98 protein-coding genes, 1 tRNA gene and 2 riboswitches (2 of these 101 running past the window's edge) are annotated in these 115,343 nt (G+C 62.7%); of the genes, 52 read left to right on the top strand and 47 right to left on the bottom strand.

Annotated features, from left to right (window positions below):
- The 14 genes from AC07O2_RS14845 to AC07O2_RS14780 form a co-directional block, all read right to left on the bottom strand.
- Window positions 1–1,059, bottom strand: the 5' portion of a protein-coding gene (locus tag AC07O2_RS14845) for a glycosyltransferase family 4 protein (protein ID WP_495076509.1). 129 nt of this gene lie to the left of the window's left edge; the window shows 1,059 of its 1,188 coding nt (coding positions 1–1,059); its start codon is at window positions 1,057–1,059; its stop codon lies beyond the left edge, outside the window.
- Complete coding sequence (locus tag AC07O2_RS14840; RefSeq protein ID WP_495076508.1) at window positions 1,056–1,805, bottom strand: polysaccharide deacetylase family protein; 750 nt, start codon at window positions 1,803–1,805, stop codon at window positions 1,056–1,058. Before AC07O2_RS14840 ends, AC07O2_RS14845 begins: the two co-directional genes overlap by 4 nt.
- A gap of 4 nt (window positions 1,806–1,809) precedes the next feature.
- Window positions 1,810–3,312: a ribonuclease G gene (rng, locus tag AC07O2_RS14835; RefSeq protein WP_495076507.1), complete on the bottom strand. Its 1,503-nt coding sequence runs from the start codon at window positions 3,310–3,312 to the stop codon at window positions 1,810–1,812.
- Between the two features lie 11 nt (window positions 3,313–3,323).
- Entirely contained in the window at window positions 3,324–3,926 is a 603-nt protein-coding gene (locus AC07O2_RS14830; protein WP_495076506.1) for a Maf family protein, read from the bottom strand.
- Window positions 3,927–4,014: 88 nt separating this feature from the next.
- Window positions 4,015–4,590 carry a YceI family protein gene (locus tag AC07O2_RS14825; protein ID WP_495076505.1) on the bottom strand — a complete coding sequence of 192 codons (576 nt, stop codon included), beginning with the start codon at window positions 4,588–4,590 and terminating at the stop codon, window positions 4,015–4,017.
- A 53-nt stretch (window positions 4,591–4,643) separates the two neighbouring features.
- A complete protein-coding gene (locus tag AC07O2_RS14820; protein WP_495076504.1) occupies window positions 4,644–5,210 on the bottom strand; it encodes a YceI family protein in 567 nt (188 codons plus the stop codon).
- A gap of 54 nt (window positions 5,211–5,264) precedes the next feature.
- The gene (locus AC07O2_RS14815) at window positions 5,265–5,846 is read right to left on the bottom strand and encodes a cytochrome b (RefSeq protein WP_495076503.1); all 582 of its coding nucleotides are present in this window, start codon (window positions 5,844–5,846) and stop codon (window positions 5,265–5,267) included.
- Window positions 5,847–5,976: 130 nt separating this feature from the next.
- On the bottom strand, window positions 5,977–7,875 hold the full coding sequence (locus tag AC07O2_RS14810) for an ABC transporter ATP-binding protein (protein WP_495076502.1): 1,899 nt from the start codon (window positions 7,873–7,875) through the stop codon (window positions 5,977–5,979).
- A gap of 5 nt (window positions 7,876–7,880) precedes the next feature.
- Window positions 7,881–8,360 carry a 23S rRNA (pseudouridine(1915)-N(3))-methyltransferase RlmH gene (gene rlmH, locus AC07O2_RS14805; protein ID WP_490590233.1) on the bottom strand — a complete coding sequence of 160 codons (480 nt, stop codon included), beginning with the start codon at window positions 8,358–8,360 and terminating at the stop codon, window positions 7,881–7,883.
- A complete protein-coding gene (rsfS, locus tag AC07O2_RS14800; protein WP_495076501.1) occupies window positions 8,361–9,173 on the bottom strand; it encodes a ribosome silencing factor in 813 nt (270 codons plus the stop codon).
- A complete protein-coding gene (gene nadD / locus AC07O2_RS14795; protein ID WP_495076549.1) occupies window positions 9,170–9,799 on the bottom strand; it encodes a nicotinate (nicotinamide) nucleotide adenylyltransferase in 630 nt (209 codons plus the stop codon). The genes rsfS and nadD overlap by 4 nt, the downstream gene beginning before the upstream one ends.
- Window positions 9,790–10,683 (bottom strand): oxygen-dependent coproporphyrinogen oxidase, encoded by an 894-nt coding sequence (hemF, locus tag AC07O2_RS14790; protein WP_495076548.1) that lies wholly within the window; start codon window positions 10,681–10,683, stop codon window positions 9,790–9,792. The genes nadD and hemF overlap by 10 nt, the downstream gene beginning before the upstream one ends.
- 26 nt (window positions 10,684–10,709) lie before the next feature.
- Entirely contained in the window at window positions 10,710–12,002 is a 1,293-nt protein-coding gene (purD, locus tag AC07O2_RS14785; protein WP_495076500.1) for a phosphoribosylamine--glycine ligase, read from the bottom strand.
- Window positions 11,999–12,718: a YebC/PmpR family DNA-binding transcriptional regulator gene (locus AC07O2_RS14780; RefSeq protein ID WP_495076499.1), complete on the bottom strand. Its 720-nt coding sequence runs from the start codon at window positions 12,716–12,718 to the stop codon at window positions 11,999–12,001. Before AC07O2_RS14780 ends, purD begins: the two co-directional genes overlap by 4 nt.
- Before the next feature lie 82 nt (window positions 12,719–12,800).
- On the opposite strand from AC07O2_RS14780, the gene AC07O2_RS14775 reads away from it, so the two are divergent.
- The 6 genes from AC07O2_RS14775 (at window position 12,801) to AC07O2_RS14750 (ending at window position 24,076) form a co-directional block, all read left to right on the top strand.
- Window positions 12,801–14,351 (top strand): helicase HerA-like domain-containing protein, encoded by a 1,551-nt coding sequence (locus AC07O2_RS14775; protein WP_495076498.1) that lies wholly within the window; start codon window positions 12,801–12,803, stop codon window positions 14,349–14,351.
- Between the two features lie 206 nt (window positions 14,352–14,557).
- Entirely contained in the window at window positions 14,558–15,841 is a 1,284-nt protein-coding gene (locus AC07O2_RS14770; RefSeq protein ID WP_495076497.1) for a GTP cyclohydrolase II, read from the top strand.
- Between the two features lie 2 nt (window positions 15,842–15,843).
- Window positions 15,844–17,115 carry a URC4/urg3 family protein gene (locus AC07O2_RS14765; protein WP_495076496.1) on the top strand — a complete coding sequence of 424 codons (1,272 nt, stop codon included), beginning with the start codon at window positions 15,844–15,846 and terminating at the stop codon, window positions 17,113–17,115.
- A 21-nt stretch (window positions 17,116–17,136) separates the two neighbouring features.
- Window positions 17,137–17,766: a uracil phosphoribosyltransferase gene (gene upp, locus AC07O2_RS14760; protein WP_490590242.1), complete on the top strand. Its 630-nt coding sequence runs from the start codon at window positions 17,137–17,139 to the stop codon at window positions 17,764–17,766.
- 448 nt (window positions 17,767–18,214) lie between these two features.
- Window positions 18,215–22,687: an EAL domain-containing protein gene (locus AC07O2_RS14755; RefSeq protein ID WP_495076495.1), complete on the top strand. Its 4,473-nt coding sequence runs from the start codon at window positions 18,215–18,217 to the stop codon at window positions 22,685–22,687.
- 111 nt (window positions 22,688–22,798) lie between these two features.
- Window positions 22,799–24,076: an amidohydrolase family protein gene (locus AC07O2_RS14750; protein ID WP_495076494.1), complete on the top strand. Its 1,278-nt coding sequence runs from the start codon at window positions 22,799–22,801 to the stop codon at window positions 24,074–24,076.
- A gap of 66 nt (window positions 24,077–24,142) precedes the next feature.
- Here AC07O2_RS14750 and AC07O2_RS14745 read toward each other — a convergent pair whose 3' ends face one another.
- The gene (locus tag AC07O2_RS14745; RefSeq protein ID WP_495076493.1) at window positions 24,143–25,006 is read right to left on the bottom strand and encodes an HDOD domain-containing protein; all 864 of its coding nucleotides are present in this window, start codon (window positions 25,004–25,006) and stop codon (window positions 24,143–24,145) included.
- Between the two features lie 47 nt (window positions 25,007–25,053).
- Window positions 25,054–25,153, top strand: a riboswitch (glycine riboswitch).
- Between the two features lie 9 nt (window positions 25,154–25,162).
- Window positions 25,163–25,286: riboswitch (glycine riboswitch) on the top strand.
- Window positions 25,287–25,337: 51 nt separating this feature from the next.
- On the opposite strand from AC07O2_RS14745, the gene gcvT reads away from it, so the two are divergent.
- The 9 genes from gcvT to AC07O2_RS14700 all read left to right on the top strand — a co-directional run bounded on the left by gcvT (window position 25,338) and on the right by AC07O2_RS14700 (window position 35,325).
- Entirely contained in the window at window positions 25,338–26,462 is a 1,125-nt protein-coding gene (gene gcvT / locus AC07O2_RS14740) for a glycine cleavage system aminomethyltransferase GcvT (RefSeq protein WP_495076492.1), read from the top strand.
- A 25-nt stretch (window positions 26,463–26,487) separates the two neighbouring features.
- The gene (gcvH, locus tag AC07O2_RS14735) at window positions 26,488–26,859 is read left to right on the top strand and encodes a glycine cleavage system protein GcvH (protein ID WP_495076491.1); all 372 of its coding nucleotides are present in this window, start codon (window positions 26,488–26,490) and stop codon (window positions 26,857–26,859) included.
- Between the two features lie 19 nt (window positions 26,860–26,878).
- The gene (gcvP, locus tag AC07O2_RS14730) at window positions 26,879–29,761 is read left to right on the top strand and encodes an aminomethyl-transferring glycine dehydrogenase (protein ID WP_495076490.1); all 2,883 of its coding nucleotides are present in this window, start codon (window positions 26,879–26,881) and stop codon (window positions 29,759–29,761) included.
- 46 nt (window positions 29,762–29,807) lie between these two features.
- Complete coding sequence (locus AC07O2_RS14725) at window positions 29,808–30,422, top strand: YitT family protein (RefSeq protein ID WP_495076489.1); 615 nt, start codon at window positions 29,808–29,810, stop codon at window positions 30,420–30,422.
- A 299-nt stretch (window positions 30,423–30,721) separates the two neighbouring features.
- Entirely contained in the window at window positions 30,722–31,798 is a 1,077-nt protein-coding gene (rfbB, locus tag AC07O2_RS14720) for a dTDP-glucose 4,6-dehydratase (protein ID WP_495076488.1), read from the top strand.
- Entirely contained in the window at window positions 31,795–32,703 is a 909-nt protein-coding gene (rfbD, locus tag AC07O2_RS14715; protein WP_495076487.1) for a dTDP-4-dehydrorhamnose reductase, read from the top strand. Before rfbB ends, rfbD begins: the two co-directional genes overlap by 4 nt.
- 2 nt (window positions 32,704–32,705) lie before the next feature.
- Window positions 32,706–33,623: a glucose-1-phosphate thymidylyltransferase RfbA gene (gene rfbA, locus AC07O2_RS14710; protein ID WP_495076547.1), complete on the top strand. Its 918-nt coding sequence runs from the start codon at window positions 32,706–32,708 to the stop codon at window positions 33,621–33,623.
- Complete coding sequence (gene rfbC, locus AC07O2_RS14705; RefSeq protein WP_495076546.1) at window positions 33,623–34,171, top strand: dTDP-4-dehydrorhamnose 3,5-epimerase; 549 nt, start codon at window positions 33,623–33,625, stop codon at window positions 34,169–34,171. The genes rfbA and rfbC overlap by 1 nt, the downstream gene beginning before the upstream one ends.
- Before the next feature lie 62 nt (window positions 34,172–34,233).
- The gene (locus AC07O2_RS14700) at window positions 34,234–35,325 is read left to right on the top strand and encodes a nucleotidyltransferase family protein (protein ID WP_495076545.1); all 1,092 of its coding nucleotides are present in this window, start codon (window positions 34,234–34,236) and stop codon (window positions 35,323–35,325) included.
- A 67-nt stretch (window positions 35,326–35,392) separates the two neighbouring features.
- On the opposite strand, the gene AC07O2_RS14695 is transcribed toward AC07O2_RS14700, so the two are convergent.
- From AC07O2_RS14695 to AC07O2_RS14680, 4 genes are all read right to left on the bottom strand, one after another.
- Window positions 35,393–36,526, bottom strand: a complete 1,134-nt coding sequence (locus AC07O2_RS14695) for a branched-chain amino acid ABC transporter substrate-binding protein (protein WP_495076486.1) — start codon at window positions 36,524–36,526, stop codon at window positions 35,393–35,395.
- A 159-nt stretch (window positions 36,527–36,685) separates the two neighbouring features.
- Entirely contained in the window at window positions 36,686–37,003 is a 318-nt protein-coding gene (locus AC07O2_RS14690; protein ID WP_495076485.1) for a hypothetical protein, read from the bottom strand.
- Window positions 37,003–37,437, bottom strand: coding sequence for a DNA polymerase III subunit chi (locus AC07O2_RS14685; protein ID WP_495076484.1), 435 nt, complete (start codon window positions 37,435–37,437; stop codon window positions 37,003–37,005). Before AC07O2_RS14685 ends, AC07O2_RS14690 begins: the two co-directional genes overlap by 1 nt.
- Window positions 37,438–37,449: 12 nt before the next feature.
- Window positions 37,450–38,982: a leucyl aminopeptidase gene (locus tag AC07O2_RS14680; protein WP_495076483.1), complete on the bottom strand. Its 1,533-nt coding sequence runs from the start codon at window positions 38,980–38,982 to the stop codon at window positions 37,450–37,452.
- A gap of 62 nt (window positions 38,983–39,044) precedes the next feature.
- On the opposite strand from AC07O2_RS14680, the gene lptF reads away from it, so the two are divergent.
- Genes lptF through AC07O2_RS14655 form a run of 5 tightly spaced genes read left to right on the top strand, consistent with a single transcriptional unit; the run spans window position 39,045 to window position 43,822 of the window.
- Window positions 39,045–40,148, top strand: coding sequence for an LPS export ABC transporter permease LptF (gene lptF, locus AC07O2_RS14675; protein WP_495076482.1), 1,104 nt, complete (start codon window positions 39,045–39,047; stop codon window positions 40,146–40,148).
- A complete protein-coding gene (lptG, locus tag AC07O2_RS14670; RefSeq protein ID WP_495076481.1) occupies window positions 40,145–41,251 on the top strand; it encodes an LPS export ABC transporter permease LptG in 1,107 nt (368 codons plus the stop codon). The genes lptF and lptG overlap by 4 nt, the downstream gene beginning before the upstream one ends.
- A complete protein-coding gene (locus tag AC07O2_RS14665; protein WP_495076480.1) occupies window positions 41,248–41,637 on the top strand; it encodes a sirohydrochlorin chelatase in 390 nt (129 codons plus the stop codon). The genes lptG and AC07O2_RS14665 overlap by 4 nt, the downstream gene beginning before the upstream one ends.
- 43 nt (window positions 41,638–41,680) lie before the next feature.
- A complete protein-coding gene (locus AC07O2_RS14660; RefSeq protein WP_495076479.1) occupies window positions 41,681–42,622 on the top strand; it encodes a CysB family HTH-type transcriptional regulator in 942 nt (313 codons plus the stop codon).
- A 33-nt stretch (window positions 42,623–42,655) separates the two neighbouring features.
- On the top strand, window positions 42,656–43,822 hold the full coding sequence (locus AC07O2_RS14655) for a pyridoxal phosphate-dependent aminotransferase (RefSeq protein ID WP_495076478.1): 1,167 nt from the start codon (window positions 42,656–42,658) through the stop codon (window positions 43,820–43,822).
- Window positions 43,823–43,869: 47 nt separating this feature from the next.
- Here the strand turns inward: AC07O2_RS14655 and AC07O2_RS14650 are convergent, their stop codons facing one another.
- Both AC07O2_RS14650 and AC07O2_RS14645 read right to left on the bottom strand, forming a co-directional pair.
- On the bottom strand, window positions 43,870–44,613 hold the full coding sequence (locus AC07O2_RS14650; protein WP_495076477.1) for an acetoacetate decarboxylase: 744 nt from the start codon (window positions 44,611–44,613) through the stop codon (window positions 43,870–43,872).
- A 13-nt stretch (window positions 44,614–44,626) separates the two neighbouring features.
- Window positions 44,627–45,397: a 3-hydroxybutyrate dehydrogenase gene (locus AC07O2_RS14645; protein WP_495076476.1), complete on the bottom strand. Its 771-nt coding sequence runs from the start codon at window positions 45,395–45,397 to the stop codon at window positions 44,627–44,629.
- Window positions 45,398–45,560: 163 nt separating this feature from the next.
- Between AC07O2_RS14645 and AC07O2_RS14640 the strand changes: the two genes are divergently transcribed.
- Together AC07O2_RS14640 and AC07O2_RS14635 are read left to right on the top strand one after the other, a co-directional pair.
- Window positions 45,561–46,220 (top strand): helix-turn-helix domain-containing protein, encoded by a 660-nt coding sequence (locus AC07O2_RS14640; protein WP_495076475.1) that lies wholly within the window; start codon window positions 45,561–45,563, stop codon window positions 46,218–46,220.
- 62 nt (window positions 46,221–46,282) lie between these two features.
- Window positions 46,283–47,182, top strand: coding sequence for a DMT family transporter (locus AC07O2_RS14635; protein WP_495076474.1), 900 nt, complete (start codon window positions 46,283–46,285; stop codon window positions 47,180–47,182).
- Window positions 47,183–47,198: 16 nt separating this feature from the next.
- Here AC07O2_RS14635 and AC07O2_RS14630 read toward each other — a convergent pair whose 3' ends face one another.
- A complete protein-coding gene (locus AC07O2_RS14630; protein ID WP_495076473.1) occupies window positions 47,199–48,788 on the bottom strand; it encodes an alkaline phosphatase D family protein in 1,590 nt (529 codons plus the stop codon).
- A gap of 322 nt (window positions 48,789–49,110) precedes the next feature.
- Here AC07O2_RS14630 and AC07O2_RS14625 point away from each other — a divergent pair, with 322 nt between their 5' ends.
- On the top strand, window positions 49,111–51,081 hold the full coding sequence (locus AC07O2_RS14625; protein WP_495076472.1) for a methyl-accepting chemotaxis protein: 1,971 nt from the start codon (window positions 49,111–49,113) through the stop codon (window positions 51,079–51,081).
- Window positions 51,082–51,089: 8 nt separating this feature from the next.
- Here AC07O2_RS14625 and clsB read toward each other — a convergent pair whose 3' ends face one another.
- Genes clsB through nudB form a run of 3 tightly spaced genes read right to left on the bottom strand, consistent with a single transcriptional unit; the run spans window position 51,090 to window position 53,498 of the window.
- Complete coding sequence (clsB, locus tag AC07O2_RS14620) at window positions 51,090–52,307, bottom strand: cardiolipin synthase ClsB (protein ID WP_495076471.1); 1,218 nt, start codon at window positions 52,305–52,307, stop codon at window positions 51,090–51,092.
- 1 nt (window position 52,308) lies between these two features.
- The gene (locus tag AC07O2_RS14615; protein ID WP_495076470.1) at window positions 52,309–53,037 is read right to left on the bottom strand and encodes an endonuclease/exonuclease/phosphatase family protein; all 729 of its coding nucleotides are present in this window, start codon (window positions 53,035–53,037) and stop codon (window positions 52,309–52,311) included.
- Window positions 53,034–53,498, bottom strand: coding sequence for a dihydroneopterin triphosphate diphosphatase (gene nudB / locus AC07O2_RS14610; RefSeq protein WP_495076469.1), 465 nt, complete (start codon window positions 53,496–53,498; stop codon window positions 53,034–53,036). The genes AC07O2_RS14615 and nudB overlap by 4 nt, the downstream gene beginning before the upstream one ends.
- Before the next feature lie 193 nt (window positions 53,499–53,691).
- Here nudB and AC07O2_RS14605 point away from each other — a divergent pair, with 193 nt between their 5' ends.
- On the top strand, window positions 53,692–54,660 hold the full coding sequence (locus AC07O2_RS14605; protein WP_495076468.1) for a GMP reductase: 969 nt from the start codon (window positions 53,692–53,694) through the stop codon (window positions 54,658–54,660).
- Between the two features lie 3 nt (window positions 54,661–54,663).
- On the opposite strand, the gene AC07O2_RS14600 is transcribed toward AC07O2_RS14605, so the two are convergent.
- On the bottom strand, window positions 54,664–55,602 hold the full coding sequence (locus AC07O2_RS14600) for a PfkB family carbohydrate kinase (protein WP_495076467.1): 939 nt from the start codon (window positions 55,600–55,602) through the stop codon (window positions 54,664–54,666).
- Between the two features lie 222 nt (window positions 55,603–55,824).
- Between AC07O2_RS14600 and AC07O2_RS14595 the strand changes: the two genes are divergently transcribed.
- Window positions 55,825–55,900: transfer RNA gene (locus AC07O2_RS14595), tRNA-Lys, on the top strand.
- A gap of 118 nt (window positions 55,901–56,018) precedes the next feature.
- Here AC07O2_RS14595 and AC07O2_RS14590 read toward each other — a convergent pair.
- The 13 genes from AC07O2_RS14590 to AC07O2_RS14530 form a co-directional block, all read right to left on the bottom strand.
- A complete protein-coding gene (locus AC07O2_RS14590) occupies window positions 56,019–56,357 on the bottom strand; it encodes a hypothetical protein (RefSeq protein WP_495076466.1) in 339 nt (112 codons plus the stop codon).
- A 293-nt stretch (window positions 56,358–56,650) separates the two neighbouring features.
- Window positions 56,651–58,225, bottom strand: a complete 1,575-nt coding sequence (locus AC07O2_RS14585) for an acyl CoA:acetate/3-ketoacid CoA transferase (RefSeq protein ID WP_495076465.1) — start codon at window positions 58,223–58,225, stop codon at window positions 56,651–56,653.
- A gap of 16 nt (window positions 58,226–58,241) precedes the next feature.
- Window positions 58,242–59,444, bottom strand: a complete 1,203-nt coding sequence (locus tag AC07O2_RS14580) for a thiolase family protein (RefSeq protein WP_495076464.1) — start codon at window positions 59,442–59,444, stop codon at window positions 58,242–58,244.
- Between the two features lie 164 nt (window positions 59,445–59,608).
- Window positions 59,609–59,917 carry a hypothetical protein gene (locus AC07O2_RS14575; RefSeq protein WP_495076463.1) on the bottom strand — a complete coding sequence of 103 codons (309 nt, stop codon included), beginning with the start codon at window positions 59,915–59,917 and terminating at the stop codon, window positions 59,609–59,611.
- A gap of 465 nt (window positions 59,918–60,382) precedes the next feature.
- Window positions 60,383–61,564 carry a hypothetical protein gene (locus AC07O2_RS14570; protein WP_495076462.1) on the bottom strand — a complete coding sequence of 394 codons (1,182 nt, stop codon included), beginning with the start codon at window positions 61,562–61,564 and terminating at the stop codon, window positions 60,383–60,385.
- A 16-nt stretch (window positions 61,565–61,580) separates the two neighbouring features.
- Entirely contained in the window at window positions 61,581–62,534 is a 954-nt protein-coding gene (locus tag AC07O2_RS14565; RefSeq protein WP_495076461.1) for an alpha/beta hydrolase, read from the bottom strand.
- Between the two features lie 28 nt (window positions 62,535–62,562).
- The gene (locus AC07O2_RS14560) at window positions 62,563–63,393 is read right to left on the bottom strand and encodes an alpha/beta fold hydrolase (protein ID WP_495076460.1); all 831 of its coding nucleotides are present in this window, start codon (window positions 63,391–63,393) and stop codon (window positions 62,563–62,565) included.
- A gap of 28 nt (window positions 63,394–63,421) precedes the next feature.
- The gene (locus tag AC07O2_RS14555; RefSeq protein ID WP_495076459.1) at window positions 63,422–65,839 is read right to left on the bottom strand and encodes an efflux RND transporter permease subunit; all 2,418 of its coding nucleotides are present in this window, start codon (window positions 65,837–65,839) and stop codon (window positions 63,422–63,424) included.
- Window positions 65,840–65,888: 49 nt separating this feature from the next.
- A complete protein-coding gene (locus AC07O2_RS14550) occupies window positions 65,889–66,968 on the bottom strand; it encodes a WD40/YVTN/BNR-like repeat-containing protein (RefSeq protein WP_495076458.1) in 1,080 nt (359 codons plus the stop codon).
- Window positions 66,968–68,326 carry a DUF1329 domain-containing protein gene (locus tag AC07O2_RS14545; protein ID WP_495076457.1) on the bottom strand — a complete coding sequence of 453 codons (1,359 nt, stop codon included), beginning with the start codon at window positions 68,324–68,326 and terminating at the stop codon, window positions 66,968–66,970. Before AC07O2_RS14545 ends, AC07O2_RS14550 begins: the two co-directional genes overlap by 1 nt.
- Before the next feature lie 37 nt (window positions 68,327–68,363).
- The gene (locus AC07O2_RS14540; RefSeq protein WP_495076456.1) at window positions 68,364–70,043 is read right to left on the bottom strand and encodes a DUF1302 domain-containing protein; all 1,680 of its coding nucleotides are present in this window, start codon (window positions 70,041–70,043) and stop codon (window positions 68,364–68,366) included.
- A gap of 30 nt (window positions 70,044–70,073) precedes the next feature.
- A complete protein-coding gene (locus AC07O2_RS14535) occupies window positions 70,074–70,841 on the bottom strand; it encodes a coniferyl-alcohol dehydrogenase (RefSeq protein WP_495076455.1) in 768 nt (255 codons plus the stop codon).
- A 39-nt stretch (window positions 70,842–70,880) separates the two neighbouring features.
- Window positions 70,881–72,335: a benzaldehyde dehydrogenase gene (locus AC07O2_RS14530; RefSeq protein WP_495076544.1), complete on the bottom strand. Its 1,455-nt coding sequence runs from the start codon at window positions 72,333–72,335 to the stop codon at window positions 70,881–70,883.
- A gap of 253 nt (window positions 72,336–72,588) precedes the next feature.
- Between AC07O2_RS14530 and AC07O2_RS14525 the strand changes: the two genes are divergently transcribed.
- Window positions 72,589–74,409, top strand: coding sequence for a sigma 54-interacting transcriptional regulator (locus AC07O2_RS14525; RefSeq protein WP_495076454.1), 1,821 nt, complete (start codon window positions 72,589–72,591; stop codon window positions 74,407–74,409).
- Between the two features lie 89 nt (window positions 74,410–74,498).
- On the opposite strand, the gene AC07O2_RS14520 is transcribed toward AC07O2_RS14525, so the two are convergent.
- On the bottom strand, window positions 74,499–75,740 hold the full coding sequence (locus AC07O2_RS14520; RefSeq protein WP_495076543.1) for a thiolase family protein: 1,242 nt from the start codon (window positions 75,738–75,740) through the stop codon (window positions 74,499–74,501).
- A 208-nt stretch (window positions 75,741–75,948) separates the two neighbouring features.
- Between AC07O2_RS14520 and AC07O2_RS14515 the strand changes: the two genes are divergently transcribed.
- The 10 genes from AC07O2_RS14515 to AC07O2_RS14470 all read left to right on the top strand — a co-directional run bounded on the left by AC07O2_RS14515 (window position 75,949) and on the right by AC07O2_RS14470 (window position 91,672).
- Window positions 75,949–76,737 (top strand): crotonase/enoyl-CoA hydratase family protein, encoded by a 789-nt coding sequence (locus AC07O2_RS14515; RefSeq protein WP_495076453.1) that lies wholly within the window; start codon window positions 75,949–75,951, stop codon window positions 76,735–76,737.
- A 72-nt stretch (window positions 76,738–76,809) separates the two neighbouring features.
- Window positions 76,810–78,681 (top strand): feruloyl-CoA synthase, encoded by a 1,872-nt coding sequence (locus AC07O2_RS14510; protein WP_495076452.1) that lies wholly within the window; start codon window positions 76,810–76,812, stop codon window positions 78,679–78,681.
- 1 nt (window position 78,682) lies between these two features.
- Window positions 78,683–80,260 (top strand): methyl-accepting chemotaxis protein, encoded by a 1,578-nt coding sequence (locus tag AC07O2_RS14505; RefSeq protein ID WP_495076451.1) that lies wholly within the window; start codon window positions 78,683–78,685, stop codon window positions 80,258–80,260.
- A gap of 62 nt (window positions 80,261–80,322) precedes the next feature.
- The gene (locus tag AC07O2_RS14500; RefSeq protein ID WP_495076450.1) at window positions 80,323–81,087 is read left to right on the top strand and encodes an SDR family NAD(P)-dependent oxidoreductase; all 765 of its coding nucleotides are present in this window, start codon (window positions 80,323–80,325) and stop codon (window positions 81,085–81,087) included.
- A gap of 34 nt (window positions 81,088–81,121) precedes the next feature.
- Window positions 81,122–82,357, top strand: coding sequence for a 3-(3-hydroxy-phenyl)propionate transporter MhpT (gene mhpT, locus AC07O2_RS14495; protein WP_495076449.1), 1,236 nt, complete (start codon window positions 81,122–81,124; stop codon window positions 82,355–82,357).
- 70 nt (window positions 82,358–82,427) lie between these two features.
- Window positions 82,428–84,077 (top strand): acyl-CoA dehydrogenase family protein, encoded by a 1,650-nt coding sequence (locus AC07O2_RS14490; RefSeq protein WP_495076448.1) that lies wholly within the window; start codon window positions 82,428–82,430, stop codon window positions 84,075–84,077.
- Between the two features lie 101 nt (window positions 84,078–84,178).
- Window positions 84,179–84,478, top strand: coding sequence for a flagellar basal body rod protein FlgC (locus AC07O2_RS14485; protein WP_495076447.1), 300 nt, complete (start codon window positions 84,179–84,181; stop codon window positions 84,476–84,478).
- Between the two features lie 300 nt (window positions 84,479–84,778).
- A complete protein-coding gene (locus tag AC07O2_RS14480) occupies window positions 84,779–88,966 on the top strand; it encodes a PAS domain S-box protein (protein ID WP_495076446.1) in 4,188 nt (1,395 codons plus the stop codon).
- 156 nt (window positions 88,967–89,122) lie between these two features.
- Complete coding sequence (locus AC07O2_RS14475; RefSeq protein ID WP_495076445.1) at window positions 89,123–90,835, top strand: tetratricopeptide repeat protein; 1,713 nt, start codon at window positions 89,123–89,125, stop codon at window positions 90,833–90,835.
- A gap of 6 nt (window positions 90,836–90,841) precedes the next feature.
- Window positions 90,842–91,672, top strand: coding sequence for an urease accessory protein UreD (locus AC07O2_RS14470; protein WP_495076444.1), 831 nt, complete (start codon window positions 90,842–90,844; stop codon window positions 91,670–91,672).
- A gap of 221 nt (window positions 91,673–91,893) precedes the next feature.
- On the opposite strand, the gene AC07O2_RS14465 is transcribed toward AC07O2_RS14470, so the two are convergent.
- Both AC07O2_RS14465 and alaC read right to left on the bottom strand, forming a co-directional pair.
- A complete protein-coding gene (locus AC07O2_RS14465; protein ID WP_495076443.1) occupies window positions 91,894–92,976 on the bottom strand; it encodes an adenylate/guanylate cyclase domain-containing protein in 1,083 nt (360 codons plus the stop codon).
- 102 nt (window positions 92,977–93,078) lie between these two features.
- Window positions 93,079–94,290, bottom strand: coding sequence for an alanine transaminase (alaC, locus tag AC07O2_RS14460; protein ID WP_495076442.1), 1,212 nt, complete (start codon window positions 94,288–94,290; stop codon window positions 93,079–93,081).
- A gap of 311 nt (window positions 94,291–94,601) precedes the next feature.
- Here alaC and hutC point away from each other — a divergent pair, with 311 nt between their 5' ends.
- The 11 genes from hutC to AC07O2_RS14405 all read left to right on the top strand — a co-directional run bounded on the left by hutC (window position 94,602) and on the right by AC07O2_RS14405 (window position 107,306).
- Window positions 94,602–95,396, top strand: a complete 795-nt coding sequence (hutC, locus tag AC07O2_RS14455) for a histidine utilization transcriptional repressor HutC (RefSeq protein WP_495076441.1) — start codon at window positions 94,602–94,604, stop codon at window positions 95,394–95,396.
- A gap of 61 nt (window positions 95,397–95,457) precedes the next feature.
- Complete coding sequence (gene hutH, locus AC07O2_RS14450; protein WP_495076440.1) at window positions 95,458–96,993, top strand: histidine ammonia-lyase; 1,536 nt, start codon at window positions 95,458–95,460, stop codon at window positions 96,991–96,993.
- A gap of 11 nt (window positions 96,994–97,004) precedes the next feature.
- Entirely contained in the window at window positions 97,005–98,699 is a 1,695-nt protein-coding gene (gene hutU / locus AC07O2_RS14445) for a urocanate hydratase (RefSeq protein ID WP_495076439.1), read from the top strand.
- Window positions 98,700–98,829: 130 nt separating this feature from the next.
- Entirely contained in the window at window positions 98,830–99,678 is an 849-nt protein-coding gene (locus AC07O2_RS14440; RefSeq protein ID WP_495076438.1) for a transporter substrate-binding domain-containing protein, read from the top strand.
- 43 nt (window positions 99,679–99,721) lie between these two features.
- Window positions 99,722–100,447 carry an ABC transporter permease gene (locus AC07O2_RS14435; protein WP_495076437.1) on the top strand — a complete coding sequence of 242 codons (726 nt, stop codon included), beginning with the start codon at window positions 99,722–99,724 and terminating at the stop codon, window positions 100,445–100,447.
- A 1-nt stretch (window position 100,448) separates the two neighbouring features.
- Window positions 100,449–101,171, top strand: coding sequence for an ABC transporter permease (locus tag AC07O2_RS14430; protein ID WP_495076436.1), 723 nt, complete (start codon window positions 100,449–100,451; stop codon window positions 101,169–101,171).
- 7 nt (window positions 101,172–101,178) lie between these two features.
- Window positions 101,179–101,967: an ABC transporter ATP-binding protein gene (locus AC07O2_RS14425; protein ID WP_495076435.1), complete on the top strand. Its 789-nt coding sequence runs from the start codon at window positions 101,179–101,181 to the stop codon at window positions 101,965–101,967.
- Between the two features lie 19 nt (window positions 101,968–101,986).
- A complete protein-coding gene (gene hutH / locus AC07O2_RS14420) occupies window positions 101,987–103,495 on the top strand; it encodes a histidine ammonia-lyase (protein ID WP_495076434.1) in 1,509 nt (502 codons plus the stop codon).
- Window positions 103,495–104,061, top strand: a complete 567-nt coding sequence (locus AC07O2_RS14415) for a HutD/Ves family protein (RefSeq protein ID WP_495076542.1) — start codon at window positions 103,495–103,497, stop codon at window positions 104,059–104,061. The genes hutH (AC07O2_RS14420) and AC07O2_RS14415 overlap by 1 nt, the downstream gene beginning before the upstream one ends.
- Window positions 104,062–104,125: 64 nt before the next feature.
- Complete coding sequence (hutI, locus tag AC07O2_RS14410) at window positions 104,126–105,352, top strand: imidazolonepropionase (protein ID WP_495076433.1); 1,227 nt, start codon at window positions 104,126–104,128, stop codon at window positions 105,350–105,352.
- A 577-nt stretch (window positions 105,353–105,929) separates the two neighbouring features.
- Window positions 105,930–107,306 carry a formimidoylglutamate deiminase gene (locus AC07O2_RS14405; RefSeq protein WP_495076432.1) on the top strand — a complete coding sequence of 459 codons (1,377 nt, stop codon included), beginning with the start codon at window positions 105,930–105,932 and terminating at the stop codon, window positions 107,304–107,306.
- Between the two features lie 29 nt (window positions 107,307–107,335).
- Here AC07O2_RS14405 and AC07O2_RS14400 read toward each other — a convergent pair whose 3' ends face one another.
- Window positions 107,336–108,649, bottom strand: a complete 1,314-nt coding sequence (locus tag AC07O2_RS14400; RefSeq protein ID WP_495076431.1) for a GGDEF domain-containing protein — start codon at window positions 108,647–108,649, stop codon at window positions 107,336–107,338.
- Window positions 108,650–108,797: 148 nt separating this feature from the next.
- On the opposite strand from AC07O2_RS14400, the gene hutG reads away from it, so the two are divergent.
- Complete coding sequence (gene hutG, locus AC07O2_RS14395; RefSeq protein WP_495076430.1) at window positions 108,798–109,601, top strand: N-formylglutamate deformylase; 804 nt, start codon at window positions 108,798–108,800, stop codon at window positions 109,599–109,601.
- Window positions 109,602–109,616: 15 nt separating this feature from the next.
- Here the strand turns inward: hutG and AC07O2_RS14390 are convergent, their stop codons facing one another.
- Window positions 109,617–111,068 carry a sensor domain-containing diguanylate cyclase gene (locus AC07O2_RS14390; RefSeq protein ID WP_495076429.1) on the bottom strand — a complete coding sequence of 484 codons (1,452 nt, stop codon included), beginning with the start codon at window positions 111,066–111,068 and terminating at the stop codon, window positions 109,617–109,619.
- Between the two features lie 76 nt (window positions 111,069–111,144).
- Here AC07O2_RS14390 and AC07O2_RS14385 point away from each other — a divergent pair, with 76 nt between their 5' ends.
- Together AC07O2_RS14385 and AC07O2_RS14380 are read left to right on the top strand one after the other, a co-directional pair.
- Complete coding sequence (locus tag AC07O2_RS14385) at window positions 111,145–111,306, top strand: hypothetical protein (RefSeq protein ID WP_495076428.1); 162 nt, start codon at window positions 111,145–111,147, stop codon at window positions 111,304–111,306.
- Window positions 111,307–111,342: 36 nt separating this feature from the next.
- A complete protein-coding gene (locus tag AC07O2_RS14380; RefSeq protein ID WP_495076427.1) occupies window positions 111,343–112,176 on the top strand; it encodes a M90 family metallopeptidase in 834 nt (277 codons plus the stop codon).
- A gap of 79 nt (window positions 112,177–112,255) precedes the next feature.
- Here AC07O2_RS14380 and AC07O2_RS14375 read toward each other — a convergent pair whose 3' ends face one another.
- From AC07O2_RS14375 to AC07O2_RS14365, 3 genes are all read right to left on the bottom strand, one after another.
- Window positions 112,256–112,531 carry a hypothetical protein gene (locus tag AC07O2_RS14375; RefSeq protein ID WP_495076426.1) on the bottom strand — a complete coding sequence of 92 codons (276 nt, stop codon included), beginning with the start codon at window positions 112,529–112,531 and terminating at the stop codon, window positions 112,256–112,258.
- 7 nt (window positions 112,532–112,538) lie between these two features.
- Window positions 112,539–112,751 (bottom strand): hypothetical protein, encoded by a 213-nt coding sequence (locus AC07O2_RS14370; RefSeq protein ID WP_495076425.1) that lies wholly within the window; start codon window positions 112,749–112,751, stop codon window positions 112,539–112,541.
- Between the two features lie 75 nt (window positions 112,752–112,826).
- Window positions 112,827–113,693 (bottom strand): AraC family transcriptional regulator, encoded by an 867-nt coding sequence (locus AC07O2_RS14365; RefSeq protein WP_495076424.1) that lies wholly within the window; start codon window positions 113,691–113,693, stop codon window positions 112,827–112,829.
- 74 nt (window positions 113,694–113,767) lie between these two features.
- Here AC07O2_RS14365 and AC07O2_RS14360 point away from each other — a divergent pair, with 74 nt between their 5' ends.
- Window positions 113,768–115,159 (top strand): cytochrome P450, encoded by a 1,392-nt coding sequence (locus tag AC07O2_RS14360; RefSeq protein ID WP_495076423.1) that lies wholly within the window; start codon window positions 113,768–113,770, stop codon window positions 115,157–115,159.
- Between the two features lie 113 nt (window positions 115,160–115,272).
- Window positions 115,273–115,343, top strand: partial view of an EamA family transporter gene (locus AC07O2_RS14355; RefSeq protein ID WP_495076422.1) — the start only. It continues 817 nt past the right edge of the window; the window shows 71 of its 888 coding nt (coding positions 1–71); its start codon is at window positions 115,273–115,275; the stop codon falls past the right edge of the window.

Raw genomic sequence — 115,343 nt, 5'->3', positions numbered from 1 at the left:
TAATAGCCCCCTTAACAAGGCACCCAGCTTACCTCCATCCTGCGGATCATCCAGCAGCAACACATTCACGCCGTCCGTCAGCAAGCCAGCAATACCGCAGTAGCGCTCGGCACTGACCACGACCGGCAAGCCATGGGCCATAGCCTCCAGCACCACCATGGCAAAGGTGTCTTCCAGCGTGGGATGCACCAGTACATCTGCTGCCTGGTAGGCGGGGTCCACCTGGTCCATGGCACCCAGAAAGAACACCCGCTGCGCCACACCCAAACTGCTGGCACGCGCACGGAATTCGGCAGTCTGCTCCGGCTTGCCCACCACCACCAGAAACACCTCGGCGGGCAGTTCAGCCAAAGCCTGCAGCAGGCTTGGCAGGCCTTTCTTACGGTAGTCGTTGCCCACCAGCAGCAGGCAAATTCCCTCCAACGGCAAACCCAACTGCGTACGCGCATGCTGCTTGGTGGCGTCACTGGCCGCACCAGGCACAGTGGCCACACCCGGGGTCAGTACCCGCAGCATGGGCAGAGTAGCGGGATAACAAGCAGCCATAGTGCCGCGCAAAGAACTGGACGTGACCACCACCGCCTTGTCTGCCTTCGGCCGGTAGCGCAAGTATTCCAAACCCAGATAGACCCATAACCGTGGGCTGGTCAGCACTTGCAGCCCGCGCTGTACGGCCCGCCAGCAGCGGCGTTGGTGGAACAGGTTGTGCCGCACCGGCAGCACGTGCACGGTCTGCACCTGGCCATGCCAGGTGTTCTCATGCGAATGCACCACGTCAAAACCTTTGCGCGTGGCCCACCAGGTGGCGACGGCGTACCAAAGTTGGTTCACCCAGCGCGGTTTTTTGAACGGCGCGGATATTCGGTGGTAGCTCACGCCAGGCATGGCGTGGCCTATGGTCTGGGCAAACACATGGATGTCGTGGCGCTGCGCCAATTGCTCCACCAGCGCAATCGAATAGCGCTCGGCACCACCACCGGTGGGGGCAAATACCCGGTTCAACACGGCAATGCGCAGCCTGCGGCCAGCCTCTATGCCGGGAGATGGCGTGCCACTCATGCGCGACGGCGGTCTTCGTAGCCCGTACCCAGCTTCATCCACAGATTCAGCAGGCTGGTAGAGCGCGCTACCGGGGCGCGCGGCAGCTGCAGCATGTCTTCACCCGCCAGGCAACGGCTTCGCTGGGTGGTGGTGGCGGTGCAAAAACCGGCCTCCTGTACCAGCTCCGTATGCTCAGCCGTGTATTCCCCATAGGGATAACAGAAGTGGTTGACTGTGACACCCAGGCCATCTTCCAGCTCTGATTTGCAAAGCATGATCTCGCTGCGGCTAGTGGCGGCATCCTGCTGGGGCAGGCGTACATGGTGGCGAGTATGGGCGCCTACGTCCTGCCCGCCCGCCACCCAGGTACGCAGCTGCGCCATGTCCATCAGCGGCGTCTGGGCAATTCCGATCTCGGCGTCCCAGGCATTGGTCTGCCCCAGGCGCTGACTGACCACATAACAGGTGGAAGAAAAGCTGTAACGCTGCAGCACTGGCAAGGCGTAGTGCAGATTGTTCAAATATCCATCGTCAAAAGTGATGCCCACCACCCGACCGGTCTTGCTGCCGACCAAATAGGGCTGCAGAGCCTGCATGGACAGTCCCTGGTAGCCCATAAGCTTCAGTAGCGCCATCTGGCGTGCAAAACTTTGCGGCGACACCACCAGGCTACGAAACGGCGCGCCCTTGGGCGGCGCCGAGTCTATCTGGTGGTACATCAGGATAGGGATGGGCTGTCGGTTGGCGGTACGTTGGCTGGGCATGGGTCTACAAAAGGACGATGTCGTACTGTTCCTGCCCCATGGCGGCCTCGCTTTGCAAGGAGATGGGTTTGCCAATGAAGTCGCTCAAGCCGGCCAGGTGCTGGCTTTCTTCATCCAGAAACAGCTCTATGACTTTGGGCGAGGCCACCACGCGAAACTCGCGCGGGTTGAACTGGCGCGCCTCGCGCAAAATTTCACGCAGGATGTCGTAAGTCACGCTGCGCGCCGTCTTTACACTGCCCTTGCCACTGCACACGGCGCAGGGCTCGCACAGCATGTGCGCCAACGATTCACGGGTGCGCTTGCGTGTCATCTCCACCAGGCCTAGCGCCGAAAAACCGCCGGCTGTAGTCTTCACGCGGTCACGCGCCAGCTGCTTACGGAACTCAGTCAACACAGCATCGCGGTGCTCCTCACGCGCCATGTCGATGAAGTCCACGATCACGATGCCGCCCAGATTGCGCAGGCGCAGCTGCCGGGCAATCGCCTGGGTGGCTTCCAGATTGGTCTTGAAGATGGTGTCGTCGAAATTGCGCGCACCAACGAACGCGCCGGTATTCACGTCCACCGTGGTCAGCGCCTCGGTCTGGTCCACGATCAGGTAGCCACCCGACTTCAGTTCCACACGCCGGCCCAGGGCCTTGGCGATTTCCTCGTCGATGGAGAACAGGTCAAAAATCGGCCGCTCGCCCTTGTAGTGCTGCAGCTTCTCCACCGCCGCCGGCATGAATTCCTTGCCAAAGGCCTGCAACATCTCGAACTGTTCGCGTGAATCAAGGCGTATGGTCTGGGTCTGCTCGCTGACCAAGTCACGCAGCACACGCTGCAACAAATTCAGATCCTGGTGCAGCAAAGACGTGGGGGGCAAACGCACGGAGGCACTTTTGATGCGCGCCCAAGTCTTGCGCAAATAGGCTATGTCGTCGGCCAGCTCTTCATCCGTAGCGTCTTCGCCATTGGTACGCAGAATGAAGCCGCCACCCCCGCCTGTGGACGCATCGCCCACCAGCGCCTGCAGGCGCTTGCGCAAATCTTCACGTTGGGCCAGGGGGATTTTTTGCGACACGCCCACATGGTCGTCTTGCGGCAAAAACACCAGCAGGCGCCCGGCAATGCTGATCTGCGCCGACAGACGCGCACCCTTGGTGCCGATGGGGTCCTTGATGACCTGCACCATCAACGCTTGGCCTTCGAACACCTGGCGCTCGATAGGCACCACGGGCGCAGCCGGCTTGGCCACACCATTGGCATCCAGCTCGGCCGACTTGTGGCCTACGAAGCCATTCGCCAGATCGGCCACGTGCAGGAAAGCCGCGCGTTCCAGCCCGATATCAATGAAGGTGGACTGCATGCCGGGCAGCACCCGCACCACCTTGCCCAGGTACACATTGCCCACCATGCCGCGCTCCAGCGTGCGCTCCACATGCAGCTCTTGTACCGAGCCATGCTCCACCACCGCGACACGAGTTTCCTGCGGTGACCAATTGATGAGGATGTCTTGTTGCATAGGCAGCTTGCTCAAAATTTGAAACCCAGGGAGCGCAGCAGCTCGGCTGTCTCGAACATGGGCAGGCCCATGATGCCTGAATAGCTGCCGCGGATATGCGAGATAAACCCTGCCGCCCGCCCCTGCACCGCATAGGCCCCAGCCTTGCCCATAGGCTCACCCGAGGCCACATAGGCCTTTATCTGGGCCGTAGACATGGGGGCGAAATCGACATGTGAGGCACTCAGGGCCTGCACCCGCTTACGCCGCTGCTGCAACGCCACAGCCGTCAGCACGCGGTGCCGGGTACCGGACAAAGCGGCCAACATGCGCGCCGCGTCCTGGGCATCGGCCGGCTTGCCCAGAATCGTGCGACCCAACGCCACCGTGGTGTCCGAGCACAGGATGGGCGCCACGGGCAGGCCACGGCGCTTCAACCGCGCTACGGCTGCATCAAGCTTCAGGCCTGTCACGCGCTGAACATATGCTGCAGGCGCTTCGTTTTTCATAGCAACCTCAAGTCCTTCGCTGTCCTCGTCCGGATCGGGCAGCAGCAGTTCATGGCGTACCCCCAATTGGTCCAGCAGTTGGCTGCGGCGAGGGCTTTGCGAAGCAAGGTAGATGAAATCGGTCATGGCACGATTATCACGGCAGGCATAGCCCAAAAAAAGAACAGCCCGCCCATCTCGTTGACGGGCGGGCTGTTCACGGGAACGCTGTGAATTACTGTTTCACGGCTTCCACTTGAACGATCAGGTGCACTGCGTCAGGGAAGCCGTAGTTGGCGCCCCAGGTCATGCCCCATTGGCTGCGCTGAATGGTGGTATCAAAGTCGCCACCGCACACTTCACGCTTGAGCATGGGGTTTTGGTAGCAATTGAAGTTGCTGGCCTTGAGCGTCACGGGGTTGGTCTTGCCCAGCAGGGTCAGGTTGCCCACCACTTCCGACACCTTATCGCCCGTGAACACGAACTTGTCGGCGCTGAAGGTAATGGTCGGGAATTTCTCAACGTTGAAGAAGTCCGCGCTTTGCAGATGCTTGTTGAACGCGGCGGTGCCGGTGGACAGCGAAGTAGCGTCGATGGTCAGATCCACCTTGCCGGACTTGCCAGCCACGTCGAGCTGGACAGTACCTTCCTTCTTGTCGAAACGACCGCGGTTGGTCGAGGTGCCCATGTGGCCGATTTCAAAGGTCACAAAAGTGTGGCTTGGATCAATCGCATAGGTTGCGGACTCAGCCTGGGCAGCCCCGGCAGACAGGGTGGCGATAGCGGCAAGAGCGAGCAAAGTGTGGCGCATGGGTTCTCTTTCAAGAGTGGTTTAAGGAAACGGAAAACAGAAAAAAGCCGGGTTTAGAGCTTGCCTACACCCGTCAGATTGAATTTGAATTTGACTTGTACGTCGTCGGCGACCATGGAGGTATCGGCCCACTCGCCTTCGCCAATCTTGAAGGCAAGGCGCTTGATCGGCAGCACGCCGGAGGCCACGGTGTTGGCACCCGACTGCACCATGGTCACAGGTACCACCACGTCACGAGCCTGGCCTTTGATGGTCAGCTTGCCGGCAACGTCATACTTGCCGCCACCCAGCGCCTTGACGCCGCTAGAGACAAAGCTGGCCTGAGGAAACTTGCCCAGGTTGAACCAGGTCGGCTTGGGCAGCTCGGCGTCGGTCTCTGGCACGCCCAAAGTAGCGCTGGCCATGTCCACGGTGAAGCTGATCTTGCTGGCATCCAGCTTGGCCGGGTCGAAGCTGACCTGTCCGTCAAATTTCTTGAAGCGCCCCTCTACCGACACGCCCATCTGCTTGCTGACGAACACAATTTCGCTTCCAGCCGGCACCAGCTTCTGGTCGGCATAAGCCCCCAAGCTAGCGCCCAAAGCCAGGGCGGCAAGCGACAAATTCAATAGACGGGACATGAATACCTTTCGAAATGAGAAAAAGCGATGCTCAGACGGATAGATCAAGATAGATCAGGATTTGGCAGGCCACATGCGGGCAATCAGGCCATCACGGTCTACAAACTGGTGCTTCAGCGCGGCTGCCACATGCACCACCACCAAGGCACACAGCGCCCATGCCGACAACCGGTGCAGAGGCTTCAGGAACTCGGCCAACTCCTTGCTGGCGGGCACCAGATCCGGCAGCGGAATCTGCCCGAAGACGACGATCTGGAAACCGGTAGCCGAGCTATAGGCCCAGCCCAGCAACGGCACCGCAAAAAACAACGCATACATCAGGCCGTGCGTCGCATGGTGGGCCCACTGCTGCCAGGCAGGCATGCCGCGAACCATGGCTTCAGGCAAGGCCGGCGGACGGTGCGTGGCGCGCCACAGCAGGCGCAAAGCGGACAGGGTCAGGATCGTGATGCCGGCCCACTTGTGCCAGTTGTACAACTTGAGCCGTGCGGGTGAAAAAGGCAGGTCCACCATATAAGTGCCGACGGCAAAGATGCCCGCCAAAGCCAGGGCCAGAATCCAATGCAGGGCAATTGCCACGCCGGTGTAGGTGGAGGCCTGTTTAGCCTGGGCTGCGGGTACGGAAGAAACGGGCATCGTAGTGAACCCCGAGTGGTTCAAGCACCCGGTTCTTAAAATGTAAAGTTCATTTTAGGAACCGTTCGTGGCGAAAAGTTCACTCAATTTGTTGGAATGATTCGAAATTTCTGAATCATTCTTGCCGCCGCTACTTTGCAGGCACAACAGCCCGGGGCTCCGCAGAGGCAGACGCAGGCAGGATATCTTCATCGTCCTCACCCAGAAACCCGCCGCTCTGGTGCGCCCAAAGCCGGGCGTATAGGCCGCCAGCCTCCAGCAAGCTGCGGTGGTCACCGACTTCCACGATACGCCCCTTATCCAGCACCACCAGGCGGTCCATGGCTGCAATGGTTGACAGACGGTGGGCAATGGCGACTACGGTCTTGCCCTCCATAAGGCGGTACAGGCTGGACTGGATGGCCGCCTCGACCTCCGAATCCAGGGCACTGGTGGCCTCGTCGAGCAGCAGAATCGGGGCATCTTTCAGCATCACCCGTGCAATCGCAATCCGCTGGCGTTGGCCGCCAGAAAGCTTCACACCGCGCTCGCCCACATGGGCATCAAAGCCCTTACGGCCGCTGGGATCGCTCAGGGTGTGGATGAAATCAAAAGCCTCGGCACGGCACGCCGCCGCCTCCATGTGCTCATCGGTCGCGTCCGGGCGGCCATACAGAATGTTGTCGCGTACCGAGCGATGCAGCAGCGATGTGTCCTGCGTCACCATACCGATCTGCGCGCGCAGGCTTTCCTGGGTCACCTGCGATATATCCTGGCCATCCACCAGAATACGGCCGTGCTCCAGATCATAGAAGCGCAGCAACAGATTGACGATGGTGGACTTGCCCGCACCGGAGCGCCCCACCAGACCGATCTTCTCGCCGGGACGGATGTGCAGCGACATATGGTCTATCACCTTGCGCGCATCCGGGCCCTTGGCTCCGTAGGCAAAGTCCACGTTCTCAAACCGCAGCTCGCCCTTCGTCACGCGCAAAGGCTGCGCCTGGGGTGCATCCTGTACGGCCTGCACGCGCGACAAGGTGTTCAAGCCGTCCTGCACCGTACCCACATGCTCGAACAGCGACGCCATCTCCCACATCACCCAGTGCGAAATACCATTCAGACGCAGCGACATGGCCGTGGCCGCTGCCACCGCACCCACACCGACCTGGCCCTGGGTCCATAGCCATAGCGCCACCCCGGCGGTTGCCAGAATCAACAACATACCCAGCACATGGTTCACCACCTCGAAGCCACTGACCAGGCGCATCTGGCGATGCACGGTCTGCAGAAAATCCTGCATCGCTGAACGCGCGTAGCCAGCCTCGCGTCCCGCATGGGAGAACAGCTTGACGGTTGCGATATTGGTATAGGCGTCGGTAATACGACCGGTCATCAGCGAACGTGCATCGGCCTGCTTTTTGGCGACACCCGACAGGCGCGGCACAAAATAACGGATGGCCACAGCGTACAGCAGCACCCACGCCAGGAACGGCAGCAAAAGCCAGGCGTCGAAGCTCCCGACCACCGCCACCATGGTGACGAAGTAGATGGTCACAAACACCAGAATATCGCCCAGGATCATGCACACATCGCGCACCGCCAGCGCCGTCTGCATCACCTTGGTAGCCACGCGCCCGGCAAACTCGTCCTGGTAAAAGCCCATACTCTGGCCCAGCATCAGGCGGTGGAACTTCCAGCGCAGCATCATTGGGAAGTTGGCCGCCAGGGTCTGGTGCTTGAACAGGGTCTGCAATGCAATCAATAGCGGGCTACCCAGCAACAGCGCGCATAACAGCAGAAGATGCGTACGCTCCTGGGTCCACAACAAAGCCGGTGGCACAGAGCCCAGCCAATCCACCACGCGCCCCATCATGGCGAACAGCAGGGCCTCGAACACACCCACACAGGCCGTGAGCAAGGTCATGGCCAGAATGTATTTGCGCGCACCTTTGCTGCACACCCAGACAAAATGAAAAAAGCCGCTCGGTGGCGGCTGGGGGGTGTCATCCGGGTAGGGGTGCACCAGGTTTTCAAACCAGTTCAGCATCGTATCTATTCGCGGTGATAGGGGTGGTTTGCGTTGACCGACCAGGCCCGGTAGAGCTGCTCTACCAGCAGCACCCGCGCAAACGCATGGGGCAAGGTCAAATCCGATAGCCGGATGCGCTCATGCGCCGCCTGGCGAAACGCCGGGTCCAGCCCATCGGGGCCGCCAATCACCAGCGCCACGTCATCGCTTTCCAACTGCCAAGTCTTGAGCTTACCCGCCAACGCCAAAGTAGTCAGTGTGGTGCCACGTTCATCCAGGGCAACAATACGGGCATTGCGCCCGATGCTGGACATGATGGCTGCTTCTATGCGCTCACGCTCGGCCGCATAAATCGTCTCCAGGGTCTTGGAGCCCCGGGGTTCGGTCTTAACCGCCTTGAGCTCCAGCTTGAGCTCGGGCGGGAAGCGTTTGGCGTAGTCGTCGTAGGCAGTTTGTGCCCAGTCGGGCATGCGCTGGCCTACGGCCACAATCACCAGCTTCATTTACTTGCGGCCGGGAGCCCGTTTGGCCGGAGCCTTGGGGGTCTTAGGCGCGGCGCGCTTGGCGGCAGCGGCCTTCTTCACGGTTTCGATCGGCGCCTTGATGACGATGGTCTTGACCGCCGTTTTCACGGCCGTCTTGGCGGGTGCTTTGGCAACGGTCTTGGCTGCAGTTTTAGCAGGCGCCTTGGCGGCTACGGCCTTTTTCGCTGGCACGGCCTTCTTGGCTGCAGGTGCTGCCACCGTTTTCTTTGCTGCTTTTTTAGGAGCATCCAGCACAGGACGCTCGGGCGCCAGCAGGCTTTCTGCATGTTCGCGTGCGGCGATCTTGCTGGCGCGTTTGGCGGCTGCGGGCGACAGCTTCTTGGCTGGCGTCTTCTTGGCTGGGGCCTTGACCGGAGGCTTGGCTTCTTCGGCCTTGGGCAGCGGCTTGGCCGAACCCAGCTTCAGGCGCACCGGCTTTTCGCCCCACAACTCTTCCAGGTGGTAGTACTGGCGGATCGCGGGTTGCATGATGTGCACCACAGCGCGGCCGCAATCCACAATGATCCATTCGCCATTGGCTTCGCCTTCGGTGCGCGGCTTGGCAAAGCCTGCATCGCGCACGGCATCGCGCACGCTGGAGGCCAGGGCCTTGGTTTGGCGGTTCGAAGTACCCGAGGCGATGATCACACGCTCAAACAGCGCGGACAGACCTTCGGTATCAAACACCACAATGTCTACCGCTTTGACATCCTCCAGACCATCGACGATGGCGCGTTGGAGTTTTTGGGTGTCTTTTTTGGCGACAGTTTCCGATTGGGCAGAGGTGGTCATCGATTTGCTTGGTAGAGATGGTGTTGGTCAATATAGCGCGCCACGCCTTCGGGGACCAGATGGGCTATCCCCTGAGATGTTGCTGCGCGGTGTCGAATGTCGGTGGCACTCAGCGCCATGGGCGGCAGGTGCAGCGCCTGAAAGCGCCCTGGCGGCAGACTCTCAGAAACAAATTCAGGCGTAAATGGACCGCTTGCGCTTGTGTTGTCTGCGCGCAAAGCTACCGAAATTATAGCAGCCTGGACAATATCCCGCCAACCATGCCAGCTGGGCAGGCGCGCAGCCTGGTCTTCGCCCATCAACAGGAACAGCTCCGCCTGGGGCTGCTCGGCACGCAATTCGTTCAAAGTGTCTATGGTGTAGGTTGGCCCTTCACGCTGAATTTCGCGCGGGTCCACCACCACTTTGGGGATGTCACCAAAGGCCAATTGAGCCATGGCTAGCCGGTGCACGGCCGGGCTCAGGGTGCGCGACTTGTGCCAGGCATGGCCGGTGGGGAACACGTACAAGGCATCCAGCTGCAGCTGCTGCAGCGCTGTACGCGCCAGCGCCAGATGCATGTTGTGCGGCGGATCGAACGCACCGCCAAACACGCCTATTCTTCGTAAAGCTGCGCTCACACCCAGTCTCGCGGCGGCAGAAAGTGGCGCGCCAACGCGTCTTCAGCCGAGCCCTCTTCCGGCTGGTGCTGGTAGGACCAGCTGGCCAGCGGCGGCATGGACAACAGAATGGACTCGGTGCGCCCGCCCGACTGCAGGCCGAAATGCGTGCCGCGGTCCCACACCAAGTTGAACTCCACATAGCGGCCGCGCCGGTACAACTGAAAGGCCCGTTCGCGCTCGCCATACGGCATGTCCTTGCGGCGCTGCAAGATAGGTACATACGCGTCCAGAAACGCCGAACCCACGGCCTGCGTCATGGCCATGCTCTGGTCTTGCCCCAGCTCGGAAAAATCGTCAAAAAACACGCCGCCAATGCCACGCGCTTCCTGCCGGTGCTTGAGGTAGAAATACTCGTCGCACCATTTTTTGAAGCGCGGGTATTTGTCGTCACCGAACGGCGCCAGAGCCGTCTGGCAGCTGCGGTGGAAGTGCACCGCGTCTTCTTCAAAGCCGTAGATCGGCGTCAAATCCATGCCGCCGCCAAACCAGCAGACCGGGGCGGCATCAGCGGGCGAGGCCACGATCATGCGCACATTCATGTGCACCGTGGGCGCATAGGGGTTGCGCGGGTGAAACACCAGGGACACGCCCATGGCCTCGAAAGGTGCGCCGGCCAGTTGCGGCCGATGCTGGGTGGCAGAAGGCGGCAGCTTGGGGCCGCGCACGTGCGAGAAGCCGCAACCCGCACGCTCCAGCACCCCACCGTTCTCCAGTATCTGGGTGATACCCCGACCCTGCAATGGCTCGCCCGGCGGTTTTTCCCATGCGTCCGACAGAAACGCACCGCCGTCCAGTGCGGCCATACGGCGAGTGATGCTGGACTGCAAGCCCAGCAGATAGTCGCGCATAGCGACGGCCAAGTCCGGGCCGGAGCTCAAGTGCGTGCGGCGCGGTGGCCGATGTCCCGGCGGTATTGCATACCGTCAAAGTGGATGCCACGCGTGGCTTCATATGCCTGCTGTTGCGCCAGCTTGACGTTGTCGGCCAACACGGTCACACACAGCACACGGCCGCCCGAGGTAGACACCACATCGCCCTGCTTGGTGGTGCCCGCGTGGAACACCACGGTATCGTCGCTGTTCTTGGGCAGGCCGGTAATGGCGTCACCCTTGCGCGGATTCAGCGGGTAACCGTGTGCGGCCAGCACCACGCCCAGCGCAATGCGGCGGTCCCAGTCCAGACTGATCTGGTCCAGCTTGCCATGCGGGCCGGGTTCTGTGGCAGCCCACAGCACTTCAAACAGGTCCGACTTCAAACGCATCATCAACGGCTGGGTTTCGGGGTCGCCCAGGCGGCAGTTGAACTCCAACGTCTTGGGTTTGCCCTTGGCATCGATCATCAGGCCGGCGTACAAAAAGCCGGTGAAGGTGATGCCGTCTTTTTCCATGCCCTTGATGGTGGGCAAGATGATTTCGCGCATGGCACGTGCGTGCACATCGGCCGTGACCACGGGCGCAGGCGAATACGCGCCCATGCCGCCAGTATTCGGCCCTTCATCGCCGTCCAGCAGACGCTTGTGGTCCTGGCTGGTGGCGAGCGGCACCACATTCTTGCCGTCGCACATGACGATGAAGCTGGCCTCTTCGCCAGCCAGAAACTCTTCAATCACCACCCGCGCGCCACCCTCGTTGTGGCTCACCCCCAGGGTGTTGTCGACCAGCATGAAGTCCACCGCCTCATGGGCCTCGGCCAGCGTCTGCGCCACCACCACGCCCTTGCCGGCGGCCAGACCGTCGGCCTTGACGACGATGGGCGCGCCCATCTTGTCCACATAGGCGTGGGCCGCCACGGGGTCGGAGAAGGTTTCGAACTCGGCCGTGGGGATCGCATGGCGCTGCATGAAGGCCTTGGAGAAAGCCTTGGAGCTTTCCAGCTGGGCGGCGGCCTTGGTCGGGCCAAAAATACGCATGCCGTGGGCGCGGAACTCATCCACCACACCAGCCGCCAGCGGGCCTTCGGGGCCGACAACGGTCAGGGCGATGCCCTCGGTCTGGGCCCATTTGCGCAAGGCTTGCACGTCATTGATGGGTACATTGATCAGTTGGCTGTCCAACGCTGTACCGCCATTGCCCGGCGCAACAAACACCTGGGACACACGTTCGCAGCCATTCATCTTCCATGCCAGCGCATGTTCACGGCCACCGCCGCCAATTACGAGAACTTTCATAAGGCAGCGTTGTGAAAGACTTCTTGGACATCGTCCAGGTCTTCGAGCACATCCAGTAGTTTTTGCATTTTTTCGGCGTCTTCGCCATCCAGTTCTATGGTGTTTTCGGCCCGCATGGTGACTTCGGCCACCTCGGGTTTGAGCCCTGCCGCATCCAGTGCCAGCTTGACTTTTTCAAAATCAGTGTAGGCGGTCAACACTTCGATGGCGCCGTCTTCGCCGGTGATCACGTCTTCGGCGCCGGCTTCCAGTGCGACTTCCATCACCTTGTCTTCGTCCGTACCCGGAGCAAACACAAATTGCCCGCAATGCTTGAACTGGAACGACACCGAGCCTTCGGTACCCATGTTACCGCCATGCTTGCTGAACGCGTGGCGCACTTCGGCCACGGTACGTACACGGTTGTCGGTCATGGTGTCCACGATGATGGCAGCGCCGCCGATGCCATAGCCTTCATAGCGGATTTCCTCGTAGCTCACGCCTTCCAGCGTGCCGGTGGCTTTTTCGATGTTGCGCTTGACGGTGTCCGCGGGCAAGTTGGCCGCCTTGGCCTTTTCAACCGCCAGGCGCAGGCGCGGGTTGATGCTCAGGTCGCCGCCGCCCAAACGGGCCGCGACCATGATTTCACGGATCACGCGCGTCCAGATCTTGCCGCGTTTCTCATCCTGGCGACCTTTGCGGTGCTGAATATTCGCCCATTTACTGTGACCAGCCACGTAAAGTCCTTCTAGTTTGATTTAATCTACTGGCGCGATTTTACTTTCCCACCGCCCCCATTCCTGTCCAGGACGCACCCCCATGGCCGACGCTATTCTTCTTGCCAAAAACGCCACCACCACCTGCGAGCTGCTACCTGCCCTGGCCAATCGCCACGGCCTGATCACCGGCGCCACCGGCACCGGCAAGACCGTCACCCTGCAAACCCTGGCCGAAAACTTCTCCAAGATCGGCGTGCCGGTGTTCATGGCCGACGTCAAGGGCGACCTCACCGGCATCAGCCAGGCGGGCCGCATCGGCGACAAGCTGGCCGGCATCCTGAAGGAACGCGGCATCGACCAACCCGCATCCCTGGCCTGCCCGGCCACGCTGTGGGACGTGTTTGGCGAACAAGGCCACCCGGTACGAGCCACCGTGTCCGACATGGGCCCGCTGCTGCTGGGCCGCATGCTGAACCTGAACGACACCCAGGGCGGCGTGCTGAACATGGTGTTCAAGATCGCCGACGACCACGGCCTGCTGCTGCTCGACCTGAAAGACCTGCGCGCCATGCTGCAGTACGTGGGCGATAACAGCAGCGAATTCACCACCCAGTACGGCAATGTGTCGGCCGCCAGCGTAGGCGCCATCCAGCGCGGCCTGCTGCAGATCGAGTCGCAAGGCGGCGACAAGTTCTTTGGCGAGCCCATGCTGAACATCAGCGATTTCATGCAAACAGTGGATGGCCAGGGCGTGGTCAACATCCTGGCCGCCGACAAGCTGATGAATTCGCCGCGCCTGTACGCCACCTTTTTGCTCTGGATGCTGTCCGAGCTGTTCGAGCAACTGCCAGAAATTGGCGACCCCGAAATCCCGAAGCTGGTGTTCTTCTTCGACGAAGCCCATCTGCTGTTCAACGAGGCGCCCAAGGCCCTGGTGGAACGTATCGAGCTGGTGGTGCGCCTGGTGCGCTCCAAGGGCGTGGGCGTCTACTTTGTGACACAAAACCCGCTGGACATCCCTGACTCGGTGCTGGCCCAGCTGGGCAACCGCGTGCAGCACGCGCTGCGCGCCTTCACCCCGCGCGACCAAAAGGCAGTCAAGGCTACGGCCCAGACCATGCGGCAAAAACCCGGCCTGGACATCGAAGCCGCCATCACCGAGCTGGCCGTGGGCGAAGCCCTGGTCAGCTTGCTGGACGAAAAGGGCCGGCCCAGTGTGACGGAGCGCGTGTTCGTGCTGCCGCCTGGCAGCCAGCTCGGCCCGATCAGCACCGAGCAGCGCCAGGCGTTGCTGCAGGGCTCGCTGGTGGCCGGCGTCTACGAAAAACTGGTGGACCGCGAATCCGCCTACGAAAAGCTCAAGGGCCGCACAGAAACCACGGCGGCGAATGCCTCTGCCACTGGCACAGCCCCCGCCGGCAGCGCTCCCCTGCCCGGCCAGGCCGCACCAACAGCAACCAGCAACAGCGCCCTGGGTGGCGTGATGGGCGGACTGAACGACATCCTGTTCGGCAGCACCGGCCCGCGCGGTGGCCGGCACGACGGCCTGGCGCAGACCATGATGAAGTCCGCCGTGCGCACCATGGGCACCAAGATGGGCCAGGAGATTCTGCGCGGCGTGCTGGGCGGCATCTTCGGCGGAAAGCGCTGAACAGACTGGCTGGGAATTTTTAAGAAATCGGCCTCTAGCGCAGGATATACCTTCGCCTGCAGCTATTTAATCCATAGCGCCGACATAGTCTTTCGGCGTGGTCACCATGCCTAGAAACCCAGCCACCGGCACACAAAATGCATAGCGTGTACCCTGCTTGCCAGAAGGCCAGCCCATCGCTACATTGGATTTTTTGAGGATGCCCCATGCCTGTTGACGTAGCCACCGGTTCCCCTGCCCCCGCCGCGCCGGCGGGCCCCAGCCACATCCGCCTGACCTCGCACGCCAGCGGCTACGGCGCCCTGCCGATACGCTGGGCCGCGGCCACCGCCGCCGAGCGCGGCCCGGTGGTCGGCACCACCACCAAGCGCAGCCACCGCAATGTGATCGGCACACACAGCGGCAGCTACAGCATCTACCGCGCGCTGGCCGTGGCCTCCGGCGGCCTGTCGCCCAAACACAAGGCGGACCTGACCAACACCATGCCGACCGACGTGATCGGCCCCTACCCGCAGTGGAGCGAGCCGGGCCGCATCGTCGCCATGGACCCCTGGGGCGCCACCATCGCCACCGAATTCGCAGCAGAGCTGGCGGCGGGCTACGACATCCGCCCCACCATCGCGGTGACGCAGGCCCATGTGATCCTGCCCGAGGTGATCGAGGCGCTGCAATCCGGCCGCCTGCAGGCCGACGGCAAATTCCTCACCCCCAGCGGCGCGGCCATGGTCACCAAGGTGGCCGTGGAGCCGGTGTGGTACCTGCCCGAAGTGGCCAAGCGCTTCAACTGCACAGAGTCCGAGCTGCGCCGCGTGCTGTTCGAAGAAACCGGCGGCATGTACCCCGAGCTGGTGACGCGCAGCGACCTGGAAGTATTCCTGCCGCCCATCGGCGGGCTGACCGCCTATATCTTCGGCAACCCGCGCGACCTGGCGAACCCCGAGGTCGAACTCACCGCGCGCGTGCACGACGAATGCAATGGCTCGGACGTGTTCGGCTCCGACATCTGCACCTGCCGCCCCTACCTGACACACGCCATCGAGGAATGCATACAGGGCGCGCAGCGCGGCGGAGTCGGCCTGGTGTCGTACTTCCGCAAGGAAGGCCGGGCTCTGGGCGAGGTCACCAAATTTCTGGTTTACAACGCCCGCAAACGCCAGGTCGGCGGCGACACGGCCGACCAGTACTTCAACCGCACCGAGTGCGTGGCCGGCGTGCAGGACATGCGCTTCCAGGAACTCATGCCCGACGTGCTGAACTGGCTGGGCATACGCAAGATCCACCGCCTGGTGTCTATGAGCAATATGAAATACGACGCCATCACCCGCGCCGGCATCGAGGTGGTGAAACGCATCAATATCCCCGAGCACATGATCCCCGCCGACGCCCAGGTCGAAATGGACGCGAAAATGGCGGCCGGTTACTTCACCCCCGGCGCTGTGCCGGACGCTGAAGAACTGAAAAAGGCCAAAGGCCGTGGACTCACTGAATGACTATGGATTTGATAGCTGCCAGCGCAGATGCTGCCAGTGCTAGCGCCCTGTTGCGCTCTACACAAGCGGTACGCGAACGGGCCCGGGGCCTGCTGGCGCGTGCGCGCGCCGGCAACTCCGCCTACTTCACGGTGGCAGATGCCGCCCTGCAACCCACCGCTGCCCTGGTGGCCCAGGTCACGCGCGAACGTTACCCCACGCTGGACATCCCGTACCACAGCCGCTGGCGCCATTTCGAGGCCGGTGGCGTGAACCGTGTGGAGCTGCTCAATGAAGAGTTGGGCAAGGTATCTGTCGCCAAGCGCGCCCGCTCGCAGATCGACCTGGCCATCGTCAGCGTGCTACTGGATGCCGGCGCCGGCCCCGACTGGCACTACAACGACCCGCGCACCGGCAAAACCTATAGCCGCTCTGAAGGCCTGGGCGTGGCCAGCTACAACGCGTTTACCAAGGGCCTGTTTTCCAGCAAACCCATGCAGCCCTGCCAGGCCGACGCCGAGGGCCTGCAGGCCATCACCGCGCGCCAGTTGGGCGACGCCTTCCAGGTCGGGGTGGAAAACCCGCTGGTCGGGCTGGAAGGCCGTGCCGCACTCTTACGCCGCCTGGGCGCGGTGATTGCCGCCCAGTCCGAGGTGTTTGGTGGCGCCGGCGGCCTGTGCCGCCCGGGTCGCCTGTTTGACTATCTGGTGCCCGTGAATACCGACACCCCCACCGTCTCGGCCCACGCCATTCTGGTGGCACTGCTCACCACGCTATCGCCCATCTGGCCTGCGCAGAACGCTATCAAAACAGATGATGGCAGCGAGATCGCGCTGGGCGACTGCTGGCGCCATAGCGCCGTGCCCGGCGAGGGCGCGAGTGCCGGCTGGATGCCCTTCCACAAGCTGTCGCAGTGGCTCAGCTATTCCCTGCTGGAGCCGTTGGAATGGGCCGACGTGCCCGTCACCGGCCTGGACGCCCTCACCGGCCTGCCCGAATACCGCAACGGCGGCCTGCTGCTGGACGGCGGCGTGCTGGGCTGGAAAGACCCGGCCCTGGCCGGCCAGACGCATACCGCGGGAGATGAATGCATCGTCGAATGGCGCGCGCTGACCGTGGCCCTGCTGGACGAGCTGGCACCGCTGGTACGCGCCGAGCTGGGCCTGACGCCTGAGCAAATGCCCCTGGCCTGCGTGCTCGAAGGCGGCACCTGGGCCGCCGGCCGAGTGCTGGCACAGCGCCTGCGTGGCGGCACACCGCCTCTGAACATCGTCAGCGACGGCACCGTTTTTTAACTTGGAATCGAAGAGCACACCATGAGCACCGTACACCTGATCAACCACCCCCTGGTGCAACACAAGCTGACGCTGATGCGCCGCAAGGACGCCAGCACCAACACCTTCCGCCGCCTGCTCAACGAGCTGTCCAGCCTGATGGCCTACGAGGTCACGCGTGACATGGCGATGCAGGACATCGAGATCGAAACCCCGCTGGAGAAAATGACCGCCAAGGTCATCGACGGCAAGAAGCTGGTGTTCGTCTCCATCCTGCGCGCCGGCAACGGCATTCTGGAAGGCATGCTCAGCGTGGTGCCGGGCGCGCGCGTGGGCCACGTCGGCCTGTACCGCGACCCGAAAACGCTGACGGCCGTGGAGTACTACTTCAAGATGCCCAGCGAAATGCACGAGCGCGACATCGTCATCGTGGACCCGATGTTGGCCACCGGCAACTCGGCCATTGCAGCCGTGGAGCGCCTCAAGGAATTGAACCCGAAGTCCATCAAGTTCGTCTGCCTGCTGACCTGCCCCGAAGGCGTGGCCGCGCTGCAGGCCGCCCACCCGGACGTCGACATCTACACCGCCGCCATCGACCGCCAGCTCAGCGACCACGGCTACATCCTGCCCGGTCTAGGCGATGCGGGCGACCGAATTTTCGGCACAAAATAAGCCGCCAGAGCAGGTAAACACTGCGCCAATAGCTACCTAATCAATAGTAATACAAGCGTGGGCCAGACGCGCTTTCCGGAGCCTTGGCGAAAGTATGCCGATCGCCATCACCGGTGCCGAGCTGATATGGCGCGTCTCATCTCTCCTCCCGGGCAGAAGCTCTGCACGGCTTGCATACTTCCATGGCCTGCTCGCCCGGCCAGTCCCCTTGGCGCACGATACGCCGGAACCGCACATCCTGCTATGCACGCATTGCCCTAGTTGAAAAACGGGCAAAGGTGGCTACGATCCTGTAGGGCAGTGTTCGCGCTGGCTGCTACAGCGGGCCAATGCCTCTCGGCTCAGGAGTATGGATGTCCCCTAATACAGCGGTAGCACGAACTGCCATGCCCTACGCAAAAACGCGGGAGCAGGCCTGCGCGCGCCATCCACCCCGCCTGGGCCGCATATGACAACCAACCCGCCCCAGCCTTCTGACGCTGCCGACACCCAGCTTTGGCTGTTGTTTCAACGCAGCCAGCGCGCCATGTGCATACTGGCCGTCGACTCGGGACAGGTGCTGGCCGCCAACCAGGCCATGCTGCGGCACTACGGCTATGGCGAAGCGGAATTCCTGGCCATGCAGGTGTGGGATTTGTGGCCGCCTACCGATGGCGACACGGCTCAAATGCGCAGTCAGGTGCCCCGGCCCGGGCAGGCCGCCCTCGCATGCCACCACCGCCACCGCGACGGCACGCTGATGGAGGTGGAAATCACCGCCGACGCCCTGCAATTCCAAGGCGTCGCGGCACACCATTGGCTGGTCCTGGACATCACCCAGCGCGCGCACGCCGAGCGCGAATGGGCTCGCCTGCACCGTGCCCACCAGATGCTCAGCAGCTGCAATATGGCGCTGATACGGGCCACCCTGGAAGACAGCTTGCTGCAGGAGATTTGCCGCATCACGGTGGACATCGGCGGCTACTGGGGCGCCTGGGTGGGCTTTACGCGCAACGACGAGGCCAAAACCATAGAGCGCGTGGCATTTGCAGGTGTCAGGCCGGCGTATCCGCCGCAGTACAGAACATCCTGGTCGGACGCCGTACCTGAAGGCATGGGCGCTGCGGGCACAACGGTGCGCAGCGGCAGAACCACCATCCTGCATGACATCCGGTCCACGGCGGGCAGCCGTCCCTGGGGCCATTTGCTGCAGGCTGCGGGCGTGGGTGGCGTGGTCTGTCTGCCGCTGCGTGAAGGCACGCGCACTTTTGGCGTACTGCTGCTATACGCACACGAGATCATCGACGCCAGCCATGACGAAATCCAGCTGCTGGAAGAGATGGCCAACGACCTGGCCTTTGGCATAGGTAGCCTGCGTGCCCAGCAGGAGTCCCGGCGCGACGTGCAAACCCGCGCCGAGATCCTGGACATCCAGCAGCAGATCGCGGGGCTGGACCACGACCTGTCCCGGGCCATGCAAACCATCACCCAACGGGCCTGCGGGCTGACCACGGCCGATGGCTGCTCGATTGATCTGCTCGAAGCGGACTTCCTGCGCACCGCCGCCCACTACGGCCGGGCACCGGTTAGGCAGTGTCCGCTCAATGAGCGGAGCTTGACGGCCCTGGCCGCACGCACGGGCTGCACGCAAACCAGCGCGGACACTGAAACCGACCCACGGGTAGACCACGAGGCCACCCGCAGCATGGGCGTGCGCTCGCTGGTCATGGTGCCCTTGCTGGTGCAAGGACGGGTGGAAGGCGTTTTCCATATCTCCTGGCGCTCCCCACAGGCTTTTACGCCGCGCGATGTGGAGAATCTTCAAATCCTGGTGGAAACGCTGGGCGCCACCCTGCAGCGCCACCGACTGGCTGAACAGCTGCGCACCTCGGAAAGCCAGTACCGGATGCTGTTCGAAAGCAACCCCCAACCCACGTGGGTGGTGGGCCAGGACCTGCGCCTGCTGGCAGTCAACCAGGCCATGGTGGAAAACTATGGCTACAGCCGCCAGGAGTTGCTGAGCATGCGCCTAAGCGAGCTCTGGGCCAAAGATATCGAGCAAGGGGAAGTCATGGTGCGCGAGCACCTATGTGAACAAAGCAGCCTGCGCCTGCTGCACCAGCACCGGACCAAGAGCGGTAAGACCATAGACGTGGAGATCATCGCCAACAGCATCATCTTCAACAGCATGCCCGCCCACCTGGCCATGGGGACCGACATCACCCAACGCATGCGCGCCGAGCGCGAGCTGGCCCAGGTCAGCCGGGCGCAGCAGATGCTGAGCACCTGCAACGAGGCGCTGATACGCGCCAGCACCGAAGCTGCGCTACTGGCCGATATCTGCCGCATCACAGTAGATATTGGCGGTTACCTGGGCGCCTGGGTCGGCTTTGCGCTCGATGATGCGGCCAAATCACTGGAGCGCGTGGGCTCCGCAGGCACGGTGTCGCCCGACTCCGAGGTATCCAAAATCTCCTGGGCGGCCGACAACCCACGCGGCAACGGCCCGGCCGGACGCACCATACGCAGCGGCCAGGCGGTCATCATCAGCGACCATGCCGACATCGACCCGGCCCAGGCCCCCGGCCGCAGCACCCTGCTGGCCAGCGGCATTCGCGGCATGGTCAGCCTGCCGCTGAGGGACATGCAGCGCACTTTCGGTGTGCTTTTTCTGTGTACCCGAGAGGCACTGAACATCACCCAGGAAGAGCTGCAACTGCTGCAAGAGCTAGCCAACGACCTGGCGTTCGGTATTGGCAATCTGCGGGCGCAGACCGAGCAGCGCCGACTGCAGAACGCCGTGCTCACGGTGGCCGCGGCCGTATCGGCCAGCTCCGGCCTGGAGTTCTTCAGCCAGATGGCTCGCCATATGTGCGAAGCCCTGGGAGCGCAGGCCGCATTTGTGACCCGCATGCTGCCGGGCGAACCGCCACGGGGCCGCACCCTGGCCGCCGTACTGAACGGCCAACGCCTGGCCGACTTTGACTACGCCATCCTGGGCACGCCCTGCGAAAATCTGTTTCGCAACAGCCACTGGGTGGAAACACACGACGTCACCGTCCGCTATCCCAAAGCAAAAGAGCTGGCCCAGATGGGCGCCCAAGCCTATGTAGGCCAGCGGCTGAAAGATGCCCATGGCAACCCCATAGGGCAGATCTTCGTGCTCTACCGCACGCCACTGGCGGACCACGCCCTCATCCTGTCCACGCTGCAGATTTTTGCCGCCCGCGTGGCGGCCGAGATGCAAAGGCTGAAGGCCGATACCCAGCTCCGCGACCAGGCAGCGCTGCTTGACAAGGCCCAGGACGCAATAGTGCAATACGACCTGGCCGGCAACATCATCTACTGGAACCACGGCGCCGAGCGCCTGACCGGTTGGACCGCCGAGGAGGCGCTGGGCCAACCCATGCACCAGCGCATCTTCCTCGACCCAAGCGTATTCACGGAAAGCATGCGCCAGCTGATGCTGGCCAGTGCCTGGCAAGGCGAGGTGCAACACCTGCGCAAGGATGGCCGGATAGTGGCCGTGGAATCGCACTGGACCCTGGTGCACGACGAGCAAGGCCTGCCCCGCTCGGTGCTGTCCATCAACACCGACATCACCCAGCGTAAAGCCGCTGAGCGCGAAATCCAGCAACTGGCCTTCTACGACCAGCTCACCCAGTTGCCCAACCGCCTACTGTTGATGGACAGGCTCCAGCAGGCATTGACCGGCAGCGCGCGCCATGGCCGCTACGGCGCCTTGCTGTTCATTGACCTGGACAACTTCAAGACCCTGAACGACACCCTGGGCCACGAAAGCGGCGACCTGCTGCTGCAGCAAGTAGCCGCCCGCCTGAGCGCCTGCGTGCGCGGGGTCGATACGGTATCGCGCTTCGGCGGCGACGAGTTCGTGGTGATGCTGGAAGACCTGAGCAACAACAGCGCCGAAGCCGTGCTGATCGCCCGCAGCATGGGCGAGAAGATACTGGCCGCCCTGGCCGCGCCCTATGTGCTGGGCGGCCTGGAGCACAACACCACCTCCAGCATAGGCGTGGCCCCATTCGGCCAAGAAAGCCTGGGCACGAGCGAACTGCTCAAACAGGCCGACCTGGCCATGTACCAGGCCAAGACCGCCGGGCGCAACGCCATCCGCTTCTTCAACCCCAGCATGCAGGCCATCGTCAACGCACGGGCGCAGCTGGAGCTGGAAATGCGCCAGGCCCTGGCGCAACAGGAATACTTGCTGCACTACCAACCCCAGTTCAATGCCGAGGGCCAGATCATCGGCGTGGAAGCCCTGGTGCGCTGGCTGCACCCGCGGCGCGGCCTGATCTCGCCCGCTGAATTCATTCCTGTCGCTGAAGACACCGGCATCATCATTCCGCTAGGCCAGTGGGTGCTCAGCAACGCCTGCCAGCAGCTCAAAAAATGGCAAGGCCAGGCCTCGACCGCGCACATCAGCATGGCCGTCAACGTCAGTGCGCGGCAGTTCCACCACCCCGATTTCGTAGAGCAAACCACCCAGACCGTGCTGGCCAGTGGCGTGGACGCCCGCCAGGTCAAGCTGGAGCTGACCGAAAGCCTGCTGGTCAACGACCTGGACCTGACAATCGCCAAGATGACCGCACTCCAGGCCCTGGGCCTAGGCTTTTCGCTGGACGACTTCGGCACCGGCTATTCATCCCTGTCCTATCTCAAGCGCCTGCCGCTGGGCCAGCTGAAGATAGACCAGTCCTTTGTGCGCGACATTGCCGAAGACGTGAACGACGCCTCCATCGTGCGCACCATCATCGCCCTGGGCCAAAGCCTGGGCCTGGCGGTGATTGCCGAAGGGGTGGAGACCACGGCCCAGCGCGACTTCCTGGCCCTGCACGGCTGCGCGGCCTACCAGGGCTATCTGTTCAGCCGTCCGCTGCCCATCGAAGCCTTGGATAAATTATTGGCCGCCAGCGCAGACTAGACCTGCGCCAGCAGCTGCCAATTTGATAGCATCCAGACTGAGCTCCCATGTAGTCCGCCACGCCCTCCTTGGCGTGAAAGCTGCATGGTCCGTGTTTTGAAAGGAATGTGCATGCTGGATTTACTCGTCACCCACGCCACCCTGCCCGACGGCCGCAGCGGCATGTCCATCGCGGTACAGGGCGGCAAGATTGTGGAAGTCAGCCCCGGCCTGCAGGCCCCCGCACAGCAAACCGTGGATGCCCAGGGCCTGCTGGTCAGCCCACCGTTTGTGGACGCGCATTTCCACATGGACGCCACCCTGAGCTACGGCCAGCCCCGCGTCAACCAAAGCGGCACCTTGCTGGAAGGCATCGCCCTGTGGGGCGAGCTCAAACCCCATCTCACGCAAGAGGCTTTGGTGGACCGCGCCATGGCCTACTGCGACTGGGCCGTGGGCCACGGCCTGCTGGCCATCCGCAGCCATGTGGACATCTGCGACCCGCGCCTGCTGGCCGTGGAAGCCCTGCTGGAGGTGAAACGCCGCGTCGCCCCCTACCTGGACCTGCAGCTGGTGGCCTTCCCACAAGACGGCGTGCTGCGCGACCCGAACGGCATGGACAAACTCAAGCGCGCGCTGCAGATGGGCGTGGACGTGGTCGGCGGCATTCCCCACTTCGAGCGGAGCATGGCCGACGGCGCGCTCAGCGTCAAGCTGCTGTGCGAGCTGGCCGCAGAACAGGGCAAGCTGGTCGACATGCATTGCGACGAGTCAGACGACCCACTGTCGCGCCACATCGAAACCCTGACCTATGAGACCAACCGCCTGGGCCTGCACGGCCGCGTCACAGGCTCGCACCTGACCTCCATGCACAGCATGGACAACTACTATGTGTCAAAGCTGTTGCCGCTGATGGCCGAAGCGCAAATGAACGTCATCAGCAACCCGCTGATCAACATCACCCTGCAGGGCCGGCACGACACCTACCCCAAGCGCCGTGGCATGACCCGCGTGCCCGAGATGCTGGCCCAGGGCCTGACCGTGGCCTTCGGCCAGGACTGCGCCATGGACCCCTGGTACAGCCTGGGCAGCGGCGACATGCTGGAAGTCGCCAGCATGGGCCTGCACGTGGCGCAGATGACCAGCCAGGCCGCGATGCGCCAGTGCTTCCAGGCCGTCACAGCCAACCCGGCGAAAATCCTGCAACTCGATGGCTATGGCCTGGAGGCCGGCTGCAACGCCGACTTTGTGCTGCTGCAGGCGCAAGACCCGATAGAGGCGATTCGCCTGCGCGCCACCCGCCTGCAGGTCTACCGTCGGGGCCAGCTGCTGGCCCAGACGCCGGCCACCACCGCCCGCCTGCACCTGCCCGGCCGGCCCAGCCAAACCGACTGGATGCTGCGTCCATAAACTTATGCGAAACAGGCCTCTTGCGCAGGTAATACCTGCGCAAGCAGCTATTAACTTGATAGCAAACTAGGCCAGGTTTTCAAACACCGGGTGGAGATCGTCCGCCCAGTGTTGCAGCTCGGCCTGGTCGATATGCAGGTGCGACATGCAGGCCGAGCCATGGCGGGCCCATTCGTCCGACTCGCGCGTGCCCTCATGCAGGGCCACCAGGTGCTCGGCCAGCAGCAGCATGGCCACCAGATAGCGCACCTCGGGCGGGACGCTGGCCACCGGCAGAATGTCGAAGTCGTGGTGCAGGCGCACGGCGGCCGTCACCAGGGGCGGCAGCTTCCAGGTCTTGGCCACCAGCGCGCCCACCACGGCGTGGTCGGTCTTGTGGGCGGCGTTCTCGGTTGCCACAAAGCTGCGGTCCTGCCGCGCCAGGGCCTCGGCCAGGGTGCCGGCATAGCCCTTCAGGCCCTGCAACATCACCGGTATGCCCACATGGCAGAACAGGCCGCAGGTCTGCGCCACGTCGGCGTCCACGCCGTACAGATGGCGAGCGATGTAGGCCATGGCCAGGGATCGGCGGGTCGAGGTTTCCCAGAAATGCTCCAGCAAGGCCGCATCCACGCGGATCGCATGCCGGGTGAAGAAGCCGGTCAGCACGCCCACCGTCTGCTTCACGCCCAGCATGGCGATGGCCTCGCCAACGGTACGGGCCGGGCGCGAGCGGGCAAACAGCGGGCTGTTCGAATAACGTATCAGCGCCGCCGCCATGGCCACGTCCTGGCTGGCAATGCGGGCGATGGCGGCGGGGTCGGGGTCGCCGCCCCGCACTTCGCCCTGCAGCTCCAGCAAGAGCTGGGGGCACGGCGGGATCACGATATCCCGCACGGCGCCCTTGGCCTTGGCGGTTTCCAGTTCTCGGTCTATGTCTGCCAGCTGCATCGCGCCCCCTTAGTCCACGGAATTATGCCGACTTGCGCTTGGGTAGAATCCCCCCGTCAGGAGAGAGTTTTCACCCGAAAACCGCCGAAGGCGCAGGGCCCCGCTACGTGGGCCTGAACGCTCAGGCAAAAGGACTGACAAGCGTTTCTCATCAAACGTCACCCCACTGGAGAGAAGTCCGCCCCGAGCGGACTCACCGAAGGCGCAACCCGCAGTCGGCCTGCACCACCGCAAGGCCGGCCCGGCGAATCGCTCAGGTAAAGCGGACAGCGGGGACCACACATGGCCGTCAAAGGCCATGATCCGATTGTGTGTCCCCGAAAGAACCGCCATGGCCGATTTGTTACTCACTCCCCTCAACGCGCTGCATCTGGAGCTCGGCGCCCGTATGGTGCCCTTCGCTGGCTACAGCATGCCGGTGCAGTACCCGGCCGGCCTGATGGCCGAACACCACCACACGCGTAACGCCGCCGGCCTGTTCGACGTATCCCACATGGGCCAGTTACGCCTGGTCGGCCCCGATGCCGCTGCGGCCTTTGAAACCCTGGTGCCAGTCGACGTGATCGACCTGCCCGTAGGCAAGCAGCGCTACGGCCTGCTGCTGAACGACGAGGGCGGCATCCGCGACGACCTGATGTTTTTCAAGCAGGCGGAAGATGACATCTTCGTCGTCGTCAACGGTGCCTGCAAAGCAGCGGACATTGCCCACATCCAGGCCCGGATCAGCCTGCATTGCGAAGTCATCCCCATGCCGGAAATGGCGCTGCTGGCGCTGCAAGGCCCCAAGGCTGTAGACGCGCTGTCGCGCCTGGCGCCCGGCGTGGAAAAGCTGGTGTTCATGACCGGCGGCCATTTCATTGTTTCCGGCATCCCCTGCTTCTTGACCCGCAGTGGCTATACCGGCGAAGACGGTTTTGAAATTTCGGTACACCAAGACCAGGCCGAGGCACTGGCCCGCGCTCTGCTGGCCCAGCCCGAAGTCCAACCCATAGGCCTGGGCGCACGCAACTCGCTGCGCCTGGAAGCTGGCCTGTGCCTGTATGGCAACGACCTGGACACCAGCACCACCCCCATCGAAGCCGGCCTGAACTGGGCCCTGCAAAAAGTACGCCGCGCTGGTGGCGCGCGTGAAGGCGGCTTCCCAGGCGCTAGCAAAATACTAGCGCAACTCGCAAGTAAACCGGGCGCTACAACCAAGAAACGTGTGGGACTGGTGGCACTGGAGCGCGTCCCGGTGCGTGAACACACAGCCTTGCAGGACACCGCAGGCAACGTGATTGGCGAAGTCACCAGCGGCTTGCTTGGCCCCACGGTAGACAAGCCGATTGCGATGGCCTACGTGGCGCCAGAATTTGCCGCCATCGGCACCCATATCAACGCCATCGTGCGAGGCAAAATCGTGCCGATGGAAGTCACGTCCATGCCCTTCACCCCGAACAATTACTTTCGCGGTTAATTCAACTTTTTACAGGAGCACCCCCATGAGCATCAAGTACACCGAAGACCACGAATGGCTGAACATCGAGGGCGACACCGCCACCGTCGGCATCACGCACCACGCGCAAGACGCATTGGGTGACGTAGTGTTCGTCGACCTGCCCGCCGTCGGCGCAAGCTTCGCGCAAAAAGACGTGGCCGGCGTGGTCGAGTCCGTGAAGGCCGCCGCCGATGTGTACATGCCTGTCTCCGGCGAGATCACCGAGGTCAACGAAGCCCTGCGCGCCGACCCCGCCCTGGCCAACACCGACCCGTTGGGCGCCGGCTGGTTCTTCAAGGTCAAGCTGTCGGATGCATCGCAAGTCGCCGCCCTGCTGGACGAAACCGCCTACAACGCATTTAGCCAAAACGCCTAACCCTCCCTAGACCTGCCCCATGACGACCTCCCTGCACGAACTAGAAAACGCCAGCGAATTCATCGCCCGCCACATCGGCATCGACGCTGCTGATGAAACCCTGATGCTGGAAGTGATTGGCTCCAGTTCGCGCCGGGATCTGATTGACGGCATCGTGCCGCGCTCCATCGCGCGCAGCACGCCAATGGATCTGCCAGCGCCCGTGACCGAGGCGGCAGCACTGGCCGAGCTGAAGGCCATTGCCGCCAAGAACCAGGTCTTCAAAAGCTTCATCGGCCAGGGCTACTACGGCACCCACACGCCAGGCGTGATCCAGCGCAACATCCTGGAGAACCCCGCCTGGTACACCGCCTACACGCCCTACCAGGCCGAGATTTCGCAAGGCCGCATGGAGGCGCTGGTCAACTTCCAAACCATGGTCTGCGACCTGACCGGTATGCCGATTGCCAACGCGTCCATGCTGGACGAGGCCACCGCCGCCGCCGAGGCCATGGCCCTGGCCAAGCGCAGCGCCAAAAGCAAGAGCAATGTGTTCATCGTAGCGGGTGACTGCCATCCGCAAACCATCGAAGTCATCCAGACCCGCGCCAAGCCGCTGGGTATCGAAGTCAAGGTCAGCACCGCCGTCATCACCCTGCCCCAATTGATGGCCAGCGGTGACTTCTTCGGAGTGCTGGCCCAGTACCCGGCCACCAACGGCATGGTGCACGACCTGCGCCCCCTGGTGGGCGTGGCCCATGCCAGCGGCGCAGCGGTCTGCGTGGCAGCCGACCTGCTGGCCCTGACCCTGCTGGTGCCCCCCGGTGAGTGGGACGCCGACATCGTCATTGGCAGTACCCAGCGTTTTGGTGTGGCCATGGGCAACGGCGGCCCGCACGCCGCCTACATGGCCTGCCGCGACGCGTTCAAGCGCTCGCTGCCCGGCCGCCTGGTGGGCGTCAGCGTGGATGCACACGGCAACCCGGCCTACCGCCTGGCGCTGCAAACCCGCGAGCAACACATCCGCCGCGAAAAAGCCACCTCCAACATCTGTACCGCACAGGTGCTGCCGGCTGTGCTGGCCAGCATGTACGCGGTGTACCACGGCCCGCAAGGCCTGACCCGTATCGCCGAGCGCGTGGCCCGCTTGACTGCCATCCTGGCGCGCGGCCTGCAGCAAATGGGCTACGCGGTAACCAACGAATACGCCTTCGACTCAATCACCGTCAAAACCGGTGACGCTACTAATTTAATAGCTAGCCGCGCACAGCAATCCTGCGCCAACCTGCGTTTTCGCTTGAAAACCCATTTGGGCATCTCGCTGGACGAAACCACCACCCGTGGCGATATCGAAATGCTGTGGTCCTTCTTCGTCAAACCCGGCGAACCCATGCCGCGCCTGAGCGAGCTGGAAAACAGCGTGGAGGTGATGATCCCCGAAGCCCTGCGCCGCAGCAGCGCCTTCCTGACACACCCGGTGTTCAACACCCACCACAGTGAAACCGGCATGCTGCGCTACATCCGCGCGCTTAGCGACAAGGACTTGGCGCTGGACCGCAGCATGATCCCGCTGGGCAGTTGCACCATGAAGCTCAATGCCACCAGCGAGATGATGCCCGTGACCTGGCCCGAGTTCGCCAACATCCATCCCTTCAGCCCGCCCGAGCAGCGCCTGGGTTATGCCGAGCTGAACAGCCAGCTCTGCGCCTGGCTCAGCCAGGCCACCGGCTACGCAGGCATCAGCCTGCAACCGAATGCCGGCAGCCAGGGCGAATACGCCGGCCTGCTGGCCATCAAGGCCTATTTCGATGCGCACGGCCAAAGCCAGCGCAATATCTGCCTGATCCCGTCCAGCGCCCACGGCACCAACCCTGCCAGCGCCCAGATGGCCGGCCTGACCGTGGTCGTTACCGCCTGTGATGCGAATGGCAACGTGGACATGGCCGATCTGCAGGCCAAATGCGAGCAGCACAGCAGCCATCTGGCGGCGGTGATGATCACCTACCCCAGCACGCACGGCGTGTTCGAAACCCAGGTGAAAGAACTCTGCGCCCTGGTGCACAGCCACGGCGGTCGCGTCTATGTGGACGGTGCGAATATGAACGCCCTGGTCGGCGTGGCTGCGCCTGGCGAATTCGGCGGCGACGTCAGCCATCTGAACCTGCACAAGACCTTCTGCATCCCGCACGGCGGCGGTGGCCCCGGTGTTGGCCCGGTTTGCGTGGTCGAAGATCTGATCCCCTACCTGCCCGGCCACGCCACTGCGGGCGACAACAACCACGGCATCGGCGCCATTAGCGCGGCGCCCTTGGGCAATGCATCCGTGTTGCCCATCAGCTGGATGTACTGCCGCATGATGGGCGCCGAGGGCCTACAACACGCTACCGAAGCCGCCATCCTGGCCGCCAACTACGTCAGCACCAAGCTGCAGGCGCACTACCCCACTCTGTACGCCAGCGCCAACGGCCATGTGGCGCACGAATGCATCCTGGACCTGCGCCCCATCAAGGACAGCTGCGGTATTACCGCCGAAGACGTGGCCAAGCGCCTGGCCGACTACGGCTTCCACGCCCCCACGCTCAGCTTCCCCGTGCCCGGCACGCTGATGGTGGAGCCCACCGAGAGCGAAACCCTGGCCGAGCTGGACCGCTTCATCTTTGCCATGGTCGCCATCCGCGAGGAGATCCGCCAGGTCGAAGCCGGCACCTGGCCGCGCGATAACAACCCTCTGGTACACGCGCCCCATACCGCCTCCAGCCTGCTAGCCGCAGAGTGGGACCGTCCTTATGCGCGCGAAATCGGCGCCTTCCCGCTGGCATCGCTGAAGCAGGCCAAGTACTGGCCGCCCGTAGGCCGGGTGGACAACGTGTATGGCGATCGCAACCTGTTCTGCAGCTGCGTGCCGGTAGCGGACTACGCCTGAAATCCGCGAAGGCATGCGCGGCACAGATCCTGCTGAGGGTAGGGACATGAATACCCCTGCCCCGCCCGTCCACATCCACACACCGTTTGAAGATGCGCAAGCCATCTTCACCGGCACCCTGTTTGTGTCTCTGGCATTGATATTGTTTGCCCAGGTCGGGCTGCTCACCGGCGGCACGGCTGGGGCGGCCTTTCTGTTGCACTACGCCACTGGCGTCACCCTGGGCAAGCTGTTCTTTCTGATCAATCTGCCGTTCTACTGGTTTGCCTGGACGCGCATGGGTCGCGAATTTACCTTCAAGACCTTCATCGCCATCAGCCTGCTATCGGCCATGGTGGAATGGTCGCCCAGCCTATTCGCGATAGACAGACTGCACCCGGCCTACGCCGCGGTGCTGGGCGGCTTGCTACTCGGTTCAGGCTGCCTATTCCTGGCCCGCCACCGCGCCAGCCTGGGCGGCGCCACCATCGTCACCCTGTACCTCCAAAAAACCTACGGCTGGCGCGCCGGCAAGGTACAGATGGGCATAGATTGCGCCATCGTCCTGCTGGCTCTCACCGCCATAGAACCCGCCCGCGTGGCCTACTCGGTGCTGGCAGCGGTGGTCATGAACCTGTTCATCTGGGTGAACCACCGACCTGGGCGGTACGCGGTGTTGTAACCAAGTTGTGCTTACATCCGCATAGCACGTCGCCGCTATCACCCGCTGCTTACAACCTGTATCAGCTTTGTGGACGTCTTCGCTAGACCTGCAACGGAATTGAGCGAAGATATTACCTCTATGCATAAAGCGGCAGATTGGCAGATAACATAGGTGCCCCAGCGTTTGAATGGAGGAATACAGCGGCAATGCCGCCCCTCATCCAATCGATGAAAACAAATAATTTATTCAAATAAACTGAAATAAATTACAATTTAAAACAAACAACAGTCCCAGCATATTACATATTTAAGTTAACAATGACAATTATCGTAACAGGTGGCGCAGGTTTTATAGGCAGTAATTTTGTTTTAAGTTGGTTGGAGAACCATAACGGAACCATTATCAACCTAGACAAACTAACTTATGCCGGAAATTTACAAAATCTAGCCCCCGCGGCCGACAACAGCCATCACATTTTTGTACAAGGCGACATTGGCGACAAAGATTTAGTCGGCCAATTACTTGAAAAATACAGGCCACGTGCAGTTTTAAATTTTGCAGCAGAAAGCCATGTAGACCGCTCAATATCTGGCCCAGAAGCATTCATAGAAACAAATATTGTAGGCACTTTTAATTTACTTGAATCCATTCGCTCCTACTGGGGAAAAATGGAAGCAAAGGAAAAATCAGCTTTCCGATTGCTGCATGTATCTACTGACGAGGTTTATGGTTCCTTGGGCAAGACCGATCCCGCATTTACCGAAAAAAATGCTTACGAACCGAATAGCCCCTACTCTGCATCCAAGGCTGCGAGTGACCATCTTGTACGGGCCTATCACCACACGTATGGACTGCCGGTGTTGACCACCAACTGCTCCAATAACTATGGGCCGCTGCACTTTCCGGAGAAGCTGATACCGCTGATGATCGTCAATGCCCAAGCAGGCAAGCCGCTGCCAATATATGGCGATGGCCAACAGATCCGCGACTGGCTGTATGTACGCGACCACTGCAGTGCGATCCGCCGTGTGTTGGAAGCAGGCCAGTTGGGGGAAACCTACAACATCGGTGGCTGGAACGAGAAGCCCAATATCGATATCGTGCATACGGTGTGTGCATTGCTGGATGAACTCAAGCCGCGTGCAGACGGCCAGTCATACAAGCAGCAAATTACCTATGTAACGGACCGCCCCGGCCATGATCGGCGCTATGCGATTGACGCGCGCAAGATTGAGCAGCAACTGGGCTGGAAGCCCGCCGAAACTTTTGAAACCGGTATCCGCAAAACCATACAGTGGTATCTGGATAACCCAGAATGGGTGGCCAATGTGCAGAGCGGCGGCTACCGTGACTGGGTCAGCCAGCAGTACGGTGGTGCGGTAGCCGCAGCATGAAGATATTGCTTTTGGGGCGCAATGGCCAGGTGGGTTGGGAACTGCAACGCAGCCTGGCACCATTGGGGGAGTTGATTGCCCTGGGATCTGATGCATCGCTAAATCCGGGCAATCTGTGCGGTGATTTCACCAATTTGGTAGGCTTGGCCGAAACGGTGCGCCAGGTGCGACCGCAGGTGATCATCAATGCCAGCGCCTACACTGCCGTGGATAAAGCGGAAGCCGAGCCAGACGTAGCTCGCACCGTGAATGCGTTGGCACCCGGCGTACTGGCAACCGAGGCCACGGCCCTGGACGCCTGGCTGGTGCACTACTCCACCGACTACGTATTTGACGGCAGCGGGAACGCACCATGGCACGAAGCAGACGCCACCGGTCCATTGGGCATCTACGGCCAGACCAAGCTCGAAGGTGAACAGGCCGTGGCCACTTGCCCTCGGCATTTGATCTTCCGGACCAGCTGGGTTTACGCGGCACGGGGCGGCAATTTCGCCAAGACCATGCTGCGGCTGGCGGCAGAACGCGATACGCTGAACGTCATTGACGACCAAATAGGAGCCCCCACATCAGCGGAGCTGTTGGCAGATGTAACAGCCCATGCGTTGATAGCCGCAATACGCAAGCCAGAACTGGCCGGCTTGTACCACTGCGTGGCGGGCGGAGAAACCAGCTGGAATGGGTATGCCCGATTTGTTTTAGGACAAGCCCTTGCATTGGGCTGGGAACTCAAAGCCGGGCCTGAGCAGGTAAGTTCAACCTCTACGGCCAACTACCCTACACCTGCGCAACGCCCACTGAACTCGCGCCTGAGCACAAGCAAGCTGCAAAACACCTTTGGGCTGACGCTGCCCTATTGGGAAACACAAGTGGCACGCATGCTGCAAGAGATTACAGGAAAAAACTGAACATGACGGCAACCCAACATCCAGCAACAAGCAATATCGTGCGTCGTAAAGGCATTATCCTGGCCGGTGGCTCCGGCACACGCCTGTATCCAGCAACCCAGGCTGTCAGTAAGCAGTTGCTACCTATTTACGACAAACCCATGATCTATTACCCGCTCAGCACACTATTGCTGGCGGGCATACGTGAAGTACTGGTGATCTCCACTCCACAGGACACACCACGCTTCATACAATTACTGGGCGACGGCAGCCAATGGGGCATTCAACTGACTTACGCCGTACAACCCTCGCCCGACGGTCTGGCACAGGCCTTTCTGATTGGTGAGAAGTTCTTGGACGGTGCCCCAAGTGCACTGGTGTTGGGTGACAATATTTTCTACGGCCATGACTTCGCAGGCTTGCTGCACAAGGCCAACCAGCAAGCCCATGGTGCAACTGTGTTCGCGTATGCGGTGCAAGACCCTGAACGCTATGGCGTGGTGGAATTTGACGCAAATGGCCGGGCCATCAGCCTGGAGGAAAAGCCCAAGAGTCCCAAGTCACGGTATGCGGTGACCGGTCTGTATTTCTACGATAGCCAGGTCGTTGATTTGGCCAAAAGCGTTAAGCCATCAGCCCGTGGCGAGCTGGAAATCACTGACTTGAACCGCCTCTATCTGGAACAAGGCACTCTGGATGTGCAAACCATGGGCCGTGGCTATGCATGGCTGGACACGGGCACGCACGAGTCCATGCTGGAAGCCAGCCAATATATTTACACAATCGAAAATCGCCAGGGCTTGAAAGTGGCAGCTCCAGAGGAAATTGCTTGGCGGCAAGGCTGGATTGATAGCGAACAATTGCAAAAACTCGCGCAGCCTTTGGCCAAATCGGGCTATGGCCAATACCTGATGCGTCTGTTAAAGGAAAAGGTGTTTTGATGAAAGTCACATCGTGCACCATTCCCGATGTGCTATTAATAGAGCCCCGCGTATTCGGTGATGACCGAGGCTTTTTCTATGAAAGCTTCAACCAACGTGAGCTCAACCAAGCCACTGGCTTGAACCTGCAGTTTGTGCAGGACAACCACTCCAAGTCGGCAAGAAATGTGTTGCGGGGCCTGCATTACCAAGTGCAGAAGCCCCAGGGCAAACTGGTACGTGTAGTAGCGGGTGAAGTATTTGACGTGGCAGTGGATATCCGGCGCAACTCACCTACTTTTGGCCAATGGGTAGGCGCACTTTTGTCTGCGCAAAACCACCGCCAACTGTGGGTGCCGCCGGGTTTGGCCCACGGCTTTCTGGTGCTTTCCGATACTGCTGAGTTTTTGTACAAAACCACCGATTACTACGCGCCAGAACATGAGCGCTGCATTGCATGGAACGACTCTACGCTGGCGATTGACTGGCCAATAGCATCCGATGGCCCAATACTGTCAACGAAAGATGCAAACGGTGCAGCCTTCCTGGAAGCAGATCTTGGCAACTAACACAACCCTTCACTGCATTTCAGATTTCAATACCAATCCAAGGAGTAAGCATGGCTAAAGGAATGATTTTGGCGGCTGGTCAGGGTACACGCGTGCGTCCCTTGACCAAGAATATGCCCAAACCAATGGTGCCCATTCTGGGCAAGCCGGTAATGGAGTACCTGATCGAACACCTGGCCAATTACGGCATCAAGGAGATCATGGTCAATGTGGCATATAACCACTACAAGATCGAGCAGTATTTCGGCGATGGCCACCGCTGGGGCGTTCAAATCGGCTATGCCTACGAAGGCGTGCGCGAACATGGCGATGTAATACCCAAGCCTTTTGGTTCGGCTGGCGGCATGCGCCGCATCCAGGACTTCAGTGGTTTCTTTGATGAACCCACGCTGGTGCTGTGTGGCGACGCTTTGATCGACCTGGACATTGGCGCTGCACTGCACGAACACAAGTCCAAGGGCGCCATTGCCAGTGTGGTAACGCTGGATGTGCCGCGCACCGAAGTGTCCAACTATGGCATTGTCGTGGCCAACAACGAAGGACAAATCCAGTCCTTCCAGGAAAAGCCGTCTCCCGAAGAGGCACAGTCCACATTGGCCAGCACGGGTATCTACATTTTTGAACCAGAAGCCATTGACCTGATTCCACCCAACAAGGTGTATGACATTGGTTCAGAGCTGTTTCCACAATTGGTTGAAAAGAAGCTTCCCTTTTACGCGCAGAAGCGCTTCTTCAACTGGATCGACATTGGCCGGGTCAGCGACTACTGGTCGGTACTGCAACGGGTGTTGCGCGGCGAAGTCGCGCAAATGAACATTCCAGGGCGCGAGGTCAAACCGGGTATCTGGGTGGGCCTCAATACCTCGATTGCCTGGGACCAGTGCAACATCCAGGGACCTGTTTACCTGGGTTCCAGCGTGAAAGTGGAGCCTGGTGCCACCATCATCGGCCCATGCTGGATCGGGCACGGTAGCCATATCCGTTCAGGTGCCAAAGTGACGCGCAGCATTCTGTTCGAATACACCCGTATTGCGGCCGATATGCACTTCAACGAAATGATCGTGTCGCCCAACTACTGCGTCGACCGCAATGGCGAGACAATGTACCGCGGTGACGAGTTAGCCCAACTGCGCTGGGGCGACGCCCGGGCCTGAGGCTGGCTTTGATTGCAACATAAAAAAGCCACCTCGCGGTGGCTTTTTTACGGACGCATGAACTGGATTAGTTCAAAGCAGTCTTCTTGCCGTCTTTGTAGACGGACAGGGTGATAGCGGGGTTCTTCAACTCGCCATTGGGCTCAAAAGCGATGGTGGTGGTCACGCCCTTGTAGTTGGTCTTGATCAGCTCAGGGGTGTACACCTTGGGATCGGTGGAGTTGGCACGCTTCATAGCGTCTACCAGCACCATGGTGGCGTCATAGGTGTAAGGGCTGTAGATCTGGAATTGACCTGGGTACTTGGCGTCGTAACGCTTCTTCCAGGCTTCGCCGCCAGGCATCTTGGCCAAGGAGGCGCCGCCTTCAGCACACACCACATTGTCCAGCGTCTTGGCACCAGCAGCCAGCTTGGCCACTTCGTTAGTGCACAGGCCGTCACCACCGAAGTACTTGACGTTGGTCATGCCCAGTTGTTCCATCTGGCGCAGCATAGGGCCAGCCTGGGGATCCATACCGCCGTAGAAAATAGCGTCAGGAGCTTTGGACTTGATGGACGTCAGGATCGCCATGAAGTCAGTGGCTTTGTCGGTGGTGAACTGTTCGTCCACCACGGTCATGCCCTTGGCAATAGCGGTCTTCTTGAACACTTCGGCAACGCCTTGGCCGTAAGCGGTACGGTCATCCACGATGGCAACCTTCTTCAGCTTGAGCGCGTCCACAGCGTAGAAAGCCAGCCCAGCACCCAGCGAGTTGTCGTTGGCGATGATGCGGTAGGTGGTCTTGTAGCCAGGCTTAGTCAGGTTGGGGTTGGTTGCAGCGCCCGTGATGTGGGGAATGCCGCAGTCGTTGTAGACCTTGGAAGCTGGGATGGTGGTGCCGGAGTTCAAGTGACCGACCACACCGTTGACCTTAGCATCGCACAGTTTTTGTGCAACGGCAGCGCCCTGCTTAGGATCTGCAGCGTCGTCTTCAGCGACCAGTTCAAATTTGATCTTCTTGCCACCGATCACGACATTTTGCGTGTTCAGGTCGTCCACGGCCATGCGTGCGCCATTTTCGTTGTCTTTGCCGTAGTGGGCCTGCGCACCCGATGTGGGCGCAACGTGACCAATCTTCACGACCTGCACGTCTTGTGCAGAGGCAAGACCTGCCACGGCAGCGATAGCAGCAGCGACAGTCAATTTCAACTTCATTTGCATAAAAACTCCGATATTGGATTGGCTAGAAAACAAATAACTCTGTGAGTTACAAAACGTCACGAGCGGCAGAATAGCGCAATTTCCGGGCCTGACGCATAGTGAAAACCTTGGACTAGCCACTAATATCCCATTAATTCAACTGATACAAGGATTGACGTTTTAAGGACCATGGCGTGTGGCCAGCTCGTCGGCCACCGCATCCGACACGGACTGGCGCACAACGAATTCGATTTCCTCCCGCAGGCGCGGTACCAACGCCTGGGTCTGCTGCAGCACCATGGCCGCTACTGCTTCGGTCAGCCGGCGCTCCAAAGACAAATCGATGCGTTGCATGACCCGATGGATGATCTGGTCTTCCAGGGCCTCATGGTTCGCCATACCCGTCACCGCACTGGACGCCTGCGGCGCCACCGGCTGCACCACTTCGGTGAGTGTGGGCACGAAGCGCGGTGGCTGGCGGGGTGGCGAGGAAGTCATCAGGCGGACTCTTTCAGTTCAAGATCTTTGCGTTGGATCGCATAGCCACGAGAGGCATAGTGTTTCCAGCGCTGGCGGGCCAAGCCACGGTCGTCCTCGTCCAGAGAGACGACTTCGATCAGTCGCTCAAAACGCTCAAACCCTGGCGGCACAGCATCCCCCAGCTGCAGCAGGACTTGCTGGTGCGGGGCCTCCAGCACCGACTCCAGCAGCAGCACAGGGGATGCCGACAATAAGGCTGCATCGGCACCATCCAGCGCGTGGGCCACAAAGTCCGTGCTGGAGAAGGTCCACAAAGCCTGATCGAGCTGGCGCAGCACGTCGATAGGCCCGGTCACCACGACCCGCGCGCCGCTGCGCGTCGCCTTGCGCAACAGCCTGCAGGCATACGCCTGCTTGTCGGGCGCATTGAAATGGAACTCCACCTCGGTCATGCAGCGGCCAACTTATTTCACCAGCCGTTTACGCGGTGCTGCAGATGCTGCTGCGGCTTTACGCGAAACTATCTTTTTTGTAGCAGCTGGCGCAGGTGCTACCTGCGCAGAAGGCTGATTCAGCACATAGTCCAGCAGTAGCCCCACCGGACGCCCGGTGGCGCCTTTGGCTGCGCCACTCTTCCAGGCCGTGCCGGCAATATCCAGATGGGCCCAGGGCATTTTGGCGGTGAACTTCTGCAAGAACTTGGCAGCCGTGATGGCGCCGCCCGCACGGCCTGCAACATTGGCCATATCGGCAAAATTAGACTTCAGGCCTTCGGCATATTCATCGTCCAGCGGCAGACGCCAGCAGGGGTCGAGCGCGGACTCGCCAGCTGCCTGCAAAGCAGCTGCCAAGCCGTCGTCGCTGGCAAACATACCGCTACGCACGCCACCCAGGGCGATCACGCAAGCACCGGTCAGCGTGGCGATATCGATGATGGCGCGGGGTTTGAAACGCTCTGCATAGGTCAGCGCATCGCACAGCACCAGACGGCCTTCCGCATCGGTATTCAGGTTTTCAATGGTCTGGCCGCTCATGCTGGTCACCACGTCACCCGGCTTCACTGCACCACCATCGGGCATGTTCTCGCAGGCGGGGATCAAACCCACCACATTGGTCGCCGGCTTGAGCTCTGCCAGGGCACGGAACACACCCAGCACACTGGCCGCGCCGCACATGTCGAACTTCATCTCGTCCATCTCAGCCGAAGGCTTGATGGAAATGCCGCCGGTATCAAAGGTAATACCCTTACCCACTAAAACGGTGGGTGCCACGGTTTTGGCTGCACCGTTGTAGTGCAGCACAATGAAGCGAAGTGGCTCTTTGGAGCCTTGCGCCACCGACATAAACGAGCCCATGCCCAGCTGCGCCACTTCTTTGGGGCCTAGCACCTCGCAGCGGATCTTGGGGAAGCGGGCCAAGGTCTTGGCAGCATTACCCAACAGCGTGGGCGTGGCATGGTTGGCCGGGCGATTCGCCCATTCCTTGGCCATCTCCACCCCGGCCACCGTGGCTGCACCCAGCGCCAGCTCGGCCTTGGCGGCTGCCGCATCGGGGGCACACAGCCACACCTGGGCCAACGCGCGACCTTCGGGCTTGGACTTGGTGGTGGTGTACGCATAGGTGCCATCGGCCACGGCCTGCACCACGGCACGCACGGCTTTTTGCGCCGGCGCACCAGCAAAGCTGATGAGCAATTTGCGCAGCGTCGGGCCTTTCAAGGCCGCTACGGCCGCCGCCACAGCCTGGCGCGTCTGGCGGGCAGAGCCGTCACCCGCACCGACCAGCAGCACCCGCGTGGCGGTGGCCGCCGCAGGCCGGTACATCTGCAGCAACTTGCCCGGCTTGCTGTCCAGATCCCCGCTTTTACGGGCCTGCTCTACAAGCTGAGACAATGCATCTTTGCCGGGCTGGAAGGCTTCCGACACCAGCACCACCAGGGCGTCGCACTTTTCTTTGGCGCAAGCCGCCAGGTCCAGGGATTTCAGTTCAAAGTTCATAATCCAGTCTTTTGGTTGGGGCCCCGAATGCGGCCTGATAGCCAGTGCTAACTAAAGCAACGATGTTATTCCATTCTTCTATACGCAAAGAGCTGGCACGCGGCTTTGGCGCCACCTTGGTAGCGCTCATTACCATCGTGATGACCATGATGCTGATCCGCACGCTGGGCCAGGCATCCAAGGGCGTGGTCAACCCCTCCGAAGTGATGATGGTACTGGGCTACACCGTGCTGGGCTACATACCCACCATATTGACCCTGAGCCTGTTTGTGTCCACGGTGGCTACCTTGTCGCGCATGTACCGCGACAGCGAAATGGTGATCTGGTTCGCCAGCGGACACGGCCTGATCGGCCTGATCAAACCCCTGTTCCGTTTTGCCTGGCCGATTCTGCTGGTGGTAGCCGCCATGGCATTGATCGTCTGGCCCTGGTCCAACCAGCAAATCCAGGACATGAAGGACCGCTACGAACAGCGCGGCGACCTGGAGCGCATCGCTCCCGGGCAGTTCCAGGAATCGGCCAATGGCAGCCGGGTGTTCTTTGTGGACAAGGACACGCCCGACAAACGCAGCGGGAACAATGTGTTCATCTCCTCGCTGGAGCACGGCAAGGAAACCGTCACCTCGGCCCGCAGCGCCCAAATCACCAACATCGACAAGAAACAGTTTTTGATGCTCTACCACGGCCAACGCCTGGAGTCAAATCTGGGCGAGCCGGACCTCAAGGTCAGCGAATTTGAAGAATATGGCACCCGCGTAGGCGACAACGCCATGGGCAGCAGCGACACCCCACCCTCGCGCGTGCGCAGCTCGCTCGACCTGGTACTGGAGCCCACGCCACTGAACCTGGGTGAACTGGCCTGGCGCCTGAGCCTGGCCCTCGCGGCCCTGAACTTCGTGACCATCAGCCTGGCTGTAGCCGGAGGCAACCCGCGCTCGGGCCGCAGCGGCAGCATGGTGTTTGCGCTGTTCGCCTTCATCATCTACTACAACCTGCTGAACCTGGGGCAAAACTGGATCACCAACGGCGCGGTACCCTTCGGCAGCTTCATGCTGGGCCTGCACGGTGGCGTCTTCATTCTGTCCATGGGCTGGTTGCTGGTGCGCCACTACCAATGGTCCTGGCGCACATTGGTGGCACGCAAACCATCCGGAGCCGCCGCATGAAAACCATACGCCAGCTGCTATACAAGGAAATCCTCACCTCGGTGGCTTTTGTCACCTTGGGCTTTCTGGCCCTGTTCTTCTTTTTCGACTTTGTGGACGAGCTGCGCTGGGTAGGCAAGTCCGGTGAAAACGGCTACCAGCTAACCCAGGCCGTGCTGGTCGTGGGACTGATGGTCCCTAGCCATCTGTACGAGCTGCTGCCCATCACGGTGCTAATCGGCACCATCTTCGTGATGGCGCGCCTGGCCCAAAGCTCGGAATACACCATTCTGCGCACCAGCGGCCTGGGGCCCTGGCGGGCACTGCATACCTTGCTCAGCCTGGGCCTGATGTTCGTCGTGGTGACCTTCAGCATAGGCGACTACCTGGCGCCGCTGACAGACCGCACGGCCCAGTTGGTCAAAGCACGGTTCCAGGGCGACATCACCATCGGGCAGACCGGTGCCTGGCTGAAGGAAAAGCAAGGCGAGCGCTCGTTTGCCGCCAACGTCAGCGCGCTGACCTCCAGCGGCCAGATGCAGGGCATCCGTATTTTTGAATTTGGCAACAACGGCCTGCTGGCATCGCTAACGCATGCCGACAAGGCCGAGTTCGCCGGCGACGGCAGCTGGACCCTGTCCAACGTGGAGCGCAGCGACTTCCATACCCAAGTGGCCGACAACGCCAGCGTGGAGCGCAGCCACATTGCGACCTACCGCTGGCCCACGGAAATCACCGCCGAGATGGTGTCCACCGCCCTGCTCAAACCCGACCGCATGGCCACGCTGGATCTGTTCCAGTACATACGCCATCTGAACGCCAACGGCCAGTCGGCCCAACGGTACGAGATCGAGTTCTGGCGCAAGGTCTTCTACCCGCTAAGCTGCCTGGTGATGGTGGTGCTGGCCCTGCCATTCGCCTACCTGCACTTCCGCGCCGGTGGCATCACCACCTATGTATTTGGCGGCGTGATGGCCGGCATCAGCTTCTTCCTGCTGAACAACGTGTTTGGCTACATCGGCAATCTGCAGAACTGGCAGCCCTGGCTCACGGCCGCTTCGCCGGGCATTATTTACTCCATGCTCTCACTGGCCGCATTCGGCTGGCTGGTATTACGACGTTGAAGAAACATATGCATGCGCGCGGCGTGATTTTGTTTGCCCATGGCTCCCGTGACCCGCTGTGGCACAAGCCCATGGAAGCAGTGGCGGACCAGGTCCGGGCGCTGGACCCGCAGGCCCGTGTGGCGTGCGCCTACCTGGAACTGACCGAGCCCGATCTACCCAGCACGGCACGCCAGCTGATCGCCCAGGGCGTGCAGCAATTGACCGTTGTACCCATGTTCCTGGGCGTGGGTCGGCATGCGCGCGAAGACCTGCCGCTGCTGGTGGAAGAAATGCGCCGGGAGCATCCGGGCGTAGATATCCAACTGCAAGCCGCCGTGGGTGAAAATCCGCAGCTGGTGTCCTTGCTGGCCAAGATCGCCTTGGGCACAGCAAAGCCCCTATAGACACTTACGGCATAATGAATTTCACAATACGCTGAAATTCGATATGAACCTACACCAATTCCGCTTCGTGCAAGAAGCTGCCCGGCGCGGCCTGAACCTCACCGAGGCCGCCAAGGCACTGCACACCTCGCAGCCCGGCGTGTCCAAGGCCATCATCGAGCTGGAAGAAGAATTGGGCGTGGAAATCTTCGCCCGCCACGGCAAGCGGCTCAAACGCATCACCGAACCCGGCCAGCACGTGCTGCAAAGCATTGAACTCATCATGCGCGAGGTCGGCAACCTCAAACGCATCGGTGAACAGTTCAGCGCGCAGGACAGCGGCACCCTGTCGATTGCCACCACCCACACCCAGGCGCGCTATGTGCTGCCGGTGCCGGTAGCCAAGTTGCGCGAGGCCTACCCCAAGGTCAACGTCAGCCTGCACCAGGGCTCGCCCGACCAGGTGGCCCGCATGCTGATCGACGAGGTGGCAGAGATCGGCATTGCCACCGAGTCGCTTTCCAACTACGCCGAACTGGTCACCCTGCCCTGCTACGAATGGCAGCACGTCATCGTCTTCCCCGCCAACCACCCGCTCGCAAAAAAAGAGCGCCTGACGCTGGAGGACATTGCGCAAGAGCCCATCATTACCTACCACCCCTCGTTCACCGGTCGTACCAAGGTAGACCAGGCCTTTGCCGCGCGCAAGCTGGTGCCGCGCATCGCCTTGGAAGCCATAGACTCCGACGTGATCAATACCTACGTGCGCCTGGGTCTGGGCATTGGCATCGTGGCTGAAATGGCGGTGCGCGATGTGCAGAACAGCGACTTGGTGGTGCGCCCCGCCGGCGCACTGTTTGGCCAGAACGTCACCCGCGTGGCCTTCAAACGCAGCGCCTACCTGCGCAGTTTCGTCTACAAGTTTGCCGAGCTGCTGAGCGATCGCCTTAGCCCCAAACTGGTGGCCCAGGCTATGACCGGCCACGTGAATGACTACGAGCTCTGATTCCGCCACGCATCTTTCTGCATGAACCCCACCATGACGCAAGCAGCCCCCCGCACCCCCACCCTGCAAACCAAACTGCCCGCCGTTGGCACCACCATCTTCACTGTGATGTCGGCGCTGGCGACCGAGCACAACGCGGTCAACCTGGGCCAGGGCTTTCCAGACTTCAACTGCGACCCGGCCCTGGTGCAGGCCGTCACCGACGCCATGCAGCAAGGCCTGAACCAGTACCCGCCCATGCCCGGCATCCCGGCGCTGCGCGAAGCGGTTGCTACAAAAATAAAAGCACTCCACGCCCGTGAATACAGCGCCAACACCGAAATAACCATTACGGCAGGCGCCACCCAAGGCATCATCACCGCCATCCTGGCCGTGGTGCGGCCGGGCGACGAAGTCATCGTGCTCGAGCCCTGCTACGACAGCTATGTGCCGAACATCGAACTGGCCGGCGGCACCGTGGTGCGCGTACCGCTGACGCCGCACACCTTCCGCCCCGACTTCGACAAGATCGCCGCGGCCATCACGCCAAAAACCCGCGCCATCCTGATCAACTCGCCGCACAACCCCAGCGCCACCATCTGGTCGCGCGAGGACATGCTGCAGCTGCAGGAGCTGCTGGCGCCCACCGAGGTGCTGCTGATCAGCGACGAGGTCTACGAGCACATGGTGTTCGACGGCCGCCAGCATGAGAGCGCGGCCCGCTACCCCGGCCTGGCCGCGCGCGCCTTTATCGTCAGCAGCTTTGGCAAGACCTTCCACGTCACCGGCTGGAAAGTCGGCACCGTGGTCGCGCCCGCGCCGCTGATGGCCGAGTTTCGCAAGGTGCACCAGTTCAATGTGTTCACCGTCAACACGCCGGTGCAGTACGGCCTGACCAAGTACCTGGCCGACCCCACGCCGTATCTGGAGCTGCCGGCGTTCTACCAGCGCAAACGCGATCTGTTCCGCGCGGGTCTGCAGCAGACCAAGTTCAAGCTGCTGCCCAGTGAGGGTAGCTACTTCCAGTGCGTGGATATTTCGGCGGTGAGCGACTTGAGCGAGTCCGACTTCTGCCAGTGGCTCACCAAGGAAATCGGCGTGGCAGCGATTCCGCTGTCGGCCTTCTATGGCAACGACTTCGACCAGCGCGTGGTGCGCTTCTGCTTCGCCAAGAAGGACGAAACCCTGCAGGCCGCGCTGGCCCGCTTGGCCAAGCTATAACTATCAAAAGCATAGCTACCAGCGCAGGTAGTACCTGCGCCAGCGGCCTATTTGGCTTCTAAATAGTCAAACACCACTTCACCCATTCCCAGGGTCAGGTCGGCGATGAAGTGCGAGGCTGAAATCACCTCCAGCACAGGCAGCTTGGCCACGTCCACCGTCACATGCTGGAACAGCTCCAACGCGGCCGGGCCGGTCCAGGCACCTTTGACCTGCACGTCCTCCAGCCGGTAACGCACCAGCTCCAGAATGCGCGGCGTGCCGTCCACATGCGGGATGATCTTCAGCAGGTAGCTGGGCTCGACCAAGGCCTTGTGTACCGCGGCACTGTCGATCACCTTGTGCTTGTAGCCCATGGTGCCGACCGCGCAGCGCAGGCTACCGCAGTCCAGCGTGCCGACAATCACCTCGCCCTCGTGGCTGATCTTGGGGCAGGCCAGCTTTTTAGGGAAACCCCAGAGCTCGCGACCGCCGGCGATGGGCGCATCGTCGTCCAGGTACATGGAATGCACATAGCCACCGGGCTGGCCCTCGTAGGTGACCGGAATCACCTGGCCGGACTCGGTGTAGTCGCCAAAGCCGGTGGAGTCCGGCATGCGGATGAACTCGTACTTGACGATGTTGTCGGCCACCAGCAGCGGCTCCGGCACCACGGCGCGCAAGGCGTCCGGGTCGGTGCGGTAGCTGATGACGATGTATTCGCGGTTGTAGAAGCGGTACGGTGGGCGTGGAAACGAGGGGTTGGTCAACGGCATGGCGAATGCCGTTGCACGCACTTTGGCGATATCCATGGCGGGCCCGGGCTTACTGCGCCGTCCAGCCGCCGTCGTTGGCCCAGGCCACGCCGCGCACGTTGTCGGCCGCAGGCGAGCAGAAGAACACGGCCAGGCCGCCCAGTTGCTCGGGTGTGGTGAACTGCAGCGAAGGCTCTTTCTCCTGCAGCAGTTCCTTGGTGGCCTGCGCGACGCTGATACCTTCTTTGGCCGAGCGGTCATCGATCTGCTTTTGCACCAACGGGGTCAGCACCCAGCCGGGGCAGATGGCGTTGACCGTGATGCCGGTGGTGGCGGTTTCCAGCGCCACTACCTTGGTCATGCCCACGATGCCGTGCTTGGCCGCCACATAGGCTACTTTCTGGGCCGAGCCGACCAGACCGTGGGCCGAGGCGACGCTGATCACGCGGCCCCAGTTCTTGGCGCGCATGCCGGGAATCACCAGGCGCGTGGCGTGGAAGGCGGCGCTGAGGTTGATGGCGATGATGGAGTCCCACTTCTCAATCGGGAACTCTTCGATCGGTGCGACGTACTGGATGCCGGCGTTGTTCACCAGAATGTCCACGCCGCCAAACTCGGTGTTCGCGTAGTCGATCATGGTGGCGATCTCGGCGGGCTTGCTCATGTCCGCACCGCTGTAACCGACTTTGACCCCTAGCGCCTCGACCTCGGCCTTGGGGCCGGCATGGTCGCCAAAACCATTCAGGATGATGTTCGCGCCCTGCTTGGCCAGTTCCAGGGCAATGCCCAAACCAATACCGCTGGTAGAGCCGGTGACGAGAGCAGTTTTTCCGTTCAGCATGGGTAGATCCAATCAAGGTGAGGTGAAAGAAAACAGGCGCCTGAGGCGACAGAACCGCAAGGGTATACCACTAAGCTTGTCCGCGTATGTAGGTCAACAGGCAATGCCATCTGCAAAGTTTTGCGAACCCCGGCGCTCGCCAAGATCTGTAGACTTGCGCCCCATGCCCGCTCCCAAGTTCGCCCGTTGCGACATCCGCAGTTACAGCGGTGAACACATGGCGCACGCGCACAACTACGCCCAGGTCATGTTTGCCGTACAAGGCCGCATGGAGCTGGAGATTGGTGGCCAGGCCAGCTTTGCCGACACCGCCTGCGGGGTGGTGATTCCGGCCGGGGTGGCGCATGGTTTTCTGGCCAGCGCCAATGCCCGCATGTGGGTGGCCGATGTGCCAGCCCATGCCGGCTTGGAGCGCATGCGGCGCTTTGCCGTTCCCGCTACGCTGGGCAGCGTAGACATGGTGGCGGACCAGCTCACCGCCATACTGCAAGCCCCCAAGGTGCTGCAGCGCCGCAGCCTGCGCCTGCAGGAGTTGGACCAGGCGCTGGACGCGGCCCTGCACGAAGACTGGACCACGGCGCGCATGGCAGCCATGTTCTTTCTGAGCCCGCAGCGCTTCCATGCCCGGCTGCTGGAGCTGAGCGGAACCACGCCCCAGGCCTATCTGCGCGCGCGCCGCCTGCGCCGGGCCATGCAGTGGATACAAGCCGGCATGCCCTTGGAAACGGCGGCGCTGCAGCTGGGCTACCGCACGGCCAGTGCCTTGGCCTACGCGCTGCGGCGCGACTGCCAGGTGGGGGCCAAACAGCTGCGTCAATCCTAAAAAGGTCCCGAGAACAAGAGTTTCTCGACAATCGGCGCCCCGCCCTGCCCCAGCATGGCGGCATGCAAAACAAATCTCTTTCCGGCACGCTGATGGTCCTGGGCGCCGCCGTCCTGTGGGGGACCACCGGCACCACCCAAAGCCTGGTCCCTACGCACCTCTCGGCTTACTGGATAGGCGCTTTGCGCCTGGTGGTGGCAGCGGCGTTTTTCAGCGCAGTCACCCTGGCCACACTGTCCCGTACGCAGCTGTGCCAGGGCTGGCGCGCCCTGCCCGGCTGGAGCGTGCTGCTGGCCGGTGCCAGCGTGGCCGGCTACAACCTGGCCTTCTTCGCCGGAGTCAAGGCCACGGGCGTGGCCATAGGTACGGCCATCGCCCTGGGCAGCGGCCCGCTGTGGGCCGGCCTGCTGCAATGGCTGCTGACGCGCCAGCTGCCGGCCTGGAGCTGGTGGCTGGGCACGTTGCTGGCGGTGGGCGGCGGCAGCCTGATGGTGCTGTCTGGCACGTCCACCAGCGGCGCAGCGGCCAACCTGCAAGGCATCGCCCTGTGCCTGCTAGCCGGCCTGAGCTATGCCGTCTACGCGCTGCTGAACCAGCGTCTGGTGCACGCGACTTCACCCACCATGGCGACGTTGGCTGCGTTCGGCACAGCCGCCGTGCTGGCCGTGCCCGTGGCCTGGACCATCTCGGGCAGTGTGACACCCGGCCCGCGCGACTGGGCCGTGGTGGGCTACCTGGGGGTGGTCGCCACGGGCATGGCCTACCTGCTGTTCAGCCACGCGCTGCGCTGGATCAGCAGCGCCACCGCCGTCACTCTCGCCCTGGCCGAGCCCCTGGTGGCGTTCTGCCTGGCCCTGCTGGTGCTGCACGAGGCGGCCAGCACCGGCGCCTTCATAGGCCTGGGCCTGGTGCTGGCGGGGCTGGCCGTGGTGGTGCTAGCCGAGGTGCGGCGCAAGGCCTGAGCGGACTCAGGCGCGATCAAGCACGCTGGGGCGCCAACGTCTTGGCGTACAGCGAGGCGCCGGTCAGGTCCTTCAGCGTGACCGTCATGGCCTTGGTCTTGGCATCGATGTCCACCTGGCCGAAGAACTGGTAGCCACCCGAGGGGGCGGTGTTCTGCTCCGGCGGGGCCTTTTGGTAGACCACTTGCATGCCGAAGGTGTCGTCCACCTTGTTCGGGCCAAAGCTGCCCGAGTTCAGCGGGCCGGAAACGAATTCCCAGAACGGCGCAAAGTCGCTGAACTGGGCCTTGGCCGGGTCGAAGTAATGCGCAGCGGTGTAGTGCACATCGGCCGTCAGCCACACCACGTTGTGGATACCGGCGCGCTTGATCTCGCGCAGCAGGCGGGCGATCTCGATCTCGCGGCCACGTGGGGCTCCGTTGTCGCCGTTGGCAATAGCTTCCCATTTGTCGCGGCCTTCGGCGTCCTTGCCGTCCGGCACCTGCAGGCCGATGGGCATGTCGGCGGCGATCACCTTCCAGGTGGCCTTGCTGCGCTTCAGGCCGTCCAGCAACCAGTCCACCTGCGGGCGGCCCATGAAGGCGCTCTCGGGCGTTTCGCTGGTCTGCAGGTTGGCGCTGTTGGGGCCACGGTAGCTGCGCATGTCCACCACGAACATGTCCAGCAGCGGGCCCTGGGGCAGGTGGCGGTAGACGCGCTGGCTTTCCACATCGGCGGTGCGGCGCAGCGGCGCGTATTCCAGAAAGGCCTTGGCACCGCGCGCCATCAGCAGGGGCACGTTCTTTTCGGTGTAGCGCGGGTCGCCGCTCACGTCTTTGGAGTCCGACCAGTTGTTGGTGACCTCGTGGTCGTCCCACTGCCAGATTTGCGGCACGTCGGCGGCCATGCGGCGGATGTTGGCGTCCATCAGGTTGTAGCGGTGACGGCCACGGTATTCATTCAAGGTCTCGGCCACTTTGCTGACCTCTTCGGTCACGATGTTGTTCCAGATGCTGCCGTCGGGCAGCTTGACCTGGGCGCTGATGGGGCCGTCGGCGTAAATGGTATCGCCGCTGTGCAGGAAGAAGTCGGGGTTCACCTTGCGCATCTGGTCATAAATGGACATGCCACCCCAGGCCTCGTTGATGCCCCAACCCTGACCGGCGGTGTCGCCGCTCCAGGTGAAGCGCACGTCGCGCAGCGGGCGGGTGCCCGCCGCTACCGGCAGGCGCAGATGGCCGGCCATGGGCTCGGACATCACGCGTTCGTTGTGCAGGTCTTGCAAGATCACGCGGTAGAAAATTTCCTGTCCAGATGGCAGACCCGCCAGGTCCAGGCGGCCGGTGAAGTCGCTGTCTTCCATCAAATACGGGCCGCGCACGCGGGTGCTGTTGGCAAAGCTGGCGGTGGTGGACCAGTCCACCCACAGGCGCGCCGGGCGGTCGCTGCGGGTCCAGACGATGGCGCCGTCCGCCTTGGGGTCGCCGCTCTGTATGCCCTGGGCCATCTGCGGGCGCATGGCGTCACGGGTGATAACGGCCGGGGCGGACTGGGCCCAGCTGCGCAACGGCAAGGCAGTAGCACCGGCAACAGCGGTGGTGGCATTCAAAAACAGGCGGCGATCCATGCAAACTCTCCATTCGTGGGTAATCGTGAACACCTCGTGGGTGATGCCGCATTGTTGAAAACACAAATGTCAGGCGTATGACCCCACCCGGCGGCGCGCACAGCCAGCACTTTGATAAAAAACAGGCCGTCAGCGCAGATAAAACCTGCGCTAGCAGCTATTAAATAAATAGCAATTTGCGCATGCACGGGGTGGCGATCAGCAGACACGCAAGCTCGCGCCTACGGCCTGGCTTGCACGAAATGTGGCAACTACCTACAGTTGGACAGCCTCCAGAGACCGGAGACTCATGGTTTCACCCGACCTATCTGAAAGCCTGCTTATGAATACCCCTCCGGCCACCCCTCACCAATCGGTCGCGCGCAAGCTGGCACTTGTGTCCTTGGGCGGGCTTGCCGTCGTGCTGCTGGCCGTCAGCATCACCATTGGCTGGCTGGAGCACAACAGTACCAAGTCGCTGATGGTCAAGTCGGTGGAGGAAAAGGTGCAGAGCGTGGTCGCCGTGGCCGACGCTTATGACCAGATCAACCGCAGCACCGTGCAAAGCGACTTCGAAAGCTTCCGCCAGAAATTCGACCCCGCACTGGCGCTGGATGAAACCACGGGCGACCTCAGTAACGCCGGCACCGTGCTGAACAACGACTTCACCCTGGTGGACCAGTTCAGCAAGGAAAGCGGCGGCGTAGCCACGGTGTTTGCCAAAAAGGGCGAAGACTTCATGCGCGTCACCACTTCGCTGAAGAAGCAGGACGGCACGCGCGCCATGGGCACACTGCTGGACCGCAACCACCCGGCCTACAAGCTGGTCGTGGCCGGCCAGGGCTATACCGGCCCAGCCGTGCTGTTCGGCAAGCCCTATATGACGCACTACGAGCCGGTCAAAAATGCAGCCGGCGCCATCGTGGGCATTCTGTTTGTCGGCAGCGATATTTCGCTGCAGCAGGCCGCGCTGGAAAAACAGGTGGCAACGTCCCACTTCTTTGCCACCGGCGGCATCTATTACATCGATGCCAAAAACGCCCTGGCAGACGCGGTGTTCGTCGCCCACCCCACAGCCAAAGGCAAGAAGGTACTGGAAGCCTATCCGCAGGCCGAGAAGTTCCTGCAAGAGCTGTCCACCGCGCCTGACGGCTATGTGCGCAATGCCTACCCGCTTTTGGCTGAGCAAAAAGACAACCGCTGGGCCTTGATGCGCAAAACGCAGTCCGGCAAGGGCTGGCTGGTGGCCGAGGTGTCCGAGAGCGAATCCATGGCCGAATACTGGCGCAATATGGGCGTGATCTGGGGCCTGCTGGCCGCCACCACGTTGCTGCTGGGCGTGGGCCTGTATCTGCTGGTGCGCCGCAATGTCAGTCAGCCGCTGGAGGAGCTGACCCGTGCCGTCACCACCGTGGCCCATGGCGACCTGACGCAAACCTTCGTCACCCAGCGCAAGGACGAAATCGGCGCGCTGGTGAACGAGGTGGAAGCCATGCGCCAACGCTACCTGCAGGCCTTGTCGCAGGTGCGCTCGTCGGTGGACAGCATCAGCAACGCCAGCAACGAGATTGCCACCGGCAACCAGGACCTGAGCAGCCGCACCGAGCAGACCGCCAGCAATCTGCAACGCACAGCCTCCAGCATGGAGGAGCTGACCAGCACCGTGCGGCAGTCGGCCGACGCCGCGCAGCAGGCCAACAAACTGGCGGCGTCTGCCGCCGCCGTGGCCGCGCGCGGTGGCTCGGTGGTGGGCGAGGTGGTGGCCACCATGCAGGACATCAACCAGGGCTCCAAGAAGATTGCCGACATCATCGGCGTGATCGACGGTATTGCATTCCAGACCAACATCCTGGCGCTGAACGCCGCCGTGGAAGCAGCCCGCGCCGGTGAGCAAGGCCGTGGCTTTGCCGTGGTGGCCAGCGAGGTGCGCAGCTTGGCCGGGCGCAGCGCCGACGCGGCCAAGGAGATCAAGCAGCTGATAGGTGCGTCCGTCACCAAAATCGAATCCGGCGCGCAACTGGTGCAAAACGCGGGCAGCACCATGGACGAAATCGTGCGCTCGGTGCAGCGTGTCAGCGACATCATTGGCGAAATCACCGCCGCATCCACCGAGCAGTCGGGCGGCATCGCCGAGGTGAATACCGCCGTCAACCAGCTAGACCAGATGACCCAGCAAAACGCGGCCCTGGTGGAGCAGTCTGCCGCCGCCGCCGAAAGCCTGCGCGACCAGGCCGAGCGCCTGGCCCAGGCGGTGGCGGTGTTCAAGCTATCCGGCGCGGGCGCCAGCCTGCCACGGCTGACGCACGGTAGATAGGAGCCGGATCAGTAACGCTTGCCGCTGACGCGCAGCATCAAGCGCATCACCAGCATGGCCACATATTCCATGGCCCGCTGGCGCAAAGGGCGGCTGGCGTACTGGGCCGGGTCCATGGGCCGCCCCTCCTCCTCCATTGCGCGGTGCAGCCGCCCGTGCAGACTGGCGGCGAAGCTGCTGTCGGAGACCACCACATTCGCCTCGCGCGCCAGCAACAGGCTCAGCGGGTCCAGGTTGGACGAACCCACGGTGGCCCAATCGCCGTCGATGACGGCCACCTTGGCGTGCAGAAAGCTGGGCTCGTACTCGAAGATCTCCACCCCCGCCCCCAGCAGCACGCCATACACCGGCCGGGCCGCGTAGTACTGCATGAAGTATTCGTAGCGCCCCTGCAGCAGCAGGCGCACGCGCACACCGCGCTGTGCCGCCTCCACCAGGGCCTTGCGCAAGCGGAAGCCGGGCACGAAGTAGGCGTTGGCAATGATGATCTCGCGCTGCGCCTTGGCAATGGCGCGCAAATAGGCCGCCTCGATCCGCATGCGGCTGCGCAAGTTATCACGTAAAACGAGTGCAGCGCTGGTAGTACCTGCGCCAGCAGCTACAAATTCAGTAGCAACAGGAAGAGGCCGCGATTTCGGCGACAGCAGGGTGCTGACCGCGTCGTGCAAGGCATGCTGGCGCAAATCGCGCACGGCCTGCAGGCGCTGCCACAGCACATCCATGGTGGAGGCGATCTGCGCCACCAGCGGACCCGTCACCTGCACGGCGAAGTCGAAACGCGGCGCGGCCAACACGCCGTAGCTAGGGTCGTGGAAGTCGTCCAGGATGTTGATGCCACCGCAAAAAGCCAGCGTGCCGTCCACCACGCAAAGCTTGCGGTGCAGACGCCGCCAGCGCGTGGGCAGCAGCAGGCCCCAAAGCTTGACCGGAGAAAACACCCGCCAGCGCACGCCGGCCAGGTCCAGCCGCATGCGCCATTCGGCGGACGGCTCGTCCGTGCCCAGGCCGTCCACCACCACCTGGGTGCGCACGCCACGCTGCGCTGCGCGTACCAGGGCCTCGCCCACCTGGGCGCCGGCGCCGGTGAAGTCGAAAATATAGGTCTCCAGCTGCACCGTGTGGCGGGCAGCATCCATGGCACTGACCAAGGCAGGGAAGAATTCCCGGCTCCCTTCCAACAATGCCAGCTGGTGACCGCCGCGCAAATGGGCTCGGTGGCGTGGCATGTCACATCCTGAATTCAGCCAGCAGGGGCAAGTGGTCGGACATCCGCCACCAGATGCGCCCACGCGGCACCTCCAGGCTCAACGGCTGCATGCCGCGCGCGTACACATAGTCCAGCTGTGCCAGGGGCAGGCGCGAGGGATAGGTGCGCACGCCCGACTTGTCGAAGCAGTGCATCTGGATGCGGTTCAGCGCCAGGCGCATCTGGCTGCCCCAATCGTTGAAGTCGCCGGCCACCACCAGCCGAACATCCGGGGGAATCTCACGGGCAATATAGGCCGCCAGCTGCTGCACCTGGCGCGCCCGGCTGGCCGGAATCAGCCCCAGATGCACCACGATCACATGCACCGGTACGTCTTCCACCAGCACATGCACGTGCAATAGGCCGCGTTGCTCGAAGCGGTGGTCGGAGATGTCCTCGTGCTTGTGCCAGACCACCGGCCAGCGCGAAAGCAACGCGTTGCCGTGCTCGCCGTGGCGGGTGAAGGCATTGGTCTGGTAGACGGCCTCATAGCCCTCGGGGGCCAGAAAGTCGGCCTGAGGCATGTCGGGCCAGCGGGTGAAGTAGTCCTGCTCGCTGCGGTTGAGCTTGCGCACCTCCTGCAGGCAGACGATGTCGGCGTCCAGCTGCTCTACCGCATGACCCAGGTTATGGATCTCCAGCCGGCGTGCCGGCCCCAGGCCCTGTACGCCCTTGTGGATGTTGTAGGTTGCTACGCGTAAGACAGTCATGGCATGAATCGGGGCAACATCAGGATGGCCTCCGCGTTAGATGGTGAAAAACAGGCTTGCGCTGCTGCATGGTACGGCAACCACTGGTAGGCCGTGTGCTCTCGCGCATGGAGTTGCACTACAGTACCCGCCGGCACCTGCAGGCCGAAAAGTCGCTCGCGGTTCAGTAGCACACCAGGCGCATAACGGTGCCGCCATTGGGGGTAGATGGGGTAGACGTTTTCCAGCTGCCAGTCACGCAAACCCGCCTCCAGCAGGCTCCCGACGCCGCAGCGTATGCCGGTTTCCTCGGCCACCTCGCGCGCGGCAGTGTGGGTAAAGTCCTCGTCCCAATGGTCTTTGCTGCCGGTGACGGACTGCCAATGTTCGTCCGCATCCGCACGGCGTATCAACAGCACGTCCAGCGCTGGCGTGTGGATCACCACCAGCACGGATTCCGGAATTTTGAAAGCAACGGCCATGGCCGCATATTAATCAGCTACTGCCATAAAGGTCATGCGCCAACACACATAGTGTCAAACCACCTGGCGCCTAGAATCAAGCACCGGGCCCAAGCTATTGCCGCCCGGTTTTTTGTGGGCTGTGCAATGCAGCCCCTGCAGCCGGCTCCAGTCCAAGCGCTCCACCTTCTCACCTCAAGAAAGCTGGAACTCCATGGAAATCTTCGACTACGACAACATCCTTCTGCTGCCCCGCCAATGCCGGGTAGAAAGCCGCGCCGAATGCGACACCAGCGTCACGCTGGGCGGGCGCAGCTTCCGCATCCCGGTGGTGCCAGCAAACATGAAAACCGTGGTGAACGCGCCGCTGTGCGTCTGGCTGGCCCAGCACGGCTACTTCTACGTGATGCACCGCTTCGACCTGGACAATGTGCAGTTTGTGCGCGACATGCATGCGCGCGGCGCGTTCGCCTCGATTTCGCTGGGCGTCAAGGCGCCCGACTACGCGACGGTGGATCAGCTCGCCGCCGCCGGGCTGGTGCCGGAATACATCACCATCGACATCGCCCACGGCCATGCCGATACAGTGCAAAAGATGATTGCCTACCTAAAGCAAAAGCTGCCCGCGTCCTTCATCATCGCCGGCAACGTGGGCACGCCCGAAGCCGTGATCGACCTGGAAAGCTGGGGCGCTGACGCCACCAAGGTGGGCATAGGCCCGGGCAAGGTCTGCATCACCCGATTGAAGACCGGCTTTGGCACCGGCGGCTGGCAGCTGTCGGCCCTGAAGTGGTGTGCCCGCGTGGCCACCAAACCCATCATTGCCGACGGCGGTATCCGCGAGCATGGTGATATCGCCAAGTCCATCCGCTTTGGCGCCAGCATGGTCATGGTGGGCTCGATGCTGGCCGGCCATGAAGAATCTCCTGGCCAGACGGTGGAGGTGGACGGAAAGCTCTACAAGGAGTACTACGGCTCAGCCAGCGACCACAACAAGGGCGAGTACAAACACGTGGAAGGCAAGCGCATCCTGGAGCCCATCAAGGGCCCGCTGGCCAACACGCTGGTGGAGATGCAACAGGACATTCAAAGCTCCATCAGCTATTCGGGCGGCCATAAGCTGATGGACATCCGCAAGGTGAACTACGTGGTGCTGGGAGGCGACAACGGCCTGATCATGTAAGCGCTAGGACTGCGCGGCCAGAAAGGCATCCAGCGCCGCACGGTCTGGCCCATTGACCACACCGCCGGTGCGCTGCACCTTCAATGCCGCAGCCGCAGCCGCGAAACGCAGGGCCTGGCGGTCGGCCTGCCCTTGCGCCAAAGCCACAGCCAGGGCGGCATGGAATACATCGCCGGCACCGTTGGTGTCCACCGCCTTCACGGCAAAAGCATCCAGACTGTGCAGCCTGCCGTCACCCGCCCGCATCCAGCACACGCCGCGTGGCCCCAGGGTTACCACCGCCACCTGCGTACCCGCATCCAGCGCCCGCCGCAACGCGGCAGCCAGCGGCACATCGGGCGCAAACGCCACCAGGCCAGATTCCGAGAACACCGACCAATCAGCCAAGGCGCTCAAGACTCGCAAATCCTCCTGCGGCGACAAGTCACCGTCCAGCATGCTGAGCACCCCCTGCGCTTTGGCCCACTGCAGCGCCACCAGGGCACCCGGCATCCAACGCGGGTCCACCGCTACCACATCGGAACCCTGCAGCTGGGCCACGTCCAAAGGTGCCGCCCTGCGCAAAGCATCGCCACGGCAATTGAAAATCTGGCGCTCACCATGCGCGTCAATCACCACCGCCGAGATGGACGAGGTGGCATCGGGTACGCGTTGCAAGCCAGAGCAATCCACCCCCAGGCTGTGCACTCGCTGGGCCAGAAAACGCCCCGCCTCGTCATCACCCACCGCACCAAACAGGCGGACCCGAGCGCCCAGACGAGCCGCTGCAATCGAGGCATTCGCAGCCATGCCTCCCGACACCATGCGGTAAGACTGTGCCGGCGTCTTGGTGGGTTGCGAGGGGAACTGGTCGATGTCAAAGCAATGGTCCAGGGCCGCATGCCCCACGGTACTGATACGCGGCCCCGCCGCGGCGGAGGCGCCCTTCTGCATCTCACCCATAACATCCCTCTTTGATTCACCGGCTGCCGGCACGCTGTGCGGACAAGCACTTTGCTGGGCATTGTGTCGCAAGAGACTACAGTCACTGAGGCATTTGCCTGAAGGACATCCATAGACAAAGCAAAAAAATATGCCAGGGCTTCAAAAAGCCAGAAATACTGTGCATAATAGAGGGCTTGCCGCAAGCGAATATTAATTGCTTCCAGGCACCAGTTTTAAAGTGGGTTCTTAGCTCAGTTGGTAGAGCAGCGGACTCTTAATCCGTAGGTCGACAGTTCGAATCTGTCAGGACCCACCACTTTCAAGCCTTATGGGCACTGCAAAGCCTGCTATTTAAACGATAGCAGGCTTTTTTGCTTTTTGGGACAATATGAGACGGCTTACGTGACAAGTCTCATATCCAGCAGCAACGCGTCTTATTGCTCCTGCCGCTGTTCATCCGCCAGCCCTAGATGCGCCATCGAAGTGCGAATTAACTGCACATCCCCTATGCCAATTGCCACTTCCTCGCATTGGCTGAAACAGGGCTGCTGACGCAGGCGCGCAAGCCGGCGACACACTTCGATCAGGTCAACGATCTTCTCCACTACATAGTTGTCGCACGCTGGTTGACCGGGGCCGGCACTCGCGCTCGCCAAGCGATTTCGCAGCGCCTGTAGCTTTCCGATCTCTTCAGTTCTTTTGACCTCAGGCAGGCTGCGAAAGCGTGACCAAAAGTCCTCGACGTCCCGAACGGCTTGCTCTCCATATTTCATGATGGCTCCTATGGAACAACTCCATCATGCGCCCGAGGGCCGCCAAAGCTGTGCGAACTATTTGGCAAATTCATAGAACCTAAGCATCCGCTGACGTAGCCTCTTTAGTCCCCAGACAACGCTCCCACCCCTTCCAAGCCCACTCCCTCGCATATTCAGCCGCGCCGCGCAGAAAAACAAAACAAAAAGCCTCCAGCGCAGGTGATATCTGCGCTGGAGGCTTCCATTTTTATAGCAACTTCAACACGCCTTTGGACCGTAGTGCGGTAAAACGTAGCACCGCAGCACGCAATTTATTCGGCGCGCACGGTCTTCTGGGCCATGGCCTGGGCCAAGCCGCCCCACTGGGCGCGAAACAAACCCGCATCCATTGTCTTGACGTTCTTCATGATCGGCTTAAAACCCATGTGCGCAAGCACGTCACGCTCCAGGTCCACGCCGGGGGCGATCTCGGTCAGCTCCAGGCCGTCGGTGGTCAGCTGGAACACCGCGCGTTCGGTGACGAACAAGACTTCTTGTTGGCGCAGGGCGGCGTCATGCCCGTTGAAGGTGATCTGCTCAACCTTCTCGATGAACTTGCGCGCCTTGCCTTCTTTGACGATCGTCAGCTGACCGTCGGCCACCTTGACCTCCAGCCCGCCAGCGGTGAAGGCGCCGCAGAACACCAGCTTCTTGGTCGAGCGGGTGATGTTGACGAAGCCGCCGCAGCCGACCGGGCGTCCGTTGAACTTGCTGACGTTCACATTGCCCCAGTTGTCGGCCTGGGCCAGGCCCAGAAAGCTGGCGTCCAGGCCACCGCCGTCGTAGAAGTCGAACTGCAGCGACTGCTCGATGATGGCGTCGGCGTTGTAGGCCACGCCAAAGTCGCCCAGCTGCGCCGGGATGCCGCCGGTGATGCCACTCTCGATGCTCAAGGTCAACTGGTCGGCCACGCCCTCTTCCGCCGCCACCGATGGCACGCCGGCGGGGATGCCGATACCCAGGTTGGTGATGGCGCCGGGAGTCAGCTCCATTGCCGTGCGGCGCGCGATGACCTTGCGCTCGTCCAGCGCCATCGGCTCCAGTGAGTTGACCGGCACACGTACATCGCCGCATAGCGCGGGGTTGAACTGGGTGGCAATGGTCTGCATGTGGTTCTCGGGCTTGCTGAGCACCACGTAGTCCACCGACACGCCGGGGATCTTCACAGCCTTGGGGTGCAGCGTGCCGGCCTTGACGATGCGCTCCACCTGCACGATGACGATGCCGCCGCAGGCCTTGGCCGCGTGGGCAATGTTGATCTGCTCCAGCAGCATGCCTTCCTTGTCCAGGGTGATGTTGCCGTTCTCGTCGGCCACGGTGCCGCGGATGATGGCCACGTCAATCTTCGGCGTGGGGTAGAACAGCCATTCTTCGCCGTTGAATTCGACCAGCTTGACCAGATCCTCGGTGGACTTGCTGTTGAGCTTGCCGCCTTCGATGCGCGGGTCGACGAAGGTGCCGAGCCCCACCTTGGTCAGCAGGCCCGGGCTGCGGCTGGCGATGTGGCGCGTCAGGTGCGACAGGCTGCCCTGCGGAAAGTTGTAGGCCTCGACCTGGCCCTCAAACACCATCTTCATCATCTCGGCGCCGGTCTGGCCGAAGTGGCCGGCCACGGTGCGCTTGATCATGCCGGGGTGGGCGAAGTGGACCATGCCGGCGTCCTTGCTGTTGCCAATCGCGCCGCAGGCCCAGGTGGTGACGTTGCACGGGTGGCCGGTGTCCAGAAAGGTCTGCTCCACGCCCTTGAGCACTTCTTCGGGCAGGCTGGTGACGGCCAGGCCGCCGAGGAAGATGGTGGCGTCGTCCTGGATGAGGGCGCCGGCTTGGGCGGCAGTAATGATTTTCATAGTGTGTTTCTGTACTTTATTGGCTGCTGTCGGTGACGCGCAGAATGGTGGCGTAACCGCTGTCGCCGGCTGCACAGCCGGTAAACATGCCGGTGCCGCCGCCGCGCAGCACCAGCTCTTCAATCAGTTCGATGATGGCGCGCAGACCGGTGGGCGCTTGCGGGTGGCCCCAGATGATGGAGCTGCCATAGTTGTTCATCTTCTCCCAGGTAAAACCGGTGTCGCGCGCCAGGGCAATGTCGTTGACTGCGAAGGGGTTGTGGGTCTTGATGGCGTCAATGTCCTTGATGGTCAGGCCGGCGTTCTTCAGGGCGTTGAAGCTGGCCGGTGATGGGGCCATGGGCATGTAGCCGGGCTCGACACGGGCCATGCCGAAGCCCAGGATTTCGATTTCGATGTGCGGGTTGACGGCCGCCGCGTGGGCCAAGTCGCGCGTGGTGACGATGGCGCCGGCATTGCCGTCGGCCGGGTGGGTTTGACCGCCGTAGGTCACGGTGCCGCCCTCTTTTACCGGCTTGAGTTTGGCCAAGCCTTCGGCGGTGGTGGGGAAGATGCCTTCGTCGGTGCTGAGCACTCCGGTCTGCTTGCGAAACTTGGAGTCGCTCAGCGGCACATCGGCCATGTAGCGCTTCTGGAAAGCGCGGTCGTCGGCCAGCGCCTGCTGGTATTGCGTGTAGCGGTGCAGCTTCAGATCATGCTGCTCGGCGGTGCTGATGCCGTAGCGCGCAGCCACGTTCTCGCCAGTTTGCAGCATGGGGTTCTTAGCATACGGGTCATGGCCCATGTTGTCGGGCACCCAATGTTCGCTGATGCCGTAGCCGCCGGTGCCGCTGGAATCGGGGTAGTACACCACCGGGCCGTTGGACTGGCGGTCGGCCATCACCAGCAGCGCGCTGGTCGCCGTGCCACAAACCACTTCCTGCGCGGCCATTTGCAGGGCCCGCACGCTGGTGGCGCAAGCTTGCTGGATGGTCGGGCCAGCCACGCGGTCTATGCCCATCATGCCGGTGACCCAGGGCAGGCCGTAGAAGCTGCCCTTTTGCGGATTGGTCAGTCCCAAAATAGCCAGGTCGATCTGCGCCATGTCATAGCCGCGTGCTGCCAGCGCCTGCTTGCCGGTATGGGCCGCCAAGGGCAAGGCATTCAGGTTGGACAGTGCGCCCTGCCATTTGGCGAACGGAGAGGACCAGTAAATTCCATAAGGAATGTAGGCGGGCATAGGCAATTTTCTCGCGATCTCAGTTGTTCAATTTGATTATTTATCATAACTAAATTGCACACCAAAAAACCTAGGGAAAGCACTTACCCACGAGTGCAGCCGGACAAGCCAAGACCACAACACGCCGCGCCCTCATCTCATCCTTGGCGATGTAGGTCAATTCCCTACTTGCCCGGAGCGATGATATTGTTTGGGTCCACCGCGCGCTTGACCGGGTCATAGGCATCAGCCACCTTATCCATCGCCGCAATTGTGGTGCCGTAAATACCATAGCCCTCGGCCGCAAAATCATCAATCAACTGGTTGCAGCACTGTTCGACGCTCTTTTTTTTTTGCACGGCGTCGCTGCGGTCGTGTAGCACGCAGATGACGTGGTGCAAGTCGCTCCAGCCAATGGCAAAGACGGCGGTGTAGTCAAAGCCGTATTGCAGCAACACCTGCTTGCCCGCCTCGCCGCCAGTCACCTTAGCCATCCAACTCCGGCACCACCGGCACCTGCATGCGGTGAGCTTCGTCAAAGCGCAGCCGGTACGGTTCCGCCTGGCAAACCACGGTCAGGTGCCCGGCCCCAGCAGCACGGAATGTCCGCCTTGCGATACCGTGATGCGGCCCAGCGCATTGAGCAATAGAAAATAGCCCTGCCGCGCGGGACCAGCATGGAACCCGCCATTCACACAGGACGGTGTCAAATTCTTCAGCGACAAGGCCAGCGTGCCCTAGGCACGTTGCTGCAGGTCTACCCGAAAACCCTGGGCAGGCGCGTCAACCCCATCTCACCAAAAGTGTGCCCCACCACCTTGCCCCAGGTGCATAAGCTATATGCGGTCACAAAACGTCCTTTCAGTTCATATCCAGCACCCAGCGCGCGTGCCAACTGCGGCAACTACAGCATGGCGACTCATGTTCGGTGGCGGCGTTTGCCGAACTTTCAATCCGACCTACTGGCGCCCTGATTGGGCGATACGCACCTTCGCCCGTTCTGCAATGGCCTGCATTTCGGCCTGGGGGTCAGGCAATACGCTTTGCACATACACCGCGTGCAAACCCACATACAGCCCCCACAAACCCATTACGGCCACCGAAAAAGCCCCGCCATGCAGAAAACCATTGCGCAATGCTGTGGCCCGCAGCACGTGCAGACGTGGTTTGGTCAGGCCCAGCAACGCAAGAGCCACCACAATGCCGCTGTGCCCCACAAAATCAACCCAGCCAAACGGAAGCACGGCCAACACAAACACCAGCAGCAGCGAAATGGCCGCTATCTGGCTGCCAACACCAAAAAGAAGCAATGCAAAAGACAGCGCCAGTTCACCAAAACCATACATATACATGGCCGCTTCGGGGCTGACGCCCAGGCTCAGCACCGGCATGGACTGCATCATGCCGAAGCTCCATTCCGGAAAGGCAAACTTCTCAACGCCGCCCCACATTAGCGTGATGGCCGCGCACCAGCGCAGCAAGTCCAGCGACAAGGCATCATCCTCACGTTTGCCAATGGCGGGCAATAGCAAGATGACGCCCAAACCGAGAAACAACGGGTAGTCCAACAAATGAAACCAGCCATGCTGCAGCGTTGCCATGGCGTAAAGCGACACCATGCCCAGCCCGGCCAGCCAGCTGCTGAAGCGGTGCAGCACCGCCGCCGCACAGGCCACCTGCAGCCAGCGCACACCCGCCGGGGCTGCCAGCTCGGGTGTCAGGTAAACCGGTGTTGGAAGGGTCTGCGACACAATCATCCAGTAAAGCGACAGACCCAGCCGCAGCACCAGCATGGCATACGGCATGACAGCTGCATGGACATGGTCCAGCCTTTTTTTCCAGCGATAGGCGGTGCGGGCCAGACGCGCATCCAGCCAGCCCAGCAAGCTCATGACCAAGATGGCAGCTACAAAAAACGCCTGCCACAGCGGCATGCGCAATACCCGCATGGGGTCACGCGGCGGGCAAATCACCACGCTCCAGTCGGCAAACCATTTGACATGGGCCAGGGCCGGCGTACTCCTCAGGTACAGAGCAACCAGAACCAGCCAACGTGCTGAGTCGCGGGCCAGAATGTGCGACAACGCCGGACAGGATATGCCAGAGAAGCGGCCCAAAGTCACGATAAAAAACTTGGCCACAAGCCGAATTGCGGTGCTAAATCTTTTTATGTAGCCACTGCGCCAAATCGGTCAGTACTTGCAAGCCAAGAGGCGACACGGCACTGAAATGGATGCACGCATGGATGGCGCCGGGGTAATGCTGATGGGCCACCGCCACACCCGCCGCTGTTGCGCGCAGGGCCAGCGCATGGCCTTCGTCGCGCAGCGGGTCGTGCCCCATGGTGGCGAGCCAGGTGGCGGGCAAGCCCGCCAGGTCAGACTGCAACAGCGCCATATCGGGATGCCCGGGCGATTGCCCGCCCAGGTAGCTGGCAATGAACCAGCGCATCGCGTCCATGGTGAGGAACTTGCCCTCGCCGTTCTCCTGGTACGAAGGACTGGGTTCGTCGGGGTGCTGGGCGACTGGGTAAATCAGACCCAGCGCGCGCACCGCGGCGGCTTTCACCCGCCGCGCCGCTACCAAAGCCAGCTGCGCGCCCGCGCTGTCGCCCACGACGGCAATGCGCTGGGGGTCGGCACCCAGGCTGCCGGCGTTAGCCAGCAGCCAGCGCAATGTGGCTTCCACATCGTCGGGCGCGGCCGGAAACGGATGCTCGGGCGCCAGCCGGTAATCCACAGCAACAACCAGCATCTCGGCATGGTGGCACAGGGTTCGGCAGACGTTGTCATGGGTCTCCAGATCACCCATCACAAAACCGCCGCCATGTACGTAGAGCACCAGCGGCAAAGGCTGCTGGCTCCCCGCGGTATTGGGCGCATAAACACGCAAGGGCAACGCTCCTCCAGGGCCGGTAATGGCGGTGTCAAACACCCGCCAAATCCCGGGGGGTGGCAGGCCCAGGGCCTGCGCCTGCTCACGGTAAATTTGCCGTATCACAGGCGGTGGCAAGCTCTCTAGGGGCGGGTTGCCCTGGGCGGCGGCTTGGGCCAGAAATCCGGCCAAAGCCGGGTCCAAATCGGCCGAAGCCAGGGTCGGGAGATCGTTCATCATTTTGCTTGCTCTTAGGTGGTAGCTCTCAGGCCTCGACGACCAGCGCCCGCAAAGCGGCGTTGAAGACGGCGGACTGCTCCAGTTGCGGCGTGTGGCCGCAGTCATCGACGAGTTGAAACCGGCTCGCCGGGGCCAGCGTGTGCGCGTGCTCCGAATGCGCGAACGGAATCACGCGGTCTTGCCGGCCATGCAACAGGAGCAGGGGCACCGAGGCCGAAGCGAGCGCCGTATGCGCATCGGCCACCAGCGACGCACGCTGCCCGCCCAGGTCCGTCATCCGCCGCAAGATGGCGAGGAAGGCGGCCTGGGTACCAGGTCGCATCACGTTGCGCTCTATCGTCTTGCGCAACTCGTCGGTGACAACAAACGATAGGCCGAAGATGGCCTGAATCTGCTGCGTGACGGCCATGGGGCCAGCCCGCGACATCAGCGTGCCCAGCACAGGCAGCGTCATCAGCCGGAAGGGCACGGGGCAATCGCGCCCGAGGTTGGCCGCCGCGGCGAGCAGCACGGTCTGCACCCGCGCCGGCTGCTGGGCCTGCATCTGCAGGCAAATGGCCCCACCCAAGGAATTACCGGCCAGATGCACCTTGTGCAAGCCGAGCGCATCGGCAAACTTCCACACGAAGACAGCAAAGGTCTTGGGCGCGAACGGCTGCCGACCGAAGCCGGACAGACCGTGCCCCGGCAGGTCCAGCGCGATCAGACGCATGCCCAGGTTGGCGTCGGCAAACTGCGCCGACCAGAGTTCCAGCGAGCCGCCGATGCCGTGCAGCAGCAGCACGACCGGACCAGCACCACCCGAGTCGCAGTACCGCACCTGGACTCCATCGACCAAAATGTATGAATCGATCACGTCTCGTCCCCTTGAATACGCATATGTTTCATGCCGCGACCCGGCTCTGGACGCCCGCCACCCTCTCAGCCGTGGCAGGCCGAAGGAGAAAGTAGCCCAGCGCCGGCAGCAACACCAAGGCCCCCACCATGTTCCAGATGAACATAAAGGCCAGCAGAATCCCCATGTCGGCCTGGAACTTGATAGGCGAAAACGCCCAGGTGCCTACCGCCAGTGCCAGGGTGATGCCAGTCAACATAACCACGCGGCCGGTGAACTGCAGCGCGTGGTGGTACGCGTCCGACAGGCTGGCACCTTCACGCATGCGGGCCAAGGTGATGCTGAGCACATACAGCGCGTAATCCACGCCTATGCCCACGCCCAGGGCAATCACCGGTAGCGTGGCCACCTTTACGCCCATGCCCAGCCAGACCATCAAGGCCTCGCACAGAATAGAAGTCAGCACCAGCGGCAGCACCGCCACGAGCACCGCGCGCCATGAGCGGAAGGTGATCCAGCACAGCAGCACTACAGCGGCATACACCCACAGCAGCATCTCGTGCATGGCCTTGGCCACCACGATGTTCGTGGCCGCGGCGATGCCCGCGCTGCCGGCTGCCAGTTGGAAGTGGATGGCGTCGGTGTTGTTGACTGCGGCGAACTTTTCCACCTCGGCGACCACCCGGGACAAGGTCTCGGCCTTGTGGTCCTTCAGGTAGACATACAGCGCAAGGAAGGAGCAGTTCTGGTTGAACAGCTCGCGCGGCGCCCGCGTCTGCACGCCACCCAGTGCACCGTCATTCGGCAGCAATTCGAACCACTTGAAGTTGCCTTCGTTGTAGCCCACCATGGCCAGCTTGGACAGCGCCGCCATGGAGTTGGTGGACTCCACGCCAGGCAGTTGCTCCAGCCCCCAGGCCAGGGTGTCGAGCTTGGCCAATGTGCCATAGCTGGTGCACTGGTCTTCCGGCGTGGTGACCATCACCGTCAGGATGTCGGCGCTGGCCGCGTAGTGCGCGATCTGGTAGGCGCTGTCGCGGTTGTACCGGGAGTCGGGGCGCAGCTCGGAGGCGCCGGGGTCCAGGTCACCCACCTTCAGCTGCAGGCTCACGGCGTAGCCGCCCACCGCCATCAGCGTGGAGACCACAATCGCCGCAGCCGCCCAGCGCTTCTGTGTGAAATGGTCCAGCAACGCCCACAGCCAGGCACGTTGGGTGCCGTCCTGCACCGCGTCTTCACGCAGGCTACGCGCCGCAGCCTTGGCTCCAACACCGGTGTAGGACAGCAAAATCGGCAGCAGTACCAGATTGGTGAAGATCAGTACGGCCACGCCTATGCTGGCAATCACCGCCAGATCCTGGATCACCTTGATCTGGATGATGACCAGCACTGCAAAGCCCACAGCATCACACAGCAGGGCCGTCAGCCCGGCCATGAACAGGCGGCGAAAGGTATAACGCGCAGCCACCACGCGGTGCGTACCACGGCCTATGTCCTGCATGATGCCGTTCATCTTCTGCGCGCCATGGCTCATACCGATGGCGAACACCAGGAATGGCACCAGAATGGAATACGGGTCCAGCTCATAGCCCAGCAGCGCCAGCAAACCAAACTGCCAGACCACAGCCACCAACGAGCATGCCACCACCAGAGCCGTGCTGCGGGCACAGCGGGTATAGCCGTACAACACCACGGTGGTGATGGCTAGCGCCAACAGGAAGAACAGCAGCACCTGCTGCAGGCCCTCGATCAAATCGCCCACCACCTTGGCAAAGCCGGTCACGCCGATCTGCAGCTTGTCGCTGGCGTACTTGGCGCGTATGACCTCGATCTGGCGTGACAGGTCACCGTAGTCCAGCGCCTTGCCGGTTTGCGGGTTGCGGTCCAGCAAAGGCACGAAGATGATGCTGGACTGGAAGTCGCCCGCCACCAGCTGGCCGATCTCACCGGAGCGCTCCACGTTCGCGCGCAGCTCGGCCAGGCTGGCGGGGCTGCCGTCAAAGCTGTCGGGCACCACTGGGCCGCCATCCAGCCCCTCTTCGGTCACCGCTACCCAGCGCGTGTTCGAGGTCCACAGCGACTTCATGAACGGCCGGTCCACACCCGGCAGCAGAAACACCTCGTCGTTTATTTTCTGCAGTGTGTCCAGATAGCTCTTGTCGAAAATCGTGCCTTGCTTGGCCTGCACAACCAGGCGCAGTGCATTGCCCTGCCCCGCCAGATCGCCCTTGTGCGCCAGGTAGTTGACGATGTAGGGGTGGCTGGTGGGAATGGTTTTTTCAAAGCTGGCATTGAGCTGCAGGTGCGTCCCCAGCCAGCCCAGCACCAGGGTCAAGGCCAGGCAGATCGCCATCACCCAAGGACGGTGGTTGAAGAAGGCGCGCTCCACCACATTGCCGGAGCGGGTGTCGAAATCTTCCAGCCGCGCAACCACGGGCTGGGTTTGGGAGGATGTATCGGCGTGCATTATTCTTTCGCGGCTGCGCGCAGCCTTGTTCCAAAAATCAATTCCAAAATCAATGGGCAGACAGGGCCGGCAGGCGGCGCATGCCCCGCAAGCTGGCCACGACCAGGCTGCCGTCGTCGGCCTGCACCACACCCGATACGGGCACGGGTTCACGTGCCGCCACACGGCGCAGCGCCACGCCGTCGTCGCGTCCCACCAAGGCATCGCCGGCCTGGCTCATCAGCACAAAGCCACCGCCAGGCAAGCCCATGCCGGCACCCACCGCCATGGGTACACCGGTGTCCAATTTGTCCCAATGCACTCCGGCATCACTGGAGCGGTAGGCAGTACCGCGCAGACCGTAGGCCACCCACACGTCGCCCACGCTGCGCAACAAACCAAAGAAGCTGCCCTTGTACGGCGACTCCAAAGCCGCAAAGCTGGCACCACCATCGGCGGAGCGCAGCAGCAGGCCCTGTTCGCCAGCAATCAGCAGCGTGCTGCCGCTGGCACGCACGCCGTACAGGTGCAAGCTTTTGGGATTCGGCAAGCGCGGGGTCACGGCGGCCCAGGTTTTGCCCCCGTCCGCAGTGGACAGCATCAGGCCGTAGGCCCCCACCACATAGCCATGCTGGGCATCGCTGAATTCCAGGTCAAAGAAGGGTTTGTCGGCGCCCTCCTCCACCAGGCGCTGGGCGTTGGCGATAGCCTTGGCATCACCCGTGGCCTGGGCGGCTTGCAGCACCAGCGCAGCGGCCTGGATGCCATCCAGCTGCTTGTGCCAGGTGGCGCCAGCATCATCACTGCGCAACACCACGCCCAGGTGCCCTGCGGCCCAGCCAGTTTGCGCATCGGCAAAGCACACTGCGGTCAGGGTAGCCTGCACCGGCACCTGGGCCTGCCGCCAGCTTACGCCGGAGTCGTCGGACAGCAGCACGGTGCCGCGCTCGCCCACCGCCACCAGACGCTTGCCCGCGCGGGCCACGGCCAGCGTAGCCGCCCCCAAGGCCTTGGGGGTTTGCACGGCAGCCTGCGTCAACACAGCCGGCGTGCTGGCCGCCCGCGCCGGCAAAGCCAGCACCGTGGCCCAGCCGCACAAGCCCAGCAGGGCCGTGCGCCGCGCCACCCCATATTGAGCGGCCTGTTTCATCAGCGTGCGCCTTCGTTGGACAAGGATTCGGCGCTGAAGAAATTGCGCGGAATTGGCGGCACGATCTCGTACTGCTTGGGCAACTCGTTGGACGCCATGTTCAGGTAGTAGGAGCCGTTTTGCAGGTCATAGCCGCCCCACAGCACAAAGTTGGAGACCACAGGCACATCGGGCGCGGTCAACATCAATGCAAAGTTGGTACGCCAGAGCTGGCCCTTGGCATCCCAACCGTCGAACAGTGCGGTCTGCCAGCTGTCTTCGTCGATGTAGTACTTGCGCTTGGGCACCACATGGCGCTTGCCAGCGGCCAGCGTGGCCTCCACTTCCCACACGCGGTGCAGCTCCCAGCGCACCTGGGCCGGGTTCAGCGTGTTGGGCGTCACCAGGTCTTCCACCTTGGCGGCGGCGGCGCGGTTGTTGTTGTAGGGGATGTACATCTCCTTCTTACCCACCAGCTTCAGCTCGTGCTTGTCTATGGGGCCAAACAAGGTAAACGCTTCGTCGAACAGGCCGATGCCGGATGTCACCGAATCGGGCGTGTCATAGGCCACGGACGGGGCCTTGCGCACGCGACGCTGGCCTACCAGGTACTGCCACAGCCCACGCGGGGCGGCATCAGAAACGCCGTCCAGAGCCAGAATCGCTTCACCAGCCTTGGAGCCCGGTGCATTGGCCACGAACTTGCCCAGCGAGTAGTAGCCATCGAACTTTTCCAGGCTGCCGTCCTTGGCAAAGAAAGGCTGGCTCAGCGTCTGCGTACCCCCCGAGGCCATGGCGCGCCGACCATCCGCGGTCACCACCCATACCCGCATGGGTAGAGTGATATTGCCGCCGCGCCAGGCGGTGCGCTGGTTCCAGATGGCTTCATAGCCGTCCTGCGGAATAGGGAATGGCACACCGCCAAACGCCCCCTCCATGCCGAAGCCGCCTTCTATGGTCTTGGCACGGGTGGCATTCTTGAAGGTGTTGTCATACACCGCCTGGGGTGCAGCCGCCGTACGGTGCGTGGGGTACACGTCGATGCGGAAGTCGGGGTACTTCTTCATCAAGGCCTGCACGCCGTCTGACAACTTGTCGGCATACTGGGCCATGTTCTTGGCGCTGATGGACAGCGTCGGCTTCTCGCTAGGGAACAGGTCGGGGCGCACATCGCCGCTCTTGTAGCCGGCCGGAGCCTTGGTGGCACCACCCTCCCACGAGGGAATCGTGCCCTCCTTGTTGCCCGCCTTTTCGGCCCCCATCGGGGTCAGGGTAGTTTTGAGCTTGGCCGCCTCGTCGGCGCTCACGGCGGCCTGGGCGCCTCCAGCGACCGCCAGCAAGGCGGCTGCGAGCAAGGTGTTTATTGCAAACTGCTTCATGGTGTGTCTCGTTGAAATAGATAGGGGTGTGACAGGTTCAGAAAGTGCGCGACATGTTGAAAGACACATAGCTGCGGTCCTTCAAGGTCTGGCCGTAAGACAACATCCGTGAACCGGCGGGGTCCACCACGGTAAAGGTGCTCTCAGGGCCGAAGTAGCTGGTGTAGGTCAGGCCGATATTCCAGTCGTGGTATTTGCCTTTGACCCCCAGATTGAAGTCGCCGGCCTTGCTGGCACCACCGGCAAAGTTCATGATGGCCGAGGAGCGGCCCGCAAAGTTGTAGCCCAGGCCCATGGGCAGCGACAGATCCAACCCCGGCAGTACCTGGAAGTACTGCGGCTCAAAGATCATGCGAAAAGCCGCCGCATCGCGCGTGGTGTTCGGGTCCAGGCCACCGTTGCCACGCGTGCTGGGGTTCTTGGTCACGCTCAGGGTGCGGTTCCAAGCCAACTCGGCCACCACCGAGCCGCCATCCCACAGACCCGATTTGGTCAACACATAAATGCCAGACAAATTCAAATGAGCGGTCTTGCCGATGGCAAAGCAGGGGTTGCTGGGCGAGCCACTGCAGTCAGCAGCAGGTCCCCCCGCCCCCAGAAAGGCGGGCAGCAACACGGCAGGGTCGCCGGCCAGGGGTGCATCGGCACGGAACGAGCCTTCCAACGCCCAGTTCAGCGGTCCCACGGAGGATGTCACGCTGGCGCCTACCGTCTTGATGCCCTCCGCATACACCTTGTGCGCGTTGCCGTTGATGAAATCAAACACCGGCACAGCTGGCGTCTTTTCGTTATAGCGTGCGGCGTAGAAGCCGTATTCAAACGCACTACCGGCGGGAGCCCAGCGCACTTGCGCACCAAACTGTCCGTTGTTGCCCGGCGTCTGGTCCTTGCTGTCGTCGGTGTTCAGCACCGTGGTCGGCCCCAAGTAGACACGTCCGCCGCCCAGGTAGTCCTGGTTGGAGAAATAACTGCCCACGCCGGGCAGCTTGCTGGGGCGCCACTTGAGCTGGTAGTAGGCGCCCAGGGTCACATCTTCGGCCACCTGCAGGCTGCCGGATATCTGCTCCACCGGCAGCAACACTTCCTTGAACTGCCAGTTGGGCACCGACGAAATCTTGGCAATATCTACCGGACCCTGCGCGTTGGCTATACCGTTCTGACCGAAGAACAGACTTTCACCATATTGCAGCGCGTGCTTGCCTATGCGGATAGAGGCCGGCATACCGCCCAGGTTGCCCTTACCAAACACGAACACGTCCAGGAACTGGTCGCCCCGACCGCTTTGCATGGTGGTCAGCGGGATGTAGTCATTCACCGCCTGGTTGGCGTAGTTGTTCACCCCCAGCGATCCGTCATTGCTGCTGTGGCCTGTGTACTTGGAGTCGTACCAGGCGGCATGGCTGACGCGCAAACCAAAGTTGCCATGGGTCACGTCAAACTCGGTCAAAAGGTCAAAACGATTGGAGATGAATCCCTTCTTGCGGAAGTTGACGTCACCATCGTTTTCATTCGCCACACCGGCGTCGCTGGACGGCACGGTCAGTCCGGGTGAGGCATCCTTCAAGCGATAGGCCGTGCTGTACTTGGGTGTCAAGTCCAGGCGGATCTTGGTGTCCGGATCAGAGCCCAGTTCCAGGGCCTGGGCCGATACGGCGCACAGCAGGCCACTGGCTACCGCCAGCGCGCTGAGTGGAAAGGGCGTGGTTTTTTTTGTCATCAATGTCTCCTCGGGTAGTACTTTTTTGTTTTACAGATAGGTCGAAGCCAAACCACCATCGACCGGGATGTTCACGCCGCTGACCCAGCGTGCGGCATCGCTGCACAGCCAGGCAATCACCGCCGCCACTTCGTCGGCAAAGGCCGGGCGCAGCATGCGGTGGGCGTCTTTTTGCACACGCTCTTCGCCCAGCATGGAAACGAAATCGCCCAGAATGGGTGTGAACACCGGGCCGGGTGCCACGCAATTCATGCGCACGCCCTTGCCCAGAAACCACTCTTGGGATTGCACGCCGTTCCACACGATCAGCGCCTCTTTGAAGTACTGGTAGCAGGTGGCCTGCGGCACCGGATGGCCACGCAACCAATGCGCTCCGGCATCGAAGCCCTTGATCGCGGCCAGCTCTTTGTGCAAGTCCAGCCGCAAGGGCCATTCAGCCCCCAGGATGGACGCCACGTTGACGATGCTGCCGCCGCGTGGAATGCGCGGCAGCACCGCTTCGGTCAGATGGCGCAGGCCCAGGTAATTGACCCGCGCCACCAAATCCACATCCGCAGTACCGGGCACGCCGGCGATATTGCAGAACGCATCGATGTGCGCGGGCAGCTGGGCCACGGCCGCATCTATGGCTGCCGTGGTGCCCAGGTCAGCTTTGACAAAACCATCCAGCGTCAGGCTGGGGTCGTTGCGGTCCATCCCAATCACCTTGGCGCCCTGAAAGCGGGCCAGCCGCGCCACCTCGGCACCAATGCCGGATGAGGTGCCCGTGACGACAATGGTTTTTCCTTGCAAGCTCATGTTGTTCTCCTGGTTGTTATGGATGTGTCCGAACGTGTGTCAGAACGGGTACGTGGGGGCCTGGTCTTTGACCGTGACCCACTGCCACATGGTGTATTCCTCCAGGTCGGCAGGGCCCCCCACGCTGGTGCCATTGCCCGCGATACCGGGGCCACCGAACGGATTCACACAATCGTCATTCACGGTCTGGTCGTTGATGTGGACCATGCCGGACTTGAGCTGCTGGCCCACCGCCATGGCGCGGCCCACCGACTTGGAAATCACCGCAGATGCCAGACTGCCGGTGTTGTTGTTTGCCAGCGCAATGGCTTCGTCATCCGTCTTGTAGGTAATGATGTTGGCCACGGGCCCAAAGGTTTCTTCCTCGAACACGCGCATACCGGCTTTGACGCCCGTCAGCACCGTGGGCTTATAGAACAGGCCCTCGTAGCTACCGCCAGCTTCCAACTTGGCTCCGGCCTTCACGCTGTCTTGCACCAGGGCGTGCACGCGGTCACGCTGCTTGGCGTCGATCAACGGGCCCAGGGCCACCTGACCGGTGGCGCCGTTGCCCATGGGCAGATGCGTGGCTTTGGAAATCAGGCGTTTGGTGAACTCCGCTGCCATGCTTTCGTGCACCAGGATGCGGTTCGATGCCATGCAGATCTGGCCTTGGTGAAAATACGCGCCCCAGGCGGCATTGCATGCGGCCACATCCAGATCGGCGTCGTCCAGAATCACCAGCGAGTTGGTGCCGCCCAGCTCCAGGGAAACCTTCTTCAAATGCCGGCCGGCCAGCTCGCCGATGCGACGCCCCACCGCGACCGAACCGGTAAAGGCAATCATGGGCACCAACGGGTCCACTACCAGGGCCTCGCCGGCTTCGGCGTCTCCGGCCAGCACCTGCAGCAGGTCTTTGGGTAGGCCGGCTTCGGCAAAGATGCGGGCAATCATGAAACCACCGGAAACCGGCGTACGGCTATCGGGCTTGACCACCACGCCATTGCCCGCAGCCAGCGCCGGCGCAATGGCCCGCAAGGCCAAGATCAGCGGAAAGTTGAAGGGCGAAATCACCCCCACCACGCCGTGCGGCACCCGCCGGGCAAAGCTGGTGCGGCCAGGCACGCTGGGCAGCACATGGCCCTGCGATTGCAGGGGCAGATTGGCGGCCAGTTGGCAAATCAGCGCGGCCTCCCGGATTTCGTGCTGGCCCTTGGCCAAGATGCCGCCGGTTTCCCGCGCCGTATACAGGGCCAGCGCGTCAAAATGCTGTTCAAACAAAGCCCCGGCACGGCGGAAGATGGCGGCTTTCTCGCGCGGGGGCATCGCTACCCAGCTCTTCTGCGCCGCGGCGGAAGCGGCCGTGGCGGCAGCCATGTCTGCGGCATTAGCAATGCCTACACGGCACAGCACCTCGCCGGTGGCCGGCTCAATCACATCCCGTACCCCAGCGCCCAGTGCGGCTTGCTGCAGGCCCACAAAGTTGAAAATTTCCGTCGCATCGGTCGCGCCCATGGCCATGTCCTTTAGGTGAATTACGTTCATCAAGTCGCCACATTTCTTTGCAGCACACCTACTTATCGCAATGCACGGACCAGCCTTCTCCCAAAGGCATGCCAAAGGCCGTAAATCAAGCCCTCCGCCAGAGAGGAATTAGGTAGATACCCGAGGCCGCTCTACCGCGCTGCAGCATAGGGAAATCACCCTCCATTAATTTCAGCAATTCGTTACATTCCTGAATCAAATTTAACCAATTGATGAAGTCCCCATGCGCAATTCCCCACGGGTTTCCCTGGCAGATGTCGCCCGCGCCACGGGCACGGTGCTCAGCAACTTCGACAGCAGCTCCGTCAACAAGGCCCTGGGGGGTTTTGCCAGCACCCACATCGGCAGCGAGGCCCACCCCAACGTGGCCGACATCAGCGAATGCCTGTTCTTTTCGCCGGGCGATGGGCGCATTTGGCTGCAAGACCAGCGCATGGTCTTGCTGCACACCGAGGCCCTGGGTTCGCTGCGCCGCGAGATGATCGACAGCCTGGGCACCAAGCAGGCCCGTGGCCTGTTCACGCGTGCGGGCTACGTCAGCGGCGCGCGGGATGCCCATCTGGTCAGAAAGCAGTGGCCCGATGCCGACCCCTCGGCCGCCGCCATCGCGGGTACGCGCCTGCATGCCCTGGAGGGCGTCGTAAAGGTCGAGCTGGTGCAGGTGACGTATGACGCCAACACTGGCAGCTACGAGGGCGAATTCCTGTGGCACAACTCTAGCGAGGACGACGAGCACATCGCCGCCTACGGCATCGGCGGATCGCCTGCCTGCTGGATGCAGGTGGGCTATGCCACCGGCTACGTCAGCACCTTGTTCGGGCGGCTCATCGTCTTCCGCGAAACGCAATGCCGCTCCATGGGCGACGCGCAATGCCGGGTCATCGGCAAGTCGGCAGACCGGTGGGACAACGTGGAAGAAGACATGCGCTACCTGAACGTGCGCGACTTCGTGGACACCGCCGCCTACGCCCGCTCGCCCAGCGACGCCGCCGAGCTACCCGCCAGCGGTGCGTCTGCGGGCGACGCCATGGTGGGCGCATCCTCGGCCTTCAACGCGGCCTGCCACCAGCTCAGCCGCGTAGCGCGCACCACCGCTACCGTGCTGTTCACGGGAGAGTCCGGCGTGGGCAAAGAGAAGTTCGCCAGCATGCTGCACAAGATCAGCCCGCGCAAAGACAAGCCCTTCATCGCCGTTAACTGCGCCGCCATTCCCGAGACGCTGATCGAGTCCGAGCTGTTCGGCGTGGAGCGCGGCGCCTACACCGGTGCCAGCGTGTCACGCCCGGGGCGGTTTGAGCGCGCCAGCGGCGGCACCCTGTTTCTAGACGAGATCGGCACGCTAAGCTTCGTCGCCCAGGGCAAGCTGCTGCGTGCGCTGCAAGAGGGCGAGGTGGAACGCGTGGGCGGCACCCGCAGCATTGCCGTGGACGTGCGTGTGCTGGCCGCCACCAACGAAACCCTGCGCCAGGCCGTGCGCGAAGGGCGCTTTCGCGAAGACCTGTTCTTCCGGCTCAATGTCTTCCCCATCCACCTGCCGCCGCTGCGCGAACGGCGCGACGACATTCCCCTGCTGATGAGCCATTTTCTGAACCACTATCGACGCAAGCATGGCTGCGACATCCAGGGCTTCACCCAGGCCGCCGTGCGCACCCTGCTGAACTACGACTTCCCCGGCAATATCCGCGAGCTGCAAAACCTGGTGGAGCGCGCCGTCATCATGGCCGATGTGGGCGGCCTCATTGACGTGCACCACCTGTTCACCAGCGGAGAGACCCTGGCCCCCGACGTCATGACACTCAAGTTGCAAGACGGCAGCGACACACTGAACCTGACAACTACGCCCCACCCTGCCGCCAAACCGCCCCCCCCAGCCCCCGCCAAAACACCTACCGCTGCAAGCGCCCTGTCGCTGGAGCAAACCGAACGCGCCATGCTCCAGCAGGCCATCAGCGGCGCCCAGGGCAACCTGTCCGCCGCCGCCCGCCTGCTCAACACCACCCGCGCCAAGCTGGCCTACCGGGCCCGCAAGCACGGGCTGGTGTGATGCGGGCACACTTCCGGATTTATAGAAAATAGGCCTCTGGCGCAGGTAAATCCGGCGCAAACAGCTACTTATTTAATAGCAACCAGCATTTAAGCCTCAGAATTTTCGATCAGCAGCGCCATGCCCTGGCCGCCGCCCACGCAGGCGCTGGAGATACCGAAGCGTTTGCCGCGCTGGCGTAATGCGCGGGCCAGAGTCACCGTCAGGCGCACGCCAGTGGCGGCCAGCGGGTGGCCCAGCGCGATGGCGCCGCCGTGCACATTCAGCTTGTCCAGATCCAGACCTAGCTCGCGGCCCACGGCCAAGGTTTGTGCACCCTGGGCCTCGTTGATTTCAAAGAGGTCGATGTCGGCCAGCGTCAGGCCGCAGCGCTCCAGCAGCGCACGGATGGCGGGGGCCGGGCCTATGCCCATGTACTCGGGTGCCACGCCCACTGCCGCGGCACCGCGCAGGCGGGCCAGGGGCTGCACGCCGCTCTTGCGTACATAGGCGTCGCTGGCCACCAGCGCGCTGGCGGCGCCATCTACCAGGGCCGAGCTATTGCCCGCGGTCTGCACGCCGCCGGGGTAGACCGTGCGCAAGGCAGCCAGGGCGTCCACTGGCGATGGCCGGGGGTGGGTGTCGTGGGCTATCTGGGTCACTTTGCGCGGCAGCTGGATGCCACGGTTGGCATAGCCTTCCAGTGCAAACACCTCGTTGGCCACGGGCACGATTTCGCCGGCATGAAAGTCCTTGGCGCGCAGAGCGCGGTCAAACGACTGGGCCGCGAATGCATCCACGTCAGCCCGGCTGATGCCGTATTGCACAGCCAGGTTTTCAGCGGTCTGGATCATGCTGACCGGGCCTGCTGTATCGACCAACGCCTCCACCAAAAAGTCCTTGAACTCCACCGGCGCACCCAGCTTGAAGCCGCTGCGGTGGGTGTACGCAGCAATCGGGTTGCGCGTCATGGACTCGGTGCCTACCACCAGCGCCAGGTCGGCATAGCCCAGGGCGATCTGGTCGGCCGCCTGGCGGAACAATTCAAAACCAGTGCCGCAGATGCGCTGCACCAAGATGGAAGGCACGGCCAGCGGCACGCCGGCGTACAGGCCCACATGGCGTGGCAGCACATAGGCATCGAAGTCGGCCTGGGCCATGGAGCCCACCACCACCGACTCCACATCGGCCGCCGGCAGCCCGCTGCGCTCCAGCACGGCGCGCGCCACCTTGATGCCCATGTCGGTAGGCGACAGCGCACCAAAAGCGCCGCAATAGTCCACCAGCGGCGTGCGCACGCCGTCGACAAGCCAGGCATTGTGGAAAGAAGAAGAAAAGTGTTTCATAGAAATCCGTGGATAGTTGAGGCAGGCTGCAGCAGCTGGAAACCGCCGCAAAAACATACGCCGCAGTAGGTGGTGCAAGGTCTATTTTGATTATTAAATATAACTTTATATGCGCCCACCAAAGCTAGGGAAAGCACCTAGGATTCAAGCCTCTTTCAATCTTGTTTTAGTTATTTTTAATAACTATAGTTTGGCAAACTAAACCTGTATTCCCATGCGCACACCACACACCGACATCTCTTTGGAAATCCGCGGCGACAGCGAAGAAATCGCCGTCATCCGCCTGACCCGCCCCGCTAAGCGCAATGCGCTGAACGACGGCCTGATCCTGGCGCTGCGCGACATCATGGACGGCCTGCCCGCCAGCGTGCGAGCCGCCGTGATCAGCGGCGAAGGCGAACACTTCTGCGCCGGCCTGGACCTGAGCGAACTCAAGGAACGCGACGCCGGCCAGGGCTTGCACCATTCCCGCATGTGGCATGCCGCGCTGGAGCGCGTGCAGTTCGGCCCGGTCCCGGTGGTTGCAGCACTGCACGGCGCCGTGGTCGGCGGCGGCCTGGAGCTGGCCAGCGCCTGCCATATCCGCGTGGCCGATGAATCCACCTTCTACGCCCTGCCTGAAGGCTCGCGTGGCATCTTCGTGGGCGGCGGCGGCGCGGTGCGCATCCCCCGCCTGATCGGCACCGCCCGCATGATGGACATGATGATGACCGGCCGCGTCTACAACGCCGCAGATGGCGAGCGCGCGGGCTTTGCCCAATACCTGGTGCCCGCCGGCACGGCGTTCGACAAAGCGGTGGAGCTGGCCGGCCGCATTGCCCAGAACGCCCCGCTGACCAACTACGGCCTGATGCACGCCCTGCCGCGCATCGCCGAGCAACCCAGCGACCAAGGCCTGCTGACCGAATCCATGATGGCCGCGATTGCCCAGAGCGCGCCCGAGGCCAAGGAACGCGTGCGCGCCTTCCTGGACGGCCGCGCCGCCAAGGTGAAAAAAGACTGAGCCCACGCGCCCCACCTAACCGTACGCGCCAGCCACACGACCAAGTTGCCCGCAGAGCACCGGAACCCAGACATGTCCGCCATCACTACCCCACCCCGCTTCCGCCCCTTGCAGTTTGGCGTCACCGAAGTCCGCACCCGCCAGGGCGAGCAGGGCTGCGTCTATGTGCAAGCCGCCCAAGAGCTGCAGCCCTACCCCACCCGGCTGACCGACCGGCTGGCCCACTGGGCCCATACCCGGCCCGACCAGACCTGGATGGCCCAGCGCCAAAAGAATGCCGATGGCAGCCTGGGCGACTGGCAGCACATCAGCTACGCGCAAGCCTGGCAGTCGGCGCGCAATATCGCCCAGGCCCTGCTGGGCATGGAGCTGGGACCAGAGCGGCCGGTGGTCATCCTCAGCGAGAACGATCTGGACCACGCCCTGCTATCGCTGGGCTGCCTGGTGGCCGGCATACCGCAGTGCACGGTGTCTGCCGCCTACTCCACCATCAGCCAGGACTTCGACAAGCTGCGCCATGTGCTGAGCACCCTGACCCCCGGCCTGGTGTTCGCCAGCGTGGGCAGCCGCTTTGCCCGCGCCATCCAGACCACGGTGGCCAATGACGTACGAGTAGTGCTGGGTGCCGGCAGCATTGAAGGCCGCGACACCATTCCGTTCAGCCAATTGCTGCACACACCCGCCACCCCAGCGGTGGATTCCGCGCACGCTGCGATTACCGCGGACAGCATCGCCAAGTTCATGTTCACCTCGGGCTCCACCAAGCTGCCCAAGGCGGTCATCATCACCTACCGCATGTGGAGCGCCAATCTGCAGCAGATGAACCAGGCCATGCCCGTGCTGGCTGAGACGCCGCTGGTGCTGGTCGATTGGCTGCCTTGGAACCACACCTTTGGCGGCAACCACAACTTTGGCATCGTGCTCTACAACGGCGGCACGCTGTACCTGGACGAAGGCAAGCCCACGCCCAAGGGCATGGGCGAAACCATCCGCAATCTGCGCGAAATTGCACCCACCGTGTACTTCAACGTACCCACCGGCTTCGAGGTGATCGCCAATCTCATGAAGACCGACGACCAGCTGCGCAAGAACCTGCTGAGCCGGGTGAAGATGTTCTTCTTCGCCGCCGCCGCGCTGTCGCAGCCGATATGGGACTCGCTGTTTGAAAGCGCCGAGCGCGAAGTCGGCGAGCGCATCGTGATGGGTACTGGCCTGGGCATGACCGAATGCACGCCCTACTCCCTGGGCGTGAACAGCCCCCACGTGCAAGCCGGCCACATCGGCGTGCCCGCCCCTGGCCTGGAGCTGAAGCTGGCCCCCGTGGACGGCAAGATAGAGGTGCGCTACCACGGCCCCAACGTCACCCCCGGCTACTGGCGCAACCCCGAGGCCACGCGTGAGAGCTTTGATTCCGAGGGCTTCTTCTGCTCAGGCGACGCGGTGCAGTGGATCGATGAAAACGATTTGCACAAGGGCCTGAAATTCGACGGCCGTATTGCCGAGGACTTCAAGCTCAGCACCGGCACCTTTGTCAGCGTGGGGCCAATGCGCGCCAAGATCATCGCCGCCGGCGCACCCTATGTGCAGGACGTGGTACTGACTGGCATCAACCTGAAAGAAGTGGGCGCCCTCATCATCCCCACCAACGCCTGCCGCAGCCTCAGCGGCCTGCCGGACGACGCCAGCATGCAAGCAGTGTTGGAGAGCGCACCCGTGCAGGCCCGTTTTCAACAGCTGATGGACCAGCTGGCCGCCAGCGCCACCGGCAGCGCCAGCCGCGTTGCCCGCGCCTACCTGCTGGCCGAGCCACCCTCGCTGGACAAGGGCGAGATTACCGATAAGGGCTCCATCAACCAGCGCGCCGTGCTCAAGCACCGCGCCGCCCTGGTGGAGGCCATGCACGCAGACCAGTTGCACCCCACTCTCAAGCCCACAGAAAAATAACATGGCAACGGCTCCATGGATCCTCCTGCCCGGCGTGCGGGTGATGGCACGCCTGAACGTGGGAGGCAAACTCGCCTTCGCGTTTGCCCTGCTGGCAGCCGCGCTCGCACCCGCACTCTGGGCCGCATTCGGCGCCAGCGCAGACGGCATAAATGGCGTATCGCGCCAGTTGCTGCTGTGCTGGACGGCGGTGGCAGTGGGCGCACTGGTCTACTTTGGCGCATGCATCCAAGCGAACTTGTCGACGGGTTTGCAGGAGCTGGCCCAGCTGGTGGAAGCCGTGTTGGCTGGCAACCTGCGGCACAGCACGTCCATCACCGGAACAGACGAGTTGGCCCAGATCACGCGGCGTATGGAATCCATGAGCCGCAACCTGTCTGCCATCGTGGCCGCGATCCGCAGCGAGGCCGAGCTGGTGAGCATGGCCGGCGACCAGCTGTCCAGCGGCACCTACAGCCTGTCTGAACGCACCGAGCAGCAAGCGGCCAGCCTGGAGCAGACCACGGCCAGCGTGTCCGAGCTGGCCTCCACCGTGCAGCGCAGCGCGGAAGACGCGCTGGAAGTACACCGCCATACCGAGCGCGTGCAGCTCACGGCCGACAACGGCGGCGCCATCGTGCAATCTGCCGTGGGCGCCATGGAAAGCATTGCCAAACGCTCCAAGCAGATGACCGAAATCATCAGCGTGATTGACGGCATTGCATTCCAGACCAACATCCTCTCGCTGAATGCCGCCGTGGAAGCCGCGCGGGCCGGCGAGGCGGGGCGCGGCTTTGCCGTGGTGGCGTCCGAGGTGCGCACCTTGTCGCAACGCAGCACCAAGGCGGCCGGCGAAATCAAGAAGTTGATCGAAGGCTCGATCGACGAAGTCGCCAGTGGCGTGGTGCACATCCACAAGACCAGCCGCCTGCTGCAGGACATTGTGAGCGGCATCCACGAAGTGACCGTCAGGGTCGGCCATATCTCCGCCTCCAACACCGAGCAAAGCACCAGCATCCATGAAATAGCCCAAGCCGTGCGCAGCCTGGACGACATCACCCAGCGTAACGCACAGCTGGTCGAAGTCTCTGCCCGCTCGGCCGACAAGCTGCGCTCGCAGGCCAGCAATCTGTCGTCCAGCGTCATCTCCATGCGGCTGCGCCAGGGCTGCGCCGATGAAGCCCGCGTACTGGTAGAAAAGGCCTGCGCACTCATTGCGGCTGAAGGGCTGGAGTCCGCCGTGCGCCGCATCCATGACCGGCAAGGCGGCTTCATGGAGCGGGATCTGTTCATCATCATTCTGGACCGCCGGGGCTACTTCCGCGCCTTCGGCATGGACCCAAGCAAGGCCAACAAACCGGCCGTGGCCGCACCGGGCGTGAATCTGGAAGAGTTGAACCGCAAGACCACCGCGATCGCTGACGAAGGCGGCGGCTGGATCGAGTTCCGAGGCATGCACCCCATCACCAAGCTGCCCGCCGACAAGATGGCCTATGTGCTGCCCGCCGAAGGCCATGACTGCGTGGTCATGTGCAGCATCAACAAGAACGATGGCAGCCAGGCTGCTACGCGCCTGCAGCTTGCGACACCAACCGTTTAGGCCCGCATCGCAGACAAATACTACGACAACCGCTACACATTCAATAGCATAGAGAGCATCACATGAACATTCAAGGACACGCAGCACTGGTCACCGGCGGTGGCTCCGGCCTGGGCGAAGCCACCGCCCGCGAACTGGCCCGCCTGGGCGCCAAGGTCGCCATTCTGGACGTCAACCTAGCGGGCGCCGAACGGGTCGCCGCCGACATCAACGGCATCGCCTGCCAGTGCGACATCACCAGCCCCGACAGCGTTACCGCCGCTATCGAAAAGGCCGCCGCCGCCCACGGCCCGGCCCGCATTCTGATGAACGTGGCCGGCATCGGCGGCGCCAAGCGCGTGGTGCAGAAAGACGGCAGCGCCGCCCCGCTGGACGCCTTCAGCAAGGTCATCACCGTGAACCTGATTGGTAGCTACAACATGACCCGCCTGTTCGCCGCCGCCTGCGCCAAGCTGGAACCGCTGGAAGATGGCGCGCGCGGCGTGATCATGTTCACCGCCTCGGTTGCGGCATTTGACGGCCAGGTGGGCCAGCAGGCCTATAGTGCATCCAAGGGTGGCTTGGTCGGCATGACCCTGCCCATGGCGCGCGACCTGGCGCAGCACGGCATTCGCGTGTGCACCGTGGCGCCAGGCCTGTTCGCCACGCCGCTGATGCAGGAGCTGCCCGAGGCGGTGCAGGCCTCGTTGGCGGCCAGCATCCCCTTCCCATCCCGTCTGGGCAAGCCCTCCGAATTCGCGGAACTGGCCGCGCACATCGTCACCAACGGCCACCTGAACGGCGAGGTCATCCGCCTGGACGGCGCACTGCGCATGGCGCCGCGCTAAGCGCTGCAGCCCCACAACAACAAGGAGACACAACATGCCCAGCCCCCAAGCCAGCACCGGCGCTGCCAGCAGCAGCAAGGTCCTGACCCTGTTCCTCTGCTTCATCGTGGCCCTGCTCGAAGGCCTGGACCTGCAGTCCGCCGGCATTGCCGCCTCGGGCATCGGTGCCGAGTTCAAACTGCTGCCGCCGCAAATGGGGGGCATGTTCAGCGCCGGTCTGGTCGGTCTGCTGCCTAGCGCCTTGTTCGGCGGTTGGCTGGCGGACCGCATTGGCCGCAAGAAGGTGCTGGTCGGCTCGGTGCTGCTGTTTGGCCTGTTCTCGCTGGCCACGGCCCATGTGTGGGACTACCAGAGCCTGCTGGCCGCACGCTTCATGACCGGGCTGGGCCTGGGTGCGGCGCTGCCCATCCTGATCGCCCTGTCGTCTGAGGCCGCCGACGAGCGCAACCGCAGCGTGGCCGTGAGCGTGACCTATGCCGGCATTCCGCTGGGCGGTGCACTGGCCTCAGTGTTGGGCATGCTGAACGTCGGCGGCGGCTGGCGCGGCCTGTTCTACGTGGGTGGCGTGGTGCCGCTGCTGATTGCTTTTCTGCTGATCGTTCTGCTGCCCGAATCCCGCGCCTATCTGAGCCGCCAACAGGCTGCTGTCGCCACGGCGCGCCCTGTCTCCAGCGAGGGCCTGGCCGGACTGTTCAAAGGCAGCATGTGGAAGTCCACCCTGCTGCTGTGGCTGGCCAGCTTCTTTGTGTTGACCGTGCTCTACATGCTGCTGAACTGGCTGCCGTCATTGCTGCAGGGCAAGGGCTTTAGCCGGGCCGATGCGGGCATGGTGCAGCTGCTATTCAACTTCGGCGGTGCGGCAGGCTCGCTGATGGTGGGCCGGCTGATGGATTCCAAGGGCCGCATGTTCACCGCGGTGTGCATCTACGTGGGCATGCTCCTGTCGCTGGCCGGGCTGGGCCTATCGGACAGCTTCAGCATGATGTTGCTGGCCGGCTTGGGCGCGGGCTTCTGCGCGCTGGGCGGCCAGTTGGTGCTGTATGCAATGGCACCGGCGCTGTACCCCACCTCCATCCGCGGTACAGGTGTGGGCGCCTCCATCACCGTAGGCCGGCTGGGTGCGATTGGCGGCCCGATGATCGCCGGGCAAATCCTCGCAGCCGGCATGGGCGTGGGCGGCGTGATGGCCGCGTCATCGCCCGGCATCGTGGTTGCAGCCGTGGCCGCCATGGCCTTGATGCGCGCCCAGCAGGCGCTGCGCAGCCATTAGAAATTTATATAAAAAAGACCTGTAGCGTAGGTAATACCTGCGCTAGCAGCTATCTAAATAAGAGCAAACCATGGCCGCACTGAGCGACATCGCCTTCCTGCTATCCGAGGTGCTGCAGGCACCGCAGCAATGGCAGGCCTTGCCGGCATTCGCCGATACCGATGCGGACTTGGCGCTGCAGGTGCTGGAGGAAGCCGGCAAGTTCGTCAGCCAACAGGTGGCACCGCTGCAGCGCGTAGGCGACGAGGTGGGCTGCCGCTTCCACGCCGGCCAGGTCAGCACGCCGCCTGGCTTCAATGAGGCCTACCAGGCCTTCTGGCAAGCCGGCTGGCCGTCGCTGTCCTGCGCCCCCGAAGACGGCGGCCAGGGCCTGCCAGCGGTGCTGGAATGCGTGCTGTTTGAGCTGCTGGCCGGTGCCAACCACGGCTGGACCATGGCGCCCGGCCTGCTGCACGGCGCCTATGAGTGCGTGAAGCACCACGGCAGCGACAGCCTCAAGGCGCAATACCTGGAAAAGATCGCCAGCGGCGAATGGCTGGCCACCATGTGCCTCACCGAAGCCCATGCCGGCAGCGACCTAGGCCTGGTGCGCAGCAAGGGCGTACCGCAGCCGGACGGCAGCGTGCAGGTGAGCGGCAGCAAGATCTTCATCTCGGGCGGCGAGCACGACCTGAGCGACAACATCATCCACCTGGTGCTGGCCCGCCTGCCCGATGCGCCAGCCGGCCCCAAAGGCCTGTCGCTGTTCCTGGTGCCCAAAATACTGCCTGACGGCGAGCGCAACGCCGTGGTCTGCGAGCGCATCGAAGAAAAAATGGGCCTGCACGGCAGCCCCACCTGCGTGATGCGCTTTGACGACGCGACCGGCTGGCTAGTGGGTGAACCCCACAAGGGCCTGAACGCGATGTTCGTGATGATGAACGCCGCCCGCCTGCACGTGGGTCTGCAAGGCCTAGGCCTGCTGGAAGCAGCTTGGCAAAAAGCCCACGCCTATGCGCTAGAGCGCCGGCAGATGCGCGCCCCAATGGCCGCACAAGGCCCCAGCACGATCGCCGAGCACCCCGCCATCCGCCGCATCCTGGACACCCAGCGCGCCTGGATAGACGGTGGCCGGGTCGTGGCCTACCACACGGCCCTGCAGCTGGATGTGGCCAAGCACAGCCCGGACGCAACCCAGCGCGCCAGCGCCCAGCGCTGGTGTGCCCTGGTCACGCCGGTGCTGAAGGCGGCTTTCAGTGACCAGGCCTTCCAGGGCGCCAGCGCCTGTCTGCAGGTGTTTGGCGGCCACGGCTACGTCAGCGAATGGGGGATTGAGCAGATCGTGCGCGACTCCCGCGTAGCCATGATCTACGAGGGCACCAACGAAATCCAGGCCATCGACCTGCTGGTGCGCAAGGTGCTGGCCGATGGCGGTGCAGGCATCAGCGCCCTGCTGGCCGAGCTGCCTGCCACCGCGCGACGCGACGCCCTGCTGCAAGCCAGCGCGGACCTGCTCCACGCCGCCAAGGACGCGCCCGAGCTGCCCTACTGGGTAGCCGACGACTATCTGCGCGCCGTGGCCCTGGTGCTGCTGGACTGGGCCTGGGGCCGCATCCGCACGGCTCCAGCCGCCAGCGGTCCGCGCTGGAGCGTACCGGCCCAGGCCTTCCAGACCTGGGTGCTGCCAGAATTCGATATGCGCCTGGCCATCATCCGCCAACGGTTGGACGCGCATACATAACGATTACTTCACGCCACGGCCCGATTTGCGCGGGCCGCGCTTGTCCGTGGGTGGCCCGGCTTTTAAAATGGAGCTTCTTTTGCCCGCCGGAGCCCTATCGTATGAATGCCATCTCGTCCATTTCGCTGTCCGGCATGCAAGCTGCGCAAACCCGACTGGATGCGTCGGCCCACAACATCGCCAACCAGCAAATCGAGGGCTTCCAGCCCCTGCAAGTGCAACAAAGTACCCAAGCAGACGGCGGCGTCAACAGCCAGGTGGAACGCAGCACCGGCGCCGGCGCCAGTCTGGAAGACGATGTGGTCGCCCAGCTGCAGGCCAAAAACAGCTTCCTCTCCAACCTCAACGTCTTCAAGACCAACGACAGCATGCTGGGCTCGCTGCTGAATATTCGCGCCTGAGAAGCTGATGCCAACCAAGCCCTGAAACGCGCTCGTTTGATCTTGAAGCAGCACCACGCGATGCTGCGGCCGAATACCTGAAAAACCTGATGGAAAAAGTGGTCGCAGGCTGAGCACGGTCGTCGTTGTCGACCCCGGTCTTCTAGGCCCGCCCTCACAGGGGTGCAACGCAGCCAATCCTTTGAGCGCTCGGGTGGCGCCTTACAATTTTCGGGAGCATGTTGAATTCGAACATCGTGGTGGATTTTCAAAACACTGATCAAGACAGCCCGCAGACCCCGCAACAAATAGGATGAATGGATGATCAGCGCAAGTATGCAAGGTGACGTTAGGCATCTGATCCTGACACGGCTGCGTATAGCTTACCAACGGGTCAGGTTTTCTGCACTTTCCAGCCTGCTGGTGTCATTGCTTGTAGTGATAGCCCTATGGCCGACCGTCGCCCGACAGGGGCTAATGGCTTGGCTTTGTGTGCTGTGGCCGATCTTGGCGGTTCGCTATCTGTTCGCCCGCCGCTTTTTGACCTTGGACCCAAGCGCCCGTGTCAAACCAAACAAGTGGATCACCGGCTATGTGATCGGTGCGGTAGCCACGGGGTTGTGCTGGGGGGTTACGGTGTTTTGCTTCCCGGAGTCGCCCCGGGATCAAAATGCCCTCCTCTTGGTCTTCGTGATCGCAGGGGTTAGCGCATTTGCCAGTGCGACCATGGCGTCGATCCCGCTGGCATCCAACGCCTTCATGCTATCTTCTTTGCTGCCGATGGTCCTGTGGCTGTTTTCATTTGACCAGTACGTCATGACTTTGATCGCGCTGGTCTATCTGGGGCTGATGCTGCTGCTTTCGCGCCAAGTGCATGAAGCCGTGCTCTCTTCTGTGGTGTCGAACCACCAGAACAAGGAATTAACTTTGGCAGATCAGGAGCGCGAAACGCGCTACCGGGCCCAAAACAAGCTGCTGCATTCTGTGATGGAAGGTGCATCCGATGTAAGCATTTGGGCAATCGACCGAGATTGCCATTACCTGATGTTCAATGCCGAACACCGGGCAAATTCAAAAAAGCTGAGGGGAGTAGACATTGCAGTCGGAATGCGCGCCATCGACATGCTCAAACACGAGGAATTCCGGGAGTTTTTCGATCGTGGATTCGGGCCTGTGTCAGCTGGCAATGGTTTCGCCGCCGAGACCAGGGAAGAAGTTGTGCAAGATGGCACCACAACCTACGAATACTTTGAGCACCACGGTTCGAGAATTTGCGATGATGATGGCGAAGTCTTCGGGTTGACCATCTTTTCGCACAACATCACCGAGCGCAAGCGTATGGAACTCGAGCTGGAGGATTCGCGCAACTTTCTCAGCAAGGTCATCAACTCCATTTCCGACACGATTTCCGTCAAAGACAGTGAGCATCGCTGGATACTGCTCAACGACACCTGTTGCGCGATGATTGGTCACCCCCGTGAGGTACTGCTTGGCAAATCTGACCATGAGTTTTTCCCCAAAGAGCAAGCCGATGTGTTCTGGGAAAAAGACGATCTGGTGTACAAGTCCGACCAAATCAACGTCAACGAGGAGGCCCTCACGGATGCAGATGGCAACACGCGCTATCTGCTAACCCAGAAATCGCCTTTCACGTTCAGTGAGGGGAAGCGCTACATTGTTGCCATCAGTCGCGACATCACTGAACGCAAAGCTATTGAAAAAGCTTATCGCGACAGTGAGCATATGCTCCAGGAAGCCCAGCGTATCGCCCATGTCGGCAGCTGGGACGTCGATATGGTGAACGACAAGCTCACCTGGTCGGACGAGATTTTTCGCATCTGGGAAATTGATAAAACAAAATTCAAAGCGGACTTCGTGGCGTTCCTCGAAACGGTGCACCCGCAGGACAGAGAGCGTGTATTGCAGGCCTACAACGACGCCGTTGTCAATCACTCGCCCTATGAAGTCGAGCACCGCCTATTGTTCCCGGATGGAAGGGTCAAATACATTTTGGAGCAGGGCGAGCCGCAATACGATGCGCAAAGTAAGCCGGTGCGCTTTATTGGCACGTCGCTGGATATCACGGAGCGCAAGCGCATGGAAGAGCAGCTCAGGATGAAGGAGTACGCGCTTGACCATTCTGGCGATGCCATACTCCTGATCGACGAAGGGGTGCGTTTCATTTATATCAACGAACAGGCCTGTAATTCGTTGGGATATAGCCGCGCAGAGTTGCTGCAGATGAGTGTGCCCGATATCGACCCCGATTATTCGTCGGAGAGAGCGCAGGGCATTACCGCGAAGGCCATCGCCGAAGGTGTTCTCACCTTTGAAACTCGCCACCAGCGACGCAACGGTGACATATTCCCCGTGGAGATACGACTCTCATCTCTGGAATATGGCGGTCGAACATTGACTTTGGCGGTGGTTCGCAATATCACCGAGCGCAAACGCCTGCAAAATGAGTTGGTTGAGCGTGAGCGTGAGTTTCGTTCGTTGGCGGAAAACCTGCCGGACAATATTGCGCGCTGGGATGTGGAAGGGCGCTATCTGTATGTGAATCCCGCCCATGAACGAACGCTGGGCATTGCGGCAAGCGATCTCATCGGAAAACCGCTGCCCGAAACGCACACTCAAGTCAGGGCGGCCATCGCACAGGTTATTGCCACCGGGCAGATGGTGGAACTGGTGCGTCAATCTGCGCTGATCGGTGACGAGATTCAATTCCACGAAGTCAGTGTGGTACCAGAGTTCGATGCCGAAGGCCGTCTCGTCAGCCTGCTGGGGTTGGGGCGCAACATGACGGAGTTTTACCGCATGCAGCAGGCTGTCGTTGAACGCGAACAAGAGTCGCGCACCTTGATCGACAACACACCAGACACCATCGCCCGTTACGACCGCGATGGCATCCGCATCTTTGCCAACCAGGCCTTGGCCAATGGCATAGAAGGCGGCTTGGAAGCGGCACTTGGCAAGACCCCCACTGAGGTTCCTGGCGGAACGCAATCCAAAATCTATGAGGACAAATTGCGCGAGGTCCTTGCAACCGGTGTCAACGCAGAGTTCGAGTTGATCTGGACGGGCAACAATGGACAGGAGATCTGCAGCCATATCCGCCTTACGGCGGAGTTTGATGCCAATGGCTCCGTGGTCAGCGTGTTGGGGGTCGGGCGCGACATCACCGAGCTGAACAACTTTCGCCAGAAGATCCACCAGATGGCGTTCTATGACCATCTGACCTCGTTGCCCAACCGCGCCCTGTTCAACGACCGCCTGCATCAGGTGCTTCACGATGCAGAATGGCACGGCCAACTGGCTGGAGTGATGCTGCTGGATCTGGACCGTTTCAAGGCCATCAACGATACGCTGGGCCATCCCGCAGGCGATGCTTTGTTGCGCGAAGCAGCATTAAGGCTAACCTTTTGCGTGCGCAGCTACGACACCGTAGCTCGCCTGGGCGGTGACGAGTTCGCCATTGTGTTGCCCGATATCCGCAGTGGGGACGACCTAGGGCGGGTGGCCAGCAAGATACTGGCAGCATTCAATGAACCGTTTTTGCTGGAGGGCAACGAAGTGTTCGTGTCCACCAGCATCGGTATTGCGGTGTACCCCAATGACGACACCGATCCCCACGGGTTGATCAAGCAGGCCGATTCGGCCATGTATTTCGCCAAGCGCTCCGGTCGCAACAATTTCCGCTTCTATTCCAAAGACCTCACGGCCAGCGCGACTGAAAAGCTGTCACTGGAGTCAGAGTTGCGCAGGGCGCTTGAACGCAGCGAGCTGGAACTGTATTACCAACCGAAAATCCGCTTGGACGACAACATGCTGGTTGGCTCAGAGGCCTTGTTGCGCTGGAACAATCCGCAGCGCGGCATCGTGCCGCCGAATGAGTTCATCGCGATTGCAGAAGACAGTGGGCTGATCGTCGACATCGGCCATTGGGTACTGCGTGACGCATGCCGCACTGCCTGCGATTGGAATGGTGCGGAGAAGCCTTTGCACAAGGTGGCCATCAATCTGTCAGCACGCCAGTTCCAGTCCAACAATCTGGTTAGCGTGGTGTGCAATATCCTCGAAGAAACCGGCTGCCATCCGCAATGGATCGAGCTGGAGATCACCGAGAGTCTGTTGCTTGACGAGCAGGGTCAGGTGCTGGAGATGCTGAAAAGCTTCAATGACATGGGCGTCACCATTGCCATTGACGATTTTGGCACCGGCTATTCGTCACTAAGCTACCTAGCACGCTTCCCAATCAACACCCTGAAAATTGACCGCTCTTTCATCGGCACCATCACTACCGAACATTTCCGCGGAGAGCTGGTGAAGGCTATTCTTTCCATTGCACGCTGTCTGGGGCAGGAAGTGGTGGCCGAAGGGGTCGAGACGCTTGAGCAAGCAACCTTCCTGCAGGCCCATGGTTGCCAGATTGCGCAGGGTTACCTCTACGGCAAGCCTGTGCCCAAGGTGGCGTTTGAGGCCATTAAGTTCGCCAAACGCGGTGGGTAACGGTTTACTATTCCAATAAGCACAAAAATGCCCGTATCCGGGAAGATTCTGATGGCCCTCGGGGCGGCTACGCTATACATTTAGATACATTTGCTGTCAAACAGCACAGTAGCCCCATTCCCTAGTCCGCCTGCGAGGCAGACGCCAAGGAGCCTTGTGAACCAACGTGCGGATGACCTCTCTACCAGCCAGGCCATGGTGATAGATAGCCACGCCACTTCGCGCTCCATCCTGGTGGCCCAGCTACGCGACTTTGGCGTGGGAAAGATAGTGCAATGCATGTCCACCGCCCACGCGCGCCGCCTGTTGGAGCACGAGCAGTTTGACGTTGTGCTGTGCGAACACCAGTTTGCCGGCAGCTCATCCTCTGGCCAGGATTTGATCGACGATCTGCGTCGCAACCAGTGGCTCCCCTTCTCCACCGTATTCATCATGGTGACCGCCGAAGCCACCTACACCAAGGTGGCCGAAGCGGCCGAGTCCGCGCTGGACGGCTACCTGCTGAAGCCGCACAGCGCCAACAGCCTGGGTGAGCGCTTGCTGCAGGCGCGCGTGCGCAAGATTTCGCTCAAGGACATCTTTGAAGCCATCGACGCGGGCGAGTTTGAAAAGGCCGCGCAGCTTTGCGTCAACCGATTCAACGCCAAAGGGCCGTTCTGGCTGTACGCCGCCCGCGTGGGTGCCGAGCTGCTGCTGCGCACCAACCAGTATGACCAGGCACAGACCCTGTACGAGGCCGTGATTGCCGCCAAGACCCTGCCCTGGGCCAAGCTGGGCGTGGCGCGTTCGCTGCTGGATTCCGGCCAGACCGCCAAGGCCACCAGCGCCATCGAAAGCCTGATCGGCGAGAACCCGCAGTACGCCGATGCCTACGACATCCTCGGCCGCGCCCAGTTCGAGCAAGGCAAGTACGAGCAGGCCATGGCCTCCTACCAGATGGCGGTGGACATGGCGCCCGACTCCATCAGCCGCGCGCAAAACCTGGGCCTGATGATGTACTACGTGGGTGACCGCAAGCAGGCCGAGAAAATGCTGGACCGCACGGTGCGCCTGGGGTTGGACTCCAAAATGCTGGACTGCCAGACCGTTGTGCTGCTGGCGTTCATGCGCCTGGAAGCCAAAGACCGCAAAGGCCTGCAGCGCTGCTTCGACGACTTCAAGCGCGTCATGGAGCGCAGCACCGACACTGCACGCAATGAGCGCCTGCTCGGCATCATGCAAACCCTTCTGTACATCCACGACCAGTTGGTGGGCCAGGCCGTGCAGTCGGTACGAGACCTCACCCGCAGTGTCAACCAACAAGCTTTTGACTTCGAGTCCGCATGTAATCTGCTGGCCCTGCTGAGCGTGCTGGCGCAGCGCAGCATCCAATTGGATGAAATCCAGACCGTCATCGACGCGCTTGGCAAGCGCTTTTCCACCACCCGCCCCTTGAGCGAATTGCTGGCAGCCTCTTGCGCCGCACATGAACCCTATGCAGAGCGCATCCGGGAATGCCAGCCGCAAATCGCCAAAATCACGGAAAGCGCCATGGCCCTCAGCCTGCGCGGCGACCCCAAGGCTGCGGTGGAAAATCTGATCCTGCATGGAACCAACACGCAGAATGCCAAACTGATCGAAACCGCCTTCCTGGTCCTGCAGCGCTACGAAGCCAAGATCGATGACCACGCCAAGCTGCTGGCCACGGTGCAGGATTTACGTGCGCGCTTCGCTCCAGCCAACTCTCGCTCGGTCCTGGGTGAACCCAAGCGGCAGGCGGGCCAACTAAGCCTGCGCACGGGTGGTGCGGCAGCACGTACATTACCGGGTTTGGCTCCTGCCGAACCCGCGCCCCAGCGCCACGCCTTTTTGCCCCCTGGCTCCACCTGAATACCCATGTCCTGGCACGCCCAACTCGACCTGCATTACCAACAAGAAGCCGCCCGCAGCATTGCCCGCCACCTGCACAAAGGCCCGCTGCGCATTCTGCAAAGCCTATACCCGGAGGGTGATGCCATTTGCCATAACGTGCTGGTCCACCCGCCCGGCGGCCTGGTCGGCGGTGACACACTGGACATCACGGTGCAAGTGGACAGCGGCGCCCACGGCCTCATCACCACGCCCGGTGCAACCCGCTTCTACAGATCGGCCGGCCAACCCGCGCTGCAAAACACCCAGATCACGCTGGCGCCCGCGGCCCGGATGGAATGGCTGCCAAGCGAGGCGATTTGCTACAACCAGTGCCTGGCCGAAAACCGCCTGCGCTTCCAGCTGGAGCCCGGCGCCGAACTGCTGGGCTGGGACGTGACCGCATTTGGCCTGCCGCAGGCGCAGCAGCCGTTTGCGCAAGGCCGCTTTTGCCAGCACCTGGAGCTGCCCGGCGTGTGGCTGGAACGCGGCACCATAGACGCCAGCGACACCCGCCTGCTGGACAGCCCGCTGGGTCTGGCCGGCAACAAGTGCATGGCCTCGCTGTTCTTCCTGGCCGGCAGTCGCCTAGAGAATGCGCGCCGCGCCGCCGCGCTGGACGTGGCCCGCCAAGTCATCGACAACCACCCCCTGCGCGACAAGGCTGGCGCCACCAGCCCCGACGGCCAGGTCGTCATCGTCCGCGCCCTGGCCCCACTGGTAGAGCCCGCCATGGATTTGATGAAACAGGTCTGGGCCGCCTGGCGAGCCCACTTCTGGCAGCTACCCGCCACCAAGCCGCGCATCTGGGCAATGTAGAAGAAATAGGCCGCCAGCGCAGATAGAACCTGCGCAGGCAGCTACAAAAAATATAGTAAAAAGACTAAAAAACCCTCTACCTTCTAAGCTGAGGGTATCTTCAATAACGAGACTGTCTGTTCCAGAAACACCGCGGAACTGGCTATGCCAGGCCGCTGGTGTTGCCCCCTGCAAGGGGGGAGGAGGCCACACGAAGTGGGCAAGCCTGGGGGTGAGCCCAGCTACCCCGCTCCGACCAGCATCTGCACAAACATCTGCAGCTTGGTATTGGTCTCGGCGCTCAGGGCGGTGAACTCCAGCCCGGCCAGCAGCAGGCCTTCTTCGTGCTTGGTCTTCATCACGCGGGCATAGATGTCGGTGACCGGGTATTCCACCAGGGTCATGTCGAAGTTCAGCTTCACGTCGAAGCCGACTTCCAGCGGCAGGTCCAGCTCCAGCAGCACGCCGTGGTAGCCGATGTCCAGGATATGCGCGCGGATCGGGTGGGGCAGCACCGTGCTGCCTTCCAGCACCTGCAGGTCGCAAGGAATGCGCACCTCGGCACGGTGGCTGCGGCGAAACTCCTGGCGGGGCACTTTGAGATGTAGCGCGGGTATGGCGATCAGCTCGCGCACCTTCACCGGCACCAGCTTGCCCGCCACGAACACGTCCACCGGGTCGGTCACCACCACCGAGCCATCGCAACGCTGGTAAGTGTTCTCGCTGATCAGTACCTGGCCGCGCAGGCTGAAGGATTCGATGCGCGAAGCCAGGCTGACCTCGTTGCCAATCACCGTGTACTGCGAAAAGGCTTCGGAGCCAAAGCGCCCGGCCATCACCGTGCCGGTGTTCAGGCCTATGCCCATGTACAACTCAGGCATGCGGCCGCGCTGGTACTGGTCGTTCAGCAGGCGCATGGCGATCTGCATTTCCACCGCGCAAGACAGGGCGCGCATCACATCGTCCGGGCGCTCCACCGGCGCACCGAACAGCACCGTCATGGACTCGCCGGTGAACTTGTCAATGGTGCCCTGGTAGCGGTAGATCACCTCGCTCATGCGCTCCAGGCACAAGTTCAGCATGGTCACGATGGTGCCCGCAGGCTGGGTGGCGGTCAGCGCGATGAAGCCGCGCAAATCCGCCACCAGTATGGTCACCTCGCGCTTGACCACCGCCAGCTCGGGCCCTGAATCGGGGGTGCCCAAGGCGCCGTCCACGATGGCCGACAACTCTGCTTGCAGCGCGGGAGACACAGCTGTGCCGGTTTCGCGCGCCACCAGTGCTTGCAAGCGGCGTTGTGTCTCCGTCCGGGTATCAGTTTTCATGCGATTGGACATTCTGTAATGGTTGCGCGATATGCGCTGCCAACAGAATAGTGCCGCACCCGGTGGCGGTCAAGCTGCAAGACCCGCAGCCTGCGCACCGCATCAATGGCCCAGCACCCCGTCTGCCTTGAACATGGCTTTGATACCGCGCACCGCCTGGCGGATACGTGCCTCGTTCTCGATCAAAGCAAAGCGCACATGCTCGTCACCATGGTCGCCGAAGCCAATGCCTGGCGAGACCGACACCTTGGCCTTGGCCAGCAGCTGCTTGGCAAACTCCAGCGAACCCAGCGCACGGTAGGGCTCGGGAATGCGTGCCCAGATGTACATGCTGGCCTTGGGGCAATCCACCTGCCAGCCCGCTTCGATCAGACCTTTGTAGAGCACGTCGCGGCGGCTCTGGTAGGTGGCGGCGATCTCAGTCACGCAGCTCTGGTCACCCTCCAGTGCGGCGATGGCGGCCACCTGCAGCGGGGTGAAGGTGCCGTAGTCGTGGTAGCTCTTGATGCGCGCCAGCGCCGCCACCAGGTCCGGATTGCCGACCATGAAGCCGACCCGCCAGCCGGCCATGTTGTAGCTCTTGGACAGGGTGAAAAACTCCACCGCAATGTCCTTGGCACCCGGCACCTGCATGATGCTCGGCGCCTTCCAGCCATCGAACACGATGTCGGCATAGGCCAGGTCATGCACCACGAAGATGTCGTGCTTCTTCGCCAGCGCAATCACCTTCTCGAAGAACGGCAGCTCCACGCACTGCGCCGTCGGGTTGCTGGGAAAGCCCAGCACCATCATCTTCGGCTTCGGGTAGCTGCCGCGGATGGCTTTTTCCAATTCGGCGAAGAAGTCCACGCCCTCGGTCAGCGGCACGCTGCGGATGTCAGCGCCCGCTATCACCGCGCCGTAGATATGGATGGGGTAGCTCGGGTCGGGCACCAACACGGTGTCGCCCCGGTCCAGCGTGGCCAGCATCAGGTGCGCCAGGCCTTCTTTCGAGCCGATGGTGACGATGGCCTCGCTGTCCGGGTCGATGTCCACCTCGTAGCGCGTTTTGTACCAGTGGGAGATGGCCCGGCGCAGGCGCGGAATGCCCTTGCTGGCCGAATAACCGTGCGTGTCGGGCCGCTGCGCGACCTCGGTGAGCTTGGCAACGATGTGCGCAGGCGTGGCCCCGTCGGGGTTACCCATGCTCATGTCGATGATGTCCTCGCCACGCCGGCGCGCCGCCAGCTTCAGTTCGGCCGTGATGTTGAAAACGTAGGGGGGCAGGCGGTCAATGCGCGCAAAGCGGCGCTTGCCTGCAGAAGATGCAGCCATGTTGATAAATCTCACGTAAGCGCCCGGAACCGTCCGAGCGACGTGGTTTGCCATGTGGGCAAACCCGTTTGAATGCTAGCAGAAAGCCTGGCCGTCCCAGACAAGCCAGCGCACGCAAAACCTGGCACGTAAACTGCATAGATAAACCTGTCTATACAGATTAAACAGACCTATTTTCTGAATTTTCACCAAACTTGTGCCTGATATGACCCGAATTCAACCGTCAAATCCAGCCTCACGCACCATTCGGGTGAAAATAATGGTTTACCTGTATGTACAAGTTGGCAAATAACGCCGACCATCGCACCACTATGAGCACTCCCACACCTTCCGTACGCCGCACATCCAGGCCCCGCGCCCATGTGGCGGAATCCCCGCTGGAGCCTACCGTGGCCCGCTACCAGCAGGTCAAGGACTTCATTGCCGGCAAGATCCAGGACGGCACCTGGCGCGCTGGCGACCGCCTGCCGTCCGAGAGCGAGCTGGTGGCCCAGTTCGGCATTGCCCGCATGACCGTCAACCGCGCCCTGCGCGAGCTGGTGGAGCAAGGCCGCATCACCCGCACCGCCGGCGTGGGCAGCTTTGTGGCCGATGAAAAGCCCCAAGGCAATCTGCTGCAGATCGCCCGCCTGTCGGACGACATCCGCCGCCGGGGCCACGACTACCGCTGCCAGATCGTCACCGTGGAGCGCATCGCCGCCCCGCTTGAAGTGGCGGCAGCGCTGGGCCTGCACACAGGGGAATCGGTGTTCCACGCGGTTTGCGTGCACCTGGAAGACGGCGTGGCCATCCAGCTGGAAGACCGCTTCGTGAACCCGCGTATGGCGCCTGAATTCATGGAGCAGGACTTCACGCTGGAGCAGCCCTCCGACTTCCTGGTGCGCACCGTGCTGTTCGACCAGATGGAGCATGTGGTGGACGCCGTGCTACCCACCCGCGAACAGGCCGAACTGCTGCAAATGGAGCCCAGCCAACCCTGCCTGCTGCTCACCCGCCGCACCTGGATGCGCGAAGTCCCCATCACCCTGGTGCGCTGCCTGCACCCCGGCGCGCGCTACCGCCTGGGCAGCCGCGTACGCACCGATGGCAATGCCGTGACCAGCTAACTTTTACCCCCACACAACACTGCGCTTTCGCTCGCAATCACTTGTCTATACAGGATTAGAAATGTCCACTCTTACACTCCACCCCGGCCAAGTCACTTTGGCCCAGCTGCGCAGCATCCACGCAGGCAACATCCAGCTCAGCCTGGCCGCAGAAGCCCGTGCCGGCATGCTGGCCGCACAAGCCACCGTGCAACGCATCGTGGACCAGGACCAGGTGGTCTACGGCATCAACACCGGCTTTGGCAAGCTGGCCAGCACCAAGATCGCACCCGACCATCTGGCCGACCTGCAGCGCAATCTGGTGCTGTCGCACAGCGTGGGCACAGGCGAACACCTGGCAGCCCCGGTGGTGCGCCTGATCCTGGCCACCAAGGCTGTCAGCCTGGCACGCGGCCATTCCGGCATCCGCCCCGCACTGGCCGAGGCCTTGCTGGCCCTGGTCAACGCCGGAATCACGCCCTGCATCCCGGCCAAAGGCTCGGTGGGCGCATCCGGTGACCTGGCGCCGCTGGCGCACATGGCCTGCGTCTTGATAGGTGAAGGCCAGGCTACCAGCGCCGACGGCGAAGTCCTGACCGGCGTGGAAGCCATGGCCCGCATCGGCCTGAAGCCTTTTGTACTGGGCCCCAAGGAAGGCCTGGCCCTGCTGAATGGCACGCAGGCATCCACCGCGCTGGCGCTGCACGGTCTGTTTGGCGCCGAGAACGTGTTTGGCGCCGCCCTGCTGTCTGGCGCCCTGTCGCTGGAAGCGGTGCAAGGCTCCATCAAACCCTTTGACGCCCGCATCCACGCCGCGCGCGGCCAGCCTGGCCAGATGGCGGTGGCCGGCGCGGTGCGCGCCCTGCTGGACGGCAGCGAGATCGTGCCGTCTCACTCGAACTGCGGCCGCGTGCAAGACCCGTATTCCCTGCGCTGCATCCCGCAGGTCATGGGCGCCTGCCTGGACAACCTGACCCATGCCGCCCGTGTACTGCAGACCGAAGCCAATGCCGCATCCGACAACCCCTTGGTGTTTGACAACGGCGACGTGATCTCCGGCGGCAACTTCCACGCCGAACCCGTGGCCTTTGCCGCCGACATCATCGCCCTGGCCGTGGCCGAAATCGGCGCCATTTCCGAGCGCCGTCTGGCCCTGCTGCTGGACACCGGCCTGTCCGGCCTGCCGCCCTTCCTGGTGCGCGACGGCGGGCTGAACTCGGGCTTCATGATGGCCCAGGTGACGGCTGCTGCCGTGGCGTCCGAAAACAAATCCCTGGCCCACCCGGCCAGCGTGGACAGCCTGCCGACATCCGCCAACCAGGAGGACCATGTGTCCATGGCCACCTTTGCCGCGCGCCGCCTGGGTGAGATGGTGAACAACACCGCCGTGGTGATTGGCATCGAAGCCATGGGCGCCGCCCAGGGCATTGAGCTGAAACGCGACCTGAAATCCTCGCCCCTGGTGGAAGCCGCCTTCGCCGACATCCGCCAGCGCGTTGCCTTCCTGGACCAGGACCGCTTCCTGGCCAACGACATCGAAGCCATGCGCCTGTGGGCCCACCGCAGCGACTGGCCCGCCGCCGTACTGAACATCTTGCCCAGCCACATTCCAGCCTAAGGAGAATTCCCATGACCCAACAAGACCCCCGCTTCGACGCCAGCCGCGTCATCCGCGCCCCCCGTGGCACCGAACTCAGCTGCAAGAGCTGGCTGACCGAAGCCGCCTACCGCATGCTGCAAAACAACCTCGACGCCGAGGTGGCCGAAGACCCGAAGAGCCTGGTGGTCTACGGCGGCATCGGTCGCGCCGCTCGCAACTGGGAATGCTTTGACCAGATCCTGGCCAGCCTACGCGAGCTGAACGACGACGAAACCCTACTGGTGCAATCCGGCAAGCCCGTCGGCGTGTTCAAAACCCACGCCAACGCGCCCCGCGTGCTGATCGCCAATTCCAACCTGGTGCCCAAATGGGCCAACTGGGAGCACTTCCACGAGCTGGACCGCAAGGGCTTGTTCATGTACGGCCAGATGACCGCCGGCAGCTGGATCTACATCGGCAGCCAGGGCATTGTGCAAGGCACGTTTGAGACCTTCGTCGAAGCCGGCCGCCAGCACTACAACAATGACCTGTCAGGCAAATGGATTCTGACCGCCGGCCTGGGCGGCATGGGTGGAGCCCAGCCACTGGCCGCGACGCTGGCCGGCGCCGTGTCGCTGAACATCGAATGCCAGCAAAGCAGCATCGACTTCCGCCTGCGCACCCGCTATGTCGACAAACAAGCGCGCGACATCGACCACGCGCTGGAGCTTATCCAGCAGCACTGCGCCGCCAAGGAAGCCGTATCCATCGCGCTGCTGGGCAATGCCGCCGACATCCTGCCCGAGCTGGTGCGCCGCGCCAAAGCCGGTGCCATCAAACCCGACCTGGTGACCGACCAGACCTCAGCCCACGACTTGGTCAACGGCTACCTCCCCACGGGCTGGAGCGTGGCCGACTGGAAGGCCGCACAAAAAGACCCGGCCCAGCACGCTGCGCTGACAGCCGCCGCCGCCCAGAGCTGCGCCGTCCACGTGCAAGCCATGCTGGACTTCCAGGCCATGGGCATCCCCACGGTGGACTATGGCAACAACATCCGCCAGGTGGCTTTCGACGTGGGCGTGCAAAACGCCTTCGACTTCCCCGGCTTTGTACCGGCCTACATCCGCCCCCTGTTCTGCGAAGGCAAGGGCCCGTTCCGCTGGGTGGCCTTGTCGGGCGACCCGGAAGACATCTACAAGACCGACGCCAAGATCAAGGAACTGTTCCCGAACAACCACCACACCCACCGTTGGCTGGACATGGCGCGTGAACGCATCAGCTTCCAGGGCCTGCCGGCGCGCATCTGCTGGCTAGGCCTGGGCGAGCGCCATATCGCCGGCCTGGCCTTCAACGAAATGGTGAAGAACGGTGAGCTCAAAGCCCCCATCGTCATTGGCCGCGACCACCTGGACACCGGCTCGGTGTCCAGCCCTAACCGCGAGACCGAATCCATGAAAGACGGCACCGATGCCGTGTCCGACTGGCCGCTGCTGAACGCACTGCTGAACACCGCTGGCGGTGCCACCTGGGTCAGCCTGCACCACGGCGGCGGCGTCGGCATGGGCTATTCGCAGCACTCGGGCATGGTCATCGTAGCCGACGGCACCGATGCCGCCGCCGAGCGTCTGGCCCGCGTGCTGGTCAACGACTGCGGCTCCGGCGTGATGCGCCACGCCGACGCCGGCTATGACATCGCCATCGCCACCGCCAAGAAGCAGGGCCTGAACCTGCCCATGGTCCGCTAACACGATTGTCAACACGATTGCTCCTATATCCATAGCTGCCAGTGCAGGTAATTAGTGCGCTGGCGGCATATTTAACCCCTATTCCCCTGTCCCGCTGTTCCTCTGTCCTCTAACCTTTGAAAGCCTCACCATGAAAACCTCGAAACTCATATCCGCCAGCCTGCTCGCCCTGGGCGCCATGTCCGGCCTGGCACCCGCGCAAGCCAAAGACTGGAAGTCCGTCACCATCGCCACCGAAGGCGCGTACGAACCCTGGAACCTGACCCTGCCAGGCGGCAAGCTCGGTGGCTTCGAGGTCGACATGATCGAAGACCTGTGCAAGCGCGCGCAGATCACCTGCAAGCTGGTCGTGCAAAACTGGGACGGCATGATCGCCGGCCTGAAAGCCGGCAAGTACGACGTGATGATGGACTCCATCGTCATTACCGACGAGCGTAAGAAAGAGATCGCGTTCTCCGCCCCCTACGCCTCCACCTCGGCCAGCTTTGTCGCCGCCAGCGGCAAGCTGCTACCCGAAGCCAAGGGCCCCACCATGAAGCTGGGTACCGACGCCAAGGCCGTACGCGCCGCCATCGAGCCACTGCGCACTGCGCTGAAGGGCAAGACCATCGGCATCGCCTCGGGCACCGTCTACACCGCCTTCATGGATGCGCACTTCAAGGACATCGCCACCATCCGTGAATACAGCGCCTCGGCCGACACCATGCTGGACCTGAAGGCAGGCCGCATCGACGCCGCGTTTGACGACGTGACCCTGATCAACTCCATCCTGGAAAAGCCCGAAAACAAGGGCCTGGCCTACACCGGTCCCAAGATTGGCGGCCTGGTATTTGGCGAAGGCGAAGCCCTGGGTTTCCGCAAGGCAGATGCTGACCTCAAGGCCAAGTTCGACGTCGCAATCAAGGCTGCATTGGCCGACGGCACCATGAAAAAGCTGTCGCTGAAGTGGTTCAAGACCGACCTGACGGGCACGCTGTAATCCACACTGCGGCCACCGCAACAACCATTACCGAAAGACCATGATGGAATTGTTCGAAATGCTGGGGTTTGGTGAGCAAGGCTGGGGCTCGGCCCTGCTGCTGGCCACCCTGTTGACGGTGGCCCTGACGCTGTGCGGCTTGCTGGTAGGCTCGGTGTTCGGCGCGCTGGTCGCAGCCGCCAAACTGTCGCCGCGGCGCAGCCTGCGGGCTGTGGGCGAGCTGTATTCCACGGTGTTCCGCGGCATCCCCGAGCTGCTGGTGATCTACCTGTTCTACTTCGGCGGCTCGACCCTGATCACAGCCATCGGCCAGTGGTTTGGCGCCGAAGGTTTCATCGCCACGCCGCCGTTTCTGGTGGGTGCGCTGGCCGTCGGCATGATTTCTGGCTCCTACCAGGCCGAGGTCTACCGTGGCGCCTTCCTGGCCGTGGTGCCGGGTGAGCTGGAAGCCGCGCGCTCCATAGGCATGCCCACCATGATGCTGGCTCGGCGCATCCTGCTGCCGCAAATATTCCGCCTGTCGCTACCCGGCCTGGGCAATGTCTGGCAGATGAGCCTGAAGGATTCGGCACTGATCTCGGTCACCGGCCTTGCCGAGCTGATGCGCACCACGCAAATTGGTGCCGGTTCAACACGCCAGTACTTCACTTTTTATATCGTTGGCGGCATTCTGTATTTGCTGCTCACCGGCATGTCGAACCAAGTGTTCGGTCGTGCAGAAAAACACATGGGCAAGTCGCAACGACGCAGCCTGGCAGGAGGCCACTAAGATGGACTACGACTTCCTCCTCAACACCATGGGCAAGCTGTTGGCCGCCGTTCCGACAACGCTGGGCCTGTTCTTTTTGTCCATGCTGTTCGGCGGCTTGCTGTCGCTGCTCATCGTCGCCATGCGCGTTGGCCCGTACCCGGCGCTCAGTTGGTTTGCGCGCGGCTATGTGCTGGTGTTCCGCGGCTCGCCGCTGCTGATCCAGCTGTTCCTCATCTACTACGGCCTCGGCCAATTCGATGCGGTGCGCGACAGCATGTTCTGGATCGTGCTGCGCTCGCCCTATGCCTGCGCGGTACTGGCGCTGGCCTTGTGCACGGCAGGCTACACCGCCGAGATTCTGCGCGGCGGGTTGCTGGCCGTGCCGCACGGCCAGATCGAGGCCGGCCTGGCCACCGGCATGTCGCGCTGGACGCTGCTGCACCGCGTCATCGCCCCCATCGCGCTGCGCCAGTGCCTGCCCGCCTACTCCACCGAGCTGGTGCTGCTGGTCAAGTCCACCGCACTGGCCAGCCTGGTCACGGTCTGGGATGTGACCGGCGTGGCCCAGCAGATCATCCAGCGCACCTACCGCACCATGGAAGTCTTCATCTGCGCCGCCGCCATCTACCTGGTGCTGAACTTCCTGCTGGTGCGCGCCGTGGCCATGCTGGAGCACCGGCTGTCGCCGCATCTGCGCAAGCGCCCCACCACCGCTGTGAAACCCCACGCCCAAACCGTTTGACCCGACCATGACCACCACAACCGCGACCCTGGCCGTCACTGGCATCCACAAATCCTTTGGCAGCCACCATGTGCTGAAGGGCATTTCCATGACCGCCCAGAAGGGCGACGTAATCTCCATACTCGGTGCCAGCGGCTCGGGCAAGAGCACCTTTCTGCGCTGCATCAACCTGCTGGAAACGCCCGACCAGGGCAGCGTCTGCCTGGACGGCGAAACCCTGGAGATGCGCCAACGCAAAGACGGCCGCATGGAGCCGGTGCACCGCAAGCAGGTCGAGCGCATGCGCTCGCAGCTGGCCATGGTGTTCCAGAACTTCAACCTCTGGTCGCACATGACGGTGCTGCAGAACCTGATCGAAGGCCCCATGCGCGTACAGAAGCGCGCGCGTGCCGAATGCGTGGAAGAAGCCGAGGCCTTGCTGCAGCGCGTAGGCCTGTTCGAGCGGCGTGACTATTACCCCGCCCATCTGTCTGGCGGCCAACAGCAGCGCGTGGCGATTGCCCGGGCGCTGGCGATGCGGCCACAGGTGATGCTGTTCGACGAACCCACGTCGGCCCTGGACCCCGAGCTGGTCGGCGAGGTGCTGAAGGTAATGCGCTCCCTGGCCGAAGAGGGCCGTACCATGCTGGTGGTGACGCACGAGATGGGCTTTGCCCGCAACGTGTCGAACCGTGTGGTCTTCATGCACCAGGGCCTGGTCGATGTAGAAGGCGCGCCGGCCGATGTGTTTGGCGCCCATAGTTCCGAGCGCTTCCGCCAGTTCAACTCCGGCCACCAGGAACGTGCCGCGGCCTGACCTCACCAGCACTGCATCAATGACCTCCTCTCTGAACACCATCACCCTCGGCGACGCCCCCTTGGGCTGGCGCGACCTGGTCGCCGTGGCCCGCGACGGCGCACGGCTGGAAATATCCGAAGCTGCCTGGGCCCGCATCGCCAATGCCCGCGGCATCGTTGAGCGCATCGTCGAGCGCGGCGAGCGCGCCTACGGCATCAGCACCGGACTGGGCGCTTTGAGCAATGTGCTGCTGCACGGCGAGCAACTGGCCCAGCTGTCGCGCAACACCTTGCTCAGCCATGCCGTCGGTGTCGGCCCCTTGCTGACGGTGGCGCAGACCCGCGCCATCCTGGTCGCGGCGCTGACCAATTTCTCGCAAGGCTATTCCGGCCTGCAGCCCAAGGTGGTCGAAGGCCTGCTGGCACTGCTGAACTTTGGCATCACGCCCTGCGTGCCGTCGCAGGGCTCGGTCGGCTACCTAACGCACATGGCGCACATCAGCGTGGCGCTGCTGGGCGTGGGCGAGGTGCAGTTCCAGGGCCGCACCCAGCCGGCTGCCGAGGTGCTGCAAACCATAGGCCTGCAGCCGCTGGTGCTGGGCGCGAAAGACGGCTTGAGCCTGGTCAACGGCACGCCTTGCATGACTGGCCTGGCCGCGCTGGCGCTGGCCGATGTGGAGCGCCTGGCCGACTGGGCCGACGTGGTCGGTGCCATGAGCTTCGAAGCCCTGCGCGGCCAGATTGACGCCTTCGACGCCGAGATCATCGCCCTCAAGCCGCACCCCGGCATGCAGCAGGTGGGCCGCAATCTGCGCAGCCTGCTGGAAGGCAGCGAAGTCATCGCCAGCAGCCGTGGCATCCGCACGCAGGACGCCCTCAGCATCCGCTCCATACCGCAGATCCACGGCGCCTGCCGCGACCAGATCGCCCACGCGGCAACGCAAATTGAAACCGAGCTGAATTCCGCCACCGACAACCCGCTGCTGCTGGGCACGCCCGAGACCTACCGCGTGGTATCGCAGGCCAATCCGCACGGCGAATCGGTGGCCATGGCGGCCGACCTGCTGCGCATCGCCGTGGCCGAACTCGGCGGCGTGGCCGAGCGCCGCATCGACCGGCTGGTGAACCCGCTGGTCAGCGGCCTGCCGGCGTTTCTGGTGGCCGAGCCGGGGGTGAATTCCGGGCTGATGATCACCCAGTACACCGCCGCATCGCTGGCCGGTGAAAACCGCCGCCTGGCCCAGCCGGTGGTGGTAGACAACTTCATCACCTCGGGCAACCAGGAAGACCACCTGAGCCTGGGCACCAGCGCCGCGCTGGACCTGCACAAGTCCACCGAGAACCTGACGCAAATCCTGGCCATCGAGTACCTGCTGGCGGCGCAGGCCTTCGAATTCCTGAAACAGCAACGCTTCGGCAACGGCACCGGCCAGGCCTGGCGCAAGCTGCGCGAACAGGTGCCGGCCTTTGATGCCGATCGCTTTCTGGCACCCGACATTGCCAAGGCCGCTGCAATATTGCGTTCACCCTCGGGGCTACTGCCGTGATCCACCCCTTCGACAGCGCTGCCCTGCCCGCCACGCTGTGGAAGAACGGCGGCGGCACCACGCGTGAAATCGTCTGCCAGCCCGCCGGTGCCAGCATGGACAGCTTCGACTGGCGCGTCAGCATCGCCCGCATCGCACAGGCCGGGCCGTTCTCGGCCTTCCCTGGGGTTGACCGCGTGATCATGCTGCTGGACGGCGCCGGCGTACGCCTGCACGCACCCGGCATAGACCACGCGCTGGACACGCCCGGTCAGCCCTTCGCTTTTTCTGGCGATGTGGCGCTGGACTGCGACCTGCTGGGCGGCGCGTCCACCGATTTCAATGTGATGACCCGGCGCAGCCGCTTGCGCGCCGAGGTGCAGGTGCTCAACGCCGCCCGGCAAATTCCAGCATCCACCCAGGGCCTGCTACTGGTGTTGCGCGGCGCCTGGCATCTGCAGTGCGGTGCACACGATTTCCGCTGCGCCGGTGGCCATGGCCTATGGTGGGATGCGCCGGCAGGCTGGCAGGCCACGCCGCTGGAGGCCAACGCGCAGCTGGCGTGGGTCGGCCTGCATGATTTATAAAAAGTAAGCCGCTAGCGCAACCCATACCTGCACGAGCAGCTACACATTCAATAGCAAACAGAATATGACCACGCCCCAACACCCCAGCGCTGACGGACTCTGGCACAACCTGCGGCTGGCCGATGGCGGCACGGCCAACGCCCTGGCTGTGCAGCACGGCCAGATAGCCTGGATGGGCGAATTGGCGGCCGTGCCCGCAGCCTTCGCCGACCTGCCACGCATCGACACCCGCGGCGCACTGGCCACGCCCGGCCTGGTCGATTGCCACACGCACCTGGTCTACGGCGGCCAGCGCGCGAATGAGTTTGCCATGCGCCTGGCCGGCGCCAGCTACGAAGAGGTGGCGAAAGCCGGCGGCGGCATCGTCTCGTCGGTCAAAGCCACGCGCGCCGCCAGCGAAGATGATTTGTACGCACAAGCCGCACCACGGCTGCAGCAGCTGCTGGACGACGGGGTCTGCGCGATCGAAATCAAGTCCGGCTACGGCCTGAGCCTGGAGCACGAACGCAAGCAGCTGCGCGTGGCCCGGCGGCTGGGTGCGGACTATGGCGTGACGGTGCGCACCACCTTCCTCGGCGCCCACGCGCTGCCGCCCGAATACGTGGGCCGCAGCCAGGACTACATCGACTTGGTGTGCCACGAGATGCTGCCCGCACTGCATGCCGAAGGCCTGGTGGATGCGGTCGATGTATTCTGCGAGCGCATCGCGTTTTCACTGGCCGAGACTGAGCAGGTATTTAAGGCCACGCAGGTTCTGGGGCTGCCGGTGAAGCTGCATGCGGAGCAGCTGTCCGACATGGGCGGTTCAGCGCTGGCGGCGCGCTATAGCGCTTTGTCTTGCGACCACATCGAGCATTTGTCGCAGGCCGGTATCGACGCGATGCGTGCTGCTGGTACGGTGGCGGTGCTGCTGCCTGGCGCCTACTACACGCTGCGCGACACGCACCTGCCGCCCATCGCCGCATTGCGCGCAGCGGGTGTGCCGATGGCGGTGTCGACCGACCACAACCCCGGCACCTCGCCGGCTTTGAGCCTGCTGCTGATGGCCAACATGGCCTGCACACTGTTCCGGCTGACGGTGCCGGAGGCACTGGCAGGGATTACCACGCACGCGGCGCGGGCGCTGGGTTTGCAGGACACGCATGGCACGCTGGCCGTGGGGCGGGCGGCGAACTTTGTGCTGTGGGATTTGCGGGAGTCGGCGGAGCTGGTGTACTGGTTGGGGCAGCAGCCTGGGCGAACTATTGTTCGGCAGGGTTTTGTTGCCTTGGACGGGTTGGGGGTGCTGTGAGCTTGATGGGTGTTTATTGGCATCCTCGGCCGGGTAGTGCGCCCGGCGGCGCAGTAACTTTTCTTTTGCGCAAAAGAAAAGTCACCAAAAGAAAGGCGCCCCCACTGTCTGCGCCCTCCGCTGGCGCTACGGGAACCTGCGGTGCTCGCTTTGTGCGGGGTCTGGCTAAACTCGCTTCGCTCAAACAACGCCAGCCCTTATCCGCCCAAAGCTGCGCTCCTCTGCGCATACAGAGGGGGACCCCGGGGAGCGGGATCGGTGGCGCTTTGCGCCACATCGCCCCTAGGGCGCGAGCCCGGCACGCCGGGCTGGATGTCCGCTCCCGCGTCCACGCCGTGTGGCGTCGGCGAGTAGCGCAGGGCTGGGCGGATCAGGGCCCGCGATTGTCTGAGCGCAGCGAGTTCGAGCGGGACCCCGCCCAGACCGAGCAACGCAGCGTACCCCGGAGCGCAGCGCAGGGGGCGACGACTTCGGCTCGCCTTTTCTTTGGTGACTTTCTTTTGGCGAAGCAAAAGAAACGTTACTCGCCCGCCGGGGCGAACTCCCGGCCGACGATGCAAATAAACAAGCCCCAGCCATGACAAACCAAATCTTCGCCAAAGACGCCCTACTCCCCACCGGCTGGGCCAGCAACGTCCTGCTCCAATGGAACAGCCTGGGCGAACTCACCACCGTCACCCCCAACACTGAACCCAACGGCGCACCAACCGCCGCAGGTCCGGTCACCCCAGGCCTCCCCAACCTCCACAGCCACGCCTTCCAACGCGCCATGGCCGGCCTCACCGAATTCCGCGGAGCCGCACAGGACAGCTTCTGGAGCTGGCGCAGCCTGATGTACCAGTTCGCCGCCCGCCTCTCACCCGAACAGGTCGAGGCCATCGCCACCTGGCTGTACATCGAAATGCTGGAAGCCGGCTACACCTCGGTCTGCGAATTCCACTACCTGCACCACAGCGCCGACGGCACACCCTACGCCGACGACGCCGAGCTGTCCAAGGCCCTGCTGCGCGCTGCAAAAACCGCCGGCATCGCCATCACCCTGCTGCCCGTGCTGTACCAGACCAGCGGCTTCGGCGGCACGCCGCCCAACGAAGGGCAACGCAGATTCATACGCTCCACCGACTCGATGCTGCGCCTGCTGGAAACCCTCAAACCCCTGTGCGACGCGCAAGGTGCACGCCTGGGCATGGCGCCACATTCGCTGCGCGCTGTGCCGCCCGACAGCCTGCGTGAAGCCGTGGCCGGGCTGCATGCGATAGACGCCAGCGCGCCAGTACACATCCACATCGCCGAGCAGACCGCCGAGGTCGATGCCTGCCTCGCCTGGAGTGGCCAGCGCCCGGTTGCCTGGCTGCTGGACCACGCGCCAGTAGACGCACGCTGGTGCCTGGTCCACGCCACGCATATGAGCGAATCCGAGTACCAGCGCGCCGCCGCCAGTGGCGCAGTCGCCGGCATCTGCCCGAGTACCGAGGCCAACCTCGGCGACGGCCTGTTCGACATGCCGCGCTGGCTGGGCCACGGCGGCGCCTGGGGCCTGGGCTCGGACAGCCATGCCTGCGTGAATGCGGCCGAAGAGCTGCTGCTGCTCGAATACGGCCAGCGCCTGCAGTTCCGCCAGCGCAATGTGCTGGCCAGCGCGCAGCAGCCCCAGGTCGCTACGGCCACCTTGCTTCAAGCTGTGGCCGGTGGCGCGCAAGCCTCGGGCCGCAACGCACAAGGCCTGGCCGTGGGCCAGCGCGCCGACTTCTGCGTGCTGGATGCGCAACACCTGGCGTTGCGTGACTTGGCAGCACCCGCCATGTTCTCGGCCCATGTATTCGGCAGCCACCGCACTTCGGCATTGGACGCCGTCTGGGTCGCCGGCCAACAGCGCACCGGCAGCGGCAGCCTCCATCCGCTGCGGGCCCAGGCCCAGGCGGCGTTCGTCGCCGCGCGTACGGCATTGGTATGAGGTGCAGGTCGCCGAGCCGCAGATCGGGCCTAGACCGGGCTCAACAGCCGGTAGTCGCGCACCACGCTGCGGTTGCGCCCCTGGTTCTTGGCCTCGTACAAGGCCAGGTCGGCCTGGTGCAGCAGGCTGTCCAGGCTGTGCTGCCCTGGATGGATGATCAAAGCCCCCAGGCTGATGGTGCAGGCCACGTGCTGTGTGGGCTGTGCCATGGGCGTGGTGGCCACCACGGCGGGCAGGCGCTCGGCCACGGCATGGCCGTCCAGGGCGCCTTGCAGCATGATGGCGAACTCGTCGCCACCCATGCGCGCCAGCATGTCCTCGGCCCGCAGCAGATGGCCGACCAGGCTGCTGATATGGCACAGCACCGCGTCGCCCGCCGCGTGGCCGTGCAAGTCGTTGATCTGCTTGAAATGGTCCAGGTCGAACAGCATCACGGTGACCGGTTCCTGCGCAGCCAGGGCATCGCGCATGCGACGCTCGGCCTGCTCGATGAAGCTGCGCCGGTTCAGGATTCCGGTCAGGCTGTCGGTCTCGGCCAGGGTACGCAAACGGCGCTCCATGCGCTTGCGCTCGGTGATGTCAAAAATGGCGCCGGCCTGCCCTGCGGGTGCACCGTCCACGCCGTGGAACACGGCTTTGTAAAACGTCACCTCGCGCAGGCTGCCGTCGGCCCAGCGCACCTGGGTGTCGTAGATTTGCCGGCTGCCGGATGCCAGCAGGCGCTGGTCGGCATCGGCATATATGGCCGCCAACTCCGGCGGTGCCACGTCGTAGACCGTCTTGCCAATGATCTGTTCGCGCGACAAGCCCAGAAAGTCGACGAAGGCCTGGTTAGCCTCTGTATAGACGCCGTCGGCATTCTTGATGAAGATGGGTGCAGGCAGGTTGTCCAGGCTGGCGCGCAAGGCTTTTTGCTCGGTACGGTTGCGGCGCAGTTGGGCCGCCTGGCCATAGGGCGAGCACAGGCGCTGCAACAAAGCCTGGACCTGATGCGCCAGACCTGCGCCCTGCGCCGTATCGAATACCTCCACCGCCCCCTGCTCCCAGGCTGTCGACGCATAGAGGTCCCGCATGCCGGGCTGCGACAACCACAGCGCCCACGGCAAACCCTCCAGCCAACCCGCGGCACGCATGGCGTCCACGCAGGCAAGCCATGCATTCAACTCTGTCCCGTCCACCAGCCAGCAACGGCCCGCATCCGAGTCATGCATCCAGCCCTGCAATGCAGGGTCCGCAGGAGTGAGTGGCACGGCCGGACTATGGCGTGCACGCACCCAGGGCTGCAGCGCCACCGGAACAGGTGCATCGCTGAGCAAGAAGAACGGTTTGGTGTCTCGGTACATGGAATTCAGCACGCAAGCTGTCTGACTGAGGGGCCGCAGTGGCACAAGGGAATACCCCCTATTGTCGCGCTTGGCCACCACCACAAACCTTCAAACATACCCTCACCCGGCGTAAACCGCCGCCTTCTTCACCTCTCCAGGAGCCTCCATGCAAGCCTTTAACTTCCACCAAGGCACACAACCGCTGCTGATCTCCATGCCCCATGTCGGCACCTATGTGCCACCGGCCCTGGCCACGCGCCTGACCGATGTGGCCCAACAAGTGCACGACACCGACTGGCACCTGGAGCGCCTGTACGACTTTGCCAAAGACCTGGGCGCATCGCTGCTGATAGCCACCCATTCGCGCTATGTGATCGACCTGAACCGGGACCCCTCGGGCGCCAGCCTGTACCCGGGCCAGAGCGTCACCGGACTCTGCCCGGTGGACGACTTCGACGACCAACCGCTGTACCGCGACCCGCAGGATGTACCCGGTGAAGCCGAGATCGCCGAGCGCCGCGACAGCATTTGGCAGCCCTACCACCAGCAGCTGCAAGCCGAGCTGGCGCGGCTGAAATCCGTGCATGGCAAAGCCGTGTTGTGGGATGCGCATTCGATCCGCTCCGTGCTGCCGCGCTTCTTCGAAGGCAAGCTGCCGGACCTGAACCTGGGCAGCGGCAACGGCACCAGTTGCGACCCGGCGATGGCGGCCCAACTGCTAGCCATTGCCGAATCCGCACCGGGCTACATCGCGGTGCTGAACGGCCGCTTCAAGGGCGGCTACATCACCCGCCAGTACGGCCAGCCTGCGCAGAACATCCATGCGATCCAGCTGGAGATGACGCAGTGCAGCTATATGCAGGAAGCCATGCCCTTCGACTACCTGCCCGAGGTGGCCGCCCGCATCCAGCCGCATCTGCGCCGCATGGTGGAAGCCGCGTTGGGCTTCGCGCAACAGGGCACACGCTGACATGGCTAGTCGGGGCTAGATGACCGCCCATGCACTGACCACCTGGTTCCTCCCCAAGCCCTTGGCGTGGTAGAGCAACTCATCGGCTGCAGCAATCAGTTGCGGGGCTTGCATGGGTGGCACCAGCTCGGAAACCCCGCTGCTGATACTGACACAAGAACCCGCCGAGGAATGGGCATGCGCAATGCCCAGGTGGCTGACTTCACGGCGTATCTCCTCCGCCATCCGCGCGGCGGCCCGCAGATCGGTATCGGGCAGGATGAAGGCAAACTCCTCTCCTCCGTAACGCGCCACCAGATCAGCTGGACGGTGCGAGCAGGACGCGAGCACGCGTGCAACGCGCTTCAGGCAAGCGTCACCCGCCTGGTGTCCGTAGTGGTCATTGAAATCCTTGAAATGGTCTATGTCGCAAAGGATCAAGGCCAACGACCTGTGGAAGCGGCTCGCAACAGCGATCTGCTCCGCCAGATACTCATCAAAATACCGCCGGTTCGCCAGCCCCGTCAATCCGTCATGCCGCGCCAAATTCGCCAGAACCTTGTTGGCCGCACCAAGCTTGATCGACAGCTGGAACAACCGCTGGTGCTGCTTCACATCTTCAATCAACAAAGCAATCAGCAAAAAGCTCGCGGCCAGCAGACCGTAGATCCGGCCTACATACCAGCCCAAATCGTATCGGCCGGTATTCAAAAGCGCCGCCAGTGCAATATCGAACAACCACACGCACATGACAACCAGCAGCCACACATCCAGTACCGTGTGCGGCTTCTTCTTCCACACCGCCACCAAGGCGGCCAGGCTGAGAGCCCACACGCCGAATAAAAACCTGTGCCCCATATCGGTGGTGCGGTTGCCATTGAGAAAAATCGGAATATAGGCCTGGCCTTGCGTGGCGAAGAGCCCAAACCCAGCCACCAGAACAAATATGCCCACCACAGCGACAGCAATCGCAATGGATGGGCGATCCCGCATCAGCTGCTGCGGTTGAAAGGTTTTGAAAACCTTGCCCTTCAACAACGTATAGCCCATGATGGCCAGCGGAAACCCGCTGTGCCAGAACATGTACATCGCAGAAGAAGTCTGAGGCCCCGACCCGAACAGGCCGGTTGGCGACAAGAGACCAGGAAAAATCGACAAATACTCCAGCGTGGCGCTTGCCGTGAACAGATAGCCACAGGCCAGCAGCAGCAAAGCCGGCGTGCGCACCACGCTGAACTGACCAAACAACAGCACGGCGGTAATCAGATCGCAAATCACCAGCACCGACACATACATGGGAATAAAGGCGGGAATCTGTACCAGCGGCATCCTGGCAAAAGGCACGGCCGCCGCAAACACCAGCAGAGAGACGGTGACTGAAATGGCAGCATGCCGAATCTCCCGGCGCCCGGCGGGCTCCGTGGAAAGCAAGCCCGCGGGCGGCTTGGCCGAGTCACAGTCTGTTTGCATCATGTTATCGGCGGGCATTTTCTACACCCCCCAGTGTCCACATTGAAACGACTCGACGAAAGGCAGCCGGCTTGGTGCGCGCATCTGCCCCACTGTGCTGCACCAGCCCAGCGCCACCGCATTCGCACCCAGCCTGCACCACAGCCTATGGATCTTGCACCTGCTGCGCCGCTTTGTACCTAGGGTGGACCCTCCCACGTCCACCGGCAAAATCATCGGCGCCGGCATTGCAAACGCCGCGTTGGCACCCAGCTAGCAGGTTCCGCACCGATTTGTTGCCACACCGATTTCCATGGACACACCCACCGCCACCTTTATTGCCTTGCTGATCCTGGCCCTGGTGTGCGCCCTGGGCTGGTTGCTGCCACGCTGGTGGGTGGCGCGGCGCCGGCGCAAGCTGCAGCAGCAGGCATTCCCCACCGCCTGGCGCAAGATATTGCGGCGCCGGGTGCCGCTGTTTCGCCGCCTGCCAGCCGATCTGCAGCTGCAGTTGAAGAAGCACATGCAGGTCTTCATCGCCGAAAAAGCCTTCATAGGCTGCGCCGGCCTGGAGGTGACGGAGGAAATGCGCGTGGTCATCGCCGCCCAGGCCTGTCTGCTGGTGCTGAACCGGTCCATCGACCGCTATGCCAATTTGCGGCAAATCCTGGTCTACCCCGGCGCCTTCGCGGTGGACCGCGCCACGTCTGATGGCGCCGGCGTGCTGCAGGAGCAGCGCCATGCGCTGGCGGGCGAATCCTGGTCGCAGGGCCAGATCATCCTGTCCTGGCAGGACAGCCTGGAAGGCGCGGCCACGGCCGACGACGGGCGCAACGTGGTGATCCATGAATTTGCCCACCAGCTGGACCAGGAAACCGGCCACGCCAACGGCGCGCCCCGGCGCCTGCCCGGCACCGACCCGCAGCGCTGGTCACGCGTATTCCACGCCGCCTACGCCAAGCTGCGCCGCGAAGCGCATGTGGGCGAGCCCGGCCTGCTGAACCACTATGGCGCACAGGACCCGGCCGAGTTCTTCGCCGTGGTGTCAGAGGTGTTTTTTGAACAAGGCGCCGCGCTGGCCGAGTACGACCCGGCGCTGTACCGCGAGCTGCAAGGCTATTACCGCCTGGATACGGCGGCCTGGTAGCGGGCGGACATCTAGGCAAAAACAGACTCTAACGCAGGAAATACCTGCGCAAGCAGCTATCACTTGTGTAGCAGATGGCTCAGGCACTGACGTTGATGATCAAACCCTTGGTCTGGCTGGCGCGGCGCAGTTGCTGCGCGTAGGTGGCGTCCATTTGCTTGCTACGGCTGTTCAGGTCGTTGGCCGTGTCCTGGCTGTTACGGGCCGAGCGGTCGGCCTGGTCGGCGGCGGCGCGCAACTCGTCCGCCCGGCTCTGGGCGGCGTCCGCATCCCGCCGCGCCTGTGCAACCTGCGCCTTATCGGGGCCGGTTTGCACCTGCGGAATCGACAGACTGGTGCCAGTAATGGCGACCATGGCCGACTCAGGCGGTGGTGTTGACTATGCGACCTGTGGTCTGGCCCTGACTGTTCACCACGGGCGGCGGCTTGGCCGGTGGGTTCTGGTCTTGGGCGACCTTGCTGACTTCGGGGTCGTCGCGCTGGGCGGCGCGGCGTTGCGCGTTGCGGGTTTCCGACGCAATGTCGGTAGGCTGGGTAGGCTGAACGGATTGCCGATAGACCGATGAAACATCCATGTCTGGCTCCTGGAGTGGATCGTTTGATTTTACGAGTGCGGCCTGGCACATGCAATCCGCGCCCCGGAAGGGGGTTCAGCTCCAGATGCGGTAAACCCAGAAGCTCTCGTCGTCCTGCACGCGCTGGCGCAGGACCTCGGGGCTCAGGCCGGTGACGCGGCGCGTCTCGCGGCACAGGTGGGACTGGTCTGCATAACCCGCACCGGCCGCCAGGTCGGCCCAGACGACATTGCCGGCATCCTCTGCCTGGCGCACCTGGAAGAACGCGGCCTCGGCCCGGCTACGGCCCTGCAACGCACGCAGGGACTGACCCGTCCAGGCCTTCACCCGGCGTTCGGCCTGGCGCAGGCTCTGGCCCGCGCCGGATGCCAGGGCGCGCACCGCCAGAGTCTCAGCCCAGTCCTGAAAGCTGCGCACCGGCACCGCGCCCTGGGTGCGCGCCTGCTGCCAGCGCGGCAGCAAAAAGGCCTCGATGACCCGCACCCGATCCGCGTCGTCGGGCGCCTGCAGTGCGACCTGGGCCATCTCGCACCAGCTGGCATCCAGCACCTGGTGCAAGGGACTTTGCCGGTTTACCTGGGCCGCCACATCCACGCCGGTCATGGCGTGCAGGGCGTCGGGCAGCATGAGCAGCATGAAGCCCTGGGCCGGGCCCGGGTTGTACGACACCGTGGGCCGTGTATGCGGACCAAAAAACGAGATGGGCGGCAGACGCTGGAGCCAATCGCCACTGCCGTCGGCCGGCAGCATATCGGCCACGCCATGCGTGAACCAGGAGATGCCGCACAGCGGGCTGGCAGGAAAATGGTTGTAGCGTTCCTGCGGCAGCAGATCCACGCCCAGGGTGCTGCGCGAGATATAGGCCCGCACGCAGGCACCCAGGCCCATGCCGGGGGCAATCAGGTGGGCCGTGGCGCCCTTGGGCGAGGTGTGGGACAACATCACGGCAGTGTAGCCAGCCGGGCTTGTCGTAATCGTTCAATACACGCCGGCCAAGCACGCGCACAGTAGCCACCATGACCCCATCCAACGCAAGCTTTCCTCCAGGCCCCCTGCCCCGCTTTTTCGGCTTCCCCCTGCTGGGCCAGATGCGCCGCGACTACCTGGGTACGGCGCGGCATATGCACAGCCACTACGGTGACGCGGTGCACGCGCGCATAGGCCCGGAGCAAACCTTCGAATTCTTCCGCCCCGACTGGGTGCGCGAAGTGCTGGTAGAGCAGGCGCGCAACTTCATCCGCTGGGAGCGCGGCACGGCGGTCTTCGCCAAGGTGCACGGCCAGAGCGTGCTGGTGACCGAGGGCGATACCTGGCAGCGCCAGCGCCGCATGCTGCAACCCGGCTTTGGCCCCAAGCGCATGGCCGGCTACGCCCAGCACATGGTGGCCGCCGCCGCCCAGGCCCTGGACGCCTTGCCGCCCCTGCCCACGCAGACGCTGAACTTCGAACACATGGTGACCCAGCTGACCATGGACGTGGTGCTGCGCACTCTGTTCAGCCAGCAGATCAGCGACAGCAACCGCGCCGAAGCGCTAGCGGCCGAGCAGGCGGTGCAGGTGATCAGCCGCGCTGGCATGGAGGAATTCTTCTGGCCCTTCAGCCTGCCCGACTGGATGCCGCACAAATGGGCCACCCGTCGCGCCAAGCACATGCTGGACGGCCTGGTGCGCCGCCACATCCGGCAGCGCCGCCAGGCCAACGGCACCGCACAAAGCGACCTGCTGGCCATGCTGATGGCCGTGCGCGACGACAGCGACGACAGCGGTGATGGCGGCGCGCTGAGCGACGAAGAGGTGCGCGACCAGTGCATGACCATCTTCCTGGCCGGCCACGAAACCACCGCCGCCGCCCTCACCTGGTGGGGCCACACCATGGCTGCCCACCCCGACTATGCCCAGCGCGCCCAGGACGAGGTGGACCAGGTGCTGGGCCAGCGCCCGCCTTGCTATGAGGACCTGCCCCAGCTGCCCTACCTGGCCCAGACGCTGAAAGAAACCATGCGCCTGTACCCGCCGGCACCCTCGCTAATCAGCCGGCGCGCGCTGCGCCCGGTGCAGATCGGCCCCTGGCAGCTACCCAAAGGTGCACTGGTGCGCGTCACGCCCTGGGTGCTGCAGCACGATGCGCGCTGGTTCCCCGAGCCCGAGCGCTTTGACCCCGAGCGTTTTTCCAGCACCGGCCAGGCCCTGCACGAGCGCGGCAGCTACCTGCCGTTTGGCGCCGGGCCACGGGTGTGCATAGGCAATCTGTTTGCGACGACCGAGATGACGCTGATCGCCGCCATGGTGCTGCAGCGCTTCCGCCTGGCGCCGGGCAGCGCGGCGCCGCCCCAACCGGTGCTGAACGTCACGCTGCGCCCGGCGGGCGGCATGCCGCTGCAGCTGACACGCCGCCAAAACCTGGCATAAAAAGTGCCGCTGGCGCTGATAGACCCTGCGCCAGCAGCTACTAAAAGGGTAGCGTACACACGGGGGTAAAGCACAGGCCCCACAATGGCGGCCTTTTCACCTATTTCTGTTACATGTCTACACAACTGTCCCTGCGTCGCTTTTTGCTGGCTCTGGCCATCGTGGCGGTGTGGGGTAGCAACTT

This window comes from Rhodoferax sp. GW821-FHT10B06, from assembly GCF_059415605.1.
The sequence above is the reverse complement of the archived record's forward strand: the minus strand, read 5'-3'. Positions and strand labels throughout refer to the sequence as shown.

Bases quoted from the DNA above. Each gene is read 5' to 3' on its own strand.
- AC07O2_RS14840 (WP_495076508.1), bottom strand. From the start codon at position 1,805: ATGCCCAGCCAACGTACCGCCAACCGACAGCCCATCCCTATCCTGATG.
- rng (WP_495076507.1), bottom strand. From the start codon at position 3,312: ATGCAACAAGACATCCTCATCAATTGGTCACCGCAGGAAACTCGTGTC.
- AC07O2_RS14830 (WP_495076506.1), bottom strand. From the start codon at position 3,926: ATGACCGATTTCATCTACCTTGCTTCGCAAAGCCCTCGCCGCAGCCAA.
- AC07O2_RS14825 (WP_495076505.1), bottom strand. From the start codon at position 4,590: ATGCGCCACACTTTGCTCGCTCTTGCCGCTATCGCCACCCTGTCTGCC.
- AC07O2_RS14820 (WP_495076504.1), bottom strand. From the start codon at position 5,210: ATGTCCCGTCTATTGAATTTGTCGCTTGCCGCCCTGGCTTTGGGCGCT.
- AC07O2_RS14815 (WP_495076503.1), bottom strand. From the start codon at position 5,846: ATGCCCGTTTCTTCCGTACCCGCAGCCCAGGCTAAACAGGCCTCCACC.
- AC07O2_RS14810 (WP_495076502.1), bottom strand. From the start codon at position 7,875: ATGCTGAACTGGTTTGAAAACCTGGTGCACCCCTACCCGGATGACACC.
- rlmH (WP_490590233.1), bottom strand. From the start codon at position 8,360: ATGAAGCTGGTGATTGTGGCCGTAGGCCAGCGCATGCCCGACTGGGCA.
- rsfS (WP_495076501.1), bottom strand. From the start codon at position 9,173: ATGACCACCTCTGCCCAATCGGAAACTGTCGCCAAAAAAGACACCCAA.
- hemF (WP_495076548.1), bottom strand. From the start codon at position 10,683: ATGCGCGACTATCTGCTGGGCTTGCAGTCCAGCATCACTCGCCGTATG.
- purD (WP_495076500.1), bottom strand. From the start codon at position 12,002: ATGAAAGTTCTCGTAATTGGCGGCGGTGGCCGTGAACATGCGCTGGCA.
- AC07O2_RS14775 (WP_495076498.1), top strand. From the start codon at position 12,801: ATGGCCGACGCTATTCTTCTTGCCAAAAACGCCACCACCACCTGCGAG.
- AC07O2_RS14770 (WP_495076497.1), top strand. From the start codon at position 14,558: ATGCCTGTTGACGTAGCCACCGGTTCCCCTGCCCCCGCCGCGCCGGCG.
- AC07O2_RS14765 (WP_495076496.1), top strand. From the start codon at position 15,844: ATGGATTTGATAGCTGCCAGCGCAGATGCTGCCAGTGCTAGCGCCCTG.
- upp (WP_490590242.1), top strand. From the start codon at position 17,137: ATGAGCACCGTACACCTGATCAACCACCCCCTGGTGCAACACAAGCTG.
- AC07O2_RS14755 (WP_495076495.1), top strand. From the start codon at position 18,215: ATGACAACCAACCCGCCCCAGCCTTCTGACGCTGCCGACACCCAGCTT.
- AC07O2_RS14750 (WP_495076494.1), top strand. From the start codon at position 22,799: ATGCTGGATTTACTCGTCACCCACGCCACCCTGCCCGACGGCCGCAGC.
- AC07O2_RS14745 (WP_495076493.1), bottom strand. From the start codon at position 25,006: ATGCAGCTGGCAGACATAGACCGAGAACTGGAAACCGCCAAGGCCAAG.
- gcvT (WP_495076492.1), top strand. From the start codon at position 25,338: ATGGCCGATTTGTTACTCACTCCCCTCAACGCGCTGCATCTGGAGCTC.
- gcvH (WP_495076491.1), top strand. From the start codon at position 26,488: ATGAGCATCAAGTACACCGAAGACCACGAATGGCTGAACATCGAGGGC.
- gcvP (WP_495076490.1), top strand. From the start codon at position 26,879: ATGACGACCTCCCTGCACGAACTAGAAAACGCCAGCGAATTCATCGCC.
- AC07O2_RS14725 (WP_495076489.1), top strand. From the start codon at position 29,808: ATGAATACCCCTGCCCCGCCCGTCCACATCCACACACCGTTTGAAGAT.
- rfbB (WP_495076488.1), top strand. From the start codon at position 30,722: ATGACAATTATCGTAACAGGTGGCGCAGGTTTTATAGGCAGTAATTTT.
- rfbD (WP_495076487.1), top strand. From the start codon at position 31,795: ATGAAGATATTGCTTTTGGGGCGCAATGGCCAGGTGGGTTGGGAACTG.
- rfbA (WP_495076547.1), top strand. From the start codon at position 32,706: ATGACGGCAACCCAACATCCAGCAACAAGCAATATCGTGCGTCGTAAA.
- rfbC (WP_495076546.1), top strand. From the start codon at position 33,623: ATGAAAGTCACATCGTGCACCATTCCCGATGTGCTATTAATAGAGCCC.
- AC07O2_RS14700 (WP_495076545.1), top strand. From the start codon at position 34,234: ATGATTTTGGCGGCTGGTCAGGGTACACGCGTGCGTCCCTTGACCAAG.
- AC07O2_RS14695 (WP_495076486.1), bottom strand. From the start codon at position 36,526: ATGCAAATGAAGTTGAAATTGACTGTCGCTGCTGCTATCGCTGCCGTG.
- AC07O2_RS14690 (WP_495076485.1), bottom strand. From the start codon at position 37,003: ATGACTTCCTCGCCACCCCGCCAGCCACCGCGCTTCGTGCCCACACTC.
- AC07O2_RS14685 (WP_495076484.1), bottom strand. From the start codon at position 37,437: ATGACCGAGGTGGAGTTCCATTTCAATGCGCCCGACAAGCAGGCGTAT.
- AC07O2_RS14680 (WP_495076483.1), bottom strand. From the start codon at position 38,982: ATGAACTTTGAACTGAAATCCCTGGACCTGGCGGCTTGCGCCAAAGAA.
- lptF (WP_495076482.1), top strand. From the start codon at position 39,045: ATGTTATTCCATTCTTCTATACGCAAAGAGCTGGCACGCGGCTTTGGC.
- lptG (WP_495076481.1), top strand. From the start codon at position 40,145: ATGAAAACCATACGCCAGCTGCTATACAAGGAAATCCTCACCTCGGTG.
- AC07O2_RS14660 (WP_495076479.1), top strand. From the start codon at position 41,681: ATGAACCTACACCAATTCCGCTTCGTGCAAGAAGCTGCCCGGCGCGGC.
- AC07O2_RS14655 (WP_495076478.1), top strand. From the start codon at position 42,656: ATGACGCAAGCAGCCCCCCGCACCCCCACCCTGCAAACCAAACTGCCC.
- AC07O2_RS14650 (WP_495076477.1), bottom strand. From the start codon at position 44,613: ATGGATATCGCCAAAGTGCGTGCAACGGCATTCGCCATGCCGTTGACC.
- AC07O2_RS14645 (WP_495076476.1), bottom strand. From the start codon at position 45,397: ATGCTGAACGGAAAAACTGCTCTCGTCACCGGCTCTACCAGCGGTATT.
- AC07O2_RS14640 (WP_495076475.1), top strand. From the start codon at position 45,561: ATGCCCGCTCCCAAGTTCGCCCGTTGCGACATCCGCAGTTACAGCGGT.
- AC07O2_RS14635 (WP_495076474.1), top strand. From the start codon at position 46,283: ATGCAAAACAAATCTCTTTCCGGCACGCTGATGGTCCTGGGCGCCGCC.
- AC07O2_RS14630 (WP_495076473.1), bottom strand. From the start codon at position 48,788: ATGGATCGCCGCCTGTTTTTGAATGCCACCACCGCTGTTGCCGGTGCT.
- AC07O2_RS14625 (WP_495076472.1), top strand. From the start codon at position 49,111: ATGAATACCCCTCCGGCCACCCCTCACCAATCGGTCGCGCGCAAGCTG.
- clsB (WP_495076471.1), bottom strand. From the start codon at position 52,307: ATGCCACGCCACCGAGCCCATTTGCGCGGCGGTCACCAGCTGGCATTG.
- AC07O2_RS14615 (WP_495076470.1), bottom strand. From the start codon at position 53,037: ATGACTGTCTTACGCGTAGCAACCTACAACATCCACAAGGGCGTACAG.
- nudB (WP_495076469.1), bottom strand. From the start codon at position 53,498: ATGGCCGTTGCTTTCAAAATTCCGGAATCCGTGCTGGTGGTGATCCAC.
- AC07O2_RS14605 (WP_495076468.1), top strand. From the start codon at position 53,692: ATGGAAATCTTCGACTACGACAACATCCTTCTGCTGCCCCGCCAATGC.
- AC07O2_RS14600 (WP_495076467.1), bottom strand. From the start codon at position 55,602: ATGGGTGAGATGCAGAAGGGCGCCTCCGCCGCGGCGGGGCCGCGTATC.
- AC07O2_RS14590 (WP_495076466.1), bottom strand. From the start codon at position 56,357: ATGAAATATGGAGAGCAAGCCGTTCGGGACGTCGAGGACTTTTGGTCA.
- AC07O2_RS14585 (WP_495076465.1), bottom strand. From the start codon at position 58,225: ATGAAAATCATTACTGCCGCCCAAGCCGGCGCCCTCATCCAGGACGAC.
- AC07O2_RS14580 (WP_495076464.1), bottom strand. From the start codon at position 59,444: ATGCCCGCCTACATTCCTTATGGAATTTACTGGTCCTCTCCGTTCGCC.
- AC07O2_RS14575 (WP_495076463.1), bottom strand. From the start codon at position 59,917: ATGGCTAAGGTGACTGGCGGCGAGGCGGGCAAGCAGGTGTTGCTGCAA.
- AC07O2_RS14565 (WP_495076461.1), bottom strand. From the start codon at position 62,534: ATGAACGATCTCCCGACCCTGGCTTCGGCCGATTTGGACCCGGCTTTG.
- AC07O2_RS14555 (WP_495076459.1), bottom strand. From the start codon at position 65,839: ATGCACGCCGATACATCCTCCCAAACCCAGCCCGTGGTTGCGCGGCTG.
- AC07O2_RS14550 (WP_495076458.1), bottom strand. From the start codon at position 66,968: ATGAAACAGGCCGCTCAATATGGGGTGGCGCGGCGCACGGCCCTGCTG.
- AC07O2_RS14545 (WP_495076457.1), bottom strand. From the start codon at position 68,326: ATGAAGCAGTTTGCAATAAACACCTTGCTCGCAGCCGCCTTGCTGGCG.
- AC07O2_RS14540 (WP_495076456.1), bottom strand. From the start codon at position 70,043: ATGACAAAAAAAACCACGCCCTTTCCACTCAGCGCGCTGGCGGTAGCC.
- AC07O2_RS14535 (WP_495076455.1), bottom strand. From the start codon at position 70,841: ATGAGCTTGCAAGGAAAAACCATTGTCGTCACGGGCACCTCATCCGGC.
- AC07O2_RS14530 (WP_495076544.1), bottom strand. From the start codon at position 72,335: ATGGGCGCGACCGATGCGACGGAAATTTTCAACTTTGTGGGCCTGCAG.
- AC07O2_RS14525 (WP_495076454.1), top strand. From the start codon at position 72,589: ATGCGCAATTCCCCACGGGTTTCCCTGGCAGATGTCGCCCGCGCCACG.
- AC07O2_RS14515 (WP_495076453.1), top strand. From the start codon at position 75,949: ATGCGCACACCACACACCGACATCTCTTTGGAAATCCGCGGCGACAGC.
- AC07O2_RS14510 (WP_495076452.1), top strand. From the start codon at position 76,810: ATGTCCGCCATCACTACCCCACCCCGCTTCCGCCCCTTGCAGTTTGGC.
- AC07O2_RS14505 (WP_495076451.1), top strand. From the start codon at position 78,683: ATGGCAACGGCTCCATGGATCCTCCTGCCCGGCGTGCGGGTGATGGCA.
- AC07O2_RS14500 (WP_495076450.1), top strand. From the start codon at position 80,323: ATGAACATTCAAGGACACGCAGCACTGGTCACCGGCGGTGGCTCCGGC.
- mhpT (WP_495076449.1), top strand. From the start codon at position 81,122: ATGCCCAGCCCCCAAGCCAGCACCGGCGCTGCCAGCAGCAGCAAGGTC.
- AC07O2_RS14490 (WP_495076448.1), top strand. From the start codon at position 82,428: ATGGCCGCACTGAGCGACATCGCCTTCCTGCTATCCGAGGTGCTGCAG.
- AC07O2_RS14485 (WP_495076447.1), top strand. From the start codon at position 84,179: ATGAATGCCATCTCGTCCATTTCGCTGTCCGGCATGCAAGCTGCGCAA.
- AC07O2_RS14480 (WP_495076446.1), top strand. From the start codon at position 84,779: ATGATCAGCGCAAGTATGCAAGGTGACGTTAGGCATCTGATCCTGACA.
- AC07O2_RS14470 (WP_495076444.1), top strand. From the start codon at position 90,842: ATGTCCTGGCACGCCCAACTCGACCTGCATTACCAACAAGAAGCCGCC.
- AC07O2_RS14465 (WP_495076443.1), bottom strand. From the start codon at position 92,976: ATGAAAACTGATACCCGGACGGAGACACAACGCCGCTTGCAAGCACTG.
- alaC (WP_495076442.1), bottom strand. From the start codon at position 94,290: ATGGCTGCATCTTCTGCAGGCAAGCGCCGCTTTGCGCGCATTGACCGC.
- hutC (WP_495076441.1), top strand. From the start codon at position 94,602: ATGAGCACTCCCACACCTTCCGTACGCCGCACATCCAGGCCCCGCGCC.
- hutH (WP_495076440.1), top strand. From the start codon at position 95,458: ATGTCCACTCTTACACTCCACCCCGGCCAAGTCACTTTGGCCCAGCTG.
- hutU (WP_495076439.1), top strand. From the start codon at position 97,005: ATGACCCAACAAGACCCCCGCTTCGACGCCAGCCGCGTCATCCGCGCC.
- AC07O2_RS14440 (WP_495076438.1), top strand. From the start codon at position 98,830: ATGAAAACCTCGAAACTCATATCCGCCAGCCTGCTCGCCCTGGGCGCC.
- AC07O2_RS14435 (WP_495076437.1), top strand. From the start codon at position 99,722: ATGGAATTGTTCGAAATGCTGGGGTTTGGTGAGCAAGGCTGGGGCTCG.
- AC07O2_RS14430 (WP_495076436.1), top strand. From the start codon at position 100,449: ATGGACTACGACTTCCTCCTCAACACCATGGGCAAGCTGTTGGCCGCC.
- AC07O2_RS14425 (WP_495076435.1), top strand. From the start codon at position 101,179: ATGACCACCACAACCGCGACCCTGGCCGTCACTGGCATCCACAAATCC.
- hutH (WP_495076434.1), top strand. From the start codon at position 101,987: ATGACCTCCTCTCTGAACACCATCACCCTCGGCGACGCCCCCTTGGGC.
- hutI (WP_495076433.1), top strand. From the start codon at position 104,126: ATGACCACGCCCCAACACCCCAGCGCTGACGGACTCTGGCACAACCTG.
- AC07O2_RS14405 (WP_495076432.1), top strand. From the start codon at position 105,930: ATGACAAACCAAATCTTCGCCAAAGACGCCCTACTCCCCACCGGCTGG.
- AC07O2_RS14400 (WP_495076431.1), bottom strand. From the start codon at position 108,649: ATGTACCGAGACACCAAACCGTTCTTCTTGCTCAGCGATGCACCTGTT.
- hutG (WP_495076430.1), top strand. From the start codon at position 108,798: ATGCAAGCCTTTAACTTCCACCAAGGCACACAACCGCTGCTGATCTCC.
- AC07O2_RS14390 (WP_495076429.1), bottom strand. From the start codon at position 111,068: ATGCCCGCCGATAACATGATGCAAACAGACTGTGACTCGGCCAAGCCG.
- AC07O2_RS14380 (WP_495076427.1), top strand. From the start codon at position 111,343: ATGGACACACCCACCGCCACCTTTATTGCCTTGCTGATCCTGGCCCTG.
- AC07O2_RS14375 (WP_495076426.1), bottom strand. From the start codon at position 112,531: ATGGTCGCCATTACTGGCACCAGTCTGTCGATTCCGCAGGTGCAAACC.
- AC07O2_RS14370 (WP_495076425.1), bottom strand. From the start codon at position 112,751: ATGGATGTTTCATCGGTCTATCGGCAATCCGTTCAGCCTACCCAGCCT.
- AC07O2_RS14365 (WP_495076424.1), bottom strand. From the start codon at position 113,693: ATGTTGTCCCACACCTCGCCCAAGGGCGCCACGGCCCACCTGATTGCC.
- AC07O2_RS14360 (WP_495076423.1), top strand. From the start codon at position 113,768: ATGACCCCATCCAACGCAAGCTTTCCTCCAGGCCCCCTGCCCCGCTTT.